Origin of the sequence: Vibrio sp. 99-70-13A1 (assembly GCF_013114625.1) — a bacterium.
Taxonomy (GTDB): domain Bacteria; phylum Pseudomonadota; class Gammaproteobacteria; order Enterobacterales; family Vibrionaceae; genus Vibrio.
The window spans coordinates 57,672-144,326 of the sequence record NZ_VTXD01000007.1; the positions used below are offsets into that span (position 1 = coordinate 57,672).

Genomic DNA, 86,655 nt, shown 5'->3' on the forward strand with positions numbered 1-86,655 from the left:
GTTGTTTATTAAGGCTCATGACAAGATTCCTTACACTAGCGCAGTTAATGACTGAAAGCCATACCGTAAATTTAAACACTGCATCGCTTGGCTAGATGCACCTTTTAACAAGTTATCAATCGCAGACACCACGATGATATGCTGACCTTGAACCTTCCACCCTAAATCGCAAAATGGCGTGTTTTCAACGTCTTGAATTCTTGGTAGCTTATCTTCAAGAATTCTGACCGCAGGCTTACCTTGGTAAGCTTGCTCAAAAGCTTCTTGTATCTGTTGTTCTGTCACGCCTTCAGCCAGTTTCATGGTGATAGTCGCTAGAATGCCACGCTTAAAATTTCCAAGGTGCGGCGTGAAAATCACATCACACCCTAAGTGGGCAGCAATCTCTGGCTGGTGGCGGTGAGTAAAAACGCCATAAGGCTGTAAGCTCACTTCACAAAAGCTATTCACCATGCTCGCTTTACGACCGGCTCCCGTTACACCACTGGTCGCGTTAATCACTGGCCATTGGTTTTCATCAATCAAATTAGCTTCAACCAAGGGTTTAATTGCCAGTTGTGATGCTGTTGGATAACAACCTGCTACCGCGACCAATTGAGCTTCTTTGATTTCTTGCTCATTCCACTCAGCTAAACCGTAAGCAGCTTTATCAAGCCATTGATCATGTTGATGCTCGAAACCGTAGAATTCTTGATAAAAGTTTTCACCTTTCACTCTAAAAGCACCCGATAGGTCGAATACTTGGCAATCGTTCTCTAGAAAGATTGGCGCTAGGTCATGACTTACTTCATGCGCAGTCGCTAAGAAAATTACATCTGACTGCTTTGCCACTTCTTCAGGGTTGATTAACGGTTGCACTGGCATATCAATCAGCCCTGCTAACTTACCGTGAAGTGCCGCAATAGGTTTACCTGCGTCTACACTATTGGCTGAGACATATAAACCTGATAGCGTGAGCTCAGGGTGTCTATTTATCATTAGAGCCAGTTCTGCTCCTGTGTAGCCGCTTGCGCCAATGATCGTCGTTTTCAGCATCTCAACACATCCATTCTTGAGGTAAGTTACATTTCAAATTTGACTATTCATACTTAATTTTTAGCTTTATTTGATTTCTTATGCATTAAATATGATTTAATATGTGTTTTACCGACTTATGGTTTTCCTGTCAATAGTAGAAGTGAAGTTATTATGCAATTACCGAGTTTTCTTGAGGTCTATAAAGGCCTGATTTCCACCGACTCCATTAGCTCGACCGATCCAAGCTGGGATCATGGCAACGAAAAAGTGATCGAAAAAATGGCTCAATGGTTTAAAGATGTAGGCTTTAGCGTTGAGGTAATAGAGGTCGAACCCGGCAAGCATAATATGGTCGCAAAGATGGGTTCTGGCGAAGGAGGCTTATTGCTTGCAGGGCACAGCGACACGGTGCCGTTTGATGAAGGACGTTGGAACTTCGACCCTCATGCACTGACAGAGCACAACAATCGCTTCTACGGATTAGGCACAGCCGATATGAAAGGCTTTTTCGCTTTCATCTATGAAGCGGTAAAGAAAATGGATTGGAGCAACCAAACCAAACCACTTTATGTTTTAGCTACGTGTGATGAAGAAACTACCATGCTGGGCGCTCGACATTTTACTGAAAGTGCTCCTTTTAAACCGGATTACTGCATCATTGGTGAGCCAACAAGCCTAGTGCCAATCCGTGGGCATAAAGGTCATGTTGCCAATGCTGTGCGAGTAACCGGTAAATCAGGTCACTCTTCAGATCCAGCTTTAGGCGTAAACGCCATCGAAATCATGCATGAAGTGTTATTTGCTTTAATGCAGCTGCGTGACAAATTAGTCAAAGAATACCATCACCCAGGTTTTGCTATTCCAAGCCCTACCCTAAACCTTGGTCATATTCATGGTGGCGACAGCGCGAATCGCATCTGTGGCTGTTGTGAACTGCATTATGATGTTCGTCCTTTGCCGGGGATAAGCTTAGATGGCTTAGACAACATGCTGCGAGGCGCACTTAAAGAAGTAGAAGCTAAATGGCCAGGGCGAATTGAAATCACTCCATTACATGAACCTATTCCAGGATACGAATGCCAACACGACCACCCATTTATTGGTGGCATGGAGTCAGTTTGTGGTACAGCCTCTGAAACCGTTAATTACTGTACTGAAGCCCCCTTCCTTCAGGAACTCTGCCCAACACTAGTGTTAGGACCAGGTTCAATTGATCAGGCTCATCAACCTGATGAATTCTTAAGTTTTGACTTCATCGACCCAACTATTGATGTTCTGAGTAAATCGATACGTAAATATTGTTTCTAGTTATTACCAGTTTCTAAGTTAAGAACAAAAATGGATATCACTCGCATAAAAACGATCGATAAATAGGTCGCTTTTATGCTGTTTTTTCCTTACCTACATAGAAGTTGTAATTAAATTTCAATTTATTCCTACATCAAAACAAATTTATCACTTCTTCATTTTCCAAAACCAATAATTGCAAACTTAGAATGCTTTATTTGACTAGATACAGCACTTTTCGCTAGATTGTGTACTTAGCAAGGAACAATGGATGTAATTTTTTTACGAGGCAGGATGACAATGAACGAGAAATACGCCGCTCTCAAGAGTAACGTAAGCATGCTGGGACGCTTGCTCGGTAACACAATCCAAGACGCACATGGTGACGTAATCTTAGAGAAAGTGGAGACAATCCGTAAGCTTTCCAAGTCAGCCAGAGCAGGTAACCAAGCTGATCGTGACAGCCTGATTGAAGAAATAAAAAACCTTCCGAATGAACAGCTTACCCCTGTAGCTCGCGCATTTAACCAATTCTTAAATCTCACAAACATGGCAGAGCAGTACCATACTATTTCTCGCCATTGTGAAGAGCACGTTTGCGAACCAGACGCGCTACAATCTTTATTTTCAAAGCTTAGCCAAAACAACATCAGTAAGCTGGATGCGGCACAAGCAGTACGCGATTTAAATATCGAACTCGTATTGACTGCGCACCCAACCGAAATCACTCGTCGTACGATGATCAACAAACTCGTTAAAATTAACGAATGTTTATCGAAACTAGAGCTAAGTGACTTATCAAACAAAGAACGAGTTAAAACTGAACGTCGTCTAGAGCAGTTAATTGCTCAAGGTTGGCACTCAGATGTGATTCGTCAACAACGCCCAACACCACTTGATGAAGCTAAATGGGGCTTTGCTGTTGTTGAGAACTCACTATGGGAAGCGGTACCTGATTTTCTACGTGACATGGATGAGCGCGTTAAAGGCTATTTCGGCGAAGGTCTACCTATTGACGCTCGCCCTGTGCACTTTTCCTCTTGGATGGGTGGTGACCGTGACGGAAACCCATTTGTCACTCATACGATTACTAAAGAAGTACTTCGCTTATCTCGCTGGAAAGCCGCGGATCTTTACTTAGGTGATATCAATGAATTGATCACTGAGTTATCAATGACGAAATGCAATGACGCCGTTCGTGCATTAGCTGGCGATGAGCATGAAGCTTACCGCGCTATTCTAAAAGGTCTACGCACACTTCTTGGTGATACGCTTGAAGTACTAGATGCTGAGATTCATGACGCTGACGTTCCTAAAAAGCCGACATTACAAAACATTGATCAGCTTTGGGTTCCTCTTCACGCCTGCTACCAATCCCTGCATGAGTGCGGCATGGGTGTTATCGCGGATGGTTCACTACTTGATACCCTACGTCGAATTAAAGCATTTGGAGTACATCTAGTTCGCTTAGATGTTCGTCAAGAAAGTACGCGTCACTCTGATGTTCTTTCTGAACTGACTCGTTACCTTGGCATTGGTGATTATGACCAATGGAGTGAGCAAGACAAAATTGCTTTCTTAACCAATGAATTAAGTTCTAAACGCCCTCTTCTTCCACGAGAATGGGAACCATCAGAACAAGTTAAAGAGGTTTTAGACACCTGTAAGATTATTGCAGCTCAACCTCGTGAAGCTTTCGGTGCTTACGTTATTTCAATGGCTCGTACTGCGTCGGATGTACTGGCGGTTCACCTACTTCTTCAAGAGTCTGGCTGCCCTTATCGCATGGATGTATGTCCGTTGTTTGAAACTTTAGATGACTTAAATAACTCTGAAGCCGTTATCAAGCAACTAATGGGCATCGACTTATACCGAGGCTTTATCCAAAACCATCAAATGGTCATGATTGGTTACTCTGATTCTGCAAAAGACGCTGGTGTGATGTCTGCAGGCTGGGCTCAATATGACGCAATGGATAAGCTGGTTAAAGTCTGTGACGGCGAAGGCATTGAACTGACGTTATTCCACGGTCGTGGAGGAACAGTTGGTCGTGGTGGCGCTCCTGCGCATGCTGCCCTGCTTTCTCAGCCACCTCAAAGCTTAAAAGGTGGGTTACGCGTAACGGAACAAGGTGAAATGATCCGCTTTAAGCTGGGGTTACCTGAAGTAGCCGTTAACAGCTTTAATATATACGCTAGTGCTATTTTGGAAGCGAACCTTCTGCCGCCACCAGAGCCAAAACAAGAATGGCGCGATCTAATGAACGTGCTTTCTGAAGTGTCTTGTGAAGCTTACCGTAATGTTGTTCGTGGTGAAGAGAAGTTTGTTCCTTATTTCCGCCAAGCAACGCCTGAATTAGAGCTAGGCAAACTGCCTCTTGGTTCTCGACCAGCCAAACGTAACCCTAATGGTGGCGTTGAAAGCTTACGAGCGATCCCTTGGATATTCTCTTGGAGTCAAAACCGCTTAGTTTTACCCGCATGGCTAGGTGCTGGTGAAGCGATTCAGTATTCAATTGACCAAGGTCATCAAGCTCTTTTAGAAGAGATGTGTCGTGAATGGCCATTCTTTTCTACGCGTTTAGGTATGCTAGAAATGGTTTATTCTAAGTGTAATTTAGAGATTGCTAAGTACTACGATCAACGACTTGTTGATGAATCTCTACTTCCTCTTGGTGAATTACTTCGTGAGCAACTGCAAAAAGACATTAAAGCAGTGTTGAACGTAGAGAATAACGAAAACTTGATGCAAAGTGACCCATGGGGACTTGAATCAATACGCCTTCGTAATATCTACGTCGAGCCACTAAACATGCTCCAAGCTGAGCTGCTATACCGAACTAGAAAATGTGAAACTCCACCACCAGAGCTAGAAGAAGCCCTAATGGTGACGATTGCAGGTATTGCAGCGGGTATGCGAAACACTGGATAGCCAGTGATTAACACTAAAAAAAAGACAAAAGGTCGCCATGTGCGACCTTTTTATTTTGCAAAATAACCACTATTGAGTTTTCTATCAGTTTTTTGGGTTATTCTGTCCATGTATTCCACTTTATGCTTATTATTTAGATATAATACCGCTCCGCTGTGAAAACACTCCTATCAAAATATTCCACAGCACTAGGTAAGGAAACTTACCACGCTAGGTGACAAACGGCTTTATAAGGTGACATAACCAACGAAACACGTTGGTGTTGCTTAAACATATACCAACATATCGTGCCATTAGAAGCACACTTGATGTTTAAGCATTAGTTTACTGTTTATTGACCATTTGGATTAAAAACATGTCATTACCACACGTAATCTTAACTGTTTTAAGTACGCGCGATGCTACTGGTTACGATATAACAAAAGAGTTCTCATCAAGCATTGGTTACTTCTGGAAAGCAAGCCACCAGCAAGTTTATCGCGAGCTAAATAAAATGGCTCAAAATGAGCAAGTAACTTGTGTACTTGAGCCTCAAGAAGGCAAGCCTGATCGTAAAGTTTATTCTATCACCGACGCCGGTCGTGGCGCCTTAGGTGAATGGTTTGAACAACCAACTGCGCACCCAACTGTACGTGATGAGTTCTCGGCTAAGCTAATGGCTTGTGCTGTTCAACCATCAGATGCATACCGTATTCAACTGACTGAACTTGTAGAAGAGTCTCGTAAGCTAGTTTCTCACTACAAAGAGATTGAAGCAGCATACTACGCGACACCAGCGACATTAGATAAGCAAGCTCGCCTAGAGCGCTTAACACTGCGTCGTAACCTACTTATCCGTGAAGCATGGATTGTGTGGGCTGACGAGGTTTTACTTGAACTAGGTGCAATGGCATAACGCCATTCCCTATTCTGACTGTATCGCTGTTATCTAAATAGCGACTGACTAAATAGTAACTGTTTAAAGAATAACTGTTTAAATAGCAACGGTCTAAAAAGATAAAAGGCTTGAACTCTTAGAGTCCAAGCCTTTTTTGTATCTGGTGAAACTGTATTAAATAGCTGCCACTTGTGGTCGAACACCTAGTGTATGGCACAGTGCATAGGTCATTTCTGCGCGGTTCAGTGTATAGAAGTGGAAATCTTTCACACCTTCACGACTTAGCGTGCGAACCATATCAATCGCTTGGCTAGCACCTACAAGTTGACGAGTCGTTGGATCATCATCCAAGCCTTGGAACTGTTGTGCCATCCAGCCTGGTACTTTCACATTATTCATTGCTGCAAAACGTGAAGCTTGCTTAAAGTTAGACACTGGTAAAATACCCGGTACGATTTCAACATCAATTCCAGCAGCCACACAACGGTCACGAAAGCGCAGGTAGCTTTCAACATCAAAGAAGAATTGGGTAATAGCACGGTTAGCACCAGCATCAACTTTACGCTTCAAGTTGATAAGGTCAGACTGAGCACTTTTTGCTTCGGGGTGAACTTCAGGGAAAGCTGCTACAGAAATATCAAAGTCATGGCGAGACTTTAGTAAATTAACTAAGTCAGATGCGTACATATCAGGAGCGCCGCCACCTTCAGGAATATCACCACGTAATGCAACAATGCTTTGAATTCCATTCGCCCAATAATCATCAGCAATCTGAATCAGTTCATCACGGCTTGCATCAATACACGTTAAGTGTGGCGCTGCCACCAAACCAGTCTGGTTTTTGATTTCTTTAATAATAGAGTGGGTACGATCACGTTCGCCAGAGTTTGCTCCGTAAGTCACTGAAACAAATTTAGGTTGAAGAGTTTTCAAGCGGTGAACAGAGTTCCACAGCGTTTCTTCCATCTTTTCACTACTCGGTGGAAAAAACTCAAATGACACGTTTATATTGTCAGAAAGTTCAGCGATATTCTGATTCAAAGCGTCGATATGACCTGCGTGCGTGTATCCCATCTTACTCTCCCTGTGGCAAAAGCAACCACTAAAATATTTTCAAATCCTTAGCGACGTTTAGACGTCTATATGTCTCAAGAATGTATTGAATACGATTTAATGTCAACCGATCCATTATGAATTTTTTTCAAGTAGATCGTGAGTAAAGTTCAAGAAGAAAGTCAGAGCTTGAGAATAGATAATCATCGAAAATAAACAAAAAAGCTGAAAGTAAATGAATTCTACTTTCAGCCATATTTATGAGTTATTGCAGCTTGGTTAATCAGAACAATCAACCATTAAAGGCACTAAAATAAGCTAGACATACGATTCAAATCAGACTGAATTGCTCCTGCTGTCACCTCTCGACCAGCGCCCGGACCACGAATCACTAATGGATTATCTTTATACCATTTGCTCTCGATCGCAAAAATATTATCGCAAGGTAATAGGTTCGCTAGCGCATGTTCTTTAGATAAAGCTTCTACGCCTACCGTTGCTTTACCATTTTTTTCAAGACGAGCAACATAGCGCAGTACTTTCTGTTGTGACTGAGCTTTAGTTAAGCGTTCTGCTAGTTCATCACTAAGCAATGAGGCTTTATCGAAGAAGTCATCAACAGATAAATCTTGTAGCTCTTTCGGCACCAAAGATTCTACTTTCACGTTTTCAGGTTCAATATTCAGCCCTGATTCACGCGCTAAGATCACTAGTTTACGCATCACATCAGATCCATCTAAATCCGCACGAGGATCCGGTTCAGTCAAACCTTGTTGCCATGCGAGATCAACCAACTCACTAAATGGAACACTGCCATCAAATTGCTGGAACAGCCATGACAAAGTACCAGAGAAGATACCTGAAAGAGCAATGATGTCATCGCCACTTTCACGTAAATCACGAACCGTATGATTTATTGGTAATCCAGCCCCTACGGTTGCATTGTATAACCAATGGCGACTAATTTTAGAAAAAGCATCTTGGACTTGATGATAATATTCACTGGATGCTGAACCTGCCACTTTATTTGCAGAGATCAGGTGAACCCCTTGTTTAGCGATATCTAGATATTTATCAGCAAGTACTTTGCTGGCTGTTACATCCAATACAACCGCTTCATCATAACCCTGTATTTGACCTAAACGCTCCAGCCAATCACTGCCGTTATTTTCTACAGCTTCATCGGAGAAACAAGTGAGTACAGTGGTCGGGTCGATACCTTGCTCATCAAACCAATACGTTTGGCTATCAATCACAGCCACTAAATCAAAGCTCATACCGCGACGCTTTTCTAGTTCAGCTTTTTGTTCTGCGAACAAACTTAACCAACTCGATCCAATGTTTCCTTTTCCACACAACGCAATAGCAACGCGCTTTTGTGCTTGGAATAACTGAGTGTGCACACCTTTAACTAAAATAGAGGTCTCTGCTTTACGCATGACCGCCACTAAGCTTAAACCAGAAGAGGCTTCTGAGATAAATTCTACCGGAGAGTCTTTAAGCTGCTGATAAAAGCCATAGCAATGGTTCGGGTTTTTCGTCACACCAGCACCAACTGCTGCGATTAGAGAGAACCCTTCTTTCAGTTTGATCTCACCTTCGACCGCATGGTCTTGTAAGTATTCTAAAGCGCCACCTGCAATTTCTTCAGTGTAAGCTAAACGAATACAATATTGGTCTGGCTGTAATTCATACGCTAACGGCTCTAATTGAGCACGCTTCAACCCTTCTAGTACATCGGTAGTCAAACGCTCAAAATCATGCCCATGACCGAATGTAACTTGGATAAGTAAAACTTCATCCAGAGACGTAATAATTTTCGCGCCACGGCCTGAAGCCAATACACGCTCAATTTGGGTAGAACCCGCTTCTGGTTGATAGCTGCAACGTAAACTTAAATCCATCGCACTTTGAGCGACAGGTTGTAAGGTTCTGCTATGTAAAACAGGCGCAGCAAGACGAGCCAATTCACTCGCTTCATCCAAGCGAAGCAAAGGTAATAAACACGCATCCGATACTAGTCTAGGGTCGGCACTGTAAACGCCGGCTACATCGCTCCAAATAGTCACTCGGTCGACTTCAGCTAGTGCGCCAATAACCGTTGCAGAGTAATCCGAACCATTACGACCTAAAAGAACGGTTTCACCTTCACTGTTTTGTGCCATGAAGCCCGTAATCACAACTCTGCAATGTGTATGTTGCGCCAACACTTCTTTAATTAAGGCGTAAGAGCGCGAGCGATCCACTTCTGGCTGTGTGCCCGCTTCTGCTCGTAAGAATTCACGAGCGTCCTGCGCGATAGCTTGTAAGTCATTCTGAGAAAGAAGTTCAGCAAGTAATCTTGAAGACCAAACTTCACCATGTCCCAGTACTTGAGCTTTTTGTGCTTCACTCAGGGGAGCATTCAATTCGCCTAATGCCGTAAACTCTGCTTGAACCAACCCAATATGATGAGTGGCTTGTTCGCCTTCTAATAACTCTTCGATTAGATTCAGCTGAAATTGACGCAATGACTGAAGGCATTCATGTGCTAAGCGCCCGTCTTTGTCTAATGCTTCTAAGAATTCAATTAAGCGATTCGTCGTTTTACCAGCTGCTGATACAACGACTAAATCTGTCGCGCTTGAATATTCTTTTAAGATATTCACAACCCGTTGATAGCATTCAGGGTTCGCTAAACTACTTCCACCAAATTTATGCAGTTGGCGTAAAATACTCATTAGCTCGCTTCCCCATTCTCGATGAAGTTATGTGTCTTAACAAATGCTTGATTTAGATCTTCAATAAGATCGCCTGCGTCTTCTAAACCTACAGACAAACGCAGAAGTTGCTGAGAAACGCCCGCTTCAGCCAAAGCAGCTTCACCCATTGCACGGTGAGTCATAGAAGCAGGATGACAAATCAAACTTTCAACACCACCTAAAGATTCAGCCAGCGAGAACAGCTCTAGCTCACCAACAAAAAACTTCAACGCTTCAAACGACCCGGCAAACTCAAAGCTCAGCATAGAACCAAAGCCTAACTGCTGCTTTTTAGCAATTTCATGACCAGGGTGATCAGGTAAGCTTGGGTGGTAAATCGTTCCAACTAAATTTTGTTGCTGGAGTGCTGTTAAAATTTCACGTGAGCTTTCTTCATGTACACGCATACGAGCGCCTAAAGTACGAATGCCACGTAAAGTCATGTAGCTATCAAATGGAGTACCGGTCGCGCCAATACAGTTGCCCCACCATGCTAATTCTTCTGCATGATCTTCCGTTTTAGTGACCACTACGCCACCAATCACATCTGAATGACCGTTAATATATTTAGTTGTGGAGTGAATAACGAAATCAGCCCCTAGTTCAAGAGGCTTTTGGAACACGGGTGTCAAAAAGGTATTATCGACAGCAACTAATGCGCCCACTTCTTTTGCTTTACGGCACGTTTCTGCAATATCAACCACTCGCACTAGAGGGTTAGAAGGCGTTTCCAATAATATTAGTTTAGGTTTAAGAGCGATGGCTGCATCTAACGCTTCTTGATCAGATTGATCAACAAACAGAACTTTGAAGTCCCCTTTTTGAGAGCGAGTATTGAACAGTCGGTACGTTCCACCATAACAGTCGTGCGGAGCAACAATTAAATCGTCACCACCTAGGAATGCAGACACCCACAAGTTCAATGCTGATGTACCGCAGTTAGTCACAACGGCACCTTTTCCTGATTCTAGTTCGAACAGCGCGGTTTCTAATAACCCACGGTTCGGGTTACCCGATCTCGTATAGTCATACTTCGGCACTTCACCAAAAGCGGGAAAACCATAATTTGTCGAAAGATAAATTGGTGGAACAACGGCATGGTGTTGAGTGTCTGACTCAATACCGGTTCGAACGGCAATTGTGGCTGGCTTCCGGCTGCTCATAGGTGTTTCCTTACAAATTGGGTTCAGGATATAACAGCTGCTTGTCGGCGTTTTGCAGCTGTGTTAGATATATGTTATTCACTTTACTGCCATAAACATAAGACGTCAACACTTCTGGACGTCTATATGTCTTTGCTTATGGCGGTAAATCCCGCTAAAATCACCTTCTAAATTAATCTAACTACAAAAATGATGAAGGTACACAATGGCAGATTGGAATGGTGAGTACATAAGCCCATATGCTGAGCATGGAAAGAAAAGCGAACAAGTAAAGAAAATTACGGTTTCTATCCCTCTAAAAGTATTAAAGGTGCTAACTGATGAACGTACTCGTCGTCAGATAAACAACTTACGCCATGCCACAAACAGTGAATTGCTATGTGAAGCCTTTCTTCATGCCTACACAGGTCAACCGTTACCTACGGATGAAGACCTACGTAAAGACCGCCCAGACGATATCCCTGCTGAAGTAAAAAAACTAATGACAGAAATGGGTATCGAATTCGAAGCGTTTGACGAAGAATAAAAATAAATTACGTCTATACCCTTCATATTTTCATTTGCTTGTGACAATAGTTTGAACCTAACTTCTGAATTTCAAGCGTAAGCTTGTTATATCAAGATACAAAAAAGCCGAACCATGCTTCCATGATTCGGCTTTTTTACGAGTTCAATGCTAGAGACGTAACATTAAGCCATATAATTTTCAGGCATCTCGATACGAGCAACACCAGATTCAACTGCAGCTTCAGCTACTGCTTTCGCTACGCGAGGTAATAAACGTGGGTCCATTGGCTTCGGAATAATGTAATCCATACCAAATGCTAGTGCATCAACACCCGCCGCCTTTAATACTTCTGCTGGCACTTCTTCTTTTGCTAACTCACGAATCGCAGTTACTGCTGCCAGCTTCATCTCATCGTTGATTTCACTCGCTCGTACATCTAATGCACCACGGAAGATGAATGGGAAGCAAAGCACGTTATTCACTTGGTTCGGGTAATCACTGCGCCCTGTACCCATGATTAAGTCATTACGCACTTCATGAGCAAGCTCTGGCTTAATTTCTGGGTCTGGGTTTGAACATGCAAACACAACAGGCTTATCAGCCATCAGCTTCAAAGATTCCGCAGGCAATAAGTTAGGACCCGATACACCCAAGAATAAGTCAGCGCCTTCAATCACATCTTCAAGCGTTCGCTTGTCTGTGTTGTTAGCAAAAAGTTGTTTGTATTCGTTCAGGTCATCACGGCGAGTGTGGATCACACCCTTACGGTCTAGCATGTAGATTTTTTCACGCTGAGCGCCACACTTAATCAGTAGCTCCATACACGCTACTGCAGCCGCGCCTGCACCCAAACAAACGATCTTACATTCTTCTAGCTTCTTACCTTGAAGCTCGATGGCATTCAGCATGCCTGCAGCGGTTACGATTGCAGTGCCGTGTTGGTCATCATGGAATACAGGCACATCACAACGCTCGATAAGACGACGTTCAATCTCAAAACAGTCTGGTGCTTTAATATCTTCTAGATTGATGCCACCAAAAGTATCCGCGATATTCGCTACTGTATCGACGAACTCATCGATTGTGCGGTGTTTTACTTCAATATCGATAGAATCTAAACCGGCAAAACGTTTAAACAGAAGAGCTTTACCTTCCATCACTGGCTTAGAAGCGATAGGACCAAGGTTACCTAAACCTAAAATCGCAGTACCGTTAGAGATAACCGCAACCATGTTGCCTTTACCCGTGTACTTATAAACGTTATCAACATTTTGTGCGATTTCTCGAACGGGTTCAGCCACACCAGGGCTGTAAGCTAAAGCAAGATCTTCAGCAGAATTTGCTGGCTTAGTCAGCTCAACAGCAATTTTACCTGGAATAGGGAATTCATGATAATCAAGAGCTTGCTGGCGAAATTGTTCTTGAGCAGATAATTTATCTTCTGCTGATAATGGCTCTTTTGAAGATTGAGCCTGGCGAGTGTCGTCTGACATGAGCGTAGGTTTCCTAAGATATTATTATTTGGGGGAATCCTCTTCATGTTAATAGATGTACTTCAAAGTTCCTAGGTGGTTTACCTATCAGTCTCACTAAAAAACGAGATTTGACTACTAATAAGACCAGTGGATAGTTGAAATCTCTAAATAGCAGGCAACAAAAAAGGACACCGAAGTGTCCTTTTGGATGTCTAAATAGCGAGTATTACTACTTGCTAGAAAGAGCACCGAAACGCTTGTTGAAGCGATCAACACGGCCGCCAGTATCTACGATACGTTGCTTACCAGTGTAGAATGGGTGACATTTGTCACATACGTCTAGGTGAATACCAGCTTTACCTAGAGTAGAGTTGAATTCAAATGTGTTGCCGCAAGAGCAAGTAGCTGTAACAGCTTTGTATTCTGGGTGGATACCAGTCTTCATGGGATAACCTCAATTAGGCCGTGTCGCCATCCGATTCTAAGCCGGACACCACACGTAGTTAAAAAAATAATTAAAAGCACCGCTTCATAGCACAAGGATACAAAGCCATACCTTCAAGGCGCAGTATAGTAATGAATCTGAGAAGTAGGATCAACTGATTTGATACATTTTTCACCAACCTTTTTTCCCTTCTATATTAAAAGCCGATATCCGTTCTTCTCCAATATCGCTAAGCCATTAAAAAACACAGTCTTTCTGAAGCGATACCAAACTGTTTCTCGAATTTCCTAGCCTTATCCTTTAGACTGTTTCGTCACTTCCTATTCAAAATAAAGCTGTCACTTTATGCGCCCAACTATCGCCCGTGTTGCACTGCCGGTCCCTTTAGATAAACAGTTTGACTACAAAATACCTAGTCACCTGTTCCCTATTATTGGTGGTCGCGTATCTGTACCTTTTGGGCGTCAAACATTAACAGGCATAGTAACCGCGCTGGTCAATGAATCAGAATTTAGCTTAGACAAACTCAAGCCAATTAAAGCGCTGTTAGACAACCAACCCGTTTGGTCTGACTCTGTTTATTCTTTATTAGTTTGGTGCAGCCAGTTTTATCAGTACCCTCTTGGAGAAACGTTCGCTAATGCTTTACCTACCGCTTTACGTAAAGGTAAAGATGCAGATTTTGCCACCTTGGTTGAATGGCAACTGACATCTCAAGGTAAAGACCAGTTAATGCAAGGGTTTGGGCGCGCAGTCAAGCAAGCAAAAGTCATGAGAATGCTGGAAAACGGATCCGTGCCTCATCAAGAATTTATTGATGAGGAAGTAGGAAGCGCGGTTTTAAAAACACTACAAGAGAAAGGCTGGATTGAGTCTCTTGAAAAGAAACCTATGCGTATTGCTTGGTCTAATGAATTAGAAAACGACCACGACAAGCCAAAGCTCAACGAAGAACAAGCTATTGCAATCGCGACCGTCAATAGCCAAACCGATTTTGGCTGTTTCCTTCTTGAAGGTGTTACAGGTTCAGGAAAAACTGAAGTTTACTTGAACATGATTAAACCTATTTTAGAGCAAGGTAAACAAGCTCTGGTTCTGGTTCCTGAAATAGGCTTAACGCCACAAACCATTAATCGTTTCAAAAGACGTTTTAATGTGCCTGTTGAGGTAATCCACTCAGGACTCAATGATACTGAACGCCTTAATGCTTGGCTTTCCGCTAGAGATAAAATAGCAGGAATTGTAATAGGCACTCGTTCAGCGCTGTTCACTCCTTTTGCTGATCTGGGTATCATCATTGTTGATGAAGAACATGACGCATCCTACAAGCAACAAGACAGCCTTCGTTATCATGCTAGAGATGTAGCGATCATGCGCGCACACAAAGCACAGATTCCCGTTGTACTCGGCTCTGCCACACCAGCATTTGAAACCCTTCACAACGCCCAAATTGGTAAATATCACTACTTAAGATTAACCAGCCGAGCGGGGGTTGCGTTACCTACGACCAATAAAGTTTTGGATGTGAAGGGGGAATATTTAGAAAGTGGATTATCAGCTTCATTGATTGCAGAAATGCAGCGACATTTGCAGTCTGGGAACCAAGTAATGCTCTTTTTAAACCGCCGCGGTTTTTCTCCTGCGTTAATGTGCCATGAATGCGGTTGGACGGCAGAGTGTAAACGTTGTGACGCTTATTACACCTATCATCAAAACAGTAATGAAATGCGCTGCCACCATTGTGGTTCGCAGCAGCATGTTGTGCACCATTGCCAAGGTTGCGGTTCAACCCAGTTAGTGACACATGGCGTGGGTACCGAACAGTTAGAAACCCAGTTGGGGCACCTATTTCCTGACTATAAAACAATACGAATCGATAGAGACAGCACACGTCGTAAAGGCAGCTTAGAGGCGGCATTAGAATCCATACGTAAAGGTGAGTATCAAATACTTATCGGCACGCAAATGCTCGCTAAAGGGCATCACTTTCCGGATGTCACTTTAGTTGCCCTCCTCGATGTAGATGGCTCACTTTACAGCAGTGATTTTCGAGCATCAGAGCGGCTTGCTCAATTATTTATTCAAGTCGCGGGGCGAGCGGGGCGAGCAAGTAAGCCAGGAGAGGTGATCTTACAAACTCACCATCCTGAGCATGGCTTGCTGCAAGCTTTACTGCACAAAGACTATAACCACTTTGCACAAACGGCATTAGCCGAACGTAAACAGGCGATGTTGCCTCCGTATACATTCATGACGTTATTTAGAGCCGAAGCCAATGACCCATATTTGGTAGAAGATTTTTTACGCCAGGTTCGTCATACCCTCGAAGCACATCCACTTTATGATGGATTTTGTATGGTACTAGGGCCAACGCCAGCACCTTTGGCAAAGCGTGCGGGAAAATCACGCTGGCAATTAGTTTTACAAACTCAGACTCGTTCATTAATGCAAAAGTTATTAATAAGTGCAAAACCAGCTATCAATATGTTACCCACCGCTAAAAAAGTACGCTGGTCGATCGACATAGAGCCTCAAGATCTCAGTTAAAAGTATGCGGTGCTTCAGAGATTTCAGTTTTCTCGTGAGCTACTTCACACGAGTCGTGTAATTTTTGTTAATCTACCCGTAACTTTATGTGCTCTAAATGAATAATATATTTCAAGCACATAAGTGTAAGCATTGCTTTCATGGAAGTTAATCAATTAGAAGAAGAATGATTGTCAATTTCAGTGGCATACAAAGGAATTTAAAGAGGGTTTAATTTATGGCGACAATGAAGGATGTTGCCCAGCTTGCAGGGGTTTCTACAGCGACAGTATCAAGAGCGCTTATGAACCCAGAAAAAGTATCATCTTCAACTCGTAAACGCGTTGAAAATGCTGTACTTGAAGCTGGATACTCACCTAACTCGTTAGCTAGAAACTTACGTCGCAACGAATCTAAAACCATAGTAACTATTGTCCCAGACATCTGTGACCCTTACTTTACGGAAATTATCCGTGGGATTGAAGATGCTGCGGTTGAACACGGATACCTTGTGTTACTTGGCGATAGTGGACAACAAAAGAAGCGTGAGACCTCTTTTGTAAATTTAGTGTTCACCAAACAAGCTGATGGCATGTTATTGCTAGGTACGGACCATCCATTTGATTTAAGTAAACCTGAGCAAAAGAATTTACCACCCATGGTAATGGCTTGTGAGTTCGCACCTGATCTTGAGCTTCCTACCGTTCATATTGATAACTTAACGTCTGCATTTGAAGCCGTTAATTACCTCACTCAACTTGGTCATAAACGCATTGGGCAAATTTCTGGTCCAACGTCCGCGACACTCTGCCAATTTCGTCAACAAGGTTACCAGCAAGCACTACGCCGAGCAGGCATCACAATGAACTCTGCTCATAGCACCGTTGGCGACTTTACTTTTGAAGCCGGCGCGCAATCGATTCGCCAACTGCTCGCACTGCCAGAACCACCAACGGCGATCTTCTGTCACAACGATGCAATGGCTATCGGTGCGATTCAAGAAGCGAAAAAGTTAGGTCTACGAGTGCCACAAGATCTTTCAGTGGTGGGCTTCGATGACATTAAATTCGCACAATACTGCGATCCACCGCTCACCACCATCTCCCAGCCTCGCTACGAGATTGGCCGTCAAGCAATGCTTATGATGCTAGACGTATTGAAAGGTAATGACGTTCAAGCCGGCTCTCGTTTACTTGAAACTGAGCTGATTGTTCGCGGAAGTACTGCTCCACCACGCATTCAATAGAAAAGCGCTTCTTTGCGGCACATTTTGATGTGCCGCTTCCATTTCTACACTGTTATCCACTTGCGATCTGGATTACCATGAAAGTTGAATCATCAACTGTTGAAATGCTCAGTGGCCAATAAAGATTATGCAAGACGCGGTCGTGGAACAAAAAAACCGACCAAAAAGACAGCCCCTCGCCGCAAGCCTTGGCGTAGTGGTCTTTTAGCGATCCTACTCGCCAGTGGATTCGGCTATGGATTATATCTGCTTAGCACAGACCCAGAGCCACCAGCTCCCACTGCAGTGGTAACAAAACCAAAGCCGCAACCTAAAGCCGCGAAACCTATTCCCCCTCCTCCAGAGGAAAAGTGGGATTACGTTGAAACGCTGCCAAGCCGCCAAGTTGAAGTAAAAGCAAAAGAGCAGAAGAAATCTGACATTCCATACATAATGCAGTGTGGTGCGTACAAAACGTTGAAGCAAGCGGAAGCTCGTAAGTTAGATATCGCCTTTCAAGGCATCAACAGTAAAGTACGCAAAAAAGAAAACAGCAGTTGGTATCGAGTAGTGCTTGGACCTTACGATTTAAAACGCGATGCTGAACGCGACCGACATAAGCTACAACGAGCTAAAATTGAGCCATGTGCTATTTGGAAAGAAACCCAATAGCTTGGAAAGAAACTAGTAGTGGTATTCCAATTGTCGGATTCCAGTAAAAGCGTTATGAATTCGCAACTTACTTAAGTATTCCTCCCTTAAAAGCCTTCTTTGTGAAGGCTTTTATCTTCTAAGCACCTAAGCACCTAAGCACCATCAAGTATTATCCCCCAGCACTTTACTGATTATTTTATCTTAAAGATCTCTCCTAACTTTATTCTTACGTTCATTTACACATCTATTTGATTTCTGAGTTGTTCGATTCCTTGAATTATCGGCTCTTTATCCTCATATAACCTGTATACCCAAAAGACAAAAAACAAGAGGCCCTACTCGTGACTACCATTGTATCTGTACGTCGTAATAATAAAGTCGTCATCGCGGGTGATGGACAAGTATCTTTAGGCAATACAGTGATGAAGGGCAATGCCCGTAAAGTTCGCCGCCTATACAACAACCAAGTACTGGCAGGCTTCGCTGGCGGTACCGCTGATGCTTTCACGCTATTCGAAAAATTTGAAAGCAAACTGCAAATGCACCAAGGTCATTTAACAAAAGCTGCCGTTGAGCTTGCTAAAGACTGGCGCAGTGATCGCGCACTTCGCAAACTTGAAGCTTTACTGGCTGTAGCGGACGAAACCGCTTCATTGATCATCACTGGTAATGGTGATGTTGTGCAGCCTGAAAATGACTTAATTGCCATTGGTTCTGGTGGTAACTTTGCACAAGCAGCAGCAACCGCTCTGCTTGAAAATACCGATTTAGACGCTCGTGAGATTGCAGAAAAGTCACTCTCCATTGCTGGTGACATCTGCGTATTTACGAACCATCACCACACTATTGAAGAGCTTGAAAGCACTGTTGAACTGCCTAAGCCAGAGTAGCGACCGCTTCCATCAATAACGTTGTATTCAACAGTGATTAAAAGAATTAAGGAAACACCATGTCTGAGATGACTCCTCGTGAAATCGTTCACGAACTTAACCGCCACATCATTGGTCAAGACAACGCAAAGCGTTCAGTTGCGATCGCACTACGCAACCGCTGGCGTCGTATGCAGCTTGAAGAAAGCTTGCGCGTTGAAGTTTCTCCAAAAAACATTTTAATGATTGGTCCAACAGGTGTTGGTAAAACTGAAATTGCGCGTCGCTTAGCAAAACTGGCGAACGCACCATTCATTAAAGTAGAAGCAACGAAATTCACTGAAGTTGGTTATGTTGGTAAAGAAGTTGAAACCATCATTCGTGACTTAACAGACGTTGCAATCAAAATGACTCACCAGCAAGCGATGGAAAAAGTACAATTCCGCGCTGAAGAGCAAGCTGAAGAACGTGTATTGGACGCCCTGCTACCACCAGCGCGTGACGCTTGGGGTCAGAATGAGCAATCAGAAGACACAAGCTCATCAAACACTCGTCAAATCTTCCGCAAGAAATTACGTGAAGGTAAATTAGACGACAAAGAAATTGAAATTGATGTTGCCGCTCCGCAAATGGGCGTTGAAATCATGGCTCCTCCTGGTATGGAAGAAATGACAAACCAGCTACAAGGCATGTTCCAAAACCTTGCAGGCGACACCAAGAAAAAACGTAAGCTGAAAATCAAAGATGCTTTAAAAGCGTTGACCGAAGAAGAAGCTGCGAAATTAGTGAATCAAGAAGAGCTGAAAGAAAGCGCGATTTATAACGTTGAAAACAATGGCATTGTCTTCATTGATGAAATCGACAAAATTTGTAAGCGTGGCGATAGCTCTGGCCCAGATGTTTCTCGTGAAGGTGTTCAACGTGATCTACTGCCATTAATTGAAGGCAGTACCGTTTCAACAAAACATGGCATGGTGAAAACAGACCATATCTTGTTTGTTACATCTGGTGCATTCCAAGTAGCGAAACCGTCTGACCTTATTCCTGAACTGCAAGGTCGTTTACCGATTCGTGTCGAACTAGAAGCACTTTCAAGTAACGACTTCAAACGCATTTTGACTGAGCCAAAAGCATCTCTGACTGAACAGTACATTGCTCTAATGAAAACAGAAGATGTTGATGTGGATTTCACAGAAGATGGCATCACACAAATTGCAGATGCGGCATGGCAAGTCAATGAGACAACAGAGAACATTGGTGCTCGTCGTCTTCATACCGTTATGGAGCGTCTAATGGATGAAATTTCATTCGAAGCAACAGACAAGCCAGGTACAAAACTGACTATCGATGCTGAATACGTGAAAACGAAATTAGGTGGTTTTGTTGAAGATGAAGATTTAAGTCGCTTCATCCTGTAGCACAAAAAAGTCGAACATTTGCGTTATCGCAAAGAAATGACGGCTAATGACATGAATAAGAGCCCACTTCCGAGTGGGCTTTTTAATACCCAAAAAATGAGCGTATACTGAAATCACTGTATGACACCATATACTTACCACTAAAGCTCGCCGCTAATGAAGGTGAACTGACAAAGAAATGTATCTACGATGAAACAATCTCTACTGATTTGGCTTGATGCCGCACGACCAAAAACGCTGCCATTGGCACTTGTCTCTATTCTTACCGGGAGTAGCTTGGCATTTTCCTCGGATCAGTTCTCGCTTTCGATCGCTTTATTGGCTTTTCTTACCGCCACCCTTTTACAAATCTTATCCAACCTCGCCAATGACTATGGCGATGCAGTAAAAGGTACTGACAACGATAATCGCTTAGGTCCAGTAAGAGCCATGCAATCTGGCGCGGTCAACGCAAAAACTATGAAACAAGCCATCGTTTTGAACATCATTTTTACCATGGTGGCGGGATTGGCTTTAATTTTCCATGCGCTTAGCTCATTGGAAAGTATTTTATCGTTTATCGCATTAGGCGTTCTCGCCATTGTCGCGGCTATTGCTTACACAGTAGGAAACAAACCTTATGGCTACATTGGGTTAGGTGACTTATCTGTCTTTATATTCTTTGGTTTACTTGGCGTATCTGGAACCTACTTCTTACACACTGGGAATGTTGAGCCGAGTTTATTTCTGCCTGCTTTAGGCTGCGGGCTAATGGCGGTGGCGGTGCTGAATATCAATAACATGCGTGATATTGAAAATGACAGCGAATGCGGAAAACGCACCATGGCGGTTCGTCTTGGTCAAACAAAGGCTAAACACTATCATTTCTTATTACTAGGCAGTGCCATTGTTGCCTTCTCTGCTTATTTAGTTATCCAAGAAAAGCCTCTTTGGATAAGCTTGCCATTTTTACTGAGCATTATTGCCGTCTATAAACACGGTAAAGCCGTTTGGAATACGCAAAAACCAGCCCAAATTGCACCTATGATGCCGGTCATTGTGAAGTGTTCATTAATCACCAACCTATTATTTGCAGGAGTTGTTGTAGCTCAAACTCTGCTCAGTTAATTATGGGGAATGATTGCAAAGGGTTAATGCACCGATATACTCAAGATAAGCTCATTGTTCAAAAGGTAAACTATGGAATACAACACTTCTGCGCTGTGTGATATTTATTTAGACCAAGTTGATGTACTCGAACCTATGTTCAGCAACTTTGGAGGTCGTTCCTCGTTCTCCGGTAAAATCACCACGTTAAAATGTTTTGAAGATAATGCTTTAATTCGTTCCGTCCTAGAACAAGATGGTCTTGGTCGAGTGTTGTTAATTGATGGTGGAGGCTCTCTACGTAAAGCTTTAATTGATGCAGAGATTGCTCTACTAGCTGAAGAAAATGAGTGGGAAGGTCTTGTCGTATACGGCTGTGTACGTGAAGTCGATGAACTAGAAGATATGAATCTAGGCATCCAAGCCCTAGCCTCTATTCCGGTTGGTGCAACTCAACAGCACAATGGCGAGACAGACGTACCAGTTAATTTTGGTGGCGTGACTTTCCTTCCTGAAGATCACCTGTATGCCGACAACACTGGCGTTATATTGTCTCAAGAGCCGCTTGATGTCGATTTGGTTCTAGATGACGATGACATGGATGATGATCTTGAAGTCGATGAGCAAGATAACGACTCACCAGATAACGAAACATACGATCCAGTTCGCTAGAGTTCGTATCCAGTAAGCTCAAAGCCAACGAGCTAAGGCTCTAGCAAATGAATCCAACACAAACAAAAACGCCCGCTATAAAAATAGCGGGCGTTTTCTAATTCAGAGAGTAAATTACTCTACATCATCCATTTTACCTAAAAGGTTACGGATGCGGTCTTGCCAAGCTTCATGCTCTTTCTGCATTTCTTGAGATTTAAGCTCTAATGCTTCACGGCTTACTTTAAGCTCGTTAGCTTCAGATGTTAGCTGCTCTTTCTCTTCTTTAAGCTCTTCAACTTCCATTTGAAGAAGTGCGATTGTATCTACTGCAGTTTGAATTTTTGCTTCTAGTTTTTCTAATACATCAAAAGACATGTCGGCCTACCTTTAAATTATCTATTCGAGTTGAAGGTTCACTCCACTTATCGCCCATTCTACTCAGCAGTGCCCCGATAAACACTCTCTATATTCGATATTTTGCACTATTCGGCTAAAAAACAATCGTAATTCACCGAATATTGACGTGAGCAATAGCAAGCCACTGCGGTAACTCATCATTTTATTGAATATTTAAAATTTCGAGCCTCATATTGATCAAAGGCAAACCATCAAAAGTAAAAAAGCAAACGTTCTCTTTGAGGTATGATAAAATTCGCCGCAAATTTCTATTCCCCCCTTTGAAAGTTTTGGAGTCAGCATGAAACGCGATTTAGCAATGTCATTCTCTCGTGTCACAGAAGGTGCCGCACTAGCCGGTTATAAGTGGCTTGGTCGTGGCGATAAAAACGCTGCCGATGGCGCTGCTGTAGAAGTAATGCGTAGCTTACTTAATAAAACAGAAATCATCGGTGAAATTGTTATCGGTGAAGGCGAGATCGATGATGCTCCAATGCTCTACATTGGTGAAGAAGTGGGTATTGGTGGTGATGCGGTTGATATCGCAGTAGACCCAATTGAAGGAACTCGCATGACGGCGATGGGGCAATCTAATGCCTTGGCTGTACTTGCAGCTGGTGAAAAAGGTAGCTTTTTAAAAGCGCCCGACATGTATATGGAAAAGCTAGTGGTAGGTCCTGGAGCTAAAGGCGCTATCGACCTTGAAATTCCACTGGAAGAAAACCTAAAGAACATCGCAAAAGCATTAGGCAAGACTCTTGATACTTTAGTTGTCACCACGTTAGCAAAACCTCGCCATGATGAAGTGATTGCACAAATGCAATCAATGGGCATTCGCGTGTTTGCTGTGCCTGATGGTGATGTTGCCGCTTCAATTTTAACATGTATGCCTGACAGTGAAGTAGACGTAATGTACTGCATTGGTGGCGCTCCTGAGGGTGTCGTTTCTGCTGCTGTTATTCGCGCACTCGACGGCGACATGCATGCCCGCCTTCTTCCTCGTCATGAAGTAAAAGGCGATACTGAAGAGAACCGTAAACACGGCGAACTTGAACTAGAGCGTTGTGTTGAAATGGGTGTAACCGCTGGTATCGTTCTAAAAATGGAAGATATGGCTCGCAGCGACAACGTTGTGTTCTCAGCAACAGGTATTACTAAGGGTGACCTTCTAGAAGGCATTACTCGTACAGGCAACATCGCAACCACAGAAACACTGCTTATTCGTGGTCGCTGCCGCACAATCCGTCGCATCAAGTCAATCCATTACCTAGAGCGTAAAGACCCAGAAGTAATTGGTCATATCCTTTAAAGGTAAGCACCATATTGAATACGGGTAGTAGTTATTACCTGGGTTAGTAAGATAAAAGAAGGCTGGTACTTAGGTATCGGTCTTTTTATTATCTCTACATCTCTAAAATCGCTTCGGGCTTCCCCGCAAGTTCTTCAATTAGATGACATAAAAAACCGCAAGAGATAGTAAGAGGTTTTCTTTATAAACACCTTGCCCCATAATAGTAGGGTTCATAAGGTAGGAATAACATGAAAACGAGCGACAAGATCTTACAAACTATCAAACGCCAAGGTGCTGTTACTGCTAAACAACTTTCTGAAAAGTTTGGCATGACGACTATGGGTGCGAGACAACACCTACAAAGTTTGGAAGATGACGGCATTCTCGCTTTTCATGATGTAAAAGTAAAAGTTGGACGTCCGACACGCCACTGGTCACTCACTCAGAAAGGTCATGGGCAATTTTCAGATCGTCACGGTGAATTAACCATTCAATTTATTGATGCTGTTGAACACTTATTTGGCAAAGAAGGACTAGAAAAAGTCACCGCTGAACGTGAAGCTCACACTTTTAAGCAATACCAAGAAATTCTATCTCATTGCTCAGATCTGCCAAGTAAATTGCAAACACTTGCTGATTTACGAGAAAACGAAGGTTATATGGCAGAGCTTATCGATAAAGCTGATCACTACATTTTGATTGAAAATCACTGCCCAATTTGTAAAGCAGCCATGCGTTGCCCTAGCCTATGCCAATCAGAATTGAATATATTCAAAGAGTTATTGAGTGGTGAATGTGAAGTCACTCGCTCAGAACACATTATTGAAGGTAAGCGCCGCTGCACTTACACCTTAACGCCTGTGCTTTAGTCTGTTCTCATTTTTGAGAAAAGGTTAAACAGATAAAATATCTCCCGTAATCTTTCTTATGCTTACTGTACTGATGAAATTGTTATTACAGTACAAAGGAAGTACCTATGGGATACCCACAGTTAGAACAACCTCTCCCATCATTTGATGAACTTGTCGACCTTGCACAAAAAGATCCCGACGCTTTTAATCAATTTAAACACGAGATGTGTGAAGACATGATCTGCTCAGCATCTGAAGCCATGCAAGGTAGACTAAGAGCACAGCAGTCACATATCGATCTTGTCGTCAGCCGCTGTAAAAACCCCGACCATACCAATGTTGTGTTAATGCAAGAGCTTTGCTGCCAGATGGGTAAATTCCAAGACATGTTGGAAGGTGAAGTGCACATTGACTCCCCACAAGCTGTGATTATTCCTTTTAAGCCCCTGCCCTATAATAAGAAAACATCTCATGACGCTGACTAAATTCCAATAAAAAAGGAGACCTTTCAGTCTCCTTTTTTGAACATGTACTTTATTCGCTTTTAATCTACATGCACTTATTTAGCATGCAACTATTTAGGCTCAGGTCCGTATTGGTTTTCTCCATCAGTACCTTTCATGAAGCCACATTCAACCAGAATCCATAGCCCGCAAGCTAAAGCAGCGGTAGTCGCTACCATTTGCAGTGGTGATGCACCGTCGGCGCTCTGCGTTGCTGCAGGTGTTGCTAAACGCCCTAACACCAAAGGAATATTAAGCAGCAACCAAAGGTTAGATTTCCCTCTATCGTGCCATCTCTTTGAGGTAATCGCTAAATCTGGTACAAGCAGGAACAATAAGAATACAGGTAGCAAGATATAAGCATACGCGGGGAATAACACCGAAATTCCGGTCGCAAAACCCGCAATTAAAACATAATAAATAACATTCCAAGTCCAGAAAGCCTTACGGCCGATTCTACCCTTGAAAGAAAACAACAGTTCTTTCATCGACATCTTAAATACTCAAAAAATTAGCCATCACAGCTTTGATAGCAAAAATAAAAATTGGTTAGATCAGCTAACTATTTTAACTAATTAATTATTACAACAAGTTAATCATGACTGCTAGTTAATCACTTTTTGAAAGCAAGTCTTATCCATGTCTCGGATATTCACAGTAAGGCTACGAACATGGCTGGCTTGCTCCTGTAAAGTTTGCATTAATTGGCGAGATAAATCTCGCTTTTGCTCTTCTGTACGTCCTGATAATAATTCAAAACTAATATGGATAAAATCGACATTATCGCCTTCCTCACCCACCAGCCAGTTATGACAACGTAGTGAGCGAGACTTCACAGAAGCCGCATCAAATAACCCACATACAAGCGCCACTTGATGAAGATCTTCTAACAAACCTTGAATATTAACTCGCTCATCCACTGAATTTGAGTACTCAAGAACTAGATTCGGCATTGTTACTTCCTATTGTTAACGCAATCGTTTGTCCTTTAATACCAACTAACGATGAAAAATCCGAGAAGTTAGCTATTATTCTGTCTGCCGGATCACTGATATATGCTCAAAATCTACTCTGACCATTGAGTAAGATCCAAGAAAGTAATGACCACAGTCATGATCTGTTGATATTAATCTGTTATATTATTTCGTAATAAAGTTTACTTTTTTACATTCGATTTATTTAAATACTTTTGGAGATATTCCTATGCGTCATCCTGTAGTTATGGGTAACTGGAAACTAAACGGCAGCAAAGAAATGGTTGTTGATCTACTAAACGGTCTTAACGCTGAACTTGAAGGCGTTACAGGCGTAGACGTAGCAGTTGCTCCTCCTGCACTTTTCGTTGATCTTGCTGAGCGTACGCTTACTGAAGCAGGCAGCGCTATCATCCTAGGTGCTCAAAACTCTGATCTAAACAACAGCGGTGCATTCACTGGCGACATGTCTCCAGCAATGCTTAAAGAGTTTGGTGCATCTCACATCATCATCGGTCACTCTGAGCGTCGTGAATACCACGCTGAGTCTGACGAATTTGTTGCTAAGAAATTCGCATTCCTAAAAGAGAACGGTCTAACTCCAGTTCTTTGTATCGGTGAATCTGAAGCACAAAACGAAGCTGGCGAAACTGTTGCTGTATGTGCTCGTCAACTTGACGCTGTTATCAACACTCAAGGTGTTGAAGCTCTTGAAGGCGCTATCATCGCTTACGAACCAATCTGGGCTATCGGTACTGGTAAAGCAGCTACAGCTGACGATGCACAACGCATCCACGCTCAAATCCGTGCTCACATCGCAGAGAAATCTGAAGAAGTTGCTAAGAACGTTGTTATCCAATACGGCGGTTCTGTTAAGCCTGAAAACGCTGCAGCTTACTTCGCACAACCAGACATCGATGGTGCTCTAGTTGGCGGTGCAGCGCTTGACGCGAAAAGCTTTGCAGCTATCGCTAAAGCAGCAGCTGAAGCAAAAGCTTAATTTAAACTACACCGTTTAGATTAGATGGAAGGTCAACTTAGGTTGGCCTTTTTTATTGCCTGTCGCTTAGGATTCAAGCTTCAAACTCAAACGACAGGCACAAAAAAACCGCTGATAGATCAGCGGTTTTTAAATTCTTTAAGCGAACGCTAAGCGTGGCTTAGAACAACTCTTCTGCAACGCGGAACAACTCAGAACGGTCTGGGTTCTGCATGTTCTCGATACAGTCGATGATGTCGTGGTGAACAAGCTCTTCTTTCTCGATACCAACACAACGACCTCCGTGACCTTCTTGAAGAAGGTGAACAGCGTAGTTACCCATGCGAGAAGCCAGTACACGGTCAAATGCAGTAGGACGACCACCACGTTGGATGTGACCAAGAACCGTTGCACGAGTTTCACGACCTGTTGAAGATTCGATCTCTTTAGCCAGTTCGTTCGCATCCATCATTAGCTCAGTTAGAGCGATGATTGCGTGCTTCTTACCCTTCGCAATTCCATCTTGAATATTGCTGATTAGCTGCTCTTTATCTAGACCAGTTTCAGGAGTAATGATGTACTCACAACCGCCTGCGATTGCTGACATAAGCGTAAGATCACCACAGTGACGGCCCATAATTTCAACAATAGAAATACGTTGGTGAGAAGAAGACGTGTCACGTAGACGGTCGATTGAGTCAATAACTGTGTTAAGCGCAGTTAGGTAACCGATTGTGTAGTCAGTACCTGCGATATCGTTATCGATAGTGCCTGGAAGACCGATACATGGGTAACCCATTTCTGTCAGTTTCTTAGCGCCCATGTAAGAACCGTCGCCACCGATAACAACAAGTGCTTCGATACCGTGCTTCTTAAGATTCTCGATGCCTTTCTCGCGAACTTTAACATCTTTGAATTCAGGGAAACGTGCAGAACCTAAAAAAGTACCACCACGGTTGATGACGTCAGATACGCTTGAACGGTCAAGCTTTTCAATACGGTCTTCAACAAGGCCTTGGTAGCCATCGTAAATGCCGTAAACTTCAATGCCAACTGATAGTGCGGTACGAACTACGCCGCGTACTGCTGCGTTCATGCCTGGAGCGTCACCACCACTGGTCAAAACACCGATCTTCTTAATCATGCTCACCCTCGATTTTTGGGAATTTATTATTCAATTCTTATTGTTGCTGATGTTATATCAACAATATTTAAACTCTATAATTGTGCGCTATGTTACATTTCTTCAACAGGAATACCACTTTAATCGCACTAAATTATGTAACTTTTCTACTTATGTAAGAGTATTACAGTTTTACTCAAATACTTTGTTGATTCATATCAGAATCAACAACAATTGTTATTAAGACGCTCACTACTCAGTAGAGAAAACCAACCACTGACGCTTTGGTTTTACTCACTGTAGTCCAAAATCCAATCACTTACCATTTCACTCAATTAAGACCAATCTTGGAACTTTTGTTCTTTTTCAGGACCAAAAACAACGGAGTACGGGTCTTGATGAATTAATACATCAGCAGATGGGAAAACTGAAATAAGTTTTGCTTCTACTTCATCAGAAATACGGTGCGCTTCAATAAGTGGAATTTGGTCTTCTAGCTCTAAATGCAGTTGAATAAATCGAATAGGACCTGAACGACGAGTTCGTAACTGGTGAACACCGAGCACTCCTTCCACGCTTAACGAAGCATCTTTGATTTTCTGAAGTTCATCATCAGGCAACTTTCTATCAAGAAGAGATTGAATGGCTTCCATTGCCATTTGGTAGGCGCTATAAAGAATGTAAAGACCGATTGCGACAGCGAAAACAGGATCGGCTTGCCCAAAGCCAAACCAGCTCAACGCTAGCGCCAACATAATTGCGGCATTCATATAAAGGTCAGATTGATAATGTAAAGAATCCGCTGCAATCGCTTGGCTGCCCGTTTGGCGAACCACATGTTTTTGGAAACGTACCAACCCAAAAGTCATCAACATCGCAAATAAGCTAACATATATACCAATTTCAGGAGAGTTGAGTTCATGGGGTCTGAAGAATCGCTCGACACCATTTAGAATTAGGAAACACGCAGAACCAGAAATAAACATGGCTTGAGCTAAAGCCGCCAAAGACTCCGCCTTACCATGACCAAATGTATGTTCTTTATCTGCAGGTTGTAATGCATAACGCACAACAAGTAAGTTGACGACAGAAGCCGCAATATCAAGGAGAGAATCAACCACGGAAGCCAGCAGACTAACAGAGCCAGTGACCCACCAAGCCGCGACTTTCACAATCAGTAGAATCGAAGCAATGATGGTTGCCGCCCAAGCGGCCAAGGTAACTAAACGAGCGTATTCTTGTTTCATAATCTGGCTATATAGTGACTAAGTTAACAAAGTATAACGTGCAATCTAAAGCTTGAATATGACAGGTTAAAAGATGTTCTATCTTAAAATTGAGAATACCTAAACGACAATAAGCGACACAAGGTCGCTTATTTAGTCAGATAGTTACGCATTGAGGTGCTACAAAACACCATAATAACGGCAGGAGACTTAGTCTTCCTTGTTCATGCGTTTTTCCATTTTTGCAGAACATTTTTGCATACGCTCTTGCTGAATTTCTTGGAATTCAGCTTTTTGCTCATCAGTTAAAATGCTCATCACTTGATGCTGCTTCTTAAGCATTTCAACACGACGCTCAGCTTGCTTCTCTACCATTTGCGTCGCAAGCTCTGTTGCTGCTGCTTCATCAAATGTATCAGCTAGTACTAGCGATTGAACTTTTTCGTGGTGCTGTTGCATGTTCGCCATTTTATCAGCACGCTTGCCTTTCATTTCTTCACGACCCGCTTCACGCATTTCTTTCAGTTGGTCTTTTTGTGCGTCAGTTAGGTCTAGTTTACGCATAATTTTTTTATCAAAACCGCCGCACTTACCTTTGAAGCCTTCATGATGGCCTTTATCGCCACCGCCAAACGCATACGCACTTGCTGTGCCTAACATTAGTGGAAGTGCAGTTGCAGCTAGAACAAGTTTTTTAGTCATTTTCATAATCATTGCCTCAATTCGATGTCACGGTTCGGTTGTTTGTGGGCTGTTTCTCAGCGCTTGAGTATAGAATAGTGGCTAGCTTGTAAAGCAACGTTTAGAAAGCGTAAAGAATCGTAAAGACTATAAATAGACCACCAATTAGCAGTAATATTAAAGCGTACACAACAATAACAAGGTTCCTACCATGGCAAACATTCTTCTCATTGATGACGATACTGAGCTAACCAGCTTACTGAAAGATATTCTGAGCTTCGAAGGCTTTTCTGTATCAGAAGCCAATGACGGATACGCAGGATTAGAAGCCGTGACAGATGACATCGACCTTATTTTATTAGATGTCATGATGCCAAAGCTTAATGGTATGGAAACCTTAAAGAAACTGAGAGAAACAAGGCAGACACCTGTGCTCATGCTCACCGCAAAAGGTGAAGAAATTGATCGTGTAATTGGATTAGAGCTTGGGGCTGATGACTACTTACCCAAGCCTTTTAGTGACCGAGAGTTACTCGCTCGTATTAGAGCAATCTTAAGACGCACCCAAACGGAAGCCGTGGCTCCAAAGCCTGCTAACGATGGTATCGAATATAACGGGATTAAGATTTATCCGGGCAAACAAGAAGCCTACTACAAAGGTGACCTTCTTGATTTAACGAGCACTGAATTCGCTTTATTGAGTCATTTAATTAAAAACCCAGGGAAAATTATCACTAAAGAATCTTTAAGTTTGGATGTGCTGGGTAAACGATTAGCCGCTTTTGACCGTGCCATTGATATGCACATTTCCAATTTACGAAAAAAACTACCTGAACGTAGCGACGGTAAACCACGTATTAAAACCCTACGAGGTCGTGGCTACTTATTGATTGAGGAAGATTAATGCGCTTACCAAAAATCACCAGCTTATATGGCCGTATCTTTGCTATCTTTTGGTTCACCATGTTACTGGTGCTTTTGGCTGTCTTATCCCTACCGCATTTAGATCCAAGGAAAGCACGCGACATTCCAGCCGATCATTACCAACGAATTCTAAAGATAAAAGACAATACGGAAAAACGCTTTGCCAAAGAAAACAATTTAGGTAAGATTTTATTCAAACTAGAAGAGCCCCGAAGTAAGAGGGATAAAAGCGCTCGCAAATTTTTAACTGACTTAGATGGCAACGTGTTAACCACAAAAAGGCACCCAGACTTTAAACTTAAAGCCATTAAAAATTTTGTGACAACCATCGATGCACCAACACAACCCAAGCAGAGATTGTATGGACATTACATGGTAGCAGGTCCACTGCCGGTTCATTTAGCCAACCAAGATCTTTTTATGTACGTTGGCGTTAAATGGGACCAAACCCCACCATTTATCCTCCGTTTATTCGATAAACCATTACAGCTTTTACTTGCGGTCATGTTTGTAAGTACCCCCTTACTACTTTGGTTAGCATGGGCGCTCAGCCAACCTGCACGAAAACTAGAGCAAGCTGCAAAACGAGTCGCTCAAGGAGAGTTCATCGTAGACCCAGAGCTTGAAAAAGGGACGTCAGAATTCAGGCAAGCAGGAGCAAGCTTTAACCAAATGGTGGAAGCAGTAAATCAGATGATTTCAGGGCAGCAGCGCTTGTTATCTGATATTTCCCATGAGCTGCGCTCGCCATTAACTCGCCTGCGAATGGCAAATGCTCTAGCTACACGTAAACAAGGGGAAAGCTCAGAGCATGGTCGAGTAGAAACGGAATCTCAGCGTTTAGAGCAAATGATTGGTGAACTACTCACCCTATCTAGAATGCAAGTAGACAGCCATTTAAACCGCGAAGTGCAGCCCTTATCCAGCTTATGGGAAGAAATATTGAAAGATGCCCAATTTGAAGCGGAGCAAATGGACAAACAACTGACTTTCTCAGACATTCCGGATAGGAAGATTTCTGGTAACCCCAAACTACTAATGAGCGCAGTAGAAAACATTACTCGCAATGCCATTTACTATGGAAAAGACCAGGTTGATGTCCAGCTATTCGTAGAAAGCGACATACTCACCATTCAGGTTTGCGATAATGGCGAAGGCGTTCCAGACGATGAATTAGAAGCCATTTTCCGCCCATTTTACCGAGTTTCTACCGCTAGAGATCGGCATTCAGGAGGAGCAGGTTTAGGACTCGCTATTACAGAAAGTGCAATTCGCCAACACAGCGGTACTATTACTGGTAGCCGAAGCCAACTAGGAGGGCTTCAGGTCGAAGTTACCCTACCTCTTTTACCCATCAAATAGTGTAATACTCAGCATACGCCGTTTTAAAAATAGGCGGCTTATTCTGACACGCGCTATAACCTTACAAAATCACAGTTGATAATGATATTTATTATCATTATGGTAAATCCTCTAATTACGGAGGATTTACCATGTCACATACTTTCCCTGAGCTACCCTACGCATACAACTCTTTAGAACCTTACATTGATGCGAAAACAATGGAAGTCCATTACGGAAAGCACCATAGAACTTATTACGACAAGTTTATGGCTGCGATCAACGGTAGTGATCTTGAAACCGCAACCCTGAGAGACATCTTCGCTAAAATCTCAACGCACGCGCCAGCGATCCGCAATAATGGCGGTGGTTACTATAATCATGTTCTGTATTGGTACTGCATGTCACCAGAAGGGGGAGGCGAACCACAAGGCGCGCTGGGTGAAGCCATTCAATCTACATTTGGTAGTTTTGAAGCATTCCAAGAAGCCTTTACTCAAGCAGCAATCAATACCTTCGGCTCTGGCTTCGTATGGTTGATTTTGAAAGATAAAAAGCTTCAAATTACCTCTACCCCGAACCAAGACAACCCACTAATGGACGCGGCCGAAAACCAAGGTGAGCCAATTTTAGCTCTCGATGTATGGGAACACGCTTACTACATCAGTTACCAAAACCGCCGCCCAGATTACATTGCAGCATGGTGGAACGTTGTGAACTGGAATGCGGTTGCTGAAAACTATGAAGTTGCTCTATTTCCAAAATCATAATTTCCAAAGTCATAGTGCCCACAAGTCATAACGGCTAGATGAATCTCATCATGTTCTAAATCGCTTTCAATATAAAGATATGCGAAAGATACAAGTCAGAAGAACATCAGAATGAACTCTGACGTAAAGTGAAACAATAAGGTGGCTTGTATTAAAACAAGAAGCCGCCTTATACTTCAGCCTCTTTTCTTCTATTGATAGTGAATTTATATGTTTGATATTGCACTTTATGAACCTGAAATCGCCCCTAATACTGGCAACATTATTAGACTTAGCGCTAACTGCGGTGCGAACTTACATTTGATTGAACCATTAGGTTTTGATTTAGAAGAGAAGAAAGTCCGCCGTGCGGGTTTGGACTACCATGACCTAGCCCGAGTAAAGCGACATAAGAATTTAGAAGCGTTTATTGAATATTTAGAAAATGAACGTGAAGGCGACTACCGAATTTTTGCCTGCACCACAAAAACAACAGGTCATCATGTTGATGCTAAATTTCAACAAGGTGATGTCTTAATGTTTGGTCCTGAAACTCGCGGTTTACCAGCAGAGTTTATTGAAAGCATGCCAATGGATCAGCGAATTCGTATTCCTATGATGCCAGACGCACGCAGCTTAAATTTATCTAATGCCGTTGCCATTATCGCTTTTGAAGCTTGGCGTCAAATGGGGTTTGAAGGCGCACTTTAAATCGCTTTTCATTTTAAAATTACAGTCACATGAGTCATTACCGTTTAGCTGGACTCATGTAACCAAAACACCTCAGGCTTCAATATCAAAAGAGCCAACATTGAAGTAAACCAAGCTTCAGTAGATTAGAGACCAAATACAAAAATGCCCCAGCAATTTGCTAGGGCATTTTTATTTAATCTGAATCGCGACGCTCAAAACGTGGATTTCATCAACTCACTAAGGTTTGTTCAGTTTATTAATATCATCATCATTTTTTTTCTCAAACTCACCTTCAAAGGTATTGCTATCATTTGAGTTATTGAATGGGTCACGGTGGAATGGGTCTTTCTCAAATGGGCTATGACCAAAACCTGCCGAACCACCAGCATGAAAGCCGCCAGACATGTTCTTCACAACCATTTTTTCCATTAACTTCTTCGCCATGATTGCTCTTGGCGCAGGAAGTAGAACCAGCATACCGAAAGCATCCGTCATGAAACCCGGAGTCAATAACAAAACGCCAGCCACAGCCAGCATTACGCCTTCTAGAATCTGCTGAGCAGGCATTTCACCCTGCTGCAAGCGACCTTGTACCGACATTAATGTCTGGATACCTTGGCTGCGAACCAGTGAAGCCCCAACAAATGCAGTCACTAGTACTAACGCAATCGTTGGCCACAATCCTAGAAAGCCACCAACCTGAATAAATAGACCAATCTCAATGATAGGTACGAAAATAAAGAGTAAAAGTAAGATAGGAAACACACGCCCTCCTTTGTTACTTCCAGTGTACGCTTAAAGCCCCACTAACCACAAATTTATCCTGTAAAGAACCGTGTTTTTTGACCCAAAATAACTTTACAGAATATTGACGAGACAAAAGTAAAAAAGGTGATCAACTTACTATTTTTATGCGCTAAGTACAGTATCATGTGCCACATAAGTCAGGACGGATTTATCAGCCCAATATTCTAGCGAACGGAGTATTTGCATACAGAATAGGCTAATAATTAACTACATTATCAGAATTATTCTCTAAGGATCCTGTTATGGCTACTCTATCTAAAGCTCCTATCGAAGCTAATCAAGCCACTCGTCTAGAAGAAGATCTATTAGGTCAACGTCATGTTCCCGCTGATGCTTACTACGGCATTCATACTCTTCGTGCTATTGAAAACTTTAACATCTCAAATGTAACTATTTCTGACGTACCAGAATTTGTTCGTGGCATGGTGATGACCAAGAAAGCTGCGGCTTTAGCAAACAAAGAGTTAGGTGTTATTCCAAGCGAAGTTGCTAAATACATCATCGAAGCTTGTGACCTAATTCTAGACACCGGCAAGTGCATGGATCAGTTCCCATCGGACGTTTTCCAAGGTGGCGCTGGTACTTCTGTCAACATGAACGCGAACGAAGTAGTTGCGAACGTGGCTCTTGAACTGATGGGCAAAGAAAAAGGCCAATATGAGTTCATCAACCCGAATGACCATGTAAACCGCAGCCAATCTACAAACTGTGCTTACCCAACTGGTTTCCGTATCTCTGTTTACAACAGTGTTCGTAAACTGATCGACGCTATTGAATACTTAAAAGGTGCGTTCGAGCTTAAGAGCCAAGAATTCAACACAATTTTGAAGATGGGACGTACTCAACTTCAGGACGCAGTACCAATGACGGTTGGTCAAGAATTCCATGCTTGGGCAGTAACCATCAATGAAGAAATCAAAAACCTAGAATACACTTCAAAACTACTGCTTGAAGTAAACCTAGGCGCAACAGCTATCGGTACTGGTCTAAACGCAGCACCTGGCTACCAAGGTCTTGCGGTTAAACACCTAGCAGAAGTAACAGGGCTAGAATGTGTAGCGGCTGAAGATTTAATCGAAGCAACGTCTGACTGTGGCGCATACGTAATGACGCACGGTGCACTTAAACGTCTAGCGGTTAAATTGTCTAAGATTTGTAACGATTTGCGTCTGCTTTCTTCAGGTCCTCGCACTGGCTTTAACGAGCTAAACCTACCTGAACTTCAAGCAGGTTCTTCAATCATGCCTGCTAAAGTAAACCCAGTTGTACCTGAAGTAGTAAATCAAGTTTGCTTTAAAGTTCTAGGTAACGACAACACGGTTTCTTTCGCTGCTGAAGGTGGTCAACTGCAACTGAACGTAATGGAACCGGTTATTGCACAAAGTATGTTTGAGTCTCTAGATATTCTAACAAACGCGTGTGTGAACCTTCGTGACAAGTGTGTAGACGGCATTACGGTGAACAAAGAAGTATGTGAATCTCACGTATTTAACTCTATCGGTATCGTCACTTACCTCAACCCGTACATTGGACACCACGAGGGTGACATCGTCGGTAAGATTTGTGCGGAAACAGGAAAAAGCGTTCGAGAAGTGGTATTAGAACGTGGATTACTGACTGAAGAAGAGCTAGATGACATTTTCTCTGTTGAAAACCTCATGCATCCTCAGTATAAAGCTAAACGCTACGAGTAAGTAGAAGATAGGGGCTCCAAGTGGAGCCCTTTTTTAGGCTTCAATACGGTTAACCACAAAATAAAAGTGGTTATATAAACTGGATGCATAAGATTTATTATTTGAGGGTTTATTCATATGAACCTTCACATAATAAAATCTAAAAATGAGGTGTAACCATGATTGCAGTAGAACTTTTTGTTGTCCTACTCTTTATATTCTTAGGGGCCAGAATTGGTGGTATTGGAATCGGCTTTGCCGGTGGTGCGGGTGTTATCGCACTTTCTCTAATACTTGGAGTTCCAACCAGCCAAGCATTTATCCCTGTTGACGTAATTTTGATCATCATGTCGGTCATTACCGCGATTGCTGCTATGCAAGTAGCTGGCGGTATGGACTGGTTAGTGCAAATTGCAGAAAACTTTTTACGAAAACATCCTGAACGTATTACCTTTTACGCGCCAATTGTAACTTTTGTCATGACTCTTATGGCGGGTACAGGTCATACAGCCTTCTCTACTCTACCTGTTATTGCCGAAGTAGCGAAAGGACAAGGGGTTCGTCCATCTCGTCCACTTTCGATTGCCGTTGTCGCATCACAAATTGCGATCACAGCATCTCCTATTTCAGCGGCAGTGGTTGCCTTTGCGGCAATGCTGGCACCATTCGGTGTTGATTACCTAACATTGCTAGCCGTGTGTATCCCAACGACTTTCATCGCTTGTATGGCCGGTGCATTGGTTGCTAACTACATGGGCAGCGAGTTGAAAGACGATCCTATCTACCAAGACCGTCTTGAAAAAGGTTTAGTAAAACTGGCGACACAAGAGAAACGCGAAATTCTGCCAACAGCGAAGAAAGCGACATTTATCTTCCTTGGTGCGATTGGTTTTGTCGTTTGCTATGCAGCTGCCATTTCAAGCTCAGTTGGTCTTATTGAAAACCCAGCACTTGGCCGTAACGAAGCGATCATGAGTGTTATGCTTGCAGCCGCAGCTGCGATTGTTCTATTCACTAAAGTGGATGCTGCTAAAATTTCATCTGCGCCAACATTCCGCTCTGGTATGACTGCGTGTGTATGTGTGCTTGGTGTAGCTTGGTTAGGCTCAACGTTTGTAAACGCACACGTTGCTGAAATCAAAGACGTAGCAGGTGCTCTACTTGCTGACTACCCTTGGATGCTAGCACTCGTTCTGTTCTTTGCTTCTATGCTGCTTTACTCACAAGGCGCAACAACGGTTGCACTAATGCCTGCTGCTCTTGCAATTGGTGTTGCACCGCTAACCGCTGTAGCATCATTTGCAGCGGTAAGTGCACTGTTCGTACTTCCAACTTACCCAACATTATTGGCAGCAGTTGAGATGGATGACACAGGTTCTACACGTATCGGTAGCTACGTATTCAACCACCCATTCTTTATTCCGGGTGTTGTGACTATTGCGACTTCTGTAGCGCTAGGTTTTGCATTCGGCGGTCTACTTATCTAGTTTCCGACTGACTCACTGAGTCCCGATATTGAAAATACAAAAGGAAGCTTCGGCTTCCTTTTTCTTTATCTGTACCTTTATCCAAGAGCTTGATTCAGTATAAATATGACTCAAGGTGAAACTTATTCATCAATAATCCTGTCTGAGTAAGTTAAGATACTTTAACTTCTCACTGACGAATTTTTTTATGCGCGCTTTCATTTCTTTGCTGGTTATCGGGTTACTTACCCTTTCTAACCCTGCTTTCGCTTTATTTGGAAAAAGTGAACCAAGCTTAAACCTCACATCGAGCAATACATTTGTTCCTGTAGACCAAGCTTTTCCTTTAAATCACTTTCAGCAAGGCAATCAAATATTACTTGATTGGCAAGTGAAGGATGAATACTACCTCTACCAACATCGCATCGCTTTCAGTGGTGAAAACTTATTGATTGGTGATGAAACGATGGAGGATGGTCAGCCTTACCAGGATGAATTTTTTGGTGAAGTGAGCATTTATACAGAGCCTCTTTTTGTTCAAATACCGCTTCTTGAATATCAAGAAGGCGCGAAGCTCATTGTTCAATACCAAGGCTGTGCTAAAGCTGGCTTCTGCTACCCTCCTGAAACTCGTGTTATTGATATCGAGCCTTTTACAGCGGACTCATCCACTGGAAGTTCATTACCAACAGACACGAAAGCTAATACAGCGAAGAATACTCAACAGACCCCAGAGTTAACTGGCTCAAATAACCAAACTTCTTCGATTTCAGAATCGTCGAAAGACTCAAGCCTTGCAGACAAGCTTGGCGATGCATGGTGGACACCTTTCTTGTTCCTAGCACTAGGTGTTGGTTTAGCGTTCACTCCCTGTGTTTTACCTATGTACCCAATTCTGACGGGCATCGTACTTGGTGGCGGTAAACTGAGCCAAGGTCGCGCCTTAATGCTGTCGTTTATTTATGTGCAAGGTATGGCGCTCACCTACACATTGCTGGGGCTAGTTGTCGCTTCAGCTGGCATGCAATTTCAAGCGGCAATGCAGCACCCTTATGTACTGATTGGTTTAAGCTTATTATTTGTCACTTTGGCAATGTCGATGTTTGGCGTGTACAACCTGCAATTGCCAAGCAGCATCCAAACTTGGTTAAACAATCAAAGTAACAAGCAACAAGGTGGCAATACTTTAGGTGTCTTCGCAATGGGGGCAATCTCTGGTTTGGTATGCTCACCTTGCACCACGGCCCCACTTTCTGGCGCACTTCTGTATGTAGCGCAAAGCGGTGATTTGTTTACTGGTGCGATTGCGCTTTATGCACTTGCAATCGGAATGGGCATTCCACTGATATTGGTGGCGGTATTTGGAAATAAACTTCTGCCAAAAGCAGGGAATTGGATGGATAAAGTAAAAGTCGTATTTGGCTTCATTTTACTTGCTGCCCCTATTTTCTTATTAGAGCGTATCATTCCTGAATTTTGGGCAACCGTGCTTTGGTCTACTTTAGGCTTTATCGCATTTGGTTGGCTTTATCACAGCAAAAACTCTCTGCCATTTGGAGAGTGGAAACAAAGTGCTGTGGGAATTATTGCCATACTTGGGTTATTTGTTTCAGCACAGCCTGCGCTCAACTACTGGTTTTCAGAAAAATCAGTCCAAGTAGAACAAACACAAGTGCAATTTATTCAAATCGGTAACGTTGCTGAATTAGAGCAGCAACTTGTAAAAGCGAAAAACCAAGGTAAGCCGGTAATGCTCGACTTCTATGCGGATTGGTGTGTGGCATGTAAAGAGTTTGAGAAGTACACCTTCCACCAGCAAGATGTCGAAAAGAAGTTGGGTGATTTTATTTTACTTCAAGCTGATGTCACCAAAAGCCAACCTCAAGACATTGAGTTATTAGGGCAATTACAGGTACTTGGACTACCGACTATCGAGTTCTGGGACAGTAAGGGTAACCATGTTCCTAATGCTCGTGTGACTGGTTTTATGAACGCTGAAAAATTCCTAACACACATGAATAGCTACCCGCTAGAAGTGAGCCAGTAAGCTGCCAGCAAGCGGAAATATAAGCTCAGATTGAAAAGAACCGCATTTCTATAAGTACTTAATAATACTCTTAGAATTGCGGTTTTCTTTATCCAACTTTGAATTACCGATTCATAATCAAGCCAGTTCACTTTAAAAGTCGATATGGTTCAGACTTTTAGTGTATAAATATTGTCCGCATATCCAATCAAGATAATAATAAAAGTTAACTAAATTGTTAAAAGTGTAAAATGTCATGGACTCGACCTACACCATTATCATTGCTGATGACCACCCTCTATTTCGCAACGCTCTATTTCAGTCGGTTCATATGGCGATAAGCGGCGCTAATTTACTTGAGGCTGATTCACTCGATGCCCTGCTGACGCTTCTAAAAAAAGAAGACGAACCCGATCTATTATTGCTTGATCTCAAGATGCCTGGTGCAAACGGCATGTCAGGGCTCATTCAACTGCGAGCAGAATATCCAGATTTACCTATTGTTGTTATTTCTGCCAGTGAAGACGCCAGTGTTGTCACCCAAGTAAAAAGCCATGGAGCTTTTGGGTTTATTCCGAAATCGAGTGACATGCGAGAGTTAGTTAGTGCGTTAAATCAAGTATTGAACGGCGACCCTTTCTACCCAGAAGGTCTGATTACCAATAACGCCGCATGTAATGATCTGGCTAAGAAAATATCCACTCTTACTCCTCAACAATATAAAGTCCTCGGTATGCTTTCCGACGGCTTACTCAACAAGCAAATCGCTTATGAGCTGAATGTTTCAGAAGCGACCATCAAAGCTCATATGACGGCAATCTTCCGCAAGCTTGATGTTAAAAACCGAACACAAGCCGTGATCCTTTTACAGCAGATGGAAACTGAGCAATAAAGAGCATCATTTCATGAGCTGAATTGAATGTATTTTTCAGCTCTCACATTGCGATGACTTAAAAGGAATAGTAGCCGTTATAATAAAGGCGATTGCTACCCCAGCAATCTTTATCCCTCTGTCCTTAACTCTGGGAGCTTTACTTTGCTTACTAGCATTATCATTACTCAATTTGTTGTTCTCTGGGCCGTTATCGACCCAATCGGCTCTGTACCTGTTTATTTATCTCAAACTCAACGATTAACTCCAGCACAAAGACGCAAAGTCGCTTTGAAAGCCGTGGCGATATCTGCGGGTGTTTTATTGTTTTTCCTTATCGCTGGGCAACTTCTTCTTGAAGCAATGCAAATTCCACTCCCTGCATTTCAGGCAGCTGGCGGGCTTGTTTTATTGCTGTTTGCACTATCGATGATTTTTGGGGAAAGCAAACCCGAGCAAGAACAAAAAATTTCAGAGGAAGTCAGCCATTCTCAACTGGCTGATTTAGCAGTCTACCCATTAGCAATCCCATCTATTGCTTCTCCCGGGGCAATGATGGCGATTGTTATGCTGACAGATAACCATCGCTTTTCTTTGATTGATCAAAGTATTACTGCAGGTGTGATGCTCAGTGTCTTAGTGATTACGTTACTGCTTTTATTGGCAGCAAACAGTATTCAAAAAGTCATTGGTAACGCAGGAGCAGCTATTATCAGCCGTGTGATGGGGCTTATTCTTGCGGCAGTCGCTGTGAATAATTTATTGCTCGGCATTAAAGACTTTTACATGTAACCCTTAAACCCATTTAAGAATATTACCCTCAATGACTAAGCTAGTGAGTTGAGGGTAACTTTCATTTAATTCCCCACACATATTCCACTCTAGACTGCACTCTTTCCAAGTCGTGCTCATCGTTTATTTGCAAAATTTTCATTTAATTGCTCAAAAGATCCCTTCAAAGCACTCTCAACCTTAGACCTTTGGCTAATTTAACAACAAATTAACATCACACTTTCATTGCCGATCTCTCCTAAAGCCCTGTTAAGTGGTGATTCTACGTTTTTACTCGCCCGACTAAAGTTGCACAGAGTTATTGACTTATCCTTGTTATCTTTTAAATCGTAACATTACGTTAACATGGTAATTTTCTACAGAAACAGTTTTTACTGAAACGGAATTAAGGAGAAGGCAATGGCGTTCGAATCGACAGAACATGCTCAAGCCTACTGGAAGGAAAACTTGGGAATTATGGGAACACTACTCGCGGTATGGTTTGTAGTGTCTTACGGCGCAGGCATCTTATTTGTTGATGCCCTTAACACCATTCAATTTGGCGGTTTCAAGCTAGGTTTTTGGTTCGCTCAACAAGGCTCCATTTATACCTTCGTGGCGCTGATATTTATTTACGTTGTTCGCATGAATGCGCTCGACAAAAAATATAACGTACAGGAAGACTAGAGGCTAGAACATGGATATTCAAACTTGGACGTTTATTCTCGTCGGTATTACTTTCGCAGTCTATATCGGCATTGCAATCTGGGCTCGCGCAGGATCAACCAGTGAGTTCTACGTAGCTGGCGGTGGTGTACACCCAGTGGCGAATGGTATGGCAACCGCCGCTGACTGGATGTCGGCAGCATCGTTCATCTCAATGGCAGGTATCATCTCATTTGTTGGTTACGACGGTGCGGTTTACCTGATGGGTTGGACAGGTGGTTATGTACTACTTGCTCTATGTTTAGCCCCTTACCTACGTAAGTTTGGTCAGTTTACGGTTCCTGATTTTATCGGCGAACGTTACTACTCAAGAACCGCGCGCATGGTTGCTGTATTTTGTGCAATCTTCGTATCGTTTACCTACGTGGCAGGTCAAATGCGTGGTGTGGGCGTAGTATTCTCCCGTTTCTTAGAAGTCGACATTAACCTAGGTATCATCATTGGTATGGGTATTGTTTTCTTCTACGCTGTACTTGGCGGCATGAAAGGCATCACTTATACGCAGGTAGCTCAATTCTGTGTCCTCATTTTCGCTTTCCTTGTCCCAGCAATCTTCACATCAATCATGATGACAGGTAACCCGCTTCCACAAGTTGGTATGGGTTCAACACTTTCAGGTACCGATGTTTATCTACTCGATAAACTGGATGGGCTAACCGAAGAACTCGGATTTACCGCCTATACCGAAGGTAACAAGAGCATGGTGGATGTATTCTTCATCTGTGCGGCTCTAATGGTGGGTACTGCCGGTCTTCCACACGTAATCATTCGTTTCTTCACAGTGCCACGTGTACGTGATGCTCGTATCTCAGCAGGTTGGGCACTACTGTTCATCTCTTTGCTATACACAACAGCACCAGGTGTTGCAGCATTCGCTCGTGTAAACATGATCGAAACGATTAATGGTCCTGACATGCAAGGTGTTCCAGCAGCAGAAGCACCAAGCTGGTACCAAAACTGGGAAAGCACAGGTCTAGTAGGTTGGGAAGATAAGAACGGCGATGGCAAAATGTTCTACTCGGGCGATGAACGCAACGAGATGAAGATTAACCGTGACATCATCGTACTGGCTTCACCAGAACTTGCGAAACTGCCAAACTGGGTTGTTGCACTATTGGCTGCCGGTGGCTTAGCTGCTGCACTATCAACCGCTGCAGGTCTACTACTGGTTATCTCAACGTCTATCTCTCATGATTTACTGAAGAAAGGCTTCAGACCAAACATGACCGACAAGCAGGAGCTATTAGCCGCTCGTTTGGCCGCTATGGTCGCGATTGTAGGTGCTGGTTACTTAGGTATTAATCCACCAGGCTTCGTAGCTCAGGTAGTAGCGTTTGCCTTCGGCTTAGCCGCAGCATCCTTCTTCCCTGCCATCATCCTAGGTATCTTCTATAAGAAGATGAACAAGGAAGGCGCAATTGCAGGTATGTTGTCGGGTATTGCCTTCACAGCAAGCTACATCATCTACTTCAAGTTCATTAACCCAGCAGCAAGCACACCGGAAAACTGGTGGTTTGGTATCAGCCCAGAAGGCATCGGTACGCTAGGTATGTGTCTAAACTTCGTAGTATCAATTGCTGTGAATAAAGTAACTGCTGAAGTTCCACAAGACGTACAAGAGATGGTTGAATCTATCCGTTACCCTAAAGGGGCTGGTGAAGCTCACGACCACTAAGACCTAGTGAAAGAACAAGATCTATTGAAGAACTAAGATCTAGTGGAAAATATAAGATTCAAATTGGATTGTAGGGATTCAAATTGAAACGACTCAAAGCCGGTGCTTATAGCATCGGCTTTTCTTTTATAAAGAGGTTGTGTTTAAAAACTCAAACGATAATAATTATCATTACATTATCGAGAGATTTTTATGGAATAACTTTTTATGGAAGAGCAACAAATCCTCTACTCAATGTTTTACAAAGCTCAGGATCGATTCCTCGAACCTTATGCTTCACCAGGTTTTGAACCAGATGTCATTCAAGAATATATTCATTGTGGGATTACTCTCGCCTCTTACTATGAGCACCACGCTGAAAATGAAAACCTTCTTTTATGCGAGCTCTACCTACGACAAGTGTTCTTCCACCTCATCGATGCCATTGAGTCGCCAAAACGCAGCTTCCTGTTTCGCAGGCTATGTTTAGATTCAATACACTCCCCTTTATTTAATCTTAAACGCCACTACTACCAACAGCTTAATGGTCGGGAAAGATTTTTAAACGTGCAACAAACATTACAACAAGTCCAAGCCCCACTTGGATAAATAGGATAGAACATGACTCAAGAATTCAGAATCGAAACGGACAGCATGGGTGAAGTCCATGTACCTAAAAACGCGCTATACCAAGCACAAACTCAGCGAGCAGTAGATAACTTCTCTTTCAGCTCACACACTATGCCAGTTCGCTTCATTCAAGCCCTCGCCTACATAAAGCAATCAGCGGCGAGTACCAATGCTCAACTAGGCTTATTGGAAGGTGATATTGCTGCTGCAATTATCGATGCCAGCCAAGAAATTATAGATGGCGACCATCTTGAGCACTTTCCTATCGATGTGTATCAAACGGGCTCCGGCACGAGCTCAAACATGAATGCCAATGAAGTAATCGCCACTCTCGCCTCTACCCAACTTGGTGGCAACGTCAACCCGAATGATCACGTAAATATGGGACAAAGCAGTAATGATGTCGTGCCAACCGCTATCCAAGTGAGCGTAGTCATGGCAGTTCAAAAACAACTATTGCCCGCTTTAAATCACCTAGCCTCAGTGCTAGAAACCAAACAGTCTGAATTATCTAGCGTGGTAAAAACGGGGCGCACGCACCTAATGGATGCCATGCCGATCACTTTTGCTCAAGAACTGGGTGGGTGGAAATATCAAATTGAACATGCCCAGCAAGGAATTGAACATAGCCTCGCTTCTGTATCCGCTCTAGCGCAAGGCGGAACAGCTGTTGGAACAGGGATCAATGCCGATCCACGTTTCGCCAGTAAGTTTGCAGATAACCTATCTCAAGCGACAAGACTTAAACTAACAGCAAGCGACAACTTCTTTTTCAACCTAAGTAGCCAAGATGCGATCGTCGCATTGTCTGGTCAGCTAAAAACAGCGGCAGTGGCGATCATGAAGATCTCAAACGATCTTCGCTGGATGAACTCCGGACCTCTTGCTGGGCTTGGTGAAATTGAGTTGCAAGCTTTACAGCCTGGCTCTTCTATCATGCCTGGCAAAGTGAACCCTGTGATCCCCGAAGCAGCGGCTATGGCTTCAGCTCAAGTCATTGGCAATGACACTACCATCACCATTGCTGGGCAATCAGGCAACTTCCAACTCAATGTGATGCTGCCTGTGATTGCACACAATATTTTGGAAAGCATTGGACTGCTATCCAATAGTTCCGTTTCATTAGCAGACAAAGCCATCGCTACATTTACAGTGAGACAAGACAACTTAGATTCAGCACTGTCTAAGAATCCAATATTAGTCACCGCTCTTAACCCTGTGATTGGTTATTTAAAAGCGGCCGAGATTGCTAAGAAGGCTTATAAAGAAGGGCGACCAATTTTAGATGTCGCGGAACAAGAAACAGAGTTAAGCCGAGAAGAATTGGCTCGCTTACTTGATCCAACCAAGCTGACCCAAGGTGGTATCGCAGGTTAAGCTGTCCGTGCTTTGAGTTAATCACGATTCATAAAAAAGAAGGTCTCAAGTGAGACCTTCTTTCTGTTTGTACTCTTAACTCTTAACTCTTAACTCTTAACTCTTAAAAAGCCTAAGCAAGTCGATTCAAAATGGCTCTTAGTTTTAATGGTTTAACAGGCTTAGCTATAAACCCAAAACCGTTTCCTTTGATCGCAGACATCATGTCATCTGTTCTATCCGCGCTAATGATGACCCCTTCAAAGTTGTTTCCTAGACGCAATCGACATTGTTGCAGCACCTCTAATCCCGTTCGCCCATTGTCTAACCTATAGTCAGAGAAAATCACATCTGGAATCCAATCATCATCCAAAGCTTTTAGGCTTTGAACCAAATCTGTTGCCGTTTTAATTTCACAGCCCCACCTACCAATTAGGTTTTCCATTCCAACCAAAATTTCAGCTTCGTTATCCACACATAACACTTTCAAATGACCTAAATCGCTGGTTGGTGTTGCCGCTTGAACAATCTGAGGAGTAATCACTTTTTCAGCTCGGTTAAGAGTGATAGAAAATACGCTTCCTTCATCTGGCCACGATCGCATTGAGATATGGTGATCCAATACATGCGCGATACCTTTTGAAATAGCCAACCCTAGCCCTAGCCCTTGATCAGCCCGGACTTGGCTGCCACGAGTAAACTCTTCAAAAATTTCTTGCTGCTTATCTTCATCGATACCCGTTCCGTTATCCCAAACATCAATACGAACTTGCCCCTTCACACGACGAGCACCCAATACCACTTTTCCTCTCGGATTGTAGCGGAAGGCATTCGTTAAAAAGTTCTGAATCACCCGCCTCAGCAGCTTAGGATCTGACTCAATGAATAATGATGACGGAATCATCTCAAACTGTATGTTTTGCTGCTTTGCTAACGCGCTGAATTCAGCATTAAGATTGGATAGCACATCATTAATTGAAAACGCATGAACGTGAGTTTCTAATTTTCCTGACTCCAAACGTGAAATATCCAGCAGATCGCCAATCAAATCTTCAGCAGCGCCAAGTGCACTTTCAATATGGGAAGACAACTGCTTCACCTCAGAATCTTTAGCCACTTCAGATAAAGAAGAAGCAAACAAGCGAGCCGCATTCAGTGGCTGCATAAGATCATGGCTCACCGCGGCTAAAAACCTCGTTTTTGACTGGGATTCCAATTCAGATTTTTTGGTTGCTTTTACTAAGCGATGGTTAAGTTTCTCAAGTTCTTGAGTTCGCTCATGAACCCTAAATTCCAAACTTTCATTGGCTTCTTTAAGTGCTTGCTCGGCTTGCCTAAATACTGTGATATCGGTAAAGCTCATCACAAACCCTCCGCCAGGCATTGGGTTACCTTGAACCTCAATCACTCGGCCGTCAGCACGAATACGTGAGGAGGTATGTCGAGTACCTTGCTCTAGGTGATACACACGGCGACGTACATGACCTTCTGGATCACCAGGACCACACAAACCTTGTTCGGCATTATGACGAATGACATCTGAAATCGGCCGACCGACTTGTATCAAACCTGCAGGAAATTCAAATAATTCGAGGTAACGCTGGTTCCACGCCACCAAGCGCATTTGCTTGTCAATCACAGCAATACCTTGCCCAATGTGCTCGATTGCCCCTTGCAGTAAGCCTCGGCTAAAGTCATAAAGCTCTGAAGCTTCATCCACAATAGTCGCGACTTCTTCCAACTGCATGTTTCTGCCTTGTAAGGCTGAAGTAAGTACTAACTTGGCAGACGAAGCACCAAACACACCAGCGAGCACCCTTTCCGCATGACGAATCAAACTTTCAGGCGCTTGCTGATTAGGTAACAAAGGCGGACCTTGCTGCTGCCAGTAACTTTGGAAAGCAGACTTTGCTCGTGGTCGCCCAACAAAGCGGGACGCTAGCATCTCTAATTCAGCAACGGTTACTCGACCTTGGTACAAGCTGATGTTTTCATTTTCAGGTAACGGCGTACCAATGAAGGATGCCGATTGTAAGCGTTCACTTAGGCTTGGGCGCGTAAGTAACGACACCGCGATATAACACAGTGTATTCACACTCACACTGAGGACGATTCCCCAATCTGAGCTATTGATTTCCCAACCACTCAATATTTGTGGTGGGGTAATCAACCATAGTAATAAGTTAGTTTCTCCATCTCCGGCGAGCATGCTGGTTTGGCTCATCAAAGTAATAAGCCAAATTAGGAATCCAAACATTAAACCGACATATACGCCTTTGCGGTTACCCAAACGCCAATACATTCCGCCGATCAGCGCTGGAGCAAATTGGGCAATGGCTGCAAACGATAAGAAGCCGATGGCAGAAAGTGAGTGGATACTATCTAAAGCCTGATAGAACCCCCACGCCCCGAGCAACAACAGTAAAATCAGCGCCCGACGAATAATTAAAAGTAAGCCGGAAAAGTGTCGATGAGTTCGTTGCGATAAACGCATACGGCGCAGTAATAACGGCATCACCAAATCATTTGAAACCATTATCGCGAGTGCAATAGTCGATACGATAACCATGCCACTGGCGGCTGACGTGCCTCCAAGAAATGCCAACAGGGCTATGTGATTCGCTCCAACTTCCATCGGAACACTGATGACATAAGTGTCTGCTGGCATGGTGGTGAGCAGCCCTTGCCCTGCCCAAGCAATAGGCAAAACAAACAACCCCATTAAAATTAGGTAGAGAGGAAATAACCAACGAGCAGTATGCAGATCTTGTGGTCTCTCATTTTCCACTACCATGGTATGGAACTGACGAGGCAAACAGACTATCGCCAGCATAGTGAGCACAGTATGAATGGCTAGTGTAGGAATATTAGGCGGTTTATAAGTGGAAGAAGCCACATCCAGTAAGTTGATTTCATTGCTGCTTAACGCCAGGTAAATGATGAACAAACCAACGATAAGAAAAGCCACCAACTTAACAATGGATTCAAATGCCACCGCCATCATCATGCCGCGGTGATGTTCCGTGTTATCAATATGCCTAGTACCAAATAACATGGTAAAAATGGCTAATGCCCCAACCACAAACCAAGAGACATGGTAGTCCTGATAACCAAAATCATGAGCAAGGTTTGGGGCAACAATATCGAGCCCCATGGTAATACCACGCAGCTGCAAAGCGATATAAGGCAGAATGCCTACAACCGCAATTAAGGTGACAGCTACTGCTAACCCTTGCGACTTGCCGTAACGAGCCGCGATAAAATCAGCAATTGAGGTGATGTGTTCCCTTTTCGCGATCAAAATCAAACGCGCTAACACTCGCCAACCCAAAGTAAAGACAAGGATGGGCGCGAGATAAATGGGTAAGAAAGACCAAGGGTTATTGCTCGCCTGACCAACCGTTCCGTAGAAGGTCCATGAGGTACAATACACCGCAATTGAAAGGCTGTAGATCCACGGTCTCCAGCGAGATAACCAGCGAGTCTGTCTATCTCCGTACCAAGCAATCAGAAATAATACGCCTAAGTACGCGAGTGATACTGGAACGACTATCCAACCTTGCATATAAGCCTACCTTGCATTCATTCATATCCTTATGAAAAAGCCTGCAGTGTGCAGGCTTTAATTCGGCAAAGTTTATTAAACTAAGGATAGAGGGCAAACACAATCTGAACGCTCTAATTCTGTGCTTCAGGCTCCGCTTTCGTTTTACTGCTTACATCTGTTACTGAGCGTTTCTCATCAACCTTGATAAACAGAGCAAGAACACCCATTGCCGCCATAAACCAGAAAATATCAGCACCCCATAATTCATAACCCCAACCACTCAAAGTGGTCATCAGCGCAATGAATGCACCCAGTGGAATTGCGTTGTACAAAGCCTGCAATGCAACCATTCTGCTTGGTTTTTCTGATTGGATGTATTGGATAGCAGCGATATGCGCTATTGCGAAAGTCACACCGTGTAATAACTGCACCATGACTAATGCAAAGATCGCCGTGGTCGAAGCGGTGATTCCCCAACGAGCCATCACACCAATAGCTGCGATGACAAACAAAGTACGTAACGTCCAGCCTGAGAATAATCGCTTACTGAAGGCAAATACTGCCACTTCCGCGACAACACCTAGACTCCAAAGGTAACCAATAATAGCTTCCGAATGCCCAGCTTCTTTCCAGTAAATCGCACTAAAGCTGTAGTAAGCCGCATGACTACCTTGGATCAACGCCATTAGAGTTAAAAACTTCACTACCGAGGGTTCGCGCAGCAATTGCATCAACTTAGGTCTGGTCGTCTCTTCTTCTTGCTGTGTCACCGGCATAATGCTTGGGTTTCGCATACAAAGCACTAAAGAGAAAAGCACACCAGCCAATGCCGTATACAAAATCATTTCCGTGCCAAACTCAGCGACTAAGAAACCCACAACAGTCGAACCCGCAATAAAAGCAATGGAACCCCATAAACGAGTGCGCCCATAATCCAGCAGTTTAATTCGGCTGTAATAGTTCGCCATTGCATCCGATAGAGGAACGATAGGACCACAACATAAATTAAACAGAACCGTCGCCAGCAGCATTAGTGCAAAACTGCCACCTGTAAAAAAGTGAAAACCAATGAATATTAATGCCGCGAGGCTCAACCACCGTAAAGCTGGGATTAAGTGCTCCACCTTATGAATGCGTGGTGTAATAACAAAGTTAGCAACACAACGAGTCGCAAAACCAGCACCAATTAAAATACCAATGTCGCTTGGCGCAACACCTTGGTCTTCAAACCAAAGTGCCCAAAATGGCAGATAAACGCCATATGCAAAGAAAAAACCAAGAAAATACTGGGATATCCAGCCATAAGGAGAAGGGTTTTGCATCGCGAAGACCTATAAAAAGACAAAAAAGAGCATTGATGAATTATGCCTAGCTTATTGTTACCAAAAAAGGGAATAAAACGACGTTGCCAATTTCCGTATTAGAAATAAGGGAGTTAATATCGCAATTTGAAATCAGCGCCTATCATTATCTATGGCTAAACTTCATCTCTATCTAGACTAAAGTCGTCTAGCGCTTCACCCAATTTTTGGCAAACTGAGATCATCATTCCTTTATTGTGTGACGATGATGCCTGATAAATTTAATATGCAGTCTCCACCTTTTGACCGCTTATCTGAAAGCGAACAATTGACCTTACGCTCTTCATTGGATGTCGCGTACTACCGAGAGCAAGAAGTCATCGTTGAAGCGAATAAGCCGAGCCATCACCTGCATATACTCATTAAAGGCGCCGTTGAAGAACGCTCTTCTGACAATAGAGAAATTTACGCGCACTACGCCAATGACGATCTGTTTGATGTAAGAAGTCAGTTCAGTGGGCAAGTTAAACATCAATATATCGCTCTTGAAGACACCTTAAGTTACCTACTCCCTTCTCATGTTTTTTTAGACCTCTACCACGAGAACGGGCAATTTGCCGCTTACTTTGATAACAATCTTGCGAAACGAAAACAGCTTATTAAAGAAGCTCAAGAGCAACAAAATTTGGCAGAGTTCATTCTCACCAAAGTAGACAGTTCTATTTATCATCCGCCGCTGATCCTCACTCCTGATCAGCCGATCAACCAAGTCACTCAAACATTAAAAGAGAACGGATTAGATTCAGCACTGGTGCATTTGGCCTACGATGATCCTAGAACTATAGGAACCCCAAAACCCTACCCCTATGCCATTGTTACCCGCACCAACATGCTGCATGCAGTAATGATAGATAACCTCCCACTTGATACTCCCGTAGGTAATATTGCAACTTTCCCAGTGTTCCATGTGGATGAAGGTGACTTTCTTTTTAATGCCATGATTACGATGACAAGAAACCGCATGAAACGAGTCATGGTCTGTGATGCTGGCGAAGCAATTGGCATGCTCGATATGACTCAAATATTAAGTGCCTTCTCCACACACTCACATGTCCTGACTCTGCGTATAGCAAGAGCAACCAGTATTGAAGAGCTGGCTCTAGCTTCAAATAAACAACGTCAACTTGTGGAAAGCCTTTTAAGTAACGGCATTCGCACCCGATTTATCATGGAATTAATCTCAGCCGTTAATGAACAAATCATCGAAAAAGCTTTTGAGCTAGTCGTACCTCCCGCTTTGCATAACCATTGCTGTTTCATTGTTTTAGGCTCTGAGGGGCGTGGCGAACAAATTTTAAAAACCGATCAAGATAACGCACTTATTATTCAAGACGGGCTGCATTGGCACCAATGCGAAAGGATAATGGAAAACCTGACCCACACTCTACAACAACTGGGTTACCCTCTTTGCCCTGGAAAAGTCATGGTTAACAACCCTAAATGGGTGAACACTCAACTAGAGTGGAAGAAAACACTCTCCAATTGGGTACATTCGGCGACACCCGAAAAAGTCATGGATATTGCCATTATGGCTGATGCGCATGCTGTCGCGGGCAATAAAGAATTACTGGAACCGATCCAAAAGCATCTCAGTGAATTAATGGCCGGGCAAGAGCTGGTCCTCACTGAATTTTGTCGACCTGCACTGAATTTCTCTGTCCCTTTAACACTCTTTGGTAATGTGAAAAAATCTAAGTCTGGTTTGGATATCAAACAAGGCGGTATCTTTCCCATCGTGCACGGCATTCGTGCATTAAGTTTGGAATACAAGCTTCCTCATAAAAATACCTTTGATCGCATCAATGCTTTAGTTGAAAGAAAGGTGCTTGAGCAAAGTACCGCAGATAATTTAAGCGAAGCACTTAAACAATTTTTCAAATGGAGGTTGGCACAAAGACTTACCCAGCAGCACAGCAGTAATAAGCTGGATATTAAACTGATGGACAGATCAGACAGGGACTTACTCCGTCATAGTTTGCATGTGGTCAAAAAATTCAAACAATGGCTTGGTTACCACTACCAAGTTCGTGATTAGGCGATGCTAATGTATATCTGTTTATCTATGGCGAGCCCAAGGTTATCTATGATTAGCCAAAAACTATCTGTGATAAAACAAAGACATTTCACGAGCCTCTTTCTATGAATGGGCTAACTCGACGGTTCTGGCATTACAAACTAAAGGGTTCGCCTTATAGAGGGCTTTTTACTGCTCCACATCAAAGTGAATATGTCTCACTTGATTGCGAAACCACCAGCCTGGATCCAAACCGAGCAGAACTTGTCACGATTGCGGCAACAAAAATCATCGGTAACCGCATTATTACCAGCCAACCCTTTGAAGTACGTCTTCGAGCCCCTCAATCTTTAGATTCTGGCTCAATCAAAATACATAAAATTCGCCATGAAGATCTTAAAAACGGCATAGAAGAAAAACAGGCTCTGATTGAACTTCTAAACTTCATCGGCAACCGCCCGCTTGTGGGCTATCACATACGATACGACAAAAAAATATTGGACAGAGCGTGCATCAAACAACTCGGGTTTCCAATGCCAAACAAACTCATTGAAGTCAGTTTGCTCTATCAAGACAAACTCGAAAAACATTTACCCAATTCCTACTTCGACTTAAGTCTTGATGCCATTTGCAAACAACTTGGGCTTCCGCAGCAGAGCAACAAACACGATGCTCTACAAGATGCTATCTCTGCCGCTTTAGTCTTCGTCCGTTTAAAACACGGCGACTTGCCTCGTTTCAACTCTTCCCATTGAATCCTAACGCGTAATAATCCGCATTAGATCAATCTCGCAAATTTCAACTTAAGTCGCTACTTTATAAACTTAATTCCCCTTTTTCCCAGTAGAAAGCGACGTCTCATCCTAAAGTCTAATTGTGGAAATCGCTCACCTAGCCGAGAGTGATAGCACGACAGGCAGTCAATAAAAGACTATCCAAATAAATGCCATGTTTAAAAACCAGCTAGCGGAATTAGCGCATAACGGAAATTGCCCAGTTCACATGGAATGAAGGCACAAGGAGAGAAGCAATGAGTGAAGCCCACGTTTATCCAGTACAAGACAATATTAAAGCAACGACGCACGCGGATAATGACACTTACCTAGCCATGTACCAGCAATCTGTATCTGACCCAGAAGGATTCTGGGGTGAGCACGGAAAAATCGTAGATTGGATTAAACCCTTCACCCAAGTCAAAAACACCTCATTTGACCCAGGTCACGTCGACATTCGTTGGTTTGAAGACGGGACACTCAATGTTTCAGCAAACTGTATTGACCGCCACCTTGCCGATCGTGGTGACGAAGTCGCGATCATTTGGGAAGGCGATGACCCTACCGATGATAAAACGCTGACATTCAATGAATTACACAAAGAAGTGTGCCTGTTTTCAAATGCTCTAAAAGAGCAAGGCGTACGCAAAGGTGATGTGGTGTGTTTGTACATGCCAATGGTTCCAGAAGCGGCGGTAGCAATGCTGGCTTGTACTCGAATTGGTGCCGTGCACACCGTCGTGTTCGGCGGTTTTTCTCCAGAAGCATTATCAGGTCGAATCATCGACTCAGATTCAAAAATCGTCATTACAGCTGATGAAGGTGTGCGTGGCGGAAGAGCAGTTCCACTGAAGAAAAACGTTGATGAAGCACTGACCAACCCAGAAGTGAAAAACATTGAGAAAGTCATTGTTATGAAACGTACGGGTGGCGATGTGGAATGGCATGAACATCGTGATGTTTGGTGGCATGAAGCAACCGCGACAGTTTCAGAAGTCTGTGAACCAGAAGAAATGAAAGCCGAAGATCCACTATTCATTCTTTACACTTCAGGCTCAACAGGCAAACCTAAAGGCGTATTACATACTACAGGTGGTTACCTCGTTTATGCGGCAATGACGTTTAAGTATGTCTTTGATTACCAAGAAGGCGAAACCTTCTGGTGTACAGCCGATGTAGGTTGGATCACAGGTCACACCTACCTTGTTTACGGACCACTTGCGAATGGTGCAAAAACAATCTTGTTTGAAGGTGTTCCAAATTATCCAAATACCAGTCGCATGAGCGAAGTAGTCGATAAGCACCAAGTGAATATCCTCTACACAGCCCCAACAGCGATTCGTGCATTGATGGCAAAAGGTAATGAAGCCGTTGAAGGCACTTCTCGTGATAGCTTACGCATTATGGGTTCAGTAGGTGAACCAATTAACCCAGAAGCTTGGGAGTGGTACTACAAAACAATTGGTAATGAGCAGTCCCCGATTGTCGATACATGGTGGCAAACTGAAACTGGCGGTATTTTGATTGCCCCTCTTCCAGGAGCAACCGACCTAAAACCGGGTTCTGCAACTCGCCCATTCTTTGGTGTTCAACCAGCCCTTGTTGATAACATGGGGAATATCATCGAAGGCGCGACTGACGGTAACCTCGTTATTCTTGATTCATGGCCAGGACAAATGCGTACGGTCTATGGTGACCATGAACGTTTTGAACAAACCTATTTCTCTACATTTAAAGGCATGTATTTTACAAGTGACGGTGCTCGACGTGATGAAGATGACTACTACTGGATCACTGGTCGTGTTGATGACGTGCTCAATGTATCAGGTCACCGTATGGGCACGGCTGAGATTGAATCGGCGCTAGTGGCATTCGATAAAATTGCAGAGGCAGCGATTGTGGGCATTCCTCACGATATTAAAGGCCAAGCAATTTACGCTTACATCACATTGAATGACGGTGAGTTCCCTACAGCTGAACTTCATAAAGAAGTGAAGGACTGGGTAAGAAAAGAGATTGGACCGATAGCTACGCCAGATGTACTGCACTGGACTGACTCTTTACCGAAAACACGCTCAGGTAAAATCATGCGTCGTATCCTACGTAAAATTGCAACGGGTGATACCAGCAACCTTGGTGATACATCGACTCTTGCCGATCCAAGTGTGGTTGAAAAACTGATTGCTGAAAAAGCAGAAATTGCATAACAAGCTTCACACTATGCTTTTACAAGCTGTTTAAAACAGAAACATTTTCAAACCGTCACCTATGTGGCGGTTTTTTTGTGCCTGATCTTGATCTCAATTATCCGCACTAAAATTAAGGCAGTGGACCTTTTTTGATAAGTTAGTAACAACTCCCGACCTGAACTATAGGTGATTAGACCAGTAATTTGCTGCGATTTTCGCTGAATTAGCTATAATCTGGGTCTAATTTGAAAAATTGGATGTTTCGCCTCTGGTAAATACGTCCAATTTGTAAATAAAATGGGAACATTCGCACTCGTTGTCACGATATAGGAAGATACCCTCACGATGTCTACAAAGTTACGCATTCTAGTTTTAAATGGTCCAAACCTTAACCTTTTAGGACTAAGAGAGCCTGCGCACTATGGTTCTCAAACACTCGAGCAGATTATTGAATCTTTAACCGAGCAAGCAAACGCACAAGACGTCGAGTTGTCGCACCTACAATCTAACCGTGAGTATGAACTGATAGAAGCCATACACAGTGCTTATCAGTCCATTGATTTTATTATAATAAATCCAGCAGCTTTCACTCATACCAGTGTTGCGTTGCGAGATGCATTATTAGGAGTCGCGATACCATTTATTGAAGTACACCTATCAAATGTTCACGCACGTGAAGCATTTCGTCATCATTCTTACCTTTCTGATAAAGCAGAAGGTGTGATTTGTGGCTTAGGTGCTCAAGGTTATCAATTTGCTTTGATGGCAGCGATTAACAAGCTGACGTCAAAATAACTGTCTAAAGACAGAACTAATACTTACCTACTCAGTCATAGAGTCAGGTCAATCAACAGATAAAGAGAAAGAAACAATGGATATTCGCAAAATCAAAAAGCTAATCGAATTGGTTGAAGAATCTGGTATTTCTGAGCTAGAAATCTCTGAAGGTGAAGAGTCAGTACGAATCAGTCGTAACAGCCCTGTATCTGCAGCACCTATTCAATACGCAGCAGCTCCTGTAGCAGCGGCTCCGGTTGCAGCTCCTGTTGCGGCGGCTCCTGTCGCTGAAGTTGCACCTGCAGTTCCTGCTGGTCACCAAGTTCTTTCTCCAATGGTTGGTACTTTTTACGGCGCACCAAGCCCAGATGCAAAACCATTCGTTAAAGTTGGTCAATCTGTAACGGCTGGCGAAACTCTATGTATCGTTGAAGCAATGAAAATGATGAACCAAATCGAAGCTGATAAATCTGGTGTTGTTACAGCAATCCTAGTTGAAGACGGTCAACCAGTTGAGTTCGACCAAGCTCTAGTAATTATCGAATAATAGAGAACACTCATTATGTTAGATAAATTAGTAATTGCGAACCGTGGTGAAATTGCACTGCGTATTTTGCGTGCCTGTAAAGAGCTTGGCATTAAGACCGTTGCTGTTCACTCAACAGCTGACCGCGATCTTAAACACGTACTTCTTGCAGACGAAACCATTTGTATTGGTCCTGCTCGCGGTATCGACAGCTACCTAAACATCCCTCGCATTATTAGCGCAGCGGAAGTAACAGGTGCAGTTGCGGTACACCCAGGCTACGGTTTCCTATCTGAAAACGCTGATTTTGCTGAACAAGTAGAACGTAGCGGCTTCATTTTTGTTGGTCCTAAAGCGGAAACTATCCGTATGATGGGTGACAAAGTATCCGCTATCACTTCAATGAAGAAAGCTGGTGTACCTTGTGTTCCGGGTTCAGATGGTCCACTAGATGATGATGAAACGAAAAACAAAGCACACGCTAAGCGTATTGGTTTTCCAGTAATCATCAAAGCTTCTGGCGGCGGTGGCGGTCGTGGTATGCGTGTTGTTCGTTCTGAAGCTGAGCTAACAGAAGCTATCGCAATGACTCGTGCTGAAGCAAAAGCTTGCTTCAATAACGATATGGTTTACATGGAAAAATTCCTAGAAAACCCTCGTCATATTGAAGTTCAAATTCTTGCTGATGGTCAAGGTAATGCTATCCACCTTGGTGAACGTGACTGCTCAATGCAGCGTCGTCACCAGAAAGTTGTGGAAGAAGCGCCAGCACCAGGTATCACTGAAGAAATGCGTAAGTATATCGGTGACCGTTGTACTCGTGCATGTCTTGAAATTGGCTACCGCGGCGCAGGTACATTTGAGTTCTTATACGAAAACGGCGAGTTCTACTTCATCGAAATGAACACTCGTATTCAGGTTGAGCACACGATTACTGAAATGGTAACGGGTATCGACCTAGTGAAAGAGCAACTTCGCATTGCTGCTGGTCAGCCCCTATCATTCACACAAGATGATATTAAACTGCGTGGTCACTCAATCGAATGTCGTATCAACGCGGAAGATCCAGTTCGTTTCCTACCGTCTCCAGGTAAGATCACGCGTTTCCATGCCCCTGGCGGCATGGGTGTCCGTTGGGAATCTCATATCTACACGGGTTACACAGTGCCACCACACTATGATTCGATGATTGGTAAGCTAATCACTTACGGTGAGAACCGTGATGTCGCTATCGCTCGTATGAAGAACGCATTGGGTGAGATGATTGTTGAAGGTATTAACGTTAATACTGAACTTCAACAGGCTATTATGAACGACGAAAACTTCCAACACGGTGGTGCAAACATCCACTACCTTGAGAAGAAGCTTGGTCTGCAATAGAAACTAGCCTTCAGTAATATGTTCTCTATGGAACACTAAAAAATGCTCACTTCGGTGAGCATTTTTGTTTTTATTACCCTGAAAAATTCAATCAATATTCCCCTATTTAATCGTTGGGGTTTTCGTGAACTTGCTCATAATTTCTGCTAGACTCGCCATCCAAATTTTATCACATAGAAGATGCAGCCATGCCTTGGATTCAAATCAAGCTCAATGCAACCAATGAAAATGCCGAAACAATTGGCGATATGTTAATGGAGGAGACTGGCGCTCTTTCTGTAACTTTCCTTGATGCTAAAGATAATCCTGTATTTGAACCTCTGCCGGGTGAGACTCGACTTTGGGGTGACTGTGACATCCTCGCTTTGTATGACGCTGAGGTTGATACTGGGCTTGTTATCCAGCAAATAAAAGCCAGTGGTATGTTCCCAGTTGACTTCGCTTATAAAGTTGAACAGCTAGAAGATAAAGATTGGGAACGAGAGTGGATGGATAACTTCCACCCAATGCAGTTTGGCGAACGACTATGGATTTGCCCAAGCTGGCGTGACGTTCCAGATCCAACAGCTGTCAATGTGTTACTAGACCCAGGTCTTGCATTTGGCACTGGTACACATGCTACTACCGCACTTTGCCTTGAGTGGTTAGAGAGCATCGACTTAACCGGTAAAACGGTTATCGATTTTGGATGTGGGTCTGGCATTTTAGCGATCGCTGCGATCAAACTTGGTGCGGAAAAAGTGGTTGGGATCGACATTGATCCTCAAGCTTTAGTCGCTTCTAAAGACAACGCAGAGCGAAATGGCGTCGTTGATCAACTTGAAGTTTACATGCCCCAAGATCAGCCTGAAGGTTTGATTGCAGATGTGGTTGTGGCAAACATTTTGGCTGCACCTCTTCGTGAGCTATCAGGCATCATCAAAGGTCTAGTTAAACCGAACGGGCAACTGGCAATGTCGGGTGTTTTGGATACGCAAGCGGAAGATGTTGCGAACTATTATCGTGATGAGCTTCACATTGATCCAATCGCTTCTCAAACAGAGTGGTGCCGAATCTCTGGTCGCAAGCAAGGCTAGACAAGACTTTACAGTCTAATTGATTGAATTTTATACAAATTACAAAAACAAATTGTAAATGCTCAAATATTAGTCTTTTCACACAGCAAAAAAATGCGTAAAATGCGCGCCCTTGCTAGTACAGAACTGTGATGACGTTTTGAAAATTGGAAACTATCAACTAAAGAACAATCTAATCGTTGCTCCTATGGCTGGCGTAACGGATAGACCATTCCGAGAGTTGTGTCTTCGCTACGGTGCGGGGATGGCAGTCAGTGAAATGATGTCCTCCAATCCTAAAGTTTGGAAAACGTCGAAGTCTCAACAGCGAATGGTACATGAGGGCGAATCGGGCATTCGCTCAGTACAAATCGCTGGTGCAGATCCACAGCTGATGGCTGAAGCTGCGCAATTTAATGTAGGTAACGGTGCGCAAATCATCGATATCAACATGGGTTGTCCAGCTAAAAAAGTAAACAAAAAGCTCGCGGGCTCTGCTTTACTCCAATATCCAGATCTCATTGAAGATATCTTGAAAGCGGTAGTGAATGCAGTCGATGTTCCAGTAACACTGAAAACTCGCACGGGCTGGGACACAAGTAACAGAAATTGTGTCCACATAGCAAAAATAGCCGAAGACTGCGGCATACAAGCTCTTGCTCTCCATGGGAGAACTCGCGCATGTATGTACAAAGGAGAGGCAGAATACAAACACATTAAAGCGGCAAAACAAGCTGTCTCGATACCGGTTATTGCTAATGGTGATATCGATAGCCCAGAGAAAGCTAAGTTTGTGCTGGAGTACACCGGTGCTGACGCTTTGATGATTGGTCGCCCTGCCCAAGGTCGCCCATGGATTTTTAACGAAATCCAACACTATTTGGAAAACGGTACCACGATGCCAGAGCTTCCGACTGAGGAAGTAAAAAACATCATGCTTGGTCACGTTCACGCTCTACATGAATTTTATGGAGAGTTTTTAGGCCCTCGCATTGCTCGTAAGCATGTGGGTTGGTATTTAAAAGAACATGAACAAGCGAGTGAGTTTCGCCGTACCTTCAACGCTCTCGAAGCAGCTGAGCTGCAACTTGAGGCGTTAGACGGTTATTTTGATCACGTTGCACTATAATTACGAGAAGAGCTAGACCGAATATGTTCGAACAAAATCTGACTTCAGAAGCATTGACAGTAACGACAGTTACATCACAAGACCAAATCACGCAGAAGCCTCTACGTGACTCAGTTAAAGCATCATTGAAAAATTACCTTGCTCAATTAAACGGTCAAGAAGTCAGCGAGTTATACGAGCTAGTATTAGCTGAAGTTGAACAGCCGCTACTAGACACTATCATGCAGTACACTCGCGGTAACCAAACTCGCGCAGCAACTATGATGGGTATTAACCGCGGAACTCTTCGCAAGAAGCTTAAAAAATACGGCATGAACTAATCGTTCTTTCGTAATTTTCGATTTCAAACCGAGTTCACTTTGTGAATTCGGTTTTTTTATACCTAAAACGAATTGAATGGACAAACATTAGCCAATCTGTGATCCATTAGGATTGATAACCCCCGATTGACCGATATAATGGTTGATTATTCTTATATTCGGGATGCTACATGGTTGATATGCAAAGGGAAGAGTGGCTCAGCACCTTGCTAAGCGAACTTCCTGATCGTCATCTGCTGATCGATAAGAATGGATTAATCATTGAAAGCTTTGGGCATTTACCCCTTGCTACCGAGACATCTGACACTCGCACTGTCCATTCGCTACTCCCACCAGATCTTGCCGAACAGCTAATGCAGCATGCATTACACGCTCTAACCTCAGGTGAAATCAAACAGTACCGTTATTCCATTTCGCCATGCCAACATTTACAACTTTCTATTGAAGAGTTGGAAGCCCTAGGCAATGACGACGAAAAATGGTTTGAATCGACCCTAAAGCCACTGACGCTTGCGAATCGTGAACCTTATATACTCTGGCAGCAAAAAGACATTACCGAAGCCTACCAGCAAGAAGCGGAGCTAAGAAGGCTCTCTGAAACGGATGAGTTAACTGGTATCTTGAATCGACGCGCATTCTTACTCGGTCTCGAAAATGAAATGAACCAATCACAAAAGCAAAACGTAGCCTGCTTAATGATTGATATTGACCATTTCAAAGAAATTAATGACCGTGTGGGTCATTTATCTGGAGATGAAGTAATTACTCAAGTTGCGCATATTTGTCAGCAATCTATTCGTTCGAACGACTATATCGGTCGCTTAGGAGGAGAAGAGTTTGGGATCGTGTTACCGAATACCAGTGCAATTGAAGCTTACAGTACCGCAGAAGAGATCAGAACGCGTATAGAATCTACTCCATGCACTGTTGATGGGCATACCATCTACCCTACAGTAAGCATTGGACTGGCTGAGTTAAACCCAACGGTTACGTCTGTTCGAGAGCTATTGGTTCAAGCAGATAAAGCCATGTACTACTCAAAGCAAACAGGTCGTAATCAAGTCACTATCTATTATGATAATTTACCGAGTATCAAAATAGATTCGCCTTTAACTGCCAAAATCCTTCAAGCTTCTTAAACTCGTTATGTGTGATCGTGTTGGCAGCATGAATCTTCGGTTTCCTCGCTTGCAAACGCTCCTAATATCGAACAGTGGCTCGCATCATCATCCACATGCCCGCAACAAGCGTCATTAATTTTCTTCAATGCCGTTCTAATTCTTCCCAATTCTTTAATTTTTTCATCTATCACGACTAACTTCGCAGTCGTAATCGCTTTTACTTCAGCACAGCTATGCTCAGTTGCCTCTAGTTTTATTTCCAGTAACTCTCTGATTTCATCCAGGCTTAGACCTAGCTCTTTTGCCTTAAGAATGAAGCTAACTTGTTTTTGGTTTTCTTCACTATAAATGCGATAACCAGAGTCACTTCTACCCGCAGGTGCAATCAGTTTGTTTTTTTCATAAAAGCGCAATGTATCGGTCGTAACACCACATCGTTTTGCTAATTCACCAATCTGAAACATAACTTCCACTCTTTACTCTATCTTCGTCTATTAACCATCTCGTTACTTTTAAAGTTGAAATGGCATTTTTTCTAATTAATTTTGAGATGCCAAACGATTGCGCGAGCTTTTTTGTAATAAATTAGTTAGAATCTGCGCCATCAAATTTGGAGTTGGTTATCTTATAGATGGATTATAAGAACACCCCAAAGGTCTTTACCAAAACTGACCAATATTTTATCTCTTACTGATACCAAGAATAACCTAAGGTAGGAAGATAAAAACAAGTTCTTTTTTGGCAAATATCTTTATTTTAACCCCATGAATTTGAGGAAATGGAAGCATGAATAACGCTCGTCCAATTCGCCGCGCTCTAATCAGCGTATCAGACAAAACTGGTATCGTTGAATTTGCACAAGCTCTTGCTAACCGTGGTGTAGATATTCTATCTACCGGTGGCACTGCTCGCCTGCTTGCTGAAAAAGGCATCTCTGTTACAGAAGTATCTGACTACACTGGTTTCCCAGAAATGATGGATGGCCGTGTTAAGACTCTGCACCCAAAAGTTCATGGTGGTGTTCTAGGCCGTCGTGGCCAAGATGATGACGTGATGAAAAATCACGGTATCAACCCTATCGATATGGTTGTTGTAAACCTATACCCATTCGCAGAAACCGTTGCTAAAGAAGGTTGTACCCTTGCTGACGCTGTTGAAAACATCGATATCGGTGGTCCAACAATGGTTCGCTCTGCAGCTAAAAACCACAAAGACGTAACTATCGTGGTTAACGCACACGACTACGAGCGTGTTGTGGCTGAAATGGACGCGAACGAGAAGTCGCTAACACTAGAGACTCGCTTCGACCTCGCTATCGCAGCATTCGAACACACGGCTTCTTACGACGGCATGATCGCAAACTACTTCGGCACTATGGTTCCTAGCTACGGCGCGAACAAGGAAGGCGATGAAGAGTCTAAATTCCCTCGTACATTCAACCAACAGTTCGAGAAAAAACAAGACATGCGCTACGGTGAGAACAGCCACCAAGCAGCAGCATTCTACGTTGAAGCAAACCCTGAAGAAGCGTCAGTGTCTACTGCTCGCCAAATCCAAGGTAAAGCACTTTCTTACAACAACATCGCTGATACTGACGCAGCACTTGAGTGTGTGAAAGAGTTCGACCAACCAGCATGTGTGATTGTTAAGCACGCGAACCCATGTGGTGTAGCACTAGGTGAAGACATCCTAGAAGCTTACGACCGTGCATTCAAAACAGACCCAACGTCTGCATTTGGCGGCATCATTGCATTCAACCGCGAACTAGACGCTGCAACAGCAACGGCTATCACTGAGCGCCAATTCGTTGAAGTTATCATTGCACCTTCTGTTTCTGCTGAAGCAGTAGCAATCGTAGCGGCTAAGAAAAACCTTCGCTTGCTTGAGTGTGGTGAGTGGACAACGAAGACGACTGGCTTTGACGTGAAACGCGTTAACGGTGGCTTGCTAGTACAAGATCGCGACCAAGGTATGGTGTCTGAAGGTGACCTTAAAGTGGTTTCTAAGCGTCAACCTACGGCTGAAGAGCTGAAAGATGCACTATTCTGCTGGAAAGTAGCGAAGTACGTTAAATCTAACGCGATTGTTTACTCGAAAGGCGACATGACAGTTGGTGTTGGCGCTGGCCAAATGAGCCGCGTTTACTCTGCAAAAATCGCAGGCATTAAAGCGGCAGATGAAGGTCTACAGGTTGAAGGTTGTGTAATGGCATCAGATGCATTCTTCCCATTCCGTGACGGTATCGACGCGGCAGCAGAAGCTGGCATCAAGTGTGTTATCCAACCGGGCGGTTCTATGCGTGATGACGAAGTTATCGCAGCAGCAGACGAACATGGCATGGCGATGATCTTTACTGGCATGCGTCACTTCCGCCACTAATCGAACAGGTTTATCCCAACGATTAAACAATTATCAAGCCTCTCTATTTTGAGGGGCTTTTAAGAATTTAGAACTTTAGGATTGAAACATGAATGTATTGATTATCGGTGCCGGCGGTCGTGAGCACGCACTAGGTTGGAAGGCAGCACAAAACCCAAACGTTGAAACGGTATTCATTGCCCCAGGTAACGCAGGAACCGCGCTTGAGCCTAAACTTGAAAACGTAAACATCGGCGTTGAAGACATCGCGGGTTTAGTCGCGTTTGCTCAAGAGAAAAAAATCGAACTGACTATCGTTGGCCCTGAAGCACCATTAGTTATTGGTGTGGTTGATGCATTCCGCGAAGTCGACCTTCCAATCTTTGGTCCAACTCAAGCAGCAGCACAACTTGAAGGCTCTAAAGCATTCACCAAAGACTTTTTAGCTCGTCATGAGATCCCAACAGGCTACTACTCAAACTTCACTGAGATTGAACCAGCACTCGCTTACGTACGCGAGCAAGGCGCTCCAATCGTAGTAAAAGCTGACGGCCTTGCCGCAGGTAAAGGTGTTATCGTTGCGATGACTCTTGAAGAAGCTGAAGACGCAATCAAAGACATGCTAGCGGGTAACGCATTTGGCGAAGCAGGCAGCCGCGTAGTGATCGAAGAGTTCCTTGAAGGCGAAGAAGCAAGCTTCATTGTAATGGTTGACGGTTCTAGCGTACTTCCTATGGCCACCAGCCAAGACCACAAACGTGTTGGCGACAAAGATACAGGTCCTAACACGGGCGGCATGGGTGCTTACTCCCCAGCTCCTGTGGTTACTCCAGAAATCCACAACCGTATCCTTGAAGAAGTTATCTACCCAACGGTACGTGGTATGGATGCAGAAGGCGCACCTTACACAGGTTTCCTTTACGCGGGTCTAATGATCGATGCTGATGGCACACCAAAAGTTATCGAATACAACTGCCGCTTCGGTGACCCGGAAACGCAACCAATTATGATGCGTATGGAATCAGACCTTGTTGAGCTATGTCTAATGGCTGTTAACGAGAAGCTAGACGAAGCAGAATCTAAATGGGATCCTCGCGCTTCTATCGGTGTTGTTCTTGCCGCTGGCGGTTACCCTGCTGATTACGCAAAAGGTGACGTAATTTCATTACCAACAAGCGACGTTGAAGGTCAAAAAATCTTCCACGCGGGTACTACTAATAACGAAGCTGGCGACGTTGTGACAAACGGCGGTCGTGTACTTTGTGCAACAGCATTAGGTAATACGGTTTCTGAAGCTCAGGAGCGCGCCTACGCCTTAACTAAGCAAGTTAGCTGGAATGGTATGTTTCATCGTAATGACATTGGTTACCGTGCGATTGCTCGCGAGCAAGAGTCATAGAGATAAGAGAATACTCTCTAAAATAAAAAAGGTGCAGACATGCACCTTTTTTTTATTGCCAAAATCGAGTCAAACGGTTTGCTTAATTATTGCGACAAAAGTTCTGGTCGGGAAATACAATCTTGGCTGTCTTCCGATAGCATGAGTAATTCTTCAACTGACACTTTGTTTAAATATTTACGCCCCAGAAAAGCAGCATAACTATCCACACTTGCTAAACGGTCAATAACAAAGCTAGGCAACGTTTGGTTGAATTCTAAATTCTCAAATTCTGTTCCTGAACACGTCTCGAATGTTTTTCCATCCCAATAACCTTGCATCAGCTCTAAACCATCGTCATTTTGCTTTGTGGTGTTATCAATGACAGATTGCGCTTCTTTTTGATAACGCTGTAATTGAACAGGTTGGATTGGTAGAACTCGGCCATCAATACGATATTGCTGGTAAACCGCCTCACCCGTTTTATTGAAACGGATATGGACTCGATAAGGTACTAAAGTATTTGAAGTGTCTCGTTGCTTTCCTTCGCGGACTAGTTCTCTGAGCTCACCCTCTTTCCAACTGTAATCACTTTTGTACCAACCATAGTCACCCACAACAACATAATCAGAAGCAGTGTGAGGGTTAGTTAATTTATTGGTGATCCAGTAGAAACTGGTTGCATCGCCCATCACTTGTCCACCGGTGAAGGTTTCAAATTGTTCAAGGTTTTGACGAGGATTGGATGAAGAGCACCCAAGAAGAAATGTCGATAATAGTGAAGCTAAGAGAAATGCTTTTTTCATAAAACCTGTACCGAGGTGAGAAATAGACTACCTCGGTACAGTTTAGATTATTTCACTGAATCTTTCAGTGCTTTACCAGCAACAAATGCAGGAACATTTGCAGCAGCGATTTGGATCTCATCGCCAGTTTTTGGATTACGGCCTGTACGAGCTGCACGGTGGTTTACTTTGAAAGTACCAAAACCAATTAGCTGAACTTGCTCGCCATCTTTAAGTGTATCAGTCACACCACCAAGGGTCGCTTCTAGAGCTGCTTTAGCTTGAGCTTTAGAAAGGTCCGCTTTTTCAGCAATAAAGTCGATTAATTGAGTCTTGTTCATTTAGGTTTCCCTTCTCTGTATTTTTAAATTCAATTCACTCTAAAACAAAAATGCCCTGTCTGGCAAAGGTTTGTCACCAATCTTTAGCTCTAATGCCGTAGTTTTAGCCATAATATGAGTAATAACTCACAATTTGTTACCTATTTCTTCCCGCCAGCCCTTATCTAAAGGGGCTTTAAGCGAAAATAATTGATGTCCGAAAAACAATTTGTTCTCTATAATCCAGGGTGAATCGCTGTTAAAGCGTACAATCTAATTAAGGGCAAACATGCTGCTGCTAACTATCTACATTTCCGTTGCTATCGGGATTTCTTTTATCTGTTCTGTTTTAGAAGCAGTACTACTTAGTATTAGTCCGAGCTACATTGCTCAGCTAAAACAAAAAGAGCACCCTGCAGCAGAATCTTTAGGTAAGCTTAAAACTGATATCGACCGTCCACTTGCATCTATCCTAACTCTCAACACCATCGCCCATACTATTGGCGCGGCAACCGCAGGTGCACAAGCTGCTGTGGTATTTGGTAGCCAATGGCTAGGCGTTTTCTCAGCCGTGCTGACTTTAGCTATTTTGGTTCTATCTGAAATTGTACCTAAAACCATTGGTGCAACGTACTGGCGCCAGCTAGCTCCAATGTCAGCGACTGTTTTACGCTGGATGGTCTTTTTCTTAACACCGTTTGTTTGGTTCTCTGAGCAAATCACTAAGCGCCTTGCTAGAGGTCATCAACAGCCAAAAATGCGTGATGAACTTTCTGCGATGGCGATTTTGGCAAGAGAAAGTGGTGAGTTCGCTGAAGGTGAATCTAAAATCCTAAGTAACTTACTTGGTATTCAAGATGTGGCTGTGACGCACGTGATGACACCAAGACCGGTTGTATTTCGCGTTGATGCAGAGATGACTATTGATGCGTTCTTAGAGCAACACAAAGACACACCGTTCTCTCGACCTCTTGTGTTTGATGAGCAAAGTGACAATATCATTGGCTTTGTTCACCGCTTAGAGCTATTTCGCTTACAACAAGCGGGCTGCGGTCAGAAGAAGCTAGGCGAAGTGATGCGTCCTATTCACGTCCTTCTCAACAACTTAGGTCTAGTTAAAGCATTTGACCAGATGATGGCTAACCGCTTGCAACTTGCTCTTGTCGTTGACGAATATGGCACGGTCCAAGGCATTATTACGCTGGAGGATATCTTTGAACATCTGCTAGGTGAAGAGATCGTCGATGAAGCTGATAAGAATACCGACATGCAAGAGCTTGCTTTCCAACGCTGGGAAAACTGGAAAGAAACACACGGAGTGATTGAGAGCCGTGATGATGACGAAGATGAAGTCATTAAAGAGAAATCCACAGAAGTGAAAGACTCTCCTGAGACATCAAAATAAGAATACAAAAAAGGCTCCCATCGGAGCCTTTTTTATTAGTAAGAACAGCCTGACTTATAATGTCACACCGATATTACTAACAGGGTCTTCACGTAACTCTAAACGTAAATCTTTAATCAAATCGATATCACGTTCTGTCGTTTCACGTAATGGGCGGAAAATAGCCCACTGGACATCCCACTCTTCACAAACGGCTTCATTCTCTTTCTGATTCTCATTTGTGATTTCATCAGAGCCTTGAGCAAATTCTAAATCAGCGACTGTTTTAACTGACTGCTGGCTCAATTTAATCATTGATTCAAACAAAAAATCTCTGTCTAACAGACCATGAAGTAAGGTCGATAAGCCTTGGCAAGCATCCATAGCTGGATAGACTCCATAGAAATCAAAATCATCGGAGCTAGGGAACAACTCTTCCACTTTCTCCAATTGGCGTTCAAAATTTACTTTCGCCGTTTTAACAGTCAAGATTTCCCAAACACTGTCTAATACATCACGATAAATGCGCGCTTCAGCAAATTTTGTATTCTCACAAAACATGGCATAGTTAGGGTACATACGCTCACATAAGCACGCCATGAAGGTGATTTGTTGCCAAGGTTCTAACTTTTCAAGACGAACCTGCAGTGGATTCTGTAGCATAGTCACTCAATAATTGCAGAAAAAGACAGCGGAAGTGTACTTGATAAACTCTAGGGAAAAAAGGTAGGTCTATGAACAATTTCACGAATAAGCTCTATATTGCTACGGAACATGATGAGACCTATACACAGCTCATTCAAAACCAAGATTTACCGGACCTTGAGATCTGTTCATTACCCGAAGAAGCACAAATAGTGTTGGCTTCTCCTCCACTTGTTACCTCTATCTTAGACGACTTTTCGCAACTCGACTGGCTACAAAGTACTTATGCTGGAATTAATGCGCTCACTGAGCCAACTCTTCGTCAGGATTACACACTAACGAATGTTCGGGGAATATTTGGCCCTGCTATTGCCGAGTATGTTCTCGGTTATAGCATTCATCATTACCGCCACTTCCAGATTTACCACCAGCAGCAAGAAGAACGTCAGTGGCAACCTCATTTATATACCTCATTAACAGGTAAGGTGATGGTTATCTTAGGCACCGGGTCCATCGGTAGTCATTTAGCTCAGGCTGCCTCTGCTTTAGGCATTCATACTATTGGCATTAATCGTACTGGTATCCCCTCTAAGAGCTTAAGCTTTAAAGATACGTTCCATATTAATGAGATTAAAGCGGCTTTAGAACAAGCTGACATCGTGGTAAACACTTTACCTGCCACTCCAGATACTCAATATCTACTTAATGAACAAACATTGGGCTTCTGTAGAAGTTGTTTGCTCTTTAACGTAGGTAGAGGAAGCTCTCTGGATAATAAAGCCTTGTTATTAGCGTTAAAAAATCGCTGGGTAGATCATGCTTTCCTAGATGTATTCGAGCAAGAACCCCTTTCTGCCGAGCACCCTTTTTGGGGGATACCAAAAATCACAATCACACCACATATTGCTGCACTCAGCGAACCACGTCAGGTTATCAATATTTTCGCTAAAAACTACCAATTATGGCGAGATGGTTTTCAGCTCAATAACCTTATCGATTTTGATAAAGGCTATTAACGTTTAAGAAGCGCTATGACTAATTCGACGATGAAGGCTTATGTTTGACGATCTTATTACAGAAATTCGCTCGTGCCAGGCTTGTGAACCAGAGTTGCAACTTGGAGCTAATCCAATCATTCAAGCACACCCTGACGCGACTCTACTCATCATAGGGCAAGCTCCAGGGGTGAAAGTGCATGAATCATCAATCCCATGGAATGATGCCAGCGGTGAGCGATTGAGAGCGTGGTTAAAAATAGATAAAGCGACTTTTTACGATTCACATAAAGTCGCAATCGTTCCTATGGGACTTTGCTATCCAGGTAAAGGAAAGAGCGGCGACCTTCCTCCAAGAAAAGAATGTGCGCCCTTATGGCACAAGCGGGTACTTGAGTGTTTGCCAAATATAAAAATGACATTGCTTATTGGTCAATATGCGCAGCAACATTATTTGGATGAAAAGCCAAACACACTGACAGATACCGTAAAACAATGGCACAAATGGGCGCCAAATTATGTCCCTCTCCCCCACCCTTCGCCACGTAATAATATCTGGCTTAAAAAAAACCCATGGTTTGAGAGTGACATCATTCCTTATATCAAAAAGCACATCTCAGAGCATTTGGCCTACCATGATCCAAATACCTAGCAGCTAAATAGCTAAATTATACAAATACTAAATGCCGATAATAGGTAATAAAAAAGCGCTGCGGGTTGCCCGGCAGCGCTTTCAATAATCTTACTCAGAATTACTTGTGGTAAGGCTTAGATAACTCGTGAACAGCGTCAACGAATACACCAGCATTCTCTGGCGGCACATCTAGGTGAATACCATGACCAAGGTTAAATACATGACCTGTACCACCATCACCAAAGCCTTCTAGGATAGTACCTACTTCTTCACGAATACGCTCAGGTTGAGCATAAAGGATCGATGGGTCCATATTGCCTTGTAGAGCAACTTTATCTCCGATGCGAGCTTTCGCGTCTTGAATATTGATTGTCCAATCTAGACCCACAGCATCACAGCCTGTTGCTGCGATAGACTCAAGCCACATGCCGCCGTTCTTAGTAAACAGAGTCACTGGCACACGACGACCTTCGTTTTCACGAATAAGACCATCAACGATTTTATGCATGTACTGAAGTGAGAACAGGTTGTAGTCACGAGGAGTAAGCACGCCACCCCATGTATCAAATACCATTACAGACTGTGCACCCGCTTTAATCTGCGCGTTTAGGTATTCAATAACCGTATCTGCTAACTTATCTAGAAGTAGGTGCAGAGTCTGTGGTTCTGCATACATCATTTTCTTAATCTTAGTGAACGCTTTAGAGCTACTGCCTTCAACCATGTAAGTTGCAAGTGTCCATGGGCTGCCAGAGAAACCAATCAGTGGAACTTCACCTTTCAGATCTTTACGGATCTGACGAACAGCATTCATTACGTATTGCAGCTCGCCTTCAGGATCAGGTAGGCCGATCTTCTCTACGTCAGCTTTACATGTAATAGGGCGTTCAAATTTAGGACCTTCACCCGTTTCAAAGTAAAGACCCAGACCCATCGCATCAGGGATCGTTAAAATATCTGAGAACAAGATTGCAGCATCAAGTGGGAAACGGCGTAAAGGTTGAAGTGTTACTTCAGACGCCAATTCTGCGTTTTTACACAGTGACATAAAGTCGCCAGCTTCAGCACGAGTCGCTTTGTATTCAGGAAGATAGCGGCCTGCTTGACGCATCATCCATACAGGAGTGCAATCAACAGGTTGCTTTAACAGTGCGCGTAAATAGCGGTCATTCTTTAGTTCAGTCATTCCGTTAAATTCCAATTCAATCTTGTCTATTTTTGAAGTTAAGCATTCTAACACCGATTGGGTCGCAAAAGCTGTGTGCTTTGCAACCTAGATCAAGTTATTAACTTTTAAATCAATGGTTAATTTGCACCCTATATAGGCGCATGTTAAATATTTGTTCGCTAGCAAAAATTACAATAATAAACTGAGTATTTTGTACTCAGCATCTCATAACGACATCTTACTTACCCCCTCCACTTGTGGAGGGTTTTTTTTGCCTTTTTCACATCAACTTCAGCAGTAACAAAACCTAATACCACTACCGATAAATGATGAGATCTAATAGCCAATCATATAGCCGTGTAAGCCATCATCAAGAAGCTGCATCTTCTACCGTTTGGTCTATCAGCTGACGAGCAATAGTACCATGCGGTGCAACTTCAGGAAGGTCAGTTACTTCAAACCAACGAGCATCAGAAAGCTCACTATAATCAGGCTTTACTACTCCACCAGCATAATCAGCTAAAAAGCCCATCATCATACTTGAAGGGAACGCCCAAGGTTGGCTACCAAAATATCGAATATTATCGACATCAATGCCAGTCTCTTCTTTCACTTCACGAGCAACACACTGCTCTAATGTTTCACCGACTTCTAAAAAGCCAGCAATAACGGTATACATTCCCGTTTTATGACGTGGGTGCTGAGCTAATAATATTTTACTTTGATGACGAACGGCAACGATGATGCATGGAAAAATCCTAGGGTAATGCAAAGTTCGGCATTCTCCACACTGCATTGCGATTTGATTGTGATTTAAAAAATTTCGCCCCCCACACAGCGGGCAAAAACGCATACTTTGGGACATATGTCCGTACTGAATTGCTTTACTTACTAATAGAAATAAGGCTTCAGACCAATGCAGTAATTCTCGCAATGAAGTCAATTCGAGTGATTGCTTTAATTCTGCATCATTCACCCAATACACCGCTTTACCTTGATACTGACCAATACGAATAGCCAATTCATGAGACAAGCCTAAGCTCTGTGCAGATCCAAAAGGGAGCTCATCATTCACAACCCAAATATCACTTCCGGATACAACACACCAATACGCTAACTCAGACTTATCAATGTCACTTTTTTTTAACATCCCACCCCCTCATTGCTTGCAGTTCATTCATTTTACTGGCAATCTAATTTCATACTAGGGTTGTGGCATAGAATAATTCAAGCTATTACTTTTAGTAATTGAGTAATGAAACGGACCCCTGTTGCGGCAATTCATACGATCACAAGGCTGTGATCAGATCATGAGGACATGGTCATGCTAAATAAATTCAAACAAGTACAAGAACAATGGGGTGGCTCAAATGAGGTCATCGATCATTGGTTAGAAACTCGTCAATCTCTAATTGTTGAGTATTGTAAGCTTGCTGCTCTTCAGCCGAGCTCAGCAAAAACAAATGCACTTTCTGAACTCCCTTCTCCAGCAGATCTACAAAAATTTTGCCAACACCTTGTCGACTATATTTCTGAGGGTCACTTTAAGATCTACGATATGGTCATGAACAAATGGCAGTCTACGGGCTTTGAAGCCACTGACGAGATAAACCAGAGCTATGGGCATATTGTATTAACTACGGAGCCCCTGCTTAACTTCACTGACAAGTATGCTGCAATTACAGCCACAGATGAACTCGCCGATTTCGACAGTGATTTATCTCTCATAGGGGAAATCATTGAAGCTAGATTCGAAGTTGAAGATCAGCTCATACAGCAAATCGCTGATAGCTTGGCAGTGCCGCCAGGTGCTTAATGCTTAATGCTTAATGCTTAATGGGCATGATTGTAAAGCTTGTGATTGTCACAAGCTTTTTTATTGCCTGTTAGCTTCCTAATTACTAGTACTCTATTTAAACCCAAACACCCAAACACCCAAATTACAGAACACCAGAAACAAAAAAGGCACCCTAAGGTGCCTTTTTATCTCTTAACGATTACTCGTAAGAAGGGTTTGCTTCTAAAGAATTACTCTTCTGAAGAAAAACCAGCATTTAGAAGTGCTGCAAGATTATCTGTTGCTTGTTCAGCTGACGGACCTTCTTGTTGCTCTTCACGTTGCTTCTGACGATCTTGGTGGTATGCGAAACCAGTACCAGCTGGAATCAGACGACCAACAATAACGTTCTCTTTCAGACCACGAAGGTCATCACGCTTACCAGAAACCGCAGCTTCTGTTAGTACGCGAGTCGTTTCTTGGAAAGATGCTGCTGAGATGAATGACTCAGTTGCAAGCGATGCTTTAGTAATACCTAGCAGGTCACGTTCGTAACGTACTAGTTCTTTACCTTCAGCTTCTAGCTTACGGTTAGCAATCTTAACGTTGTGGTACTCAACCTGTTCACCAGGTAAGAACTCAGAATCACCAGAGTGAGTGATCGTACACTTACGTAGCATTTGACGAACGATAGTCTCAATGTGCTTATCGTTAATCTTTACGCCTTGTAAGCGGTAAACTTCTTGAACTTCGTTCGCGATGTACTGAGTCACAGCGTGGATACCACGTAGACGCAGGATATCGTGTGGAGTTTCAGGACCGTCGGCGATTACATCACCACGTTCAATCTTCTCACCTTCGAACACGTTCAATTGACGGTGCTTAGGAATCATCTCTTCGTAAGCGTCACCGCCTTCACGAGTGATTACTAGACGACGCTTACCTTTCGTTTCTTTACCAAACGACACAGTACCGGTGTGCTCAGCAAGGATCGCAGGCTCTTTAGGCTTACGAGCTTCGAATAGGTCAGCTACGCGTGGTAGACCACCGGTGATATCTTTGTTTCCACTCGATTTTTGAGGGATACGAGATAGTGTGTCACCAATGCCAACTTCAGCGCCATCTTCGATGTTTACAATCGCTTTGCCAGGTAAGAAGTAGTGAGCTGGCATATCAGTACCAGGGATCATTACATCGTTACCTTGCTCATCAACAAGTTTGATAGCTGGACGCATATCTTTACCTGCTGCTGGGCGAGCTGCTGCATCTGTTACTTCACTTGAAGAAAGACCAGTTAGATCGTCAGTGTTACGAGAAACTGTAATACCATCGATCATATCTACGAATTGGATACGACCTGCCACTTCAGTGATGATTGGCATTGTATGCGCTTCCCAGTTAGCTACAACTTCACCAGCAGTTACTGCTGCGTTGTCGCCTTTGGTTAGCATCGAACCGTAAGGAAGTTTGTGCTTCTCTTTAGTACGACCAAATTCATCAACAATCGTCATCTCAGATGCACGAGAAGTGATAACCAGTTTCTTGTCTTTGTTTACTACGAACTTAGCGTTGTGAAGTTTCACAGTACCAGTTGTCTTAGCTTGGATGCTGTTCTCTGCTGCTGCAGTAGATGCCGCACCACCGATGTGGAACGTACGCATCGTTAGCTGTGTACCCGGTTCACCGATAGATTGTGCAGCGATAACACCAACTGCTTCACCTTGATTCACTAGGTGACCACGTGCTAGGTCACGACCGTAACATTGTGCACAACAACCGAAGTCTGCATCACAGGTAACAACAGAACGCACTTTCATGCTATCTACTGAGTTGTCTTCCATGATCTGACACCACTTCTCATCAATCAGAGTATTACGTGGAATCAGTACGTCTTCAGTACCAGGCTTAAGAACGTCTTCAGCAACTACACGACCAAGAGCAAGCTCAGAAAGTGCAACTTTAACGTCACCACCTTCGATGTGAGGCATCATGTCGATACCTTCATGCGTGCCACAGTCATGTTCGTGAACTACAACGTCTTGTGCTACGTCTACTAGACGACGAGTTAGGTAACCCGAGTTAGCTGTTTTCAGTGCTGTATCCGCAAGACCCTTACGAGCACCGTGCGTTGAGATAAAGTACTGAAGGACGTTTAGACCTTCTTTAAAGTTCGCAGTGATCGGCGTTTCGATGATAGAACCATCTGGACGCGCCATCAGACCACGCATACCTGCTAGCTGACGAATCTGAGCTGCAGAACCACGTGCGCCCGAGTCGGCCATCATGTAGATACTGTTGAACGATTCTTGCTGTTCTTCTTCACCGTCACGGTTGATAACTGTTTCAGAAGATAGGTTATCCATCATTGCTTTCGCAACACGGTCGTTCGTAGACGCCCAGATATCGATAACTTTGTTGTAACGCTCACCCGCAGTAACAAGACCAGATTGGAATTGTTCTTGGATTTCACGAACTTCTTCTTCAGCAGATTCAATTTCATCGTATTTCGCTTGAGGTACAACCATATCGTTGATACCTACAGAAACACCAGAAAGTGCTGCGTATGCAAAACCTGCGTACATGATTTGGTCAGCAAATACTACTGTATCTTTTAGACCAAGCTTACGGTAACACTCGTTAAGCAGGTTAGAAATTTGCTTCTTACCTAGCTTTTGGTTAACGATACTAAACGGTAGACCTGATGGAACGATCTGCCATAGCATTGCACGACCTACAGTCGTATCAACTAGACCAGTGTTCGTTGTGCTATTGCCGTCTTCATCTACTACAGTTTCAGTGATACGTACTTTAACGCGAGCATGAAGCTCAGCAGTCTTAGTACGGTATGCCTTTTCAGCCTCAGCAGGGCCAGCAAGGTACATACCTTCACCTTTCACGTTGATCTTGTCACGTGTCATGTAGTAAAGACCCAATACAACATCCTGAGAAGGAACGATGATCGGATCACCTGATGCTGGCGACAGAATGTTATTCGTCGACATCATTAGGGTACGAGCTTCTAGCTGTGCTTCTAAAGTTAGAGGCACGTGTACAGCCATTTGGTCACCATCGAAGTCGGCGTTGTATGCCGCACACACTAGTGGGTGAAGCTGAATCGCTTTACCTTCGATTAGTACTGGTTCAAACGCTTGAATACCTAGACGGTGAAGTGTAGGTGCACGGTTAAGCAGTACTGGGTGTTCACGGATAACTTCGTCTAGGATATCCCAAACGATCGCTTCTTCGCGCTCTACCATTTTCTTAGCAGCTTTGATTGTCGTAGCCATGCCACGAGTTTCTAGCTTGCTGTAGATGAACGGCTTAAATAGCTCAAGTGCCATCTTCTTAGGAAGACCACACTGATGTAGACGAAGGTATGGACCAACTGTGATTACAGAACGGCCAGAGTAGTCTACACGTTTACCTAGAAGGTTCTGACGGAAACGACCTTGTTTACCCTTGATCATATCAGCAAGAGATTTCAGAGGACGTTTGTTAGAACCTGTGATCGCGCGACCGCGACGACCGTTATCTAGAAGTGCATCAACAGACTCTTGCAGCATACGCTTTTCGTTACGTACGATGATGTCCGGAGCAGCTAGCTCTAGAAGGCGCTTCAAACGGTTGTTACGGTTGATCACACGACGGTAAAGGTCGTTCAGATCTGAAGTCGCAAAACGACCGCCATCTAGTGGAACTAGAGGACGTAGATCTGGCGGTAGCACTGGAAGTACAGTTAAGATCATCCACTCAGGCTTGTTGCCCGAAGAGATGAATGCTTCAACTAGCTTCAAACGCTTAGTAACTTTCTTACGCTTAGTTTCTGAGTTAGTTGTTTCTAACTCTTCGCGCATTTCTTCCACTTCTTGATGAAGGTCCATTGTTGAAAGCAGATCTTTGATCGCTTCAGCACCCATCTTAGCAGTGAATTCGTCACCCCACTCTTCTAGACGATCCAGATACTCTTCTTCAGTAAGCATCTGAGATTTTTCTAGATCAGTCATACCCGGTTCAGTTACTACGTACATTTCGAAGTAAAGAACACGTTCGATATCACGCAGAGGGATATCCATTAGTAGACCGATACGAGACGGTAGTGATTTTAGGAACCAGATGTGAGCAACTGGTGAAGCTAGCTCGATGTGACCCATACGGTCACGACGAACTTTAGTCTGTGTAACTTCAACGCCACACTTCTCACAGATAACACCACGGTGCTTCAGGCGCTTGTATTTGCCACAAAGACATTCGTAATCTTTAACTGGACCAAAAATACGTGCACAGAACAGACCATCACGTTCAGGTTTGAACGTACGATAGTTAATTGTTTCTGGCTTTTTAACTTCACCAAAAGACCACGAACGGATCGTGTCTGGTGAAGATAGACCGATTTTGATTGCATCAAATTCTTCGGTCTTATGCTGTGCTTTTAGAAAGTTTAATAAGTCTTTCACGTTCAGCTCCTGTAAGGAGTTAAAGGAGTTCACCGACTAAAGTGAACCCCCTTTACCAAGTAATCCAATCTTCTTTTAAAAAAGAGGGATTACTCTTCGTCTTCTAGCTCGATGTTGATACCTAGCGAGCGAATCTCTTTCAACAGTACGTTGAACGACTCTGGCATGCCAGGTTCCATGCTATGGTTACCATCTACGATGTTCTTATACATCTTAGTACGGCCGTTAACGTCATCCGACTTAACTGTTAGCATTTCTTGTAGAGTATATGCAGCACCGTATGCTTCTAGTGCCCATACTTCCATCTCACCGAAACGCTGACCACCGAACTGAGCTTTACCACCAAGTGGTTGCTGAGTTACTAGGCTGTAAGAACCAGTTGAACGAGCATGCATCTTGTCATCAACCAAGTGGTTCAGTTTCAGCATGTACATGTAACCAACAGTTACAGGACGCTCAAACGAATCACCAGTACGACCATCAAACAGTTTAAGCTGACCAGATTCTGGCAGGTCACCCAGTTTAAGTAGTTCTTTGATTAAAGACTCAGAAGCACCGTCGAACACAGGAGTAGCAATCGGCAGACCACCACGTAGGTTCTTAATCAGTGTACGAACTTGATCATCAGACAGTTCAGCAATATCAACTTTCTGACGAGTATCACCAAGATCATAAACCTTCTGTAGGAACTCACGGAACTTATGAAGTTCTTGCTGTTCCTTAACCATTTGGTTGATCTTGTCACCGATACCTTTCGCAGCCAAACCTAAGTGAACTTCTAGGATCTGACCGATGTTCATACGCGATGGTACACCCAGCGGGTTAAGTACGATGTCTACAGGCTGACCTTTCTCATCGTATGGCATGTCTTCAACAGGGTTAATCTTAGAGATTACACCTTTGTTACCATGACGACCGGCCATCTTATCACCAGGCTGGATACGACGTTTAACCGCTAGGTAAACTTTAACAATCTTAAGAACGCCAGGCGCTAGATCATCACCTTGAGTGATTTTACGACGCTTAGTTTCAAACTTCTTATCGAAGTCTGCTTTTAGCTCATCCCACTGCTCAGCAAGTTGCTCAAGCTGTGTTTGTAGCGCATCGTCTTCTAGAACTTGCTCTAGCCATTGCTTACGACCGATAGTATCAAGCTTAGCTTCAGAGTAACCACCAGACAGAAGTACAGCTTTAACACGGTTAAGAAGACCACCTTCAAGAATTTGGAACTCTTCAGTTAGATCTTTCTTAGCTTCTTTAAGCTGCATCTGTTCGATTTCAAGTGCACGTTTGTCTTTCTCTACGCCATCGCGAGTGAAGACTTGTACATCAATGATAGTACCCGAAACAGAGTTTGGTACACGTAGAGAAGTATCTTTAACATCAGATGCTTTCTCACCGAAGATAGCACGCAGTAGCTTCTCTTCAGGAGTCAGTTGAGTTTCACCTTTAGGTGTCACTTTACCAACTAGGATGTCGCCACCCTTAACTTCAGCACCAATGTAAACGATACCTGACTCGTCTAGTTTAGACAGAGCAGACTCACCTACGTTTGGAATATCAGCTGTGATCTCTTCAGAGCCCAGCTTAGTATCACGAGCCACACAAGATAGTTCTTGGATGTGGATTGTCGTGAAACGGTCTTCTTGAACTACGCGCTCAGATACTAAGATCGAGTCTTCGAAGTTGTAACCGTTCCAAGGCATGAACGCGATACGCATGTTTTGGCCAAGAGCAAGTTCACCAAGGTCAGTTGAAGGACCATCAGCAAGAACATCGCCGCGTGCAACTGGTTCACCAGGAAGTACAGTTGGACGTTGGTTAATACATGTGTTTTGGTTCGAACGCGTGTACTTAGTTAGGTTGTAGATATCGATACCAGCTTCGCCAGGTACCAATTCATCTTCGTTAACCTTAACTACGATACGAGAAGCGTCAACAGACTGAACTTGACCACCACGTTTAGCAACCGCTGTAACACCAGAGTCAACTGCGATGTTACGTTCAATACCAGTACCTACTAGAGGCTTATCAGCTCTAAGTGTTGGTACAGCTTGACGTTGCATGTTCGCACCCATCAATGCACGGTTCGCATCATCGTGTTCTAGGAACGGGATAAGCGAAGCAGCGATAGATACTACTTGGTTTGTCGCAACGTCCATGTAGTCAACGTGATCGCGTGGGTGAAGACCAGATTCACCTTTTTGACGAGCAGTGATTAGCTCATCAGCAAACGTCGCTTCTTCAGTAAGAACCGTGTTTGCCTGTGCGATAACGAATTGACCTTCCTGGATTGCAGACAGGTAATCAACTTCTTCTGTTACTACACCATCTACAACGCGACGGTACGGAGTTTCTAGGAAACCGTAATCGTTACAACGCGCAAACGCAGATAGCGAGTTAATCAGACCGATGTTTGGACCTTCAGGCGTTTCGATCGGACATAGACGACCGTAGTGAGTTACGTGAACGTCACGTACTTCAAAGCCTGCGCGTTCACGAGTTAGACCGCCTGGACCTAAAGCAGAAATACGACGTTTGTGCGTAACTTCTGACAATGGGTTGTTTTGGTCCATAAACTGTGAAAGCTGTGAAGAGCCAAAGAATTCTTTAACTGCAGCAGAGATCGGCTTAGCGTTGATAAGGTCTTGAGGCATGATTGCATCAAGGTCACCAAGGCTTAGACGTTCTTTAACGGCACGTTCTACACGAACTAGACCAACACGGAATTGGTTTTCTGCCATTTCACCTACAGAACGGATACGACGGTTGCCAAGGTGGTCGATATCGTCCACTTCGCCTTTACCGTTACGGATGCCAATCAGTTTCTTCATCACTTCAATGATGTCTGATTCATCCAGAGTACCGCGCTCTTCTTCTTCTTCACGCTCGATAGAGCTGTTGAATTTCATACGGCCTACAGTTGATAGGTCGTAACGATCTTCAGAGAAGAATAGGCTTTCGAATAATGATTCTGCAGCTTCTTTTGTTGGTGGCTCGCCAGGACGCATCATGCGGTAGATTTCTACCAATGCAGAGATGCGATCTACTGTGCTATCTGCACGTAGAGTGTCTGACATGAATGGACCATGGTCTAGGTCATTCGTGAACAGAACTTCTAGAGATTTGTGACCTGCTTGAGATAAGTTAGCAAGTGCCTCTAGTGTAATTTCTTGGTTTGCGCCAACGATGATCTCGCCAGTTGCTTCATTGATGTAATCTTTAGCAGCAACTTTTTCAACGATGTACTCTACTGGTACTTCGATGTGCTCAACGCCATCTTTTTCAAGCTGACGGATATGACGAGCAGTAACTCGACGACCAGTCTCAACGTAAGTCTTACCGTTCGCTTCAATGTCGAATGACGCAGTTTCACCACGTAGACGATCAGGAACCAACTCCATTAATAGAGTTTGCTCTTTCACTTCGAAGTTCACTTTATCAAAGAACAGATCTAGGATCTCTTCCGTCGATTTACCAAGTGCACGAAGGATGATTGAAGCAGGTAGCTTACGACGACGGTCGATACGTACGAATAAGTTATCCTTAGGATCGAACTCAAAGTCTAACCATGAGCCGCGGTAAGGAATTACACGTGCGTTATAAAGAACTTTACCCGATGAGTGGGTTTTACCCTTATCGCTGTCGAAGAACACGCCTGGGCTTCGGTGCAGCTGGGATACGATAACCCTCTCGGTACCATTGATTACAAAAGTACCATTGTCTGTCATAAGCGGAATTTCGCCCATGTAGACTTCTTGTTCTTTAATGTCTTTTACGGTGCCTGCTGGTGCATCTCTATCAAAGATTACTAAGCGTAATTTTACGCGTAGAGGTTTTGAATAAGTTACACCACGAATTTGACATTCTTTAACATCAAAAACTGGCTCACCAAGACGGTAGCTAACGTATTGCAGCTCGGAATTGCCGTTGTAGCTCTGAATTGGAAAAACAGAACGAAAAGCAGCCTCAAGACCGTATTGCCCCTCAGGATCCTGTTCGATAAATTTGTCGAACGAATCGAGCTGGATCGATAACAGGTATGGAATGTCCAAAACTTGTGGACGAGTACCAAAATCCTTACGGATGCGCTTTTTCTCGGTATAAGAGTAAACCATGGGGTTCCTCAGCTCGCTGATAAGTGACCCAAACTACCCAAAACACTCAGCAGAGGGGGTAGTGACTAACAGCTGTTTACTGTAGTTACCAATCATTTCGAAAATATGAATTGGTTTTTTGCTCAGACTATGATGGTTAAACAGCGGGAAAATTCATCAAAGCCCTACAGCGCAAAAAGGCCGGTGGTTAATAAACCACCAGCCATTAGCCTTACGGCTAAGAAATCAAGTAATAATTACTTAACTTCAACAGTCGCGCCAGCTTCTTCTAGAGTCGCTTTTAGAGCTTCAGCTTCAGCTTTATCAACGCCTTCTTTAAGTGCAGCAGGAGCTGAGTCTACTAGACCCTTAGCTTCTTTAAGGCCTAGACCTGTAGCGCCACGTACTGCTTTGATTACAGAAACTTTGTTTCCGCCAACAGCAGTTAGGATTACGTCAAATTCAGTTTGCTCTTCAGCAGCTTCAGCAGAAGCACCACCAGCAACAACTGCTGCAGCAGCAGATACGCCGAATTTCTCTTCCATAGCTTCGATAAGCTCAACAACTTGCATTACAGACATTTCTGCAACTGCGTCTAGGATTTGCTCGTTAGTAATAGACATAACAATTCTCTTTTAAGTCAACAATAATTTATTTTGTAATCAAATAAAATTGGGCTTATGCCGCAACTTCTTCTTTTTGATCACGAACAGCAGCGATAGTACGTACCAGTTTACCAGCAGAAGCTTCTTTCATGCACATCATTAGGCGTGCGATAGCTTCGTCGTAAGTTGGTAGTGTCGCTAGTACATCAGCATCAGTAACTGCGCCTTCAAATGCAGCAGCTTTGATCTCGAAGTCTTTATTCTCTTTAGCGAAGTCTTTGAAAAGACGCGCTGCAGCACCTGGGTGCTCGTTAGAGAATGCAAGTAGAGATGGACCAGTAAATGTGTCTTGTAGACACTCGTACTGAGTACCTTCTACTGCACGACGTGCTAAAGTGTTACGAACAACTCTCATGTAAACACCCGCTTCACGCGCTTGTTTACGTAGAGAAGTCATCGCGCCAACAGTAACGCCACGAGAATCAGCTACAACTGCAGAAAGTGCACCACTGGCTGCTTCGTTGACTTCAGCAACAATTGCTTTTTTGTCTTGAAGATTTAAAGCCATTTGGATTAACCTCTGGTTGTGATTACAGCACTCATTACGTTGTGTAATGAGCGTTTACGGTGTTATAAGGTATCTATAACATCGCCTACGTAGGTTTTATTAAGCTATCAATATTCTCTCGAACATTAGCAGCGCCTACGGTCTTGGGATAGATGATTATGAATTGCTTCAAAAACCACCCAACCACAAATATTAGGCGCAGAAGTATACACTAAATCTGCGCCTAAGCAAATTAGTTTGCTTGAGTATCAAGACTAGCTTGATCAACAGCAACACCAGCACCCATCGTAGTAGAGATGCTTACTTTCTTCAGGAAAGTACCTTTCGCTGAAGAAGGCTTAGCTTTCTTAAGAGCCACTAGAAGTGCTTCTAGGTTCTCTTGAAGCTCTTTAGCTTCGAAAGATGCTTTACCGATAGTAGTGTGGATGATGCCGTTCTTGTCGTTACGGTAACGAACCTGACCAGCTTTAGCATTTTTAACAGCTTCAGCAACGTTAGGAGTTACAGTACCAACTTTAGGGTTTGGCATTAGACCGCGTGGACCTAGGATAGTACCTAGTTGACCAACAACGCGCATTGCATCTGGAGAAGCAACAACAACGTCAAAGTCCATTACGCCTTTTTTAACTTGCTCAGCAAGATCTTCCATACCAACGATATCTGCGCCAGCAGCTTTAGCAGCTTCTGCGTTTGCACCTTGAGTGAAAACAGCAACGCGGATTTCACGGCCAGTACCGTGAGGTAGCACTGTTGCGCCACGTACGTTTTGGTCAGATTTACGAGCATCAATGCCAAGGTTAACAGCAACGTCAACACTTTCATTGAATTTAGCAGTAGCTAGTTCTTTAAGAAGAGCTACAGCTTCGTTGATTTCGTACTCTTTAGTAACTTCAACTTTGTCGCGGATTACGCGCATACGCTTAGTAAGTTTTGCCATGATCTTATCCCTCTACCACTAGGCCCATTGAACGAGCAGTACCAGCAATAGAACGCTTCATTGCTTCGATGTCAGCACCAGTCATATCAGCAGCTTTAGTTTCTGCGATTTCTTGGATTTGAGCGTCAGTTACAGTACCAACTTTTTCAGTGTTTGGACGACCTGAACCAGACTTAACGCCAGCAGCTTTCTTAAGAAGAACAGCAGCAGGTGGAGTCTTAGTTACGAACGTGAAAGAACGGTCGTTGTAAACAGTAATAACTACTGGAGTAGGTAGACCTTTCTCAACTGATTCTGTTTTTGCGTTGAACGCTTTACAGAATTCCATGATGTTCACGCCGTGTTGACCTAGAGCAGGACCAACCGGTGGACTTGGGTTTGCCATACCAGCTGCAACTTGCAGTTTGATATAAGCTTCAACTTTCTTAGCCATGATATTTCCTATTAGTGGGTACATGCGCTTGCAAAACAAGCTCCCCAGTTTTTCAATAAATTCTTTTCACTTCCATAGAAGTAAAAGGCGCGAAATTATAATCATAATTCGCGCCTATAACAACCCTAAAAAGGTGTTTTTTTAATCAAGTTTTTCAACTTGACCAAATTCAAGCTCAACAGGTGTTGCACGACCAAAGATCGATACAGAAACCTTAATGCGGCTCTTCTCGTAATCTACTTCTTCAACTGTACCGTTAAAGTCAGCAAACGGACCATCATTAACACGAACCACTTCACCTGCTTCAAACATTGTCTTAGGACGCGGAGATTCACTCGCCTTCTCTAGACGGTTTAAGATAGCATCGGCTTCTTTGTCTGTGATTGGTGCCGGACGATCAGAGGTACCACCAATGAAGCCCATAACACGAGGGATACTACGTACTAAGTGCCATGATTCGTCTTCCATAATCATTTGAACTAAGACATAGCCAGGAAAGAACTTACGTTCACTTTTACGACGTTGGCCTGCACGCATTTCCACTACTTCTTCAGTAGGTACTAGCACATCGCCAAACAGTTCTTCCATGTTGTGCATTTTAATATGCTCGCGTAGCGATTGTGCAACACGACCTTCAAAACCGGAAAAGGCTTGAACTACATACCAACGTTTTTTTGGAGCTTCACTCATGAATCAGAACCCTCACACACCAGTTGCGAATGCAACAAGACGGACCATAATGCCGTCAATGCCCCATAGCACTAGTGACATAACAATACATACAGCTAACACGATCAACGTAGTCTGCATAGTTTCTTGGCGAGTAGGCCAAACCACTTTGCGAATTTCAACTCGAGACTCTTGAGCGAACGAGATCGCAGCTTTACCTTTAGTTGTTGTTGCTGCAACGCCTAGTGCGGCAGCAATCAGCACAACTACACCTGCAGCGCGAATTACAACAGACAATTCACCATACAGGTAATTACCCACAACAGCAGCAGCTAACAGAACAAAAGCGGCTACCCACTTCATTGTATCTGCTGCATTTGAGCTATCAGGAGTTTCAGCATTTGCTTTCATAAAACCAACCTGTGATAAGTCTTAAATATAGACGACAATAACCCCGCTGTTGCAGGGCACATTCCTTTGCGTTGCAAAACAACACATTTAATAGCCATTTCTAACAAAATAACCATAGAATTCTTTGCTAAGAGTTAAAATTGACGTTAAATCAAGCAACTCTTTTTTTAGCGCAGAAAAAGGGCATCAAATGATGCCCTTTTTACTAGTGGTTCGTCAAATCTTATGCAAAGATTTTAGCTACAACACCAGCACCAACTGTACGGCCACCTTCGCGGATTGCGAAACGTAGACCTTCGTCCATTGCGATTGGAGCGATTAGCTCAAAAGTACTTGACCACGTTCAACATCATCACGCTTAGTACCACGTAAAAGTGCACCAACGTTCTCACCTGCACGACCTTCGTCAAGCAGTTTACGGAACATTTCAACACCAGTACAAGTAGAAAGAGTAGTCTCTTTGATACCAACGATTTCTACTTCGTCACCTACGCGTAGGATACCGCGCTCGATACGACCAGTAACAACAGTACCACGACCTTGAATTGAGAATACATCTTCAATAGGAAGTAGGAACGGTAGGTCAACAGCACGCTCTGGAAGTGGAATGTAAGAATCTAGTGCTTCTGCAAGCTCAACGATTTTGTCTTCCCACTGCTTTTCGCCGTTTAGAGCGCCAAGTGCAGAACCTTGAATTACTGGAAGGTCATCTCCTGGGTATTCGTACTCAGAAAGAAGCTCACGAACTTCCATTTCTACTAGCTCAAGTAGCTCTTCGTCATCAACCATGTCACATTTGTTCATGAATACGATGATGTAAGGGATACCAACTTGACGACCAAGTAGGATGTGCTCACGAGTTTGTGGCATAGGGCCATCTGTAGCAGCAACAACTAGGATACCGCCGTCCATTTGAGCAGCACCAGTGATCATGTTTTTAACATAATCGGCGTGTCCAGGACAGTCTACGTGTGCGTAGTGACGTTCAGGAGTATCGTACTCAACGTGAGAAGTTGCGATTGTGATACCGCGCTCGCGCTCTTCTGGAGCGTTATCGATAGATGCGAAATCTTTAGCAACACCGCCGTACACTTTTGCAAGTGTAGTACAGATAGCAGCAGTTAGAGTTGTTTTACCGTGGTCAACGTGGCCGATAGTACCAACGTTTACGTGCGGTTTCGTACGTTCAAATTTTTCTTTAGACA

The 86,655-nt window shown here is 43.4% G+C and carries 74 protein-coding genes and 1 pseudogene (1 of these 75 cut by a window edge); 44 read left to right on the forward strand and 31 right to left on the reverse strand.

Annotation, left to right across the window (positions count from 1 at the left end):
* Both argB and argC read right to left on the reverse strand, forming a co-directional pair.
* Nucleotides 1-19 carry the start of an acetylglutamate kinase gene (argB, locus tag F0226_RS07260; protein WP_171735021.1) on the reverse strand. The gene continues 770 nt to the left of window position 1, outside the view, so only the first 19 of its 789 coding nucleotides appear in the window; the start codon lies at nt 17-19; its stop codon lies beyond the left edge, outside the window.
* Between the two features lie 11 nt (nt 20-30).
* On the reverse strand, nt 31-1,035 hold the full coding sequence (argC, locus tag F0226_RS07265) for an N-acetyl-gamma-glutamyl-phosphate reductase (protein ID WP_171735022.1): 1,005 nt from the start codon (nt 1,033-1,035) through the stop codon (nt 31-33).
* A 153-nt stretch (nt 1,036-1,188) separates the two neighbouring features.
* Between argC and argE the strand changes: the two genes are divergently transcribed.
* The 3 genes from argE (at nt 1,189) to F0226_RS07280 (ending at nt 6,130) form a co-directional block, all read left to right on the forward strand.
* Nucleotides 1,189-2,325 (forward strand): acetylornithine deacetylase, encoded by a 1,137-nt coding sequence (gene argE / locus F0226_RS07270; protein WP_171735023.1) that lies wholly within the window; start codon nt 1,189-1,191, stop codon nt 2,323-2,325.
* 279 nt (nt 2,326-2,604) lie between these two features.
* Nucleotides 2,605-5,235 (forward strand): phosphoenolpyruvate carboxylase, encoded by a 2,631-nt coding sequence (ppc, locus tag F0226_RS07275; RefSeq protein WP_171735024.1) that lies wholly within the window; start codon nt 2,605-2,607, stop codon nt 5,233-5,235.
* A 355-nt stretch (nt 5,236-5,590) separates the two neighbouring features.
* Entirely contained in the window at nt 5,591-6,130 is a 540-nt protein-coding gene (locus F0226_RS07280; RefSeq protein ID WP_137375078.1) for a PadR family transcriptional regulator, read from the forward strand.
* A 156-nt stretch (nt 6,131-6,286) separates the two neighbouring features.
* Here the strand turns inward: F0226_RS07280 and metF are convergent, their stop codons facing one another.
* The 3 genes from metF to F0226_RS07295 form a co-directional block, all read right to left on the reverse strand.
* Nucleotides 6,287-7,186, reverse strand: a complete 900-nt coding sequence (metF, locus tag F0226_RS07285) for a methylenetetrahydrofolate reductase (RefSeq protein WP_171735025.1) — start codon at nt 7,184-7,186, stop codon at nt 6,287-6,289.
* Between the two features lie 287 nt (nt 7,187-7,473).
* Entirely contained in the window at nt 7,474-9,885 is a 2,412-nt protein-coding gene (locus F0226_RS07290; RefSeq protein ID WP_171735026.1) for a bifunctional aspartate kinase/homoserine dehydrogenase II, read from the reverse strand.
* Entirely contained in the window at nt 9,885-11,069 is a 1,185-nt protein-coding gene (locus F0226_RS07295) for an O-succinylhomoserine (thiol)-lyase (protein ID WP_171735027.1), read from the reverse strand. The genes F0226_RS07290 and F0226_RS07295 overlap by 1 nt, the downstream gene beginning before the upstream one ends.
* Before the next feature lie 205 nt (nt 11,070-11,274).
* Between F0226_RS07295 and metJ the strand changes: the two genes are divergently transcribed.
* Entirely contained in the window at nt 11,275-11,595 is a 321-nt protein-coding gene (gene metJ / locus F0226_RS07300; protein WP_004415993.1) for a met regulon transcriptional regulator MetJ, read from the forward strand.
* 164 nt (nt 11,596-11,759) lie between these two features.
* Here the strand turns inward: metJ and F0226_RS07305 are convergent, their stop codons facing one another.
* Both F0226_RS07305 and rpmE read right to left on the reverse strand, forming a co-directional pair.
* Nucleotides 11,760-13,070, reverse strand: coding sequence for a malic enzyme-like NAD(P)-binding protein (locus F0226_RS07305; RefSeq protein ID WP_171735028.1), 1,311 nt, complete (start codon nt 13,068-13,070; stop codon nt 11,760-11,762).
* Between the two features lie 211 nt (nt 13,071-13,281).
* The gene (gene rpmE, locus F0226_RS07310; RefSeq protein ID WP_171735029.1) at nt 13,282-13,497 is read right to left on the reverse strand and encodes a 50S ribosomal protein L31; all 216 of its coding nucleotides are present in this window, start codon (nt 13,495-13,497) and stop codon (nt 13,282-13,284) included.
* Between the two features lie 345 nt (nt 13,498-13,842).
* Here rpmE and priA point away from each other — a divergent pair, with 345 nt between their 5' ends.
* From priA to rraA, 7 genes are all read left to right on the forward strand, one after another.
* A complete protein-coding gene (gene priA / locus F0226_RS07315; RefSeq protein WP_171735030.1) occupies nt 13,843-16,044 on the forward strand; it encodes a primosomal protein N' in 2,202 nt (733 codons plus the stop codon).
* Between the two features lie 217 nt (nt 16,045-16,261).
* Nucleotides 16,262-17,269 (forward strand): DNA-binding transcriptional regulator CytR, encoded by a 1,008-nt coding sequence (cytR, locus tag F0226_RS07320; RefSeq protein ID WP_171735031.1) that lies wholly within the window; start codon nt 16,262-16,264, stop codon nt 17,267-17,269.
* A gap of 111 nt (nt 17,270-17,380) precedes the next feature.
* On the forward strand, nt 17,381-17,920 hold the full coding sequence (gene ftsN / locus F0226_RS07325; RefSeq protein WP_171735032.1) for a cell division protein FtsN: 540 nt from the start codon (nt 17,381-17,383) through the stop codon (nt 17,918-17,920).
* A gap of 323 nt (nt 17,921-18,243) precedes the next feature.
* On the forward strand, nt 18,244-18,792 hold the full coding sequence (hslV, locus tag F0226_RS07330) for an ATP-dependent protease subunit HslV (protein WP_171735033.1): 549 nt from the start codon (nt 18,244-18,246) through the stop codon (nt 18,790-18,792).
* Nucleotides 18,793-18,851: 59 nt separating this feature from the next.
* On the forward strand, nt 18,852-20,189 hold the full coding sequence (hslU, locus tag F0226_RS07335; RefSeq protein WP_171735034.1) for an HslU--HslV peptidase ATPase subunit: 1,338 nt from the start codon (nt 18,852-18,854) through the stop codon (nt 20,187-20,189).
* 189 nt (nt 20,190-20,378) lie between these two features.
* Nucleotides 20,379-21,296: a 1,4-dihydroxy-2-naphthoate polyprenyltransferase gene (locus F0226_RS07340; protein ID WP_171735035.1), complete on the forward strand. Its 918-nt coding sequence runs from the start codon at nt 20,379-20,381 to the stop codon at nt 21,294-21,296.
* 72 nt (nt 21,297-21,368) lie between these two features.
* Entirely contained in the window at nt 21,369-21,947 is a 579-nt protein-coding gene (gene rraA / locus F0226_RS07345; protein WP_171735036.1) for a ribonuclease E activity regulator RraA, read from the forward strand.
* A gap of 114 nt (nt 21,948-22,061) precedes the next feature.
* Here the strand turns inward: rraA and zapB are convergent, their stop codons facing one another.
* Nucleotides 22,062-22,304 (reverse strand): cell division protein ZapB, encoded by a 243-nt coding sequence (gene zapB, locus F0226_RS07350; RefSeq protein WP_171735037.1) that lies wholly within the window; start codon nt 22,302-22,304, stop codon nt 22,062-22,064.
* Nucleotides 22,305-22,626: 322 nt separating this feature from the next.
* Between zapB and glpX the strand changes: the two genes are divergently transcribed.
* The 3 genes from glpX (at nt 22,627) to F0226_RS07365 (ending at nt 24,952) form a co-directional block, all read left to right on the forward strand.
* A complete protein-coding gene (gene glpX / locus F0226_RS07355) occupies nt 22,627-23,634 on the forward strand; it encodes a class II fructose-bisphosphatase (protein ID WP_171735038.1) in 1,008 nt (335 codons plus the stop codon).
* Between the two features lie 230 nt (nt 23,635-23,864).
* Nucleotides 23,865-24,485, forward strand: a complete 621-nt coding sequence (locus F0226_RS07360) for a metalloregulator ArsR/SmtB family transcription factor (RefSeq protein WP_171735039.1) — start codon at nt 23,865-23,867, stop codon at nt 24,483-24,485.
* A gap of 107 nt (nt 24,486-24,592) precedes the next feature.
* Nucleotides 24,593-24,952, forward strand: coding sequence for a DUF3135 domain-containing protein (locus F0226_RS07365; RefSeq protein ID WP_171735040.1), 360 nt, complete (start codon nt 24,593-24,595; stop codon nt 24,950-24,952).
* An 89-nt stretch (nt 24,953-25,041) separates the two neighbouring features.
* On the opposite strand, the gene F0226_RS07370 is transcribed toward F0226_RS07365, so the two are convergent.
* Together F0226_RS07370 and F0226_RS07375 are read right to left on the reverse strand one after the other, a co-directional pair.
* Nucleotides 25,042-25,464: a DUF805 domain-containing protein gene (locus F0226_RS07370; protein ID WP_171735041.1), complete on the reverse strand. Its 423-nt coding sequence runs from the start codon at nt 25,462-25,464 to the stop codon at nt 25,042-25,044.
* Nucleotides 25,465-25,575: 111 nt separating this feature from the next.
* Nucleotides 25,576-25,923: a 5-carboxymethyl-2-hydroxymuconate isomerase gene (locus F0226_RS07375; protein WP_171735042.1), complete on the reverse strand. Its 348-nt coding sequence runs from the start codon at nt 25,921-25,923 to the stop codon at nt 25,576-25,578.
* Nucleotides 25,924-26,173: 250 nt separating this feature from the next.
* Here F0226_RS07375 and tpiA point away from each other — a divergent pair, with 250 nt between their 5' ends.
* The gene (gene tpiA, locus F0226_RS07380; protein ID WP_171735043.1) at nt 26,174-26,944 is read left to right on the forward strand and encodes a triose-phosphate isomerase; all 771 of its coding nucleotides are present in this window, start codon (nt 26,174-26,176) and stop codon (nt 26,942-26,944) included.
* 160 nt (nt 26,945-27,104) lie between these two features.
* Here tpiA and pfkA read toward each other — a convergent pair whose 3' ends face one another.
* The 3 genes from pfkA to F0226_RS07395 all read right to left on the reverse strand — a co-directional run bounded on the left by pfkA (nt 27,105) and on the right by F0226_RS07395 (nt 29,980).
* The gene (gene pfkA / locus F0226_RS07385) at nt 27,105-28,067 is read right to left on the reverse strand and encodes a 6-phosphofructokinase (RefSeq protein WP_029223212.1); all 963 of its coding nucleotides are present in this window, start codon (nt 28,065-28,067) and stop codon (nt 27,105-27,107) included.
* 314 nt (nt 28,068-28,381) lie between these two features.
* The gene (gene fieF / locus F0226_RS07390; RefSeq protein ID WP_171735044.1) at nt 28,382-29,293 is read right to left on the reverse strand and encodes a CDF family cation-efflux transporter FieF; all 912 of its coding nucleotides are present in this window, start codon (nt 29,291-29,293) and stop codon (nt 28,382-28,384) included.
* Nucleotides 29,294-29,482: 189 nt separating this feature from the next.
* Complete coding sequence (locus F0226_RS07395; protein ID WP_171735045.1) at nt 29,483-29,980, reverse strand: CpxP family protein; 498 nt, start codon at nt 29,978-29,980, stop codon at nt 29,483-29,485.
* Nucleotides 29,981-30,164: 184 nt separating this feature from the next.
* Here F0226_RS07395 and F0226_RS07400 point away from each other — a divergent pair, with 184 nt between their 5' ends.
* From F0226_RS07400 to F0226_RS07415, 4 genes are all read left to right on the forward strand, one after another.
* Entirely contained in the window at nt 30,165-30,857 is a 693-nt protein-coding gene (locus F0226_RS07400) for a response regulator (protein ID WP_171735046.1), read from the forward strand.
* On the forward strand, nt 30,857-32,239 hold the full coding sequence (gene cpxA, locus F0226_RS07405; protein ID WP_171735047.1) for an envelope stress sensor histidine kinase CpxA: 1,383 nt from the start codon (nt 30,857-30,859) through the stop codon (nt 32,237-32,239). Before F0226_RS07400 ends, cpxA begins: the two co-directional genes overlap by 1 nt.
* A gap of 131 nt (nt 32,240-32,370) precedes the next feature.
* Nucleotides 32,371-32,988: a superoxide dismutase gene (locus F0226_RS07410; RefSeq protein WP_171735048.1), complete on the forward strand. Its 618-nt coding sequence runs from the start codon at nt 32,371-32,373 to the stop codon at nt 32,986-32,988.
* Nucleotides 32,989-33,198: 210 nt separating this feature from the next.
* On the forward strand, nt 33,199-33,678 hold the full coding sequence (locus F0226_RS07415) for a tRNA (cytidine(34)-2'-O)-methyltransferase (protein ID WP_171735049.1): 480 nt from the start codon (nt 33,199-33,201) through the stop codon (nt 33,676-33,678).
* Between the two features lie 219 nt (nt 33,679-33,897).
* On the opposite strand, the gene F0226_RS07420 is transcribed toward F0226_RS07415, so the two are convergent.
* Nucleotides 33,898-34,425, reverse strand: coding sequence for an FxsA family protein (locus F0226_RS07420; protein ID WP_171735050.1), 528 nt, complete (start codon nt 34,423-34,425; stop codon nt 33,898-33,900).
* A gap of 284 nt (nt 34,426-34,709) precedes the next feature.
* Between F0226_RS07420 and aspA the strand changes: the two genes are divergently transcribed.
* From aspA to F0226_RS07465, 9 genes are all read left to right on the forward strand, one after another.
* The gene (aspA, locus tag F0226_RS07425; protein WP_171735051.1) at nt 34,710-36,161 is read left to right on the forward strand and encodes an aspartate ammonia-lyase; all 1,452 of its coding nucleotides are present in this window, start codon (nt 34,710-34,712) and stop codon (nt 36,159-36,161) included.
* 158 nt (nt 36,162-36,319) lie between these two features.
* Nucleotides 36,320-37,627 (forward strand): anaerobic C4-dicarboxylate transporter, encoded by a 1,308-nt coding sequence (locus F0226_RS07430; RefSeq protein WP_171735052.1) that lies wholly within the window; start codon nt 36,320-36,322, stop codon nt 37,625-37,627.
* 187 nt (nt 37,628-37,814) lie between these two features.
* Nucleotides 37,815-39,653, forward strand: a complete 1,839-nt coding sequence (locus tag F0226_RS07435; RefSeq protein ID WP_171735053.1) for a protein-disulfide reductase DsbD — start codon at nt 37,815-37,817, stop codon at nt 39,651-39,653.
* Nucleotides 39,654-39,888: 235 nt separating this feature from the next.
* The gene (locus F0226_RS07440; RefSeq protein WP_171735054.1) at nt 39,889-40,524 is read left to right on the forward strand and encodes a response regulator transcription factor; all 636 of its coding nucleotides are present in this window, start codon (nt 39,889-39,891) and stop codon (nt 40,522-40,524) included.
* 144 nt (nt 40,525-40,668) lie between these two features.
* On the forward strand, nt 40,669-41,295 hold the full coding sequence (locus tag F0226_RS07445; protein WP_171735055.1) for a MarC family protein: 627 nt from the start codon (nt 40,669-40,671) through the stop codon (nt 41,293-41,295).
* A gap of 399 nt (nt 41,296-41,694) precedes the next feature.
* Nucleotides 41,695-41,961 (forward strand): DUF4212 domain-containing protein, encoded by a 267-nt coding sequence (locus F0226_RS07450; RefSeq protein ID WP_137375046.1) that lies wholly within the window; start codon nt 41,695-41,697, stop codon nt 41,959-41,961.
* A gap of 10 nt (nt 41,962-41,971) precedes the next feature.
* The gene (locus F0226_RS07455) at nt 41,972-43,675 is read left to right on the forward strand and encodes a sodium:solute symporter family protein (protein ID WP_171735056.1); all 1,704 of its coding nucleotides are present in this window, start codon (nt 41,972-41,974) and stop codon (nt 43,673-43,675) included.
* A gap of 207 nt (nt 43,676-43,882) precedes the next feature.
* Nucleotides 43,883-44,263, forward strand: a complete 381-nt coding sequence (locus F0226_RS07460) for a hypothetical protein (protein WP_171735057.1) — start codon at nt 43,883-43,885, stop codon at nt 44,261-44,263.
* Nucleotides 44,264-44,275: 12 nt separating this feature from the next.
* Nucleotides 44,276-45,661 (forward strand): class II fumarate hydratase, encoded by a 1,386-nt coding sequence (locus F0226_RS07465; protein ID WP_171735058.1) that lies wholly within the window; start codon nt 44,276-44,278, stop codon nt 45,659-45,661.
* A gap of 112 nt (nt 45,662-45,773) precedes the next feature.
* Here F0226_RS07465 and F0226_RS07470 read toward each other — a convergent pair whose 3' ends face one another.
* Nucleotides 45,774-49,205, reverse strand: coding sequence for a PAS domain-containing hybrid sensor histidine kinase/response regulator (locus F0226_RS07470; protein ID WP_171735059.1), 3,432 nt, complete (start codon nt 49,203-49,205; stop codon nt 45,774-45,776).
* Nucleotides 49,206-49,318: 113 nt separating this feature from the next.
* On the reverse strand, nt 49,319-50,509 hold the full coding sequence (locus F0226_RS07475; protein WP_171735060.1) for a 3-phenylpropionate MFS transporter: 1,191 nt from the start codon (nt 50,507-50,509) through the stop codon (nt 49,319-49,321).
* A 247-nt stretch (nt 50,510-50,756) separates the two neighbouring features.
* On the opposite strand from F0226_RS07475, the gene F0226_RS07480 reads away from it, so the two are divergent.
* The 10 genes from F0226_RS07480 (at nt 50,757) to F0226_RS07525 (ending at nt 61,850) form a co-directional block, all read left to right on the forward strand.
* Nucleotides 50,757-52,583 (forward strand): DUF294 nucleotidyltransferase-like domain-containing protein, encoded by a 1,827-nt coding sequence (locus F0226_RS07480; RefSeq protein ID WP_171735085.1) that lies wholly within the window; start codon nt 50,757-50,759, stop codon nt 52,581-52,583.
* A 104-nt stretch (nt 52,584-52,687) separates the two neighbouring features.
* Nucleotides 52,688-53,317, forward strand: a complete 630-nt coding sequence (locus F0226_RS07485) for a 3'-5' exonuclease (RefSeq protein ID WP_171735061.1) — start codon at nt 52,688-52,690, stop codon at nt 53,315-53,317.
* Between the two features lie 275 nt (nt 53,318-53,592).
* Nucleotides 53,593-55,542: an acetate--CoA ligase gene (gene acs / locus F0226_RS07490; RefSeq protein ID WP_171735062.1), complete on the forward strand. Its 1,950-nt coding sequence runs from the start codon at nt 53,593-53,595 to the stop codon at nt 55,540-55,542.
* A gap of 327 nt (nt 55,543-55,869) precedes the next feature.
* Nucleotides 55,870-56,319 carry a type II 3-dehydroquinate dehydratase gene (gene aroQ, locus F0226_RS07495; RefSeq protein ID WP_171735063.1) on the forward strand — a complete coding sequence of 150 codons (450 nt, stop codon included), beginning with the start codon at nt 55,870-55,872 and terminating at the stop codon, nt 56,317-56,319.
* A 76-nt stretch (nt 56,320-56,395) separates the two neighbouring features.
* Nucleotides 56,396-56,848 (forward strand): acetyl-CoA carboxylase biotin carboxyl carrier protein, encoded by a 453-nt coding sequence (gene accB, locus F0226_RS07500; protein ID WP_171735064.1) that lies wholly within the window; start codon nt 56,396-56,398, stop codon nt 56,846-56,848.
* Nucleotides 56,849-56,863: 15 nt separating this feature from the next.
* Nucleotides 56,864-58,207 (forward strand): acetyl-CoA carboxylase biotin carboxylase subunit, encoded by a 1,344-nt coding sequence (gene accC, locus F0226_RS07505; protein WP_171735065.1) that lies wholly within the window; start codon nt 56,864-56,866, stop codon nt 58,205-58,207.
* A 188-nt stretch (nt 58,208-58,395) separates the two neighbouring features.
* A complete protein-coding gene (gene prmA / locus F0226_RS07510; RefSeq protein WP_171735066.1) occupies nt 58,396-59,283 on the forward strand; it encodes a 50S ribosomal protein L11 methyltransferase in 888 nt (295 codons plus the stop codon).
* A 139-nt stretch (nt 59,284-59,422) separates the two neighbouring features.
* The gene (gene dusB, locus F0226_RS07515) at nt 59,423-60,391 is read left to right on the forward strand and encodes a tRNA dihydrouridine synthase DusB (RefSeq protein WP_171735086.1); all 969 of its coding nucleotides are present in this window, start codon (nt 59,423-59,425) and stop codon (nt 60,389-60,391) included.
* Nucleotides 60,392-60,414: 23 nt separating this feature from the next.
* Nucleotides 60,415-60,711 (forward strand): DNA-binding transcriptional regulator Fis, encoded by a 297-nt coding sequence (gene fis / locus F0226_RS07520; RefSeq protein ID WP_004729744.1) that lies wholly within the window; start codon nt 60,415-60,417, stop codon nt 60,709-60,711.
* Between the two features lie 170 nt (nt 60,712-60,881).
* Nucleotides 60,882-61,850, forward strand: coding sequence for a sensor domain-containing diguanylate cyclase (locus tag F0226_RS07525; protein WP_171735067.1), 969 nt, complete (start codon nt 60,882-60,884; stop codon nt 61,848-61,850).
* Between the two features lie 5 nt (nt 61,851-61,855).
* Here F0226_RS07525 and zntR read toward each other — a convergent pair whose 3' ends face one another.
* Complete coding sequence (gene zntR, locus F0226_RS07530) at nt 61,856-62,296, reverse strand: Zn(2+)-responsive transcriptional regulator (RefSeq protein ID WP_171735068.1); 441 nt, start codon at nt 62,294-62,296, stop codon at nt 61,856-61,858.
* A 322-nt stretch (nt 62,297-62,618) separates the two neighbouring features.
* Here zntR and purH point away from each other — a divergent pair, with 322 nt between their 5' ends.
* Together purH and purD are read left to right on the forward strand one after the other, a co-directional pair.
* On the forward strand, nt 62,619-64,211 hold the full coding sequence (purH, locus tag F0226_RS07535; RefSeq protein ID WP_171735069.1) for a bifunctional phosphoribosylaminoimidazolecarboxamide formyltransferase/IMP cyclohydrolase: 1,593 nt from the start codon (nt 62,619-62,621) through the stop codon (nt 64,209-64,211).
* Nucleotides 64,212-64,299: 88 nt separating this feature from the next.
* The gene (gene purD, locus F0226_RS07540; RefSeq protein ID WP_171735070.1) at nt 64,300-65,589 is read left to right on the forward strand and encodes a phosphoribosylamine--glycine ligase; all 1,290 of its coding nucleotides are present in this window, start codon (nt 64,300-64,302) and stop codon (nt 65,587-65,589) included.
* An 86-nt stretch (nt 65,590-65,675) separates the two neighbouring features.
* Here purD and F0226_RS07545 read toward each other — a convergent pair whose 3' ends face one another.
* Both F0226_RS07545 and hupA read right to left on the reverse strand, forming a co-directional pair.
* Complete coding sequence (locus tag F0226_RS07545) at nt 65,676-66,374, reverse strand: DUF1481 domain-containing protein (protein WP_171735071.1); 699 nt, start codon at nt 66,372-66,374, stop codon at nt 65,676-65,678.
* A 47-nt stretch (nt 66,375-66,421) separates the two neighbouring features.
* The gene (hupA, locus tag F0226_RS07550; RefSeq protein WP_137375029.1) at nt 66,422-66,694 is read right to left on the reverse strand and encodes a nucleoid-associated protein HU-alpha; all 273 of its coding nucleotides are present in this window, start codon (nt 66,692-66,694) and stop codon (nt 66,422-66,424) included.
* 268 nt (nt 66,695-66,962) lie between these two features.
* Here hupA and F0226_RS07555 point away from each other — a divergent pair, with 268 nt between their 5' ends.
* Nucleotides 66,963-68,078: a hemolysin family protein gene (locus tag F0226_RS07555; protein WP_171735072.1), complete on the forward strand. Its 1,116-nt coding sequence runs from the start codon at nt 66,963-66,965 to the stop codon at nt 68,076-68,078.
* Nucleotides 68,079-68,132: 54 nt separating this feature from the next.
* On the opposite strand, the gene F0226_RS07560 is transcribed toward F0226_RS07555, so the two are convergent.
* Complete coding sequence (locus tag F0226_RS07560) at nt 68,133-68,720, reverse strand: DUF416 family protein (RefSeq protein ID WP_171735073.1); 588 nt, start codon at nt 68,718-68,720, stop codon at nt 68,133-68,135.
* 71 nt (nt 68,721-68,791) lie between these two features.
* Here F0226_RS07560 and F0226_RS07565 point away from each other — a divergent pair, with 71 nt between their 5' ends.
* A complete protein-coding gene (locus F0226_RS07565) occupies nt 68,792-69,718 on the forward strand; it encodes a D-2-hydroxyacid dehydrogenase (protein WP_171735074.1) in 927 nt (308 codons plus the stop codon).
* Between the two features lie 40 nt (nt 69,719-69,758).
* Nucleotides 69,759-70,349, forward strand: coding sequence for a uracil-DNA glycosylase family protein (locus tag F0226_RS07570; protein ID WP_171735075.1), 591 nt, complete (start codon nt 69,759-69,761; stop codon nt 70,347-70,349).
* 100 nt (nt 70,350-70,449) lie between these two features.
* Here the strand turns inward: F0226_RS07570 and hemE are convergent, their stop codons facing one another.
* Nucleotides 70,450-71,517: a uroporphyrinogen decarboxylase gene (hemE, locus tag F0226_RS07575; protein ID WP_137375024.1), complete on the reverse strand. Its 1,068-nt coding sequence runs from the start codon at nt 71,515-71,517 to the stop codon at nt 70,450-70,452.
* Between the two features lie 352 nt (nt 71,518-71,869).
* Nucleotides 71,870-72,649, reverse strand: coding sequence for an NAD(+) diphosphatase (gene nudC, locus F0226_RS07580; protein WP_171735076.1), 780 nt, complete (start codon nt 72,647-72,649; stop codon nt 71,870-71,872).
* A 168-nt stretch (nt 72,650-72,817) separates the two neighbouring features.
* Here nudC and rsd point away from each other — a divergent pair, with 168 nt between their 5' ends.
* A complete protein-coding gene (gene rsd, locus F0226_RS07585) occupies nt 72,818-73,315 on the forward strand; it encodes a sigma D regulator (RefSeq protein WP_171735077.1) in 498 nt (165 codons plus the stop codon).
* A gap of 212 nt (nt 73,316-73,527) precedes the next feature.
* On the opposite strand, the gene rpoC is transcribed toward rsd, so the two are convergent.
* From rpoC to tuf, 9 genes and pseudogenes are all read right to left on the reverse strand, one after another.
* Nucleotides 73,528-77,730, reverse strand: a complete 4,203-nt coding sequence (gene rpoC / locus F0226_RS07590) for a DNA-directed RNA polymerase subunit beta' (RefSeq protein ID WP_171735078.1) — start codon at nt 77,728-77,730, stop codon at nt 73,528-73,530.
* 89 nt (nt 77,731-77,819) lie between these two features.
* Entirely contained in the window at nt 77,820-81,848 is a 4,029-nt protein-coding gene (gene rpoB, locus F0226_RS07595; RefSeq protein WP_171735079.1) for a DNA-directed RNA polymerase subunit beta, read from the reverse strand.
* Between the two features lie 236 nt (nt 81,849-82,084).
* A complete protein-coding gene (gene rplL, locus F0226_RS07600; protein ID WP_171735080.1) occupies nt 82,085-82,450 on the reverse strand; it encodes a 50S ribosomal protein L7/L12 in 366 nt (121 codons plus the stop codon).
* A 55-nt stretch (nt 82,451-82,505) separates the two neighbouring features.
* Entirely contained in the window at nt 82,506-83,000 is a 495-nt protein-coding gene (gene rplJ, locus F0226_RS07605; protein ID WP_137375019.1) for a 50S ribosomal protein L10, read from the reverse strand.
* A 232-nt stretch (nt 83,001-83,232) separates the two neighbouring features.
* On the reverse strand, nt 83,233-83,937 hold the full coding sequence (rplA, locus tag F0226_RS07610; protein ID WP_171735081.1) for a 50S ribosomal protein L1: 705 nt from the start codon (nt 83,935-83,937) through the stop codon (nt 83,233-83,235).
* Between the two features lie 4 nt (nt 83,938-83,941).
* The gene (rplK, locus tag F0226_RS07615; RefSeq protein WP_026084318.1) at nt 83,942-84,370 is read right to left on the reverse strand and encodes a 50S ribosomal protein L11; all 429 of its coding nucleotides are present in this window, start codon (nt 84,368-84,370) and stop codon (nt 83,942-83,944) included.
* 141 nt (nt 84,371-84,511) lie between these two features.
* Complete coding sequence (gene nusG / locus F0226_RS07620; RefSeq protein WP_137375017.1) at nt 84,512-85,060, reverse strand: transcription termination/antitermination protein NusG; 549 nt, start codon at nt 85,058-85,060, stop codon at nt 84,512-84,514.
* A gap of 12 nt (nt 85,061-85,072) precedes the next feature.
* A complete protein-coding gene (gene secE, locus F0226_RS07625; RefSeq protein WP_171735082.1) occupies nt 85,073-85,450 on the reverse strand; it encodes a preprotein translocase subunit SecE in 378 nt (125 codons plus the stop codon).
* A 223-nt stretch (nt 85,451-85,673) separates the two neighbouring features.
* A pseudogene (tuf, locus tag F0226_RS07630) lies at nt 85,674-86,655 on the reverse strand (elongation factor Tu); the annotation flags it as partial.

Bases quoted from the DNA above. Each gene is read 5' to 3' on its own strand.
- argC (WP_171735022.1), bottom strand. From the start codon at position 1,035: ATGCTGAAAACGACGATCATTGGCGCAAGCGGCTACACAGGAGCAGAA.
- argE (WP_171735023.1), top strand. From the start codon at position 1,189: ATGCAATTACCGAGTTTTCTTGAGGTCTATAAAGGCCTGATTTCCACC.
- ppc (WP_171735024.1), top strand. From the start codon at position 2,605: ATGAACGAGAAATACGCCGCTCTCAAGAGTAACGTAAGCATGCTGGGA.
- F0226_RS07280 (WP_137375078.1), top strand. From the start codon at position 5,591: ATGTCATTACCACACGTAATCTTAACTGTTTTAAGTACGCGCGATGCT.
- metF (WP_171735025.1), bottom strand. From the start codon at position 7,186: ATGGGATACACGCACGCAGGTCATATCGACGCTTTGAATCAGAATATC.
- F0226_RS07290 (WP_171735026.1), bottom strand. From the start codon at position 9,885: ATGAGTATTTTACGCCAACTGCATAAATTTGGTGGAAGTAGTTTAGCG.
- F0226_RS07295 (WP_171735027.1), bottom strand. From the start codon at position 11,069: ATGAGCAGCCGGAAGCCAGCCACAATTGCCGTTCGAACCGGTATTGAG.
- metJ (WP_004415993.1), top strand. From the start codon at position 11,275: ATGGCAGATTGGAATGGTGAGTACATAAGCCCATATGCTGAGCATGGA.
- F0226_RS07305 (WP_171735028.1), bottom strand. From the start codon at position 13,070: ATGTCAGACGACACTCGCCAGGCTCAATCTTCAAAAGAGCCATTATCA.
- rpmE (WP_171735029.1), bottom strand. From the start codon at position 13,497: ATGAAGACTGGTATCCACCCAGAATACAAAGCTGTTACAGCTACTTGC.
- priA (WP_171735030.1), top strand. From the start codon at position 13,843: ATGCGCCCAACTATCGCCCGTGTTGCACTGCCGGTCCCTTTAGATAAA.
- cytR (WP_171735031.1), top strand. From the start codon at position 16,262: ATGGCGACAATGAAGGATGTTGCCCAGCTTGCAGGGGTTTCTACAGCG.
- hslU (WP_171735034.1), top strand. From the start codon at position 18,852: ATGTCTGAGATGACTCCTCGTGAAATCGTTCACGAACTTAACCGCCAC.
- F0226_RS07340 (WP_171735035.1), top strand. From the start codon at position 20,379: ATGAAACAATCTCTACTGATTTGGCTTGATGCCGCACGACCAAAAACG.
- rraA (WP_171735036.1), top strand. From the start codon at position 21,369: ATGGAATACAACACTTCTGCGCTGTGTGATATTTATTTAGACCAAGTT.
- zapB (WP_171735037.1), bottom strand. From the start codon at position 22,304: ATGTCTTTTGATGTATTAGAAAAACTAGAAGCAAAAATTCAAACTGCA.
- glpX (WP_171735038.1), top strand. From the start codon at position 22,627: ATGAAACGCGATTTAGCAATGTCATTCTCTCGTGTCACAGAAGGTGCC.
- F0226_RS07360 (WP_171735039.1), top strand. From the start codon at position 23,865: ATGAAAACGAGCGACAAGATCTTACAAACTATCAAACGCCAAGGTGCT.
- F0226_RS07365 (WP_171735040.1), top strand. From the start codon at position 24,593: ATGGGATACCCACAGTTAGAACAACCTCTCCCATCATTTGATGAACTT.
- F0226_RS07370 (WP_171735041.1), bottom strand. From the start codon at position 25,464: ATGTCGATGAAAGAACTGTTGTTTTCTTTCAAGGGTAGAATCGGCCGT.
- F0226_RS07375 (WP_171735042.1), bottom strand. From the start codon at position 25,923: ATGCCGAATCTAGTTCTTGAGTACTCAAATTCAGTGGATGAGCGAGTT.
- tpiA (WP_171735043.1), top strand. From the start codon at position 26,174: ATGCGTCATCCTGTAGTTATGGGTAACTGGAAACTAAACGGCAGCAAA.
- pfkA (WP_029223212.1), bottom strand. From the start codon at position 28,067: ATGATTAAGAAGATCGGTGTTTTGACCAGTGGTGGTGACGCTCCAGGC.
- fieF (WP_171735044.1), bottom strand. From the start codon at position 29,293: ATGAAACAAGAATACGCTCGTTTAGTTACCTTGGCCGCTTGGGCGGCA.
- F0226_RS07395 (WP_171735045.1), bottom strand. From the start codon at position 29,980: ATGAAAATGACTAAAAAACTTGTTCTAGCTGCAACTGCACTTCCACTA.
- F0226_RS07400 (WP_171735046.1), top strand. From the start codon at position 30,165: ATGGCAAACATTCTTCTCATTGATGACGATACTGAGCTAACCAGCTTA.
- cpxA (WP_171735047.1), top strand. From the start codon at position 30,857: ATGCGCTTACCAAAAATCACCAGCTTATATGGCCGTATCTTTGCTATC.
- F0226_RS07410 (WP_171735048.1), top strand. From the start codon at position 32,371: ATGTCACATACTTTCCCTGAGCTACCCTACGCATACAACTCTTTAGAA.
- F0226_RS07415 (WP_171735049.1), top strand. From the start codon at position 33,199: ATGTTTGATATTGCACTTTATGAACCTGAAATCGCCCCTAATACTGGC.
- aspA (WP_171735051.1), top strand. From the start codon at position 34,710: ATGGCTACTCTATCTAAAGCTCCTATCGAAGCTAATCAAGCCACTCGT.
- F0226_RS07430 (WP_171735052.1), top strand. From the start codon at position 36,320: ATGATTGCAGTAGAACTTTTTGTTGTCCTACTCTTTATATTCTTAGGG.
- F0226_RS07435 (WP_171735053.1), top strand. From the start codon at position 37,815: ATGCGCGCTTTCATTTCTTTGCTGGTTATCGGGTTACTTACCCTTTCT.
- F0226_RS07440 (WP_171735054.1), top strand. From the start codon at position 39,889: ATGGACTCGACCTACACCATTATCATTGCTGATGACCACCCTCTATTT.
- F0226_RS07450 (WP_137375046.1), top strand. From the start codon at position 41,695: ATGGCGTTCGAATCGACAGAACATGCTCAAGCCTACTGGAAGGAAAAC.
- F0226_RS07455 (WP_171735056.1), top strand. From the start codon at position 41,972: ATGGATATTCAAACTTGGACGTTTATTCTCGTCGGTATTACTTTCGCA.
- F0226_RS07460 (WP_171735057.1), top strand. From the start codon at position 43,883: ATGGAAGAGCAACAAATCCTCTACTCAATGTTTTACAAAGCTCAGGAT.
- F0226_RS07465 (WP_171735058.1), top strand. From the start codon at position 44,276: ATGACTCAAGAATTCAGAATCGAAACGGACAGCATGGGTGAAGTCCAT.
- F0226_RS07470 (WP_171735059.1), bottom strand. From the start codon at position 49,205: ATGCAAGGTTGGATAGTCGTTCCAGTATCACTCGCGTACTTAGGCGTA.
- F0226_RS07475 (WP_171735060.1), bottom strand. From the start codon at position 50,509: ATGCAAAACCCTTCTCCTTATGGCTGGATATCCCAGTATTTTCTTGGT.
- F0226_RS07480 (WP_171735085.1), top strand. From the start codon at position 50,757: ATGCCTGATAAATTTAATATGCAGTCTCCACCTTTTGACCGCTTATCT.
- F0226_RS07485 (WP_171735061.1), top strand. From the start codon at position 52,688: ATGAATGGGCTAACTCGACGGTTCTGGCATTACAAACTAAAGGGTTCG.
- acs (WP_171735062.1), top strand. From the start codon at position 53,593: ATGAGTGAAGCCCACGTTTATCCAGTACAAGACAATATTAAAGCAACG.
- aroQ (WP_171735063.1), top strand. From the start codon at position 55,870: ATGTCTACAAAGTTACGCATTCTAGTTTTAAATGGTCCAAACCTTAAC.
- accB (WP_171735064.1), top strand. From the start codon at position 56,396: ATGGATATTCGCAAAATCAAAAAGCTAATCGAATTGGTTGAAGAATCT.
- accC (WP_171735065.1), top strand. From the start codon at position 56,864: ATGTTAGATAAATTAGTAATTGCGAACCGTGGTGAAATTGCACTGCGT.
- prmA (WP_171735066.1), top strand. From the start codon at position 58,396: ATGCCTTGGATTCAAATCAAGCTCAATGCAACCAATGAAAATGCCGAA.
- fis (WP_004729744.1), top strand. From the start codon at position 60,415: ATGTTCGAACAAAATCTGACTTCAGAAGCATTGACAGTAACGACAGTT.
- F0226_RS07525 (WP_171735067.1), top strand. From the start codon at position 60,882: ATGGTTGATATGCAAAGGGAAGAGTGGCTCAGCACCTTGCTAAGCGAA.
- zntR (WP_171735068.1), bottom strand. From the start codon at position 62,296: ATGTTTCAGATTGGTGAATTAGCAAAACGATGTGGTGTTACGACCGAT.
- purH (WP_171735069.1), top strand. From the start codon at position 62,619: ATGAATAACGCTCGTCCAATTCGCCGCGCTCTAATCAGCGTATCAGAC.
- purD (WP_171735070.1), top strand. From the start codon at position 64,300: ATGAATGTATTGATTATCGGTGCCGGCGGTCGTGAGCACGCACTAGGT.
- F0226_RS07545 (WP_171735071.1), bottom strand. From the start codon at position 66,374: ATGAAAAAAGCATTTCTCTTAGCTTCACTATTATCGACATTTCTTCTT.
- hupA (WP_137375029.1), bottom strand. From the start codon at position 66,694: ATGAACAAGACTCAATTAATCGACTTTATTGCTGAAAAAGCGGACCTT.
- F0226_RS07555 (WP_171735072.1), top strand. From the start codon at position 66,963: ATGCTGCTGCTAACTATCTACATTTCCGTTGCTATCGGGATTTCTTTT.
- F0226_RS07560 (WP_171735073.1), bottom strand. From the start codon at position 68,720: ATGCTACAGAATCCACTGCAGGTTCGTCTTGAAAAGTTAGAACCTTGG.
- F0226_RS07565 (WP_171735074.1), top strand. From the start codon at position 68,792: ATGAACAATTTCACGAATAAGCTCTATATTGCTACGGAACATGATGAG.
- F0226_RS07570 (WP_171735075.1), top strand. From the start codon at position 69,759: ATGTTTGACGATCTTATTACAGAAATTCGCTCGTGCCAGGCTTGTGAA.
- hemE (WP_137375024.1), bottom strand. From the start codon at position 71,517: ATGACTGAACTAAAGAATGACCGCTATTTACGCGCACTGTTAAAGCAA.
- nudC (WP_171735076.1), bottom strand. From the start codon at position 72,649: ATGTTAAAAAAAAGTGACATTGATAAGTCTGAGTTAGCGTATTGGTGT.
- rsd (WP_171735077.1), top strand. From the start codon at position 72,818: ATGGTCATGCTAAATAAATTCAAACAAGTACAAGAACAATGGGGTGGC.
- rpoB (WP_171735079.1), bottom strand. From the start codon at position 81,848: ATGGTTTACTCTTATACCGAGAAAAAGCGCATCCGTAAGGATTTTGGT.
- rplL (WP_171735080.1), bottom strand. From the start codon at position 82,450: ATGTCTATTACTAACGAGCAAATCCTAGACGCAGTTGCAGAAATGTCT.
- rplJ (WP_137375019.1), bottom strand. From the start codon at position 83,000: ATGGCTTTAAATCTTCAAGACAAAAAAGCAATTGTTGCTGAAGTCAAC.
- rplA (WP_171735081.1), bottom strand. From the start codon at position 83,937: ATGGCAAAACTTACTAAGCGTATGCGCGTAATCCGCGACAAAGTTGAA.
- rplK (WP_026084318.1), bottom strand. From the start codon at position 84,370: ATGGCTAAGAAAGTTGAAGCTTATATCAAACTGCAAGTTGCAGCTGGT.
- nusG (WP_137375017.1), bottom strand. From the start codon at position 85,060: ATGAGTGAAGCTCCAAAAAAACGTTGGTATGTAGTTCAAGCCTTTTCC.
- secE (WP_171735082.1), bottom strand. From the start codon at position 85,450: ATGAAAGCAAATGCTGAAACTCCTGATAGCTCAAATGCAGCAGATACA.